Source organism: Taibaiella lutea (assembly GCF_008629695.1).
Taxonomy (GTDB): Bacteria; Bacteroidota; Bacteroidia; order Chitinophagales; family Chitinophagaceae; genus Taibaiella; species Taibaiella lutea.
In genome coordinates, this window is sequence record NZ_VWSH01000002.1 from 838,810 (window position 1) to 939,496 (window position 100,687).

Annotated in this window: 74 protein-coding genes and 7 tRNA genes (1 of these 81 cut by a window edge); 51 read left to right on the forward strand and 30 right to left on the reverse strand. The window is 38.2% G+C overall.

Annotation, left to right across the window (positions count from 1 at the left end; all coding sequences use genetic code 11):
* The 3 genes from F0919_RS10770 to F0919_RS10780 all read right to left on the reverse strand — a co-directional run.
* A protein-coding gene (locus F0919_RS10770) for a DUF4350 domain-containing protein (protein ID WP_150032749.1) crosses the window boundary here: on the reverse strand, nucleotides 1-940 show its 5' portion. It extends 182 nt beyond the left edge of the window; 940 of the gene's 1,122 nt are visible here — the first part of the coding sequence; the start codon lies at nucleotides 938-940; its stop codon lies off the left edge, out of view.
* Nucleotides 941-1,041: 101 nt separating this feature from the next.
* The gene (locus F0919_RS10775) at nucleotides 1,042-1,890 is read right to left on the reverse strand and encodes a hypothetical protein (RefSeq protein ID WP_150032750.1); all 849 of its coding nucleotides are present in this window, start codon (nucleotides 1,888-1,890) and stop codon (nucleotides 1,042-1,044) included.
* A gap of 71 nt (nucleotides 1,891-1,961) precedes the next feature.
* The gene (locus F0919_RS10780) at nucleotides 1,962-2,747 is read right to left on the reverse strand and encodes a queuosine precursor transporter (protein WP_150032751.1); all 786 of its coding nucleotides are present in this window, start codon (nucleotides 2,745-2,747) and stop codon (nucleotides 1,962-1,964) included.
* Between the two features lie 238 nt (nucleotides 2,748-2,985).
* On the opposite strand from F0919_RS10780, the gene F0919_RS10785 reads away from it, so the two are divergent.
* From F0919_RS10785 to F0919_RS10820, 8 genes are all read left to right on the forward strand, one after another.
* A tRNA-Thr gene (locus F0919_RS10785) sits at nucleotides 2,986-3,058 on the forward strand.
* 231 nt (nucleotides 3,059-3,289) lie between these two features.
* Nucleotides 3,290-3,362, forward strand: a tRNA-Thr gene (locus tag F0919_RS10790).
* 67 nt (nucleotides 3,363-3,429) lie between these two features.
* Nucleotides 3,430-3,512: transfer RNA gene (locus F0919_RS10795), tRNA-Tyr, on the forward strand.
* 90 nt (nucleotides 3,513-3,602) lie between these two features.
* Nucleotides 3,603-3,675 (forward strand) — tRNA-Gly (locus F0919_RS10800).
* 90 nt (nucleotides 3,676-3,765) lie between these two features.
* Nucleotides 3,766-3,837 (forward strand) — tRNA-Thr (locus F0919_RS10805).
* A gap of 64 nt (nucleotides 3,838-3,901) precedes the next feature.
* Nucleotides 3,902-5,089 (forward strand): elongation factor Tu, encoded by a 1,188-nt coding sequence (gene tuf, locus F0919_RS10810; protein ID WP_150032752.1) that lies wholly within the window; start codon nucleotides 3,902-3,904, stop codon nucleotides 5,087-5,089.
* A 96-nt stretch (nucleotides 5,090-5,185) separates the two neighbouring features.
* On the forward strand, nucleotides 5,186-6,295 hold the full coding sequence (locus F0919_RS10815; protein WP_150032753.1) for an acyltransferase family protein: 1,110 nt from the start codon (nucleotides 5,186-5,188) through the stop codon (nucleotides 6,293-6,295).
* A gap of 55 nt (nucleotides 6,296-6,350) precedes the next feature.
* A complete protein-coding gene (locus tag F0919_RS10820) occupies nucleotides 6,351-6,605 on the forward strand; it encodes a hypothetical protein (protein ID WP_150032754.1) in 255 nt (84 codons plus the stop codon).
* Nucleotides 6,606-6,705: 100 nt separating this feature from the next.
* On the opposite strand, the gene F0919_RS10825 is transcribed toward F0919_RS10820, so the two are convergent.
* Nucleotides 6,706-7,131, reverse strand: a complete 426-nt coding sequence (locus tag F0919_RS10825) for an SRPBCC family protein (protein WP_150032755.1) — start codon at nucleotides 7,129-7,131, stop codon at nucleotides 6,706-6,708.
* 155 nt (nucleotides 7,132-7,286) lie between these two features.
* On the opposite strand from F0919_RS10825, the gene F0919_RS10830 reads away from it, so the two are divergent.
* Nucleotides 7,287-8,414, forward strand: coding sequence for an acyltransferase family protein (locus tag F0919_RS10830; protein WP_190277351.1), 1,128 nt, complete (start codon nucleotides 7,287-7,289; stop codon nucleotides 8,412-8,414).
* Here the strand turns inward: F0919_RS10830 and F0919_RS10835 are convergent.
* Both F0919_RS10835 and F0919_RS10840 read right to left on the reverse strand, forming a co-directional pair.
* Entirely contained in the window at nucleotides 8,401-8,883 is a 483-nt protein-coding gene (locus F0919_RS10835) for an SRPBCC family protein (protein WP_150032757.1), read from the reverse strand. The two genes, F0919_RS10830 and F0919_RS10835, sit on opposite strands and share 14 nt — an antisense overlap.
* Nucleotides 8,861-9,211: an ArsR/SmtB family transcription factor gene (locus tag F0919_RS10840; RefSeq protein ID WP_150032758.1), complete on the reverse strand. Its 351-nt coding sequence runs from the start codon at nucleotides 9,209-9,211 to the stop codon at nucleotides 8,861-8,863. The genes F0919_RS10835 and F0919_RS10840 overlap by 23 nt, the downstream gene beginning before the upstream one ends.
* 266 nt (nucleotides 9,212-9,477) lie before the next feature.
* On the opposite strand from F0919_RS10840, the gene aspS reads away from it, so the two are divergent.
* Nucleotides 9,478-11,280: an aspartate--tRNA ligase gene (gene aspS, locus F0919_RS10845; RefSeq protein WP_150032759.1), complete on the forward strand. Its 1,803-nt coding sequence runs from the start codon at nucleotides 9,478-9,480 to the stop codon at nucleotides 11,278-11,280.
* A gap of 134 nt (nucleotides 11,281-11,414) precedes the next feature.
* Here aspS and F0919_RS10850 read toward each other — a convergent pair whose 3' ends face one another.
* Nucleotides 11,415-13,904, reverse strand: a complete 2,490-nt coding sequence (locus F0919_RS10850; protein ID WP_150032760.1) for a reprolysin-like metallopeptidase — start codon at nucleotides 13,902-13,904, stop codon at nucleotides 11,415-11,417.
* A 190-nt stretch (nucleotides 13,905-14,094) separates the two neighbouring features.
* Nucleotides 14,095-16,980 (reverse strand): aminomethyl-transferring glycine dehydrogenase, encoded by a 2,886-nt coding sequence (gcvP, locus tag F0919_RS10855; protein ID WP_150032761.1) that lies wholly within the window; start codon nucleotides 16,978-16,980, stop codon nucleotides 14,095-14,097.
* A 398-nt stretch (nucleotides 16,981-17,378) separates the two neighbouring features.
* Here gcvP and F0919_RS10860 point away from each other — a divergent pair, with 398 nt between their 5' ends.
* The 5 genes from F0919_RS10860 to F0919_RS10880 all read left to right on the forward strand — a co-directional run bounded on the left by F0919_RS10860 (nucleotide 17,379) and on the right by F0919_RS10880 (nucleotide 23,553).
* Nucleotides 17,379-18,269: a metallophosphoesterase family protein gene (locus tag F0919_RS10860; protein WP_190277352.1), complete on the forward strand. Its 891-nt coding sequence runs from the start codon at nucleotides 17,379-17,381 to the stop codon at nucleotides 18,267-18,269.
* 85 nt (nucleotides 18,270-18,354) lie between these two features.
* The gene (locus tag F0919_RS10865) at nucleotides 18,355-19,071 is read left to right on the forward strand and encodes a hypothetical protein (protein WP_150032763.1); all 717 of its coding nucleotides are present in this window, start codon (nucleotides 18,355-18,357) and stop codon (nucleotides 19,069-19,071) included.
* 10 nt (nucleotides 19,072-19,081) lie between these two features.
* Entirely contained in the window at nucleotides 19,082-20,344 is a 1,263-nt protein-coding gene (locus F0919_RS10870) for a glycerophosphodiester phosphodiesterase (RefSeq protein WP_150032764.1), read from the forward strand.
* Nucleotides 20,345-20,353: 9 nt separating this feature from the next.
* Nucleotides 20,354-20,914, forward strand: coding sequence for an outer membrane beta-barrel protein (locus F0919_RS10875; protein ID WP_150032765.1), 561 nt, complete (start codon nucleotides 20,354-20,356; stop codon nucleotides 20,912-20,914).
* 218 nt (nucleotides 20,915-21,132) lie between these two features.
* Nucleotides 21,133-23,553 carry an outer membrane beta-barrel family protein gene (locus tag F0919_RS10880; protein WP_150032766.1) on the forward strand — a complete coding sequence of 807 codons (2,421 nt, stop codon included), beginning with the start codon at nucleotides 21,133-21,135 and terminating at the stop codon, nucleotides 23,551-23,553.
* Between the two features lie 86 nt (nucleotides 23,554-23,639).
* Here the strand turns inward: F0919_RS10880 and F0919_RS10885 are convergent, their stop codons facing one another.
* Both F0919_RS10885 and F0919_RS10890 read right to left on the reverse strand, forming a co-directional pair.
* The gene (locus F0919_RS10885; protein WP_150032767.1) at nucleotides 23,640-24,551 is read right to left on the reverse strand and encodes a ribonuclease Z; all 912 of its coding nucleotides are present in this window, start codon (nucleotides 24,549-24,551) and stop codon (nucleotides 23,640-23,642) included.
* Nucleotides 24,552-24,671: 120 nt separating this feature from the next.
* The gene (locus tag F0919_RS10890; protein WP_150032768.1) at nucleotides 24,672-25,046 is read right to left on the reverse strand and encodes an STAS domain-containing protein; all 375 of its coding nucleotides are present in this window, start codon (nucleotides 25,044-25,046) and stop codon (nucleotides 24,672-24,674) included.
* 417 nt (nucleotides 25,047-25,463) lie between these two features.
* On the opposite strand from F0919_RS10890, the gene F0919_RS10895 reads away from it, so the two are divergent.
* On the forward strand, nucleotides 25,464-28,019 hold the full coding sequence (locus F0919_RS10895; RefSeq protein ID WP_150032769.1) for an ATP-dependent Clp protease ATP-binding subunit: 2,556 nt from the start codon (nucleotides 25,464-25,466) through the stop codon (nucleotides 28,017-28,019).
* 103 nt (nucleotides 28,020-28,122) lie between these two features.
* On the opposite strand, the gene F0919_RS10900 is transcribed toward F0919_RS10895, so the two are convergent.
* The gene (locus F0919_RS10900) at nucleotides 28,123-34,074 is read right to left on the reverse strand and encodes a TonB-dependent receptor plug domain-containing protein (RefSeq protein ID WP_150032770.1); all 5,952 of its coding nucleotides are present in this window, start codon (nucleotides 34,072-34,074) and stop codon (nucleotides 28,123-28,125) included.
* A 691-nt stretch (nucleotides 34,075-34,765) separates the two neighbouring features.
* Between F0919_RS10900 and F0919_RS10905 the strand changes: the two genes are divergently transcribed.
* From F0919_RS10905 to F0919_RS10915, 3 genes are all read left to right on the forward strand, one after another.
* Nucleotides 34,766-36,481 (forward strand): Ig-like domain-containing protein, encoded by a 1,716-nt coding sequence (locus F0919_RS10905; RefSeq protein ID WP_150032771.1) that lies wholly within the window; start codon nucleotides 34,766-34,768, stop codon nucleotides 36,479-36,481.
* Between the two features lie 59 nt (nucleotides 36,482-36,540).
* Complete coding sequence (locus F0919_RS10910; RefSeq protein WP_150032772.1) at nucleotides 36,541-37,293, forward strand: hypothetical protein; 753 nt, start codon at nucleotides 36,541-36,543, stop codon at nucleotides 37,291-37,293.
* Nucleotides 37,294-37,404: 111 nt separating this feature from the next.
* A complete protein-coding gene (locus F0919_RS10915; RefSeq protein WP_150032773.1) occupies nucleotides 37,405-38,205 on the forward strand; it encodes a T9SS type A sorting domain-containing protein in 801 nt (266 codons plus the stop codon).
* 135 nt (nucleotides 38,206-38,340) lie between these two features.
* Here the strand turns inward: F0919_RS10915 and F0919_RS10920 are convergent, their stop codons facing one another.
* From F0919_RS10920 to F0919_RS10930, 3 genes are all read right to left on the reverse strand, one after another.
* Nucleotides 38,341-39,057, reverse strand: coding sequence for a LytR/AlgR family response regulator transcription factor (locus tag F0919_RS10920; RefSeq protein ID WP_150032774.1), 717 nt, complete (start codon nucleotides 39,055-39,057; stop codon nucleotides 38,341-38,343).
* A 226-nt stretch (nucleotides 39,058-39,283) separates the two neighbouring features.
* Nucleotides 39,284-41,446 (reverse strand): Ig-like domain-containing protein, encoded by a 2,163-nt coding sequence (locus F0919_RS10925; RefSeq protein WP_190277353.1) that lies wholly within the window; start codon nucleotides 41,444-41,446, stop codon nucleotides 39,284-39,286.
* A gap of 936 nt (nucleotides 41,447-42,382) precedes the next feature.
* Nucleotides 42,383-51,073: a GH36-type glycosyl hydrolase domain-containing protein gene (locus F0919_RS10930; protein ID WP_150032776.1), complete on the reverse strand. Its 8,691-nt coding sequence runs from the start codon at nucleotides 51,071-51,073 to the stop codon at nucleotides 42,383-42,385.
* Nucleotides 51,074-51,636: 563 nt separating this feature from the next.
* On the opposite strand from F0919_RS10930, the gene F0919_RS10935 reads away from it, so the two are divergent.
* The gene (locus F0919_RS10935; RefSeq protein WP_150032777.1) at nucleotides 51,637-52,308 is read left to right on the forward strand and encodes a carbonic anhydrase family protein; all 672 of its coding nucleotides are present in this window, start codon (nucleotides 51,637-51,639) and stop codon (nucleotides 52,306-52,308) included.
* Nucleotides 52,309-52,496: 188 nt separating this feature from the next.
* Here the strand turns inward: F0919_RS10935 and F0919_RS10940 are convergent, their stop codons facing one another.
* Complete coding sequence (locus F0919_RS10940; protein WP_150032778.1) at nucleotides 52,497-53,066, reverse strand: dihydrofolate reductase family protein; 570 nt, start codon at nucleotides 53,064-53,066, stop codon at nucleotides 52,497-52,499.
* A gap of 100 nt (nucleotides 53,067-53,166) precedes the next feature.
* A complete protein-coding gene (locus F0919_RS10945; protein WP_150032779.1) occupies nucleotides 53,167-53,565 on the reverse strand; it encodes a DoxX family protein in 399 nt (132 codons plus the stop codon).
* Nucleotides 53,566-53,957: 392 nt separating this feature from the next.
* Between F0919_RS10945 and F0919_RS10950 the strand changes: the two genes are divergently transcribed.
* The gene (locus tag F0919_RS10950) at nucleotides 53,958-55,022 is read left to right on the forward strand and encodes a WG repeat-containing protein (RefSeq protein WP_150032780.1); all 1,065 of its coding nucleotides are present in this window, start codon (nucleotides 53,958-53,960) and stop codon (nucleotides 55,020-55,022) included.
* Between the two features lie 33 nt (nucleotides 55,023-55,055).
* On the opposite strand, the gene F0919_RS10955 is transcribed toward F0919_RS10950, so the two are convergent.
* The 5 genes from F0919_RS10955 to F0919_RS10975 all read right to left on the reverse strand — a co-directional run bounded on the left by F0919_RS10955 (nucleotide 55,056) and on the right by F0919_RS10975 (nucleotide 59,894).
* Complete coding sequence (locus F0919_RS10955) at nucleotides 55,056-56,039, reverse strand: hypothetical protein (RefSeq protein WP_150032781.1); 984 nt, start codon at nucleotides 56,037-56,039, stop codon at nucleotides 55,056-55,058.
* Nucleotides 56,040-56,045: 6 nt separating this feature from the next.
* Nucleotides 56,046-56,996, reverse strand: coding sequence for a DUF6175 family protein (locus tag F0919_RS10960; protein WP_150032782.1), 951 nt, complete (start codon nucleotides 56,994-56,996; stop codon nucleotides 56,046-56,048).
* 27 nt (nucleotides 56,997-57,023) lie between these two features.
* Entirely contained in the window at nucleotides 57,024-57,530 is a 507-nt protein-coding gene (locus F0919_RS10965) for a hypothetical protein (RefSeq protein ID WP_150032783.1), read from the reverse strand.
* An 11-nt stretch (nucleotides 57,531-57,541) separates the two neighbouring features.
* The gene (locus F0919_RS10970) at nucleotides 57,542-58,801 is read right to left on the reverse strand and encodes a hypothetical protein (RefSeq protein WP_150032784.1); all 1,260 of its coding nucleotides are present in this window, start codon (nucleotides 58,799-58,801) and stop codon (nucleotides 57,542-57,544) included.
* Between the two features lie 118 nt (nucleotides 58,802-58,919).
* Nucleotides 58,920-59,894 carry a caspase family protein gene (locus F0919_RS10975; RefSeq protein WP_150032785.1) on the reverse strand — a complete coding sequence of 325 codons (975 nt, stop codon included), beginning with the start codon at nucleotides 59,892-59,894 and terminating at the stop codon, nucleotides 58,920-58,922.
* A gap of 207 nt (nucleotides 59,895-60,101) precedes the next feature.
* Here F0919_RS10975 and F0919_RS10980 point away from each other — a divergent pair, with 207 nt between their 5' ends.
* The 4 genes from F0919_RS10980 (at nucleotide 60,102) to F0919_RS10995 (ending at nucleotide 63,568) form a co-directional block, all read left to right on the forward strand.
* Entirely contained in the window at nucleotides 60,102-60,611 is a 510-nt protein-coding gene (locus tag F0919_RS10980; protein ID WP_150032786.1) for a hypothetical protein, read from the forward strand.
* A 689-nt stretch (nucleotides 60,612-61,300) separates the two neighbouring features.
* Complete coding sequence (locus F0919_RS10985) at nucleotides 61,301-62,080, forward strand: sensor histidine kinase (protein WP_150032787.1); 780 nt, start codon at nucleotides 61,301-61,303, stop codon at nucleotides 62,078-62,080.
* Between the two features lie 7 nt (nucleotides 62,081-62,087).
* Nucleotides 62,088-62,702 (forward strand): response regulator, encoded by a 615-nt coding sequence (locus F0919_RS10990; RefSeq protein ID WP_150032788.1) that lies wholly within the window; start codon nucleotides 62,088-62,090, stop codon nucleotides 62,700-62,702.
* A 44-nt stretch (nucleotides 62,703-62,746) separates the two neighbouring features.
* Nucleotides 62,747-63,568, forward strand: a complete 822-nt coding sequence (locus F0919_RS10995; RefSeq protein WP_150032789.1) for a hypothetical protein — start codon at nucleotides 62,747-62,749, stop codon at nucleotides 63,566-63,568.
* Between the two features lie 214 nt (nucleotides 63,569-63,782).
* Here F0919_RS10995 and F0919_RS11000 read toward each other — a convergent pair whose 3' ends face one another.
* Both F0919_RS11000 and F0919_RS11005 read right to left on the reverse strand, forming a co-directional pair.
* Nucleotides 63,783-64,439 (reverse strand): hypothetical protein, encoded by a 657-nt coding sequence (locus F0919_RS11000; protein WP_150032790.1) that lies wholly within the window; start codon nucleotides 64,437-64,439, stop codon nucleotides 63,783-63,785.
* Nucleotides 64,440-64,650: 211 nt separating this feature from the next.
* Nucleotides 64,651-64,724, reverse strand: a tRNA-Arg gene (locus tag F0919_RS11005).
* Between the two features lie 139 nt (nucleotides 64,725-64,863).
* Here F0919_RS11005 and F0919_RS11010 point away from each other — a divergent pair.
* Nucleotides 64,864-66,018, forward strand: a complete 1,155-nt coding sequence (locus tag F0919_RS11010) for a cystathionine gamma-synthase (RefSeq protein WP_150032791.1) — start codon at nucleotides 64,864-64,866, stop codon at nucleotides 66,016-66,018.
* A 136-nt stretch (nucleotides 66,019-66,154) separates the two neighbouring features.
* Nucleotides 66,155-68,191, forward strand: coding sequence for an OstA-like protein (locus F0919_RS11015; protein ID WP_190277354.1), 2,037 nt, complete (start codon nucleotides 66,155-66,157; stop codon nucleotides 68,189-68,191).
* Here the strand turns inward: F0919_RS11015 and uvrC are convergent, their stop codons facing one another.
* Nucleotides 68,192-70,006 (reverse strand): excinuclease ABC subunit UvrC, encoded by a 1,815-nt coding sequence (gene uvrC / locus F0919_RS11020; RefSeq protein ID WP_150032793.1) that lies wholly within the window; start codon nucleotides 70,004-70,006, stop codon nucleotides 68,192-68,194.
* A gap of 170 nt (nucleotides 70,007-70,176) precedes the next feature.
* Here uvrC and F0919_RS11025 point away from each other — a divergent pair, with 170 nt between their 5' ends.
* Nucleotides 70,177-71,895 carry a hypothetical protein gene (locus F0919_RS11025; protein ID WP_150032794.1) on the forward strand — a complete coding sequence of 573 codons (1,719 nt, stop codon included), beginning with the start codon at nucleotides 70,177-70,179 and terminating at the stop codon, nucleotides 71,893-71,895.
* Nucleotides 71,896-71,957: 62 nt separating this feature from the next.
* Here F0919_RS11025 and F0919_RS11030 read toward each other — a convergent pair whose 3' ends face one another.
* Nucleotides 71,958-73,172 (reverse strand): NAD(P)-dependent oxidoreductase, encoded by a 1,215-nt coding sequence (locus tag F0919_RS11030; protein WP_150032795.1) that lies wholly within the window; start codon nucleotides 73,170-73,172, stop codon nucleotides 71,958-71,960.
* A 190-nt stretch (nucleotides 73,173-73,362) separates the two neighbouring features.
* Between F0919_RS11030 and F0919_RS11035 the strand changes: the two genes are divergently transcribed.
* The 7 genes from F0919_RS11035 to F0919_RS11065 all read left to right on the forward strand — a co-directional run bounded on the left by F0919_RS11035 (nucleotide 73,363) and on the right by F0919_RS11065 (nucleotide 81,449).
* Nucleotides 73,363-73,446, forward strand: a tRNA-Leu gene (locus F0919_RS11035).
* 117 nt (nucleotides 73,447-73,563) lie between these two features.
* Nucleotides 73,564-74,151 carry a hypothetical protein gene (locus F0919_RS11040; protein WP_150032796.1) on the forward strand — a complete coding sequence of 196 codons (588 nt, stop codon included), beginning with the start codon at nucleotides 73,564-73,566 and terminating at the stop codon, nucleotides 74,149-74,151.
* Between the two features lie 606 nt (nucleotides 74,152-74,757).
* A complete protein-coding gene (locus tag F0919_RS11045; protein WP_150032797.1) occupies nucleotides 74,758-75,633 on the forward strand; it encodes a hypothetical protein in 876 nt (291 codons plus the stop codon).
* A 109-nt stretch (nucleotides 75,634-75,742) separates the two neighbouring features.
* Nucleotides 75,743-76,462 carry a toll/interleukin-1 receptor domain-containing protein gene (locus tag F0919_RS11050; protein WP_150032798.1) on the forward strand — a complete coding sequence of 240 codons (720 nt, stop codon included), beginning with the start codon at nucleotides 75,743-75,745 and terminating at the stop codon, nucleotides 76,460-76,462.
* A gap of 391 nt (nucleotides 76,463-76,853) precedes the next feature.
* The gene (locus F0919_RS11055) at nucleotides 76,854-78,512 is read left to right on the forward strand and encodes a DNA translocase FtsK (protein ID WP_150032799.1); all 1,659 of its coding nucleotides are present in this window, start codon (nucleotides 76,854-76,856) and stop codon (nucleotides 78,510-78,512) included.
* Nucleotides 78,513-78,998: 486 nt separating this feature from the next.
* Nucleotides 78,999-80,564, forward strand: coding sequence for an HAD-IB family phosphatase (locus F0919_RS11060; protein WP_150032800.1), 1,566 nt, complete (start codon nucleotides 78,999-79,001; stop codon nucleotides 80,562-80,564).
* Between the two features lie 390 nt (nucleotides 80,565-80,954).
* Nucleotides 80,955-81,449, forward strand: coding sequence for a hypothetical protein (locus F0919_RS11065; protein WP_150032801.1), 495 nt, complete (start codon nucleotides 80,955-80,957; stop codon nucleotides 81,447-81,449).
* A gap of 499 nt (nucleotides 81,450-81,948) precedes the next feature.
* Here the strand turns inward: F0919_RS11065 and F0919_RS11070 are convergent, their stop codons facing one another.
* Nucleotides 81,949-82,317, reverse strand: coding sequence for a winged helix-turn-helix transcriptional regulator (locus F0919_RS11070; protein WP_150032802.1), 369 nt, complete (start codon nucleotides 82,315-82,317; stop codon nucleotides 81,949-81,951).
* A gap of 125 nt (nucleotides 82,318-82,442) precedes the next feature.
* Here F0919_RS11070 and F0919_RS11075 point away from each other — a divergent pair, with 125 nt between their 5' ends.
* From F0919_RS11075 to F0919_RS11115, 9 genes are all read left to right on the forward strand, one after another.
* Nucleotides 82,443-83,237 carry an SDR family oxidoreductase gene (locus F0919_RS11075; protein WP_150032803.1) on the forward strand — a complete coding sequence of 265 codons (795 nt, stop codon included), beginning with the start codon at nucleotides 82,443-82,445 and terminating at the stop codon, nucleotides 83,235-83,237.
* 22 nt (nucleotides 83,238-83,259) lie between these two features.
* Nucleotides 83,260-83,574 (forward strand): nuclear transport factor 2 family protein, encoded by a 315-nt coding sequence (locus F0919_RS11080; protein ID WP_150032804.1) that lies wholly within the window; start codon nucleotides 83,260-83,262, stop codon nucleotides 83,572-83,574.
* 125 nt (nucleotides 83,575-83,699) lie between these two features.
* Entirely contained in the window at nucleotides 83,700-84,554 is an 855-nt protein-coding gene (locus F0919_RS11085) for a helix-turn-helix domain-containing protein (protein WP_150032805.1), read from the forward strand.
* 85 nt (nucleotides 84,555-84,639) lie between these two features.
* Nucleotides 84,640-85,056, forward strand: a complete 417-nt coding sequence (locus tag F0919_RS11090; protein ID WP_150032806.1) for an OsmC family peroxiredoxin — start codon at nucleotides 84,640-84,642, stop codon at nucleotides 85,054-85,056.
* 45 nt (nucleotides 85,057-85,101) lie between these two features.
* Nucleotides 85,102-85,596 carry a hypothetical protein gene (locus tag F0919_RS11095; protein WP_150032807.1) on the forward strand — a complete coding sequence of 165 codons (495 nt, stop codon included), beginning with the start codon at nucleotides 85,102-85,104 and terminating at the stop codon, nucleotides 85,594-85,596.
* A gap of 303 nt (nucleotides 85,597-85,899) precedes the next feature.
* Entirely contained in the window at nucleotides 85,900-86,631 is a 732-nt protein-coding gene (locus F0919_RS11100) for a helix-turn-helix transcriptional regulator (protein WP_150032808.1), read from the forward strand.
* 47 nt (nucleotides 86,632-86,678) lie between these two features.
* Nucleotides 86,679-87,083, forward strand: a complete 405-nt coding sequence (locus tag F0919_RS11105) for a VOC family protein (protein ID WP_150032809.1) — start codon at nucleotides 86,679-86,681, stop codon at nucleotides 87,081-87,083.
* Nucleotides 87,084-87,151: 68 nt separating this feature from the next.
* A complete protein-coding gene (locus F0919_RS11110; RefSeq protein WP_150032810.1) occupies nucleotides 87,152-88,015 on the forward strand; it encodes a helix-turn-helix domain-containing protein in 864 nt (287 codons plus the stop codon).
* Nucleotides 88,016-88,099: 84 nt separating this feature from the next.
* Nucleotides 88,100-88,960, forward strand: coding sequence for an NAD-dependent epimerase/dehydratase family protein (locus F0919_RS11115; RefSeq protein WP_150032811.1), 861 nt, complete (start codon nucleotides 88,100-88,102; stop codon nucleotides 88,958-88,960).
* A 198-nt stretch (nucleotides 88,961-89,158) separates the two neighbouring features.
* Here the strand turns inward: F0919_RS11115 and F0919_RS11120 are convergent, their stop codons facing one another.
* Nucleotides 89,159-90,679 carry a DEAD/DEAH box helicase gene (locus F0919_RS11120; protein ID WP_150032812.1) on the reverse strand — a complete coding sequence of 507 codons (1,521 nt, stop codon included), beginning with the start codon at nucleotides 90,677-90,679 and terminating at the stop codon, nucleotides 89,159-89,161.
* 368 nt (nucleotides 90,680-91,047) lie between these two features.
* Nucleotides 91,048-91,491, reverse strand: a complete 444-nt coding sequence (locus F0919_RS11125; protein ID WP_150032813.1) for a hypothetical protein — start codon at nucleotides 91,489-91,491, stop codon at nucleotides 91,048-91,050.
* Between the two features lie 216 nt (nucleotides 91,492-91,707).
* Between F0919_RS11125 and F0919_RS11130 the strand changes: the two genes are divergently transcribed.
* The 3 genes from F0919_RS11130 to mobA are packed head-to-tail and all read left to right on the forward strand — an operon-like array spanning nucleotide 91,708 to nucleotide 93,804.
* Nucleotides 91,708-92,736 (forward strand): hypothetical protein, encoded by a 1,029-nt coding sequence (locus F0919_RS11130; RefSeq protein WP_150032814.1) that lies wholly within the window; start codon nucleotides 91,708-91,710, stop codon nucleotides 92,734-92,736.
* Nucleotides 92,729-93,220, forward strand: a complete 492-nt coding sequence (locus tag F0919_RS11135) for a nucleoside-triphosphatase (RefSeq protein WP_150032815.1) — start codon at nucleotides 92,729-92,731, stop codon at nucleotides 93,218-93,220. The genes F0919_RS11130 and F0919_RS11135 overlap by 8 nt, the downstream gene beginning before the upstream one ends.
* Complete coding sequence (mobA, locus tag F0919_RS11140; RefSeq protein WP_150032816.1) at nucleotides 93,217-93,804, forward strand: molybdenum cofactor guanylyltransferase; 588 nt, start codon at nucleotides 93,217-93,219, stop codon at nucleotides 93,802-93,804. Before F0919_RS11135 ends, mobA begins: the two co-directional genes overlap by 4 nt.
* A 42-nt stretch (nucleotides 93,805-93,846) precedes the next feature.
* Here the strand turns inward: mobA and F0919_RS11145 are convergent, their stop codons facing one another.
* Complete coding sequence (locus F0919_RS11145) at nucleotides 93,847-94,128, reverse strand: hypothetical protein (RefSeq protein WP_150032817.1); 282 nt, start codon at nucleotides 94,126-94,128, stop codon at nucleotides 93,847-93,849.
* Nucleotides 94,129-94,263: 135 nt separating this feature from the next.
* Here F0919_RS11145 and fdhD point away from each other — a divergent pair, with 135 nt between their 5' ends.
* The 4 genes from fdhD (at nucleotide 94,264) to dinB (ending at nucleotide 99,100) form a co-directional block, all read left to right on the forward strand.
* Nucleotides 94,264-95,094 (forward strand): formate dehydrogenase accessory sulfurtransferase FdhD, encoded by an 831-nt coding sequence (gene fdhD, locus F0919_RS11150; RefSeq protein WP_150032818.1) that lies wholly within the window; start codon nucleotides 94,264-94,266, stop codon nucleotides 95,092-95,094.
* 198 nt (nucleotides 95,095-95,292) lie between these two features.
* Nucleotides 95,293-95,661 carry a DUF7009 family protein gene (locus F0919_RS11155; protein ID WP_150032819.1) on the forward strand — a complete coding sequence of 123 codons (369 nt, stop codon included), beginning with the start codon at nucleotides 95,293-95,295 and terminating at the stop codon, nucleotides 95,659-95,661.
* A gap of 2 nt (nucleotides 95,662-95,663) precedes the next feature.
* A complete protein-coding gene (locus tag F0919_RS11160; RefSeq protein WP_150032820.1) occupies nucleotides 95,664-97,982 on the forward strand; it encodes an FdhF/YdeP family oxidoreductase in 2,319 nt (772 codons plus the stop codon).
* A 17-nt stretch (nucleotides 97,983-97,999) separates the two neighbouring features.
* Nucleotides 98,000-99,100 (forward strand): DNA polymerase IV, encoded by a 1,101-nt coding sequence (dinB, locus tag F0919_RS11165; protein WP_150032821.1) that lies wholly within the window; start codon nucleotides 98,000-98,002, stop codon nucleotides 99,098-99,100.
* Between the two features lie 295 nt (nucleotides 99,101-99,395).
* On the opposite strand, the gene F0919_RS11170 is transcribed toward dinB, so the two are convergent.
* Complete coding sequence (locus tag F0919_RS11170) at nucleotides 99,396-100,211, reverse strand: sensor histidine kinase (RefSeq protein ID WP_150032822.1); 816 nt, start codon at nucleotides 100,209-100,211, stop codon at nucleotides 99,396-99,398.
* Nucleotides 100,212-100,687 lie beyond the last annotated feature (476 nt).

Genomic DNA, 100,687 nt, shown 5'->3' on the forward strand with positions numbered 1-100,687 from the left:
GGTAGTAGTGGCTTCTTACAAATTCCAGAAAATGCTGAATCATTTTTTCAGCAAGGTTTTCGTGGTTTTTATTATTGTAATATAATCTTCCTATTGTTTCTGTAAACGCTACAGAAGTGTTTTCATTCTGTTTTATTACCGGAATCATTTTCTGTTTGCGTTTCATTTCGAAAATCAGATAAATTCCCATAGTAAACAGGATAAGCCAGAAGGCCGTTGCTGTGGCTTTATTGCGCAGCAGCACACTAAAATCGCTTGTACTTATTTCTCTTGAGCGAAAAGATATTAGATAGATGTTGCTGATGGGTTCGTCTACAAAACCGAAAACGCCTTTCAGGTAATCGATATTATTTCCCTGCAATAAAAAATAATTGGAAAATGCTATGGGCGCAGCATGCAGCATCAGCCTTCCTTTGCCGTTACCAAAGACTATAAAATTTGATTTTTTAAATTGGTTGGTGCCTAATGTATAAAAATAAGACCTGGCAGTATCCGTGTTTTCAAATTGCTGTAATATGCTATAGTATTTACTTTTATAATTGTAAACCTCCGGTTCATGTTTCTCTTTGCTGAGATAAATCTGCTGTATGGTATCGGTAACAGATTCATTGAAATATATACGTAACGCTAACTTATCCAGCAATACTTCATCAAAATGATTGGATGATAACAATACCTGATTTCCCTGTTCGACAAATGAAACAAGAGAGTCAATTTCATCATCATTAAAATTAAGATGGTCGCCTACTAAAAATATCAGCGAATGCTGACTGTTCTTTCTTAAAGAATAGCCCAGATTATTAAGCCTTAATGAAGGGCTCAGCGTTTCTATCTTTGCATGAGGAAACATCAAAGGAATGGCGCGGTAAGTCAAATCAAGGCTGAATGGATTTTTTGTAATGTTTTGATAATCCATTGTCCAATCGGTTTTCTTCTTCATGCCCTTCCTGATGCATCCCGAAAACAGGAGCATCAATATCAGAAACGGCAAACAGAAAGATTTAAAACGCATCGGGTACAATTCAATAAATAAATAAATAATTAATAATTCAGTTCTCTTTTGATACCGGCAACCATTTGCTGATAGTTTTCAAAGAAAGGCTTTTCAATATCGAAACCGCCATACCAGGCATATTCATATTCTCTCGTAAGCTGCATTACAGGCTTGTAAAAGTTTGTGCCTTTCAGTTCATAAACATATTGATAGTTGGTTTTAGCCACCTGAAAGTTTATCTTTTCTTTTTCCTGCAGCATCATCAGTAAATAGCGATAGCTGTATCTCAGCGCAAGGCGATAATTGCCTGTCTGCGCAGCCATATTTATTTCTTTTTCCCAATCATCGGGAATATGATTTTCATCGTCTGTGTCTTGCTGTAAAAGGTTTTTATCTTTTTTTGAAAAAAAGATATTCCCGTTTAGCTGGAATATCCTGAAGATGAGGACCAGCACTATAAGGACTACAATTACTATTATAATCACTTTTCCGGCAGCAGAACCTATAAAGTCGAAAATAGCCTGGAACATGCGTTCCCACCAACCCGGTTTATATTCTTGTGGCGGTTTTATTTCTTCTTTTTCATCTTCGTAATTAAATGCAGGGTCTTGGGTCAGCTTATTCCAGTCTGCGTTTGAAATATTTCTTTTTACAGGTGCAGGAGCTGTATTTGCTTCGTAAAAATGGGCTTCGTTATAGCTGTAATCTTCTTCAGCCGGGGCATCTTCCTGTGCTAATTCATTATCAGGTGTGGTTGCATCATAAGAATCATCCTGATCAGATAAAGAATCCTGTGTGGAAGAATAAGGAGATTGCCAGGCAAAGGCCGTTTGCCGGCATAAACAGAAATTTAAAAAAAGGAAAACTATAAATATAGTTTTTAAAAAACGGCTCATAGCATGTTAAAGATAGGGAACGGTCATTAGCCGACAAAAAATAGGAAGCAATTTTTATTCCGGAAATAAATTTACGCTTGCGATTTTCCCATCGCCGCCAATTTCATTTCCGTTGCTTTTTCTTTTCCTACGTATTTTTCAATGCCTGCTTCTAAAACATAAATAACAGGAGTAAGGATAACAGCCATTACAACTTTGTAGGAATAATTGACAAGGCCAACAGCCAGGACAAGTTGCCAGCTCCAGTTACCGCCAATTTTAAAGGCAATAAACAATACAATGAAACTGTCTATTAATTGAGAAACTACAGTAGAGCCCGTAGAACGGAGCCAATTATATTTTTCGCCTGTTCTCTTTTTTATTTTGTGAAAAATATAAACATCTACAAACTGGCTGAAAAGAAAGGCTACGATGCTTCCGAAAATAATCCACATACCTTGTCCGAAAACAGCAGAAAACCCCGCTTGCATATCCGGGACTCCTTCTGCTGCTTTACTCCCTGTCCAGAAGCCTTTATCTGCCGGTACGTGAATAGCAAGATAGAACATCACAAATGCATACATAATCAGTATAACTGCCGTGTATGAAATTCTTTTAACAGCTTTTGGGCCATAATATTCATTTACAACATCCGTCAGTACAAATTCCAATGGCCAGAGTAATACACCGCAGGTCATGGTAAATGACAATCCCGATTGGCCGAATAATGTAAAGTGAGAAACAGGCAATCCCAGAAATTGTTCCAGAGAGAATAACTTACCGCCTATGCATTCCGCAATTAAAGCATTGGCAACAAAAAAGGCCGTAAGCGAAAGGAATAATTTAAAAGGTTTGTCCGATAAAATTTTATGAATCATATTGTTCCGGTTTATAGTTGTCAAAAGTACATTCTAATCCACAAAGATTATGGCGAAAAAGTTAAGAAGAAAACGATGCTTTTAAACAAAATCGGAACGCTACAGAAAATTTTCAAAAAAAATCCATCAAGAATTTTGTAGAATAAAAATAGAACGCTAATGTTGCACTCCCGAAGCAAAACGATAACAAATAATTGTTTAGCAACGGTAATCAGTTCTTTGCAAAAAGAAATATAAGGCCACTTTAGCTCAGCTGGTAGAGCAACTGATTTGTAATCAGTAGGTCGCTGGTTCGATCCCGGCAAGTGGCTCTTTTTTGATGATTTTAAATGTTGGATTTTGAGTTTCTGATGAATCATTTGCTACTCAAAATCAATCGTTTAAAACCAAAAGTCAAGGTTCTTAATAAATTTCAAAAAAACTTTTAAAAGAAGTTTGCAGAATCAAAATAAGCCCCTACCTTTGCACTCCCAACGCAAACAGAGCAACGCTCTGTAAGCAGATTAAGGGAAAGAGTTCTTTGTAAAAATGAATAATAAAAGGCCACTTTAGCTCAGCTGGTAGAGCAACTGATTTGTAATCAGTAGGTCGCTGGTTCGATCCCGGCAAGTGGCTCTTTTTTTGTGAATTGATAATGGTGGACTGTGAATAAATTTTACGATTCACAATTGACAATTCACAAGGGTAGTTGGCCGAGTGGTTAAAGGCGGCAGACTGTAAATCTGCTCACGTACGTGTACGGAGGTTCGAATCCTTCACTGCCCACATTTTTAAATTTTGAATGCCTGATTTTAAATTTTGAATGGATAGAAAAAAATATTCAAAGCCAATAATCAAAAATTCAGAATTAGTTAAGCGGAAGTAGCTCAATTGGTAGAGCGATAGCCTTCCAAGCTATAGGTCGCGAGTTCGAGCCTCGTCTTCCGCTCAGAGATTTGATTATTTGAATTGATAAATGGTTGTAATTGTTAATCTGATTAAAACGATTTAGCAAAACCACCATTTAGCAATTCAAAAAGCTGTTGTAGCTCAGCGGTAGAGCACTTCCTTGGTAAGGAAGAGGTCGGCAGTTCAATCCTGCTCAACAGCTCATAGAATTTAGTAATAATTACACTCTATATTTTAATAAAAACTTCTTTTAAAAAAGAATAACAATGGCAAAAGAGACCTTTAAAAGGGAGAAACCCCACGTAAACATTGGTACCATTGGTCACGTCGATCATGGTAAAACCACATTGACTGCAGCTATTAGTACGGTATTAGCGTCTAAAGGTTTGGCTGAGAAAAAAGATTACGATGCAATTGATAACGCTCCTGAAGAAAGAGAGCGTGGTATTACAATCAACACTGCACACGTTGAATATCAAACATTAAATCGTCACTATGCACACGTTGACTGTCCAGGTCACGCGGATTATGTGAAGAACATGATTACAGGTGCTGCTCAAATGGACGGTGCTATCTTGGTTGTTGCAGCTACAGATGGTCCGATGCCACAAACTAAAGAGCACATCCTTCTTGCACGTCAGGTAGGTGTTCCTCGTATCGTTGTTTTCATGAACAAAGTTGACTTGGTTGACGATCCTGAAATCCTTGAATTAGTTGAGCTTGAAATTCGCGAATTATTGAGCAAAAACGATTTCGACGGTGATAACACTCCAATCATCCAAGGTTCTGCTCTTGCAGGTTTGAACGGTGAGCCGGCTGGTATTAAAGCTATCGAAGATTTGATGGATGCAGTTGATGAATACATTCCATTACCTCCACGTCCGGTTGATCAACCATTCTTGATGTCAGTAGAAGACGTATTCACTATCACTGGTCGTGGTACTGTTGCTACTGGTCGTATCGAGCGCGGTGTTATCACTGTAGGTGACAACGTTGAAATCGTTGGTTTCAATGAGTCTCCATTGACTTCTACTTGTACAGGTGTTGAGATGTTCAAAAAATTATTGGATCGTGGTGAAGCAGGTGATAACGCAGGTCTGTTGTTACGTGGTATCGATAAGAAAGATATCCGTCGCGGTATGGTAATCTGTGCTCCTAAATCAATCACTCCTCACACTGAATTTAAAGGTGAAGTTTACGTTTTAGGTAAAGATGAAGGTGGTCGTCATACTCCATTCTTCAACAAATACCGTCCTCAGTTCTATTTCCGTACTACAGACGTAACTGGTGAGTGCTTGTTACCTGAAGGTGTTGAAATGGTAATGCCTGGTGATAACGTTTCTTTGACTGTTAAATTAATCGCTCCAATCGCGATGGATAAAGGTCTTAAATTCGCTATCCGTGAAGGTGGCCGTACAGTAGGTGCTGGTCAGGTTACTGAAATCATCAAATAAGATTTACTACGGTAAAGATTAATATTGAAAAGTCCCGAAGCAATTCGGGACTTTTTTTATACATTCCGTCTTATCTTTTTTAATTTTGGCTCCTTGATGGAAAATCGAATAACAACAAGCCCCCGCCTGGCTTATCTGGACTCTGTAAGAGGGATAGCAGCCTTGATGGTAGTTTTTGGACATTTTATAAATTGGAAATATGGTGACTATCGCTCCATTAAATTTGCTTCCATTTTATTCAATGGCAATGATGCTGTTGCTTTCTTTTTCGTTTTAAGCGGGATGGTATTATCCTATCCATATGTTCAGCTCGGGAAAAAGCTTGATATTGGAAAATTCTATGTGAATCGTATTTTCAGAATTTTTCCTGCATTTTGGATTGCACTTTTAATAAATGCTTTGTATGCATCTTTTTGGATGATTGCACCCTCCTCTTTAAATTGGGTTGATGTATTTGTCCTGAATAAATCCGAATTCTGGAATGAGGCTTTGCTGATAAGAGGATATAACAAATTTTATTTGCCAGGTTGGACCCTGACAATAGAAATCTGCTTCTCATTTTTGATGCCTTTTCTGATATTAATTCCAAGATACGACAGGAGATTATTGCCATGGCTTTTGTTTGCATCTTTTTTGACTATTAATATTACCGGCTTCTTTTTATTTCATTTTGTACTCGGAATTTTTCTTTCTTTCTACTTTGTTGAAATCCAACAAAAAGAATTTAAGCAAACCTGGTATTATAAATACAGGGTTCCTCTGCTTATAATTGCTGCATTATTCTTTTCATTAAGGCAAATAGTCCGGATTTCACCTTTGGGTTCTACATTGGAATATGCGATGAATGTTCTGAAAGTGGATTTCTTTATTTTTTCAGGTCTTGCAGCTTTTATATTCCTTGCTTTTCTCATTCACTTCAAAAATGTCCAGCGATTTTTTGAACACCCCATTTTGTTGTTTTATGGTAGGATCTCCTACGGCATCTATCTGATGCACTGGGTATTTGTATGGGCAATTGGCGACTATTGGGAAACTGTGATATTACCGATGTTCAGCAATTGGCAGTACGCTTTTTTTTCCATGCTGTTCCTGTGTTTTGTTGTCACCACCATTACAGCTACACTACTGCATTATTTTGTAGAATTGCCACTTATAAAAATAGGTAAACGCGTGGCAGGCAGGATGAAAGAAACGATAACCATATAACCTGCAAATCTTATTTTTTTTAGAGTAAAAACGATAGTTGTTTTAAATTTGCAACATGGAACAAATGACCACACAATTAATAACCGCCCTTTCTTTAACAGAAGATAAAGGCTTGCAGAAAGACAGAGTATATTTGTTTTCGCTGCAGGTTTCCAACGAAGGCGTTATAAGGATTATTACAACAGATGATATTGAGGTTTATTACGGAAGCATACACGATTTCCTTATTTCGTGGGCTAAGATCAGTAGCCTTGGCTGGGCAAATGACAAAGAAACTTTCCAGAAAATGCTGGAAGAATTGAAAGGTTGATTTTTCAAGATTTTACTTTATTGTTTATTATTGCTATCAAGATTTGTCAACTTTTAGAAAGTTGACAAATCTATAAATTGACAAACCTTGGTGAAAACCCTTATTCCTCCACAAATTCCTTCAACCCCTTACCAATAATATAAGTCCAGCCCTCCACAAAATTCGATTTTGCAAATGCCTCTATCGGAGGGAAGGTTTCGAGGCCTGTATGCGTAAGTTTGATGTGTGTTTTATCTCCCTCAGCACTTAATTCGAATGTCACAAAAGAATTACCCTCATAACCATCATAACGCCAGCTATGTGTTAGTTTCTTTTGGGGAACAAGTTCTGTAATCTTGCATTTATGCAGATATTCTTCTCCTTTCTTTCCTTTGCCTATAAATTCAAATTCAAAACCAACTTCCGGTTTGAAATCGGGAATATCAAAATACCATTCCTTCATTTGTGCTTTATCTGTTAAAGCTTTCCAGACCTTTTCGACTGGTGCGTTATAAGTCCGTTCGATAATAATAGGCTGTTGTTCCATTGTTTAATTTTTAAAATGTTGAAGATTGGTTTAAATAAATAAATGATTTTATGACCAGGATTGTCGTTCTTTAACATGAATGTTTATTTTTGAATTCTTGTTCGAACCTAAAATTTTAAATCATCAAAAAAGAGCGCATCTTTGGCCTTGACCTATTGAGAGCTATTGCTATACTATCCGTTGTTTTCTCTCATACATTTGAGTTTTTGCTGCCATTGAAATCCATCCCTTTTGTTGGTTTTTTGGTAGAAAATTTTTTCAAATTTACTCAGCCACTGGGCGCTTTAGGCGTTGAATTATTTTTTGTTTTAAGTGGTTTCCTTATCGGTACCATTCTTATTAAAACATTTGTAGAAAGCCCGCAATTCAGCGTCAGCGATATCCGTGTTTTTCTAATCAGGAGATGGTTCAGGACCTTGCCCAATTACTGGCTGATTTTAACGGTAGATATTCTCCTCTATGCCTTGCTTTCTATAGGCAGTGTGGAATCTTATAAATTTCTGTTCTATATTTTTGCCCAGAATCTCTGGTATCCGCACCCTCCCTTTTTCTTTGGCGAAGCCTGGAGCCTTGCGGTGGAAGAATGGTTTTATTTATTGCTTCCATTCAGCATTTATATACCTTACCTTGTTTTTAAACCTGTAAATAAACAACGCTTTCTTTTTAAGATACTTGTTGCCTTTATAACTGTTTTTGTATTGCTTCGTTTCTTCAATGCATTTCATCCCATCAATGGCCCGGATCAGGATGCCGGAATCCGAAAAGTTGTTTTTCTTCGTCTGGATGCATTGGCTTATGGCGTAATGATTGCATATTTTGTTTATTTCAAAAGGCCAGTTATAAACCGTATAAGAAAGCAGCTTTTCGCCATTGGCATCATCGGAACCATTTGTATTTACTATCTCATCTCGAATGAAGGGCTGGCTGTTTGCAATACTGACAACCCAACATTGAAATTCTTTAGCGATGCATTTTTATATTTGATTTTACCGATCAATTTTTCTTTATTGCTGCCTTATGCAAATTCCATAGCTTCAATATCCAATGCTTCATTTAAAAATGTAATTCAATTTGTAAGCAGGATCTCTTATTCCATTTATCTGGTGCACTATTCACTCGTGTATATCCCTTTCTTTTACCAAATGAAAATAGAAAATCCGCTTCTGCTGTTTTTCGTTTACATTTCTTATTGGACAATAGTACTTTTATTATCCTTTCTGCTTTACAGGTATTTTGAAAATCCATTGATGAAGAAGCGTGACAAATATGCTATTCAGAAATAATGGTTTGAATGTTTTCTGATAAATAACGTCCAAGCTTTTCCATATTTTGTTCCAGTCCTTTATCTACGCCATGTGTTCGTGCCAATTTCTCAAGAAGCTCTTTAGACTCAAATAACATGTGCCAATGTACATGTGTTTTATCACCCTGTGCCGTAAAAGTGATAGTATAAAGATGGTTGGGCCAGCCTACATGTTCCATCACAATTTTTTTGTATTGCTCTATTTCTTTATAAACGTTCAGGTTTTCAAAGTCTTCGCCATCCGGACCGTGCATTACAAATTTCCATTGACCTTCAGGTTTTACATCCATTTTTTCTATAGTGTTTGTAAAGCCATTCGGCCCCCACCATTCTTTTATATGTTCCGGTTTGGTAAATACTTCCCATACCAATTCAACAGGTGCATTAAACGTGCGTTCAACGAATATTTCGCGGCCTTTTTGCGAATCATTTTTTGTTGTGTTTTCCATTTTTATTGTTTTTAGCAGATGATTGTATTTTGTTTAAATAATTTTCAAGGCTGTCTAATTTGCTTTCCCAGAACTGCCTGTATTGCTCTATCCAATGTGAGACTTCATTTAACCCCTCCAATTTAGCCTCGCAAAATCTTTCGCGGCCTTCCTGTTTAATAATGATAAGCCCGCACTCTGTTAATATTTTAATGTGTTTTGATACTGCCGGTCTGCTTATGTCAAACTTTTCTGCAACTGAATTAAGATTTAATGTCTGGGTCGATAAAAGATTCAGAATATCTCTTCTTGTCGGATCTGCAATAGCCTGGAATACATCTCTTCTCATGATTTCTCTTGTTTTAGAATGGTATTTATTTAAATAGTGTAACCATTCGGTTACAAATATAAGTGTAACTATTCGGTTACGCAAAATTATTTTTTTAAATTTTTTGGAAGATTAAGAAATCAACCTTATTACAACCAATAATCCTCCTCAATTCATTATCTTCGCAGCCGAAATTTCATGACTGATTTTTGGTTGTTGGCTTTAAGCTCAGGACGTTATTTACAGAGTCTGACATCTGACATCTGAAATCTAAAATCTTCAATTAAATGTACCGTACACACAACTGTGGAGAGCTCCGCATCGAAAATGTCAATACTAATGTAACCCTTGCAGGCTGGGTTCAGATTCAACGTAAATTTGGAAGTATAGCTTTTGTAGATGTACGAGATCGTTATGGTATTACGCAATTATATTTCAATGAAACCCTGACACAGCAATTGGATGCAAATCCTTTGGGCCGTGAATTTGTGATACAGGCGACAGGTAAAGTTATTGAACGCAGTAACAAGAACCCGAAGCTTGCAACGGGTGATATTGAAATAGAAATTACGGAATATAAAGTCCTTAATAAATCTGCTGTTCCGCCTTTTACTATTGAGGAAGAAACCGATGGGGGAGAAGAGCTGCGTATGAAATACCGTTATCTCGATTTACGCCGTCCAACGTTGCAACGCAATCTGGAACTGCGTTACAGGGTAAACCGTTCGGTGCGTACTTACATGGATTCAAAAGGTTTTTATGATATTGAAACACCATTCCTTATCAAGTCCACCCCAGAAGGCGCACGCGATTTCATTGTACCGTCACGTATGAACGAAGGTGAGTTTTATGCTTTGCCGCAAAGCCCGCAAACATTTAAGCAACTGCTGATGGTGAGCGGTTACGATCGTTACTATCAAATCGTAAAATGCTTCAGGGATGAAGATTTGCGCGCCGATCGTCAGCCCGAATTTACACAACTCGACTGCGAAATGGCTTTTGTGGAACAGGAAGATATATTGAATATGTTCGAAGGCCTTACCAGACATGTGTTTCAGGAAGTAAAAGGCATGACTTTTAACGAAGCGTTTCCACGCATGACATGGGCGCAGGCAATGAAACGTTATGGTAATGATAAGCCGGATATTCGTTTCGGCATGGAATTGGTGGAATTGAAAGCCCCAAAAGGTGTGCTGATTGAAAGCGACGAAGAAGTAAATCTTGTTGGCGGTGCAGATTTCAAAGTAATGGATGATGCTGAATTTGTGGTAGCTATTGCAGCGCCAGGTTGCAGCGAATATACACGTAAGCAATTGGATGAATTGACAGAATGGGTAAAGCGCCCGCAAATTGGTATGACCGGCATGATGTATGTCAAATGCAATGCTGACGGCACTTTGAAAAGCTCTGTCGATAAATTTTATAATGAAGAAAGATTGAAGCAATGGGCTGAAAAAGCAAATGCGCAGCCCGGTGACTTGATATTGATATTAACAGGCCCAGCAGAACGTACCCGTAAAGCGATGAGCGAATTGCGTCTGGAAATGGGTAACCGTTTAGGTTTCAGAAACAGGAATGAGTACAAACCTTTGTGGGTTATCGATTTCCCATTACTTGAGTTTGCAGAAAACAATGATGATGGCGGCGGTGCAGGGCGTTGGGTAGCAAGGCACCATCCTTTCACATCGCCGAAGCCCGACCAGATTGAATGGATGAAAGATAAAGCCAAGTATCCTTATATTATGGCGAATGCCTATGACTTGGTATTGAATGGTACAGAAATCGGTGGTGGCTCCATTCGTATTCATCAACGCGATTTACAATTGCAGATGTTTGAAGCCCTTGGAATTAATGAACACGAAGCTCAGGAGAAATTCGGTTTCTTGTTAGGCGCATTTGAATATGGCGCGCCGCCGCATGGTGGTCTTGCTTTAGGTTTCGACCGTTTGTGTGCATTACTGGGCGGCGATGAAACCATCAGGGATTATATCGCGTTCCCTAAAAACAATTCAGGCCGGGATGTGATGATTGATGCGCCTTCAGCCGTAAATCCGACGCAGTTGGATGAGTTGAAACTGGCTTTGAAATAAACAGCACTTTACCACCGTTGGTTGTTATTCATTTGCCAGAGATATATTACAGTCCGTTTTTATTGAAAATGCCATTCAGCTGAGTATTTCATTTTAGCTGAATGGCATTTTCGTTTTACTAAATTTAATAGCCTTTATTCTTTAATAAACTTCAAAACCTGCATGCTGCCGTTTATATCCATAATATGAATAAAATAAAGACCTGCTGAAAGATGGCTGATATTTACAACGCTTTGAGGCATTGTCAATGTTTCAATCTTCTGGCCGGAAGTCGTATAAATGCTTATCTCTTTTAAAGTTTCGGTAGTCTGAATTTTCAGGTAATCCTTTGCAGGGTTTGGCGAAAGAATAACTGCATTATTTCTGTTGCAAACCATATTCAATGATAGCACACTGCTATATAGAATACTGTTATCATGCTGTTTGATAACTAATCTGTATTGATAAGTACCTGTTTTTAATCCCTTGTCATGATAATTGTATTCGTTTCCGCTTTGTTTCGGAATATCTGCAATCCGTTCAAATTGCTCACCATCCGAACTTCTTTCCAGGATAATGCCAGAGTTATCCTTGCTATCCATGCTCCAGTTTAAAATAATGTCACAGTCATTTTTGGATGCCTTAAAGGATGCAAGTGTAATAGGTAACGGTGTATTGGTAATAGTAATATTTGCCCTGTTAACCTGAAAGAAAATATTGTTGTTTCCCTTTACTTTTATACGCGCCTTTGTACTTGGCGGCACACCGGAAGGAATATGTACTGTCGCACTTCCATTGTTAGGAACCGCTGATGCTATCAGATAAGGGAATGTTTTGGCGCTGTCAATGGAAAGGTAAATATTTACCGTACTTGCACTAATGGGGCTTGATGCTGTCGTTCCGACATTCCAGGTCACCGTTTGATTTGAATTGGGATCCCAGTTTACAGCTGCAGCCTGAGATGTTACTTTAAATGTATCTGTACTTCCTGCAATGGCAGAGGTATTTATAGTAATCGTATCAGTATCGAACGACGAATTGATGTCGCCATAACCCTGATAGATATCGCGTACAGTCAGAATAAATTTCAATGTTCTTGCAGCATAAGGCAATCGCTCACCCTTATAACTGTAAATTCTTGCAAGCACATTATTCATTGTAGGAAAAACCCTCGTGCCGGAAAAAGCAGGGCTGAACGAACGGAAGAAAGGCATCGTATTGTTATTAGCATCCCAGGGTAAAGTTACACCGCCCAGGTCCCATTCTTCCCAGCAATACAACAAAGTGTCTTGCGTAGCATCTGTTACAGCCGGAGCAACCAGTTCAAAAGGTGTCCAGTTTGGGATGGCATAAGTATTTGTAAAATCAGGAAAACTATTGGGAACATTTGGTGTTGCAGTAATTACAGCGCAAGTGCCGCCACTGCCGGTAATGTGTGTGATAATATTCCTTAAGCTTACCGCATGAAAATAAGCATCGCTATGGCTTTGTAAATCCTGCGAACCGCAAATACCGGCATAGGCCATAATTGTAGAGCCGCTGCCCGGCTCGAAAGCCATTGTTGAAGCTTCATTACCACCACAATCATTGAAAGTATGATCGGAGCCAAACTGGTGGCCCATTTCATGCGCTACATAATCAATAGCAAAAGCATCGCCCACAGGATTCGGCAAACCTGTTACGCCGCCACCCTTATAAGTGTTATTGCACAATACACCCAGATAAGCCACACCGCCACCACCGGTACTGAATACATGGCCTATATCAAAATTGCCTGCTCCGACTCTGGCATTTACAGTATTAATATTCTCTGTAAGCATTGCACTGCCGTCGTCATTGGTGTAAGGATCTGCTGCTGTTAAAAATATTAAAGTATCTGTATTTGCTACAAGTGTCATTGTGCTTGCAAGCTCTCTTTCATACACACCGTTCACTCTATTCATAATTAGAACCATTTGTGCAAGAACACTGGCTTTGGTAGGTGTAGCACCACCAACGGCAACCGAATATTCATAAGTACAGGCAAGCGCTAATCTGTAAGTTCTTCTTTGTGTGCCATGTGTTTTGTTGCCGGTAGCAATACCGCTTTCATTATTTAAATCACTGGTAATATTATCAAGAACATTGCAACTGAAGCTTCCAATTCTTTGAACATCTGTTTTATAATAACAGATATAATAGTTGTTGTCTTCATCGCTATACGGATCAATAAAATAAGTTTCGCTGCCATTAAATACCATAGCATGAAAGCCTGAAGAAGAAATGTCAATTTTCGCAGTGATATTATGGTTGCCGACAGCCTCAGCCGTAAAGGTCTTTATTGTTTCATATTTTGCTGCCAGTGCAGGTTCCATCATAGGAGTCTGCCATATTCTGAATGTCATTACATTGCCATCCGGCATAGGCAGATCCATCACTTTTGCCTGATCATAATCGGTAGATACTTCTTTCAACTCTGATTGCAAAGAGTTTGTATGCTGATAATACGTTTTGTATTTTAATGGTATGATATTTCTTTTACCGGATTGTGTTACCAGGCCGTCCGGCACATTTTCCCATGCTGAAATATGGATATTGCTTTGTGCACTGCCCAGCCACGGCAGGCATATTGAAAGCAATAAAAGGATTGTAATTTTTTTGTTCATAGGACGCTATTTTAATTATCTGTAAAGTAGAAAAAAGCGTTGATTAAGTATATAGTATTTTGATGCTTTATGATAACTTTTTGTTTTTAATAATGGATAGGAAAGGCTATAAATAAAAAAGAGCCGATTTGAATAAATCGACTCTTTAAGTATGTTTTTGATTTGCCGGAAATCAAAGAAATATTAATAATTATGCTTCCTGCATGTAAGCTTCTGTTGGCTCACAAGTACAAATCAGATTACGGTCGCCAACTGTATTATTAACTCTTCCGATGGAAGGCCAGAACTTGTTTGACATAACGTAATGTAACGGGAATGCTGCAGTTTCTCTGCTATAAGGACGGTTCCAGTCAGATGAAATAACTACTGCTTGTGTATGCGGCGCATGCTTCAACGGATTTTCTTTTTTATCAGCCTCGCCATTTTCAATAGCCTTTATTTCTTCTCTGATTGCCAATAAAGCTTCGCAGAAACGATCCAATTCTGACTTGTCCTCACTTTCTGTAGGTTCAATCATAATGGTTCCTGCCACTGGGAAACTCATGGTTGGTGCGTGGAAACCATAATCCTGCAAGCGTTTAGCGATATCTTCCGCTTCGATTTCAGCAGTTTTTTTAAATGGACGCAAATCAACGATGAATTCGTGTGCACAAGTACCGTTTGAACCGGAATACAAAATCGGATAATCGTTTTGTAAACGCGCTTTCATATAGTTGGCATTCAAAATAGCATATTCAGTTGCTTTTTTACAACCATCAGGTCCAAGTAAACGGATGTAAGCATAACTAATCAGCAAAATAGAAGCAGAACCGTAAGGAGATGCGGAAACACCATGTTGCCAGTTGTTATTATTGGATGTATCATGTCCGAAAACGTGACCAGGTAAGTAAGGTTGTAAATGCGATTTCACACAAATTGGTCCCATTCCGGGGCCACCGCCACCGTGTGGAATTGCGAAAGTTTTGTGTAAGTTCAGGTGACAGACATCGGCGCCGATATAACCCGGAGCAGTCAGTCCAACCTGCGCATTCATATTCGCGCCATCCATATAAACCTGTCCGCCGTTAGTGTGGATGATATCGATAATGTCTTTTACGCTTTCTTCGTAGATACCATAAGTGGAAGGATAGGTAATCATTACACCTGCAAGGTTTGCAGCGTATTGTTCCGCTTTCGCTTTCATATCCGCAACGTCGATATTACCGTTTTCCAAAGCTTTTACTACCACTACCTTGTAACCCACCATCACTGCAGACGCAGGATTGGTGCCATGTGCAGAAATCGGGATAAGGATAACATTGCGGTCATGGTCGCCACGACTTTCGTGGTAACCTTTAATAGCAAGCAAACCTGCGTATTCACCGGAAGCTCCACTGTTTGGCTGTAGGCTGCAGGCATCAAAACCAGTGATCTCGCTCAGGTATATTTCCAGTTCTTTTACAATCTGCATATAACCTTTAGCCTGATCAACAGGTGTGAACGGATGGATTTTGCTCCAATGCGCCCAGCTTAACGGCATCATTTCCGTAGCTGCATTCAATTTCATCGTACAGCTTCCCAAAGAAATCATGGAAGTGTTCAGGCTCAAATCTTTGTTTTCCAAAAATTTGATATAACGCATCATTTGCGTTTCGCTGTGATGGGAATTGAAAACGGAATGTGTCAGATAAGTTGAAGTACGAACCAAATCAGCAGGAATATCATTCAATAAATGTTCTTCGTCTACATTGTAACCAACAGCGCCTTCAACTAAATTCACTGTATTGATAATATCTGCAAGATCCTCAAAGTTGGTGGTTTCATCAATAGAAATACCGATCAATCCTTCAGGAAAATAACGGAAGTTGATATTGTTTGCCAAAGCCTTCTCACGGATAGCCTCTACATTATTTGCTTTGATAACAACTGTATCGAAGAAAGAAGTAGAAACTAATGTTTGTCCTCCATCTGTCAATGCATTTGCTAAAGTTTGAGCTAAAGCGTGCACTCTTAATGCAATATTTTTCAATCCTTCAGGACCGTGGAATACAGCATACATCGCAGCCATATTGGCTAACAAGGCCTGAGCCGTACAGATATTGGAAGTAGCTTTTTCGCGTTTGATATGTTGCTCGCGGGTTTGCAAAGCCATACGTAAGGCACGGTTGCCATTGGAATCAACGCTGATACCAATGATACGACCCGGGATATTACGTTTGAATTCATCTTTACAAGAGAAGAAAGCAGCATGTGGGCCACCAAATCCTAACGGAACGCCAAAACGCTGTGCTACGCCAAATGCAGCATCAGCACCTAATTCGCCAGGAGGCGTTAATAAAGTCAATGCCAGTAAATCAGTAGCCATACCAACGTAAGCACCTGCAGTATGTACTTTTTCGATGAAACTTCTGTAATCTTCTACAGAACCTTTATCGTTTGGATATTGAATCAACGCACCGAAATAAGTTCCGTCGATTTCAGCCGCTTTATAATCACCGAAAACGATTTCTATTCCTAATGGAGTAGCACGTGTTACGACAACGTCTTTGGTCTGAGGGAACATTTCGTTATCTATAAACAATTTCGGACGTTCTAACTTATCGCCTTTGTTCAGCATGTGGAAGAACATAGCCATAGCTTCCGCTGCAGCAGTAGCTTCATCCAGAAGAGAAGCATTTGCAATCGGCAAAGCTGTTAAATCGCTCACTACAGTCTGGAAGTTCAATAAACTTTCCAGACGGCCTTGTGCTATCTCAGCCTGGTAAGGCGTGTATTGTGTGTACCAACCCGGATTTTCAAAAATGTTACGAAGGATAACACTTGGTGTATGTGTATCATAATAACCTTGTCCGATGTAAGTTTTGGATACTTTATTTCCTAAAGAAACATTTTTGATCTGACGAAGGTATTCCGCTTCGCTTACAGCAGCAGGCAGATTCAAAGGCTTTGGCAGGCGAATGGCCGTCGGCACTGTTTTGTTAATCAATTCATCAATACTGTCAATGCCAATGGTGTCAAGCATTTCGCGGGTTTCCTGCGCATCAGGACCAATATGGCGTTGCGTAAATTCGTGCTGCAATTGAGCAAAAAGATTCATAGAAAATAAATAGAAAAATGAAAAGAATGCGCAAAATTAGGAATAATTCAGGTAATAATGTTCATTGCAGGTTTAAGTGCGAATAGGATTTATATATAGCGCATTTTACTCCTCTTATAATATTAAGCTTTTGTCTATTTTTAAAGTCTAACCTGACTATTTTATATGAACCACAAATTGATTATTGATAATAGTATTTTCGGTTGGTGGGCATTTAATGCTTACGCCTAACTATATAATTGAAAACAATTAGGGTGGAATAGATGTTACAGAAGATATAGATAAAGAAAAGATAGAGTAAAGAGATGAAATTATTGAAAACATATCATATTGGCCGACAAAAACAGTTTCTGACAGGAAATATTGTTTTCGTATCATTTGCATTGATATTGATTTGTATGCATTCAATAAAAGTTTTTGCGAAAACAGATAGTTCAGTATCTCAAAACGACACACTGATTTTCGTCAGTGATACGCAAGCGCCTTTGTTTGCTGAAACCATCATTCATCGCACACCGTTTAATGCAGTTGCCACCAAAATGATTTTTGATGATATCCTTCAAAAGCGGCCGCAGAATGTTTTTTTGTTAGGTGATGTCGTAGCTGCAGGTTCAAAACCAAAAAGATGGAAAAAGATTGATTTATTTCTGGATAGCATCAGAAGCTATAAAGGCAATGTCTGGGCTTGTCTTGGTAACCATGAATACATTTATAACGGACGAATTGGTATTGCAGCTTTCCAAAAGCGGTTTCCGGAGCATAGCAAGACAGGTTATTATGTTATAAGAGATTCTGTGGCAGTGCTTTTGATGAATTCTAATTTTTCAAAACTCACCGTTGATGAACAGGCCAAGCAAAAGGATTATTATAAAAAGACATTAGCCGCATTAAATGAAAATGATTCGGTCAAGGCAATTATTGTCGCCTGCCATCATTCGCCTTATTCAAACAGTAAAGTAGTTGGAAGCAACAAAAAAGTACAGGATGCTTTTGTGACATCCTTTTTGAAAACGCCTAAATGCAAGCTCTTTCTGAGCGGCCATTCTCATAATTTCGAACATTTTAAAATAGAAGGGAAAACCTTTCTTGTAATCGGCGGAGGCGGAGGCATTGGTCAGCCTTTAAACACCAAAGCAAACCGTATTGTATGTGAAGATGATGACTGCCATCCTTTATTCCATTATCTGATGGTAAAAAGAAATACAGACCACTTAATTATTATCTGCAGGGAGGTCAATGACGACCTTAAAGGGTTCAGCAATGTTTTAAATCTAAAATTAAGTTTATGATATTGAACGATTTTCTTTGAAAAGTGTTGACTCATAACGGCTTCTAAAATGCTGTGTTACTCAGGACTAAAAAGCAAGCCCCTGTATGTTGCAGAAATTACTTTTTCCAATATTATTGTTTTTTAGTCTGGCATCCGATGCTCAGGGAACTTATGACTTTGATATCCAGAAAGAATCCATGTTCCTGCCCGCTCCCAAAAAAGCTGGAAAGTTTGACCATTCCATTACCCTCGCACAGATTTATCTTCCCAAAGATTGGCTGGAACAATCCATCAGCGGACCAATGATTGAATATCGGGCCGGTTATTTCTTATCTGAAGCTTTTTCCCTGATCGGTGCTTTTAAAACTTTGGTGGTGGCTAATGAACTTCGATTGGGGCTTTCCTGGAATCATTCTTTTTCTGATGAAGTACAATTTGGATTAGGATATCAGGCTGCATTGGATTTTGGCTTTTTAAGGACTTACGGATATGATAATACAATACGGTTGCTACAACATTATCCCAGCTTCAGAATAGGGTATAACAGGAAGGAAATAGCATTGACACTTCAGGGAAAGTTGGATTATATAAGCAGTGCAAGGGTTTCGCTTGGTTCTTACGAAACGGATAATCTTATAAAATATCTGTTCAACGGTTATTCATTCGGGCTTTTTGTGGAACAAAGACTGACACGGAAACATTCCGTAAGTTTCGGTTTCATTGCCAATTTTGATAAGTTCAATATTTTAGGCTGGCCTGCTTTTAATACAATTCACCGCAAATATTTCATACCAGAACTGAATATCGGGTTTAAGTTATAATACTTTTTACATGGACTCATTGAAATACTATATTTTAATTGCCGGGAAACTGTTTTTATTGTCCTGCATTTTATCTTTTTCGTCCTGCATTAAAGACGATTTTAGTCCTTTGCCTCCATTCTCCAAAGCCAACCTTGAAAATACTGTTTCCTTTTCCGACAGCCTGAAAACTTATTTTGAAGGAGTGTATGAAATGCAAAACGGCAATACACCGCTCGGCGGCAAATTTGTGGCAAAATGGAAGCACGGAACATTGTGCTTGTTTAGTGAAAAAGATGGACAGTATGTTAACCTGGAAGTAGGGTTTAATCCCAACGACAGTAGCTTCAGGATGGCCGGAATCTGGCGGTCGCCTATCAATAATGAACAAGGTCAGATTGAATTTACTATAGCAAAGGAAGAAGGTGCAATCTCTATTTTTAATCATAGCGGTCAAGGCATAATTATGAATGGTATGATTGACGGAAGCTCAATATCATTGGCTTTTACAAGGCCATTTTCCAACTCCGTACTGTCGCGCGATTTTGCGTTGCTGGCACACAGAGGCGGAGGACGCAATTCTGATAACCTGCCTTATGCAGAGAATTCCATTAACCTTGTGAAATTTGCTGAAAAGCTTGGTGCTACAGGTATTGACATTGATATCAGGCTGACAAAAGACCATATTCCTGTAATATATCATGATGCCGATATTAATACAAGACTTACGCAGAAAAGTCCGATAGTCGGCAATATTGACCAGTATTCTTATGACTTTTTGAAATCCTATATAAAACTTGTGGATGGACAATCCATCCCAACTATGGAGGATATGCTGATGACTGCAATTGACTCCACAGAACTCAATTATGTATGGCTTGATTGCAAAGACGGGGGTAAAGATAATTTTTTCAATATAGTAGTCCCTGTTGCCCAAAAGGCCATTGCTCATGCCAATTCAAAAGGCAGGAACATTTTTATTTTCTTTGGGTTACCTACCGACGATGCTTATGAAAAATTTCTTGCTTTCCCCAATCATCAGGGACTGCCATCTTTATGCGAATTAAGTCTTGAAAAAGCTAAAAATGCAGGTTCTAAGATATTCGGGCCAAGATGGACATTGGGTATTTTAACCGATGATACTGAAGATGCCCATGCCAATAATATAAAAATCTTTACCTGGACATTGGATGATGAAACAGGCATAAGTGATGTTATTACCAAAAGTCAATACGATGGTATTCTTTCTAACTATCCGTCCATTTTAGCTTATCAATTTTACAGTCAGGAATAAACATAACGAATGAAATCAAAGCTATACATCCTAATCTTGTTGCTGCTGACTGCTTTCTTTAATTTGAATGCACAGCAAACTCATAGATTCACAGCTTCTGTGTCCGGCGGACCCAATTATTATTTCAATAATATCCGCACTTTCAGAGATGGTGTGAAACCTTTGAACTATAGTTTTTTCGCCCGTATTATGTGGGATTCAAAATATCTGGTGGCTTTAGGCGTTGAAATAGGTTATAATAAATATTACAGAGCAGAAGATGACAAAGCGGAAAATATCAAAGCAACTTTGGCTGCAATACCTTTTCATTTGGTAATAGGAATGAGGCTGACAAAAGGGTTTTACACTAATTTCAGCTTTGGTCCTTCCATTCTTTTCAATAGGGCTCAGGCCGGAGATAACATGGTGAATAACAGAATACTTTCTTTTGCCGATGGAAGCCTTGCTGTGGGTTATAAGAGAATACTGAATAAAAAATTCAGCTTTGGAGCAGAGCTAAAGTTTAATTTTTCAACTAAAGCCGAAGATATGAACATTGCTGTGCCTATAATATTGAGTTACAGACTTTAGTTTATGTCCATCTATTTTTAAAGAAACCAAATCTTTTGATTTTAAAAGCAATCATTCCGGAAATTTAAATATTGCATTGATTCTCAACATATTTTCAAAGAGTCCTGATTATCAGGGCTCTTTTTATTTTCATAATATTTTGTTAAATATAGTACTATATATTGCAAGGTACCTATCTTTGCTTTGTAATATGTTTAAAATAATACTTAGCACTATATATGAAAACAAAATTATTATTATTCGCTTTTAGCCTTTTAATGACATCTATTCGCTTAAGTGCGCAAAACCAACATAAAATCCATGGTGTCGTAAAAGATGATAAAGATGAATTACTGCCAGGCGTGACAGTTTCATTACTAAATGCAAAGGACAGCAGTTTATATAAAGCCGCAATTACGGACGTAAATGGTACTTATGAAATAGAAACCGGAATAAATGATACTTGTGTGCTGAGTTATTCAAGTATTGGCTTTCAAACAAAATATACCGCAATATTTATATTAAATAATATTGATTTGAGTGAAGCTGCAATCCAACTTGAACCGGAAACTAAAAAACTTAACGATGTTGTTATAACCACCCGTAAACCAACAATTGATGTGCGGGCCGATAAGGTGGTTTTCAATGTGGAGGGTAGTATTAATGCTACAGGTAGCAATGCATTGGAGTTATTGCAAAAAAGTCCGGGCGTGATGGTAAACAATGACGAAAGTATAAGTCTTAAAGGCAGGAACGGTGTAAAGATTTACATTGATGGAAAAATGACGCAGCTGGATGACAAAAGTCTTGCAGCTTATCTAAAGAGCATCGGAAGCAATGATATTGAAGCAATTGAGATTATAACCAATCCCGGCTCTAAGTACGATGCGAGCGGAAATGCAGGAATTATAAATATCAGGCTTAAGAAGAATAAAAAGTTTGGAACCAATGGCAATATAGCATTGGGATATGCGCAGGGCCTGACGCCTAAGGCAAATACAGGTTTTAGCCTGAACTATCGCAATCAGCGGATAAATGTATTCAGTAATGTCAGCAGCTACCTTGATAAACACGAAAGTAAGTTGGGGCTTTACCGTGTTCAAAACGATACGGTTTATGATCAGCATACAACTCTGGAAAACCATTGGAAAAGTGTAGATGTGAAAGCCGGTGTTGACTATTTTGCAAATGCTAAAAATACATTTGGTGTCATCGTCACTTCTAATTACTCAAATGGTGCATTCAACAGTAACGGTTATACAGATATCTACGGTCAATCATCCGAGCAATACTCAAAAAGACTGGAATCTTCCAACAATGTACCTGGCAACAGAACGAACGCAGATTTTAATATTAATTACCGGTATGCTGATACAAATGAAACTACGATTGGGTTTGATGCGGATTACGGACTTTTTCGCGGCAGAAGCGAAAGTTATCAGCCCAACCATTATTATAATCCCGCTCATGATTTAATGTATGAGATAATAAACGGAAATAATACGCCGACCAATATAAGTATCTATACTGCCAAACTCGATTTTGAGCATAAATTGTGGAAAGGTAAATTAGGATATGGTGCTAAATATGCGAATGTGAAAACCGATAATTCCTTTATGTTTTATGATTATCCTCATAAAGACCCTGTTGTAGATTTGAGTTTGAGTAATCAATTTGTTTATACAGAAAACGTAAATGCCGCCTATGTAAATTATAACAGCACTTTTTCTAAATGGAGTTTTCAGACAGGCTTACGAATGGAACAAACAAATAGTGAAGGCATTCTTACCAGAGCAGACGGCCAGGTTCAGGACGATAATTATGTAAAACGAAATTATCTGAATCTCTTTCCCAGCCTCGCTGTATCCTATAATCTGGATAAAAATAATACTGTCGGATTTAATTATAGCAGGAGAATTGACAGGCCGGATTATCAGGATTTAAATCCTTTTGAAAATAAGCTGGACCAATTAACCTATGAAAAAGGTAACGCTTTTTTGAAACCGCAGTACACCAACAATCTGGAATTGAGCTATACTTTCAAATCTATGATCAATGCAAATATCGGTTATGCTCATGTCAGGGATTACGCTGTTACTATTACTGATACAATCAACGGCAATGCCACCTTTTTGCAAAAGCAGAACATAGCTTCTCAAAATATTTACAGTTTCAATATCAGCAGCCCTTTGCCTATACGGAAATGGTGGAATGGCTATGTGAATTTCTGGTATAATTATCAGGTTATTGAAGGTGCATATAATGGTATTAGCCTCAGTATTAAATCGCCTTCTTTTGGAGGTTATATTCAGCAAACATTTAGTTTAGGCAAAAATTATACAGCAGAAATAAGTGGTTGGTATAGTGGTAAAGGTCTGGAAGCAACATGGACAAGAAAGGCCGTAGGTGCTATTGACATGGGTATTCAGAAACGTTTCTGGGATGAGAAAGCAAGTATTAAACTTTCTGTTTCAGATATATTACATACTGCACGTTTTCAGGCCATCAGCAATTACGGCGGAACTTATCTGAATATAAACCAAAGCAGGGAGTCAAGAATAGTCCGGTTGAATTTTTCTTACAGATTCGGAAGCAATCAGATAAAAGCCGCACGTCAGCACAAGACGGCCTTGGATAGTGAAGGAAGCAGGATTAAATAGCCTTTAATTGTGAAATGGTTTCATTGCGTAATTGTTATAACGGTTGATTATTAATCAATAAGATAATTTAGCAATAAAACCATTTATTATATTTCATAGCTCATGCCTTCAACCGAAACTTCTGTATTGGGAAAAACTTTGGTCGCTTCCTCATAAAAGTCATCGAGGATGGTGTATTTAGAGGAAAAATGTCCTAAGAACAAACGACCTGCATTTGCTTTCAAAGCCAGTTCAGCCGCCTGATGTGCCGTGGTATGAAAACGCTCTTCCGCGCGTTCCTTCAATTCATGCAGGTAAGTGCTTTCATGGTAAATGGCGTCTGCTTCTTTTATATATTCCAGAAACGAAAAAGTGAATTTTGTGTCGGCACAATAAGCATATTTCTTTTCCTTTGGGCCGGGTTCTGTTACCCATTCATTTTTTACCTCAAATCCGTCTTTTCTTATGTAGTCCTCGCCTTCTTTTAAATAACGGTAAAAGGCTGAAGGAATCTCATACTCACGGCATTTTTCAGGATTTATTTTACGTCCGTTATTCTTTGCCGTAAAAAGAAACCCGTGACAAGGAATGCGGTGTTCGGTCGGGAAAGATTGTACTTTGAAATATGGTGTATCGACCAGAATTTCCGCTTCGTTTTCCTTTAATCCTTTGAATATAATTTCAAATGGCAAAACTGTATTTGCAACAGAAAGGTGCAAATCAATAATATCTTTCAATGCAGGCGGGCCAAATAAATACAAAGGGTTCATTCGTCCCATCAAACCCATACTGGTCAGTAATCCTATCAAACCAAAGTAATGGTCGCCATGCAGATGGCTGATGAAAATATAATTGATGCGCTTGCGCCTTATGCCGTAGCGTTGCATTTGTATTTGCGTGCCTTCGCCGCAGTCTGCTAAAAATTGCTGGTCATGAATATCAATTATCTGTGCAGAAGGATGCCTGTCATTTCCGGGAATGGCTGAATTATTTCCAAGAATGGTTAGCTTGATATTCATAAAATTACTTAAACAGAGATTGAATTGGTTATTGGCTCGTTCTTATTTTAAAAAAGACCTTATAGGGTTTAAAACCTATAAGGTCTGTCTAAAGTTAAAACTTTTATTGCTGTGAATTTACTAAGCTTCTCCCAATAAATCTCTTTCCAGTACTTCCATGCTTATGATATCAATTGCTTCAATCATGGTAGGTGCGAGATTCAGACTTAAATGATATTGTCCTTTCTTCATCGTATTCATAATACTTTCTTTCATTGAAGTAAAAACCAAAGAACGTCCGTTGTTGTAAACTTCATTATGCAAGTCCAATAAATGATCGCCTGACGCCATGTCCATATTTTCGATATTTGTCAAATCAATCACGAAATTATGACTGTCCGTTTCTGTCGCTTCTTTCACCTTTTGTCTTATTTCCTCTGCCAAATTTACACTTAAATCACCCGTTTCCGGCGTAATTACAGTATAAGTAGGTTTGGTATCAATTTTGAATTCCATTTTATAGTAATTATTATTGGTATTATGACTGCCACTCTTTAAAAAGGTTCAAATGTAGCTTAAAATATGGAAATATAAACTCCAACAGCTACCAAATATGCCGCCCAAAAGTTGAATGCTGATAATGATTATCGAATTTATCTAAATAGCGATTTAAAATTTCATCACCGTTTGCCTGAAAATAGAAATATCTTTGATTTATAGAATAAAATCCTTTGAATCAACGTTCATAGATAGTTTAAGTTTACTGCTTTTCAATTTAATAGCATCAGACTTGAGCAATTGACGGAATAAAAATTATCAAAAGCTTTTATTTTAAAGACGAAAAAAAACATGAAAAGATTGGCAACAAAATCAAACCTTTTCTGTTGAATTTCAATTATCTTTGAAAGCAAACATTAATCTGAAAATATCCACATGGATTCTAATTTCTCACCGAAAGTAAAAGAGGTCATTTCTTTCAGCCGTGAAGAAGCTTTACGTTTAGGAAATGACTTTATTGGAACGGAACATTTATTACTTGGACTCATTCGCGAAGGGGAAAGCCTTGCCATTCAGATTCTGCAAAACTTAAAAATTGATTTGTTTGATCTCAGGAAGGAAGTAGAAGTAGTTATAAAAGATAAAGGCACTAAATCGGTTGCCAATCTTAATAGCTTACCCTTAACGCGTCAGGCTGAAAAAGTTATTCGAATCACAGTATTAGAAGCTAAATCTCTAAAGAGTCCTACTGTTGAATCTGAACATTTAATGCTCTCTATTTTGAAAAATAAAGAAAATCCGGCAGCTCAGATATTAAATCAATTTCATGTTGATTATGAGCGCTTCAAAAGTGAATTAAGTATTCTGCAAGGCAATACGCCAAGTTCTGAATACACCGGAAATGAACCGGGTGGCGAAGATTTTGATGACGAAGAACGTCGTCAATATCAGCAACGCCAGAGACAAGGCGGCGCAGCCGGAAACACAAAATCCAAAACACCTGTTCTTGACAATTTCGGACGTGACATTACGCGCATGGCTGAATTGGGTAATCTTGATCCAATTGTTGGCCGTGAACAGGAAATTGAACGTGTTTCTCAAATCTTATCGCGCCGTAAAAAGAACAATCCTATTCTTATAGGCGAACCCGGTGTTGGTAAAACAGCCATCGTAGAAGGTTTGGCTTTGAGAATTGTTCAACGTAAGGTTTCGCGTATTTTGTTCGACAAACGCGTTATAAGTCTGGATCTTGCAGCTTTGGTTGCAGGTACCAAATATCGCGGACAATTTGAAGAACGGATGAAAGCCATTATGAATGAGCTTGAAAAGAACCGCGACGTAATCTTGTTTATCGATGAAATTCATACCATTGTCGGTGCGGGCGGGGCTTCCGGTTCGCTGGATGCTTCCAATATTTTCAAACCTGCGCTTTCACGTGGCGAATTGCAATGTATCGGTGCTTCTACCTTAGATGAATATCGTCAGTACATTGAGAAAGACGGCGCTTTGGATCGTCGTTTCCAAAAAGTATTGGTAGAGCCGCCAAGTGTTGAAGAAGCTATTACCATCTTAAACAACATCCGCCCCAAATACGAAGAATTCCACAATGTAACTTATGATAAAGATGCTGTGGAAGCTTGTGTTAAACTAAGCGACCGTTATATGACAGATCGTTTATTGCCCGATAAAGCAATTGACGTAATGGATGAAGTGGGCGCCCGTGTGCATCTTAAGAATATCAATGTTCCGAAGAACATTCTGGAACTGGAAAAGAAAATTGAAGACATCAAGCTTGAGAAAAACAAGGTGGTAAAAAGCCAGCGTTTTGAAGAAGCTGCATCTTTGAGAGACAAAGAAAAACGTCTGGGTGAAGAACTGGAAAAAGCAAAAGGCGAGTGGGAAGAAGAAGTGAAGCACAAACGTTATCCGATTCATGAAGAAGATATTGCGGAAGTAGTAAGTATGATGACAGGCATACCGGTAATGCGTATGGTAGAAGCCGAAAGCGATAAACTGCGCCGTATGGGTGAGGACCTGAAAGCGATGGTTGTTGGTCAGGATGATGCTATCATGAAAACCGTTAAAGCAATTCAGCGTAACAGGGTAGGGTTGAAAGATCCTAAAAAGCCTATCGGGTCATTCATATTCCTTGGACCAACAGGTGTTGGTAAAACGGAGTTGGCAAAATCATTGGCACGTTATCTGTTTGATACTGAAGATGCCTTGATTCGTGTGGACATGAGTGAATACATGGAGAAATTTTCTTTAAGTCGTCTGATTGGTGCGCCTCCGGGTTATGTAGGTTATGAAGAAGGTGGCCAGCTTACTGAAAAAGTGCGTCGTAAACCATATTCTGTTATCCTTTTGGATGAAATTGAAAAAGCGCATCCGGATATCTTCAATATTTTATTACAAGTATTGGATGACGGGCAATTGACAGATGGATTGGGTCGTAAAATTGATTTCAAAAATGCAATCATCATCATGACTTCCAACATTGGTGCACGCCAATTGAAAGACTTTGGTGATGGTGTTGGTTTCGCAACGGCAGCCAAGACTTCCAATGCAGAAGAAAACAGCAGAGGCGTTATTGAAAAAGCTTTGAAACGTACTTTCAGCCCTGAGTTCCTGAACCGTATTGATGATGTGATTGTATTCAACCAATTGACGGCAGGGCATATCAACAGTATCATTGACATCATTATGAAAGATGTTTTGAAACGTATGAATACCTTAGGTTTTAGTCTGGAATTGACAGAAGAAGCCCGCAAGTTTATTGCTGAAAAAGGCTATGACCAACAGTTTGGTGCACGTCCGCTTCACAGAGCTATTCAGAAATACCTTGAAGATCCTTTGGCCGAAGAAATATTAAGTCATAATATCAAAGAAGGCGACAAGGCCATTGCTGATTATGATGCAACACAAGAAAAGATTGTGTTCACTGTTTCAAAAGGCAAGGATAAAAAAGAAAAAACAGAAACTAAAGATTAAGAAACTTAGTTGTATTAAAATAAAAAATCCCGATGGTGTATTCCATCGGGATTTTCATTTTTATTGAATGTGCAAATGATTTCTGTGCGAATTATCTTTCAGTTCATTCCCTTATTGCAACCCGCTTAATTTTTTCTCTTCCGTAAAACACAGGGAAATACATCAGTTCCGCTTTAGCGGGATTTAAAGTATAGCTGCCTTGAAATCTCGGTAATAATTCAACAGTATATTCATAATCTCCCTTTGGTAGTTTCTCACAGAAGATGGATACTTTATCTTCAAAATATTCACGGTGTATTTCATAGTTGGAATAAAATTGTTCTTTGCTTTGATAAGAACAACCGGCAGGAATCGGAATTTCAATCATTACAAATTCTGCTGATTTTTCAACTTTAACCTTGACTTTCATTGTAACAGGAACGCCTGCAGGTAATGTAGAAATGTTTTTACCATTGCTTTCAAAATCTGATTGCAACCTGAAATTATTACCGCTATTAGTATTAGAGGTATCCCATTTGTTATAATACCAGGAGAAATAAACAGGCGCATAGCCTGATTTCTGAATCTGCAAAGCGCTTCCAAGCAGTATTCCTTTTTTGTAAGGAAACTTTTCTATTTTCTCATCAATACATCCGTTAAACATCAATACCGGCTTTAATGCATCTTTATTTCCTAATGGAATACTTGTTGCTAATACTTCAATGATATTAGAGCTTTCGTAAGTATTGCGCCAACCGGAAACGGTTCTTTGTTGTATCAGCCAATTAATAATTTTAGAAGAGGGGATGCCTGTACTTGTATCGTTCTGAATAATTTTAAAAGCATTCAAAGTTGTAAGCACTTCATTGCTATAAACATACCGGCTTGTATCTTTCCAGTAAACATTTCCAAAAATATCCGTTTCCTTCATGGCAATTAGCTTATCCAATTTATAATGCAAATGCAATTTCTGGCGTAACAAGATTAATTCAAATAAAGTATTCAGGCTTAAATCTTTGTTGCGTTCCAGACGACTGATGTATTTTTCATAATTCACTGAAACGCCACATTCAGCAAGCATTTGAAGCGTAGAAATGTCGACGTATGTAGTATCTCTTTCAAGATTGAATATATAATTGTCTGTAATCACTTTTGTGTCAATATTTACATTATAGCCCATTGCTTTAGCTTGTAGCAATGTTTTCAAAACATGGTTTGAAATCCAGGGAATAGTTGGACCTTCATCCCACCAACCCCATTGATGCGCATTATTCTGACTTTTGATTATTTTGTCAATAAGACCTTGTACATATCTTCTGTCCTTGTCTCCAAAGGTTTTTTGCAATGATGCATATATTTTCTGCTTGGCAAGGAATGCCAGTATTTTAGAGGCCTTTTGTTCATTGCACATATATCCATAATTGCGCACCACATCTATTTCATCGAGCAAAACATCTATTAATGAAGCTGTGGCTGATAGATGCAATGTATCTCCCTTGGCTGTGGGATAAATAGTGAAACTTGTATCTTTCTTATCTAATGAAACAAAGCCGCCTTCCGCAATTTTTATGCCAACGCGTTGCAAAGGGATTGTTTTTTCTTCACCGTCAAAATAACCGTCTTCCTTGGTCAGTAAATATTTCAGCTTTATAGAATCTGCACCCTTATTTGTCACCAATAAAGTGTCGTTATAGAAAGGGCCTAAATGAATCTTGTTTTCTTTTTGGAGAACATCATTCTGAAAAAATGTAGTTGTTGCAGGAATAGTATCAGGAATATAATTTACCGATTTGCCGATCAGTAAAGCAGAATCTCCATCCAATAAGAAATGAGGCAGGTATAAAGAAGCTGCTACAGGTTTATAAGATTTGATATTTCCTATAACATAACCCGTATGTTTTTTGTCATCTGTAGCTATAACAAATGTTTTCCAATTAGTAATATCATCAGGAAATTTAACTTTGAAAGTAGCTTTACCATTTTCGTCTGTAACCAAATCGGGCTGCCAGTAAGCATCATCTTTGAAATTATTCCGCAGGCTGCTTACCATCATATCTTCAGCCATTGGCGGAGGTATTTCCTGTAAGCCTAATCTTATGCTTTCAGGAAGAACAGCTCCGTTTTTTGTGGTAAGGACAATAACACCATTTACCCCTCTTGAGCCATACAGACTTGTAGAAGTCGCATCTTTTAAAATGTTTATTGAACCTATAATTGACGGATCTATGCTTTTTATGTCCCCATTGAAAATAGCACCATCAATAACAATCAATGGACTTGAATTAGAAGATAGTGGGCCAAAACCCCGAATCCGAAGATTGGAGCCGGAGCCTGGCTGGCCTCCGCCATCCGTAACCTGAACGCCGGGAGCCGCGCCTTCAAGGGCTTTGGTAATATCCGTATATGAAAGTGAACCCGTAATAACATCGGCAGCACCAACATATTTTCCTTTAGAGATTGGCGGCCCGTAAGGTGTTGCAATGACAACTTCTGCAAGAACATTTGCACCTCTTTCTAATGTGATTTTCATATTCTTTGTTGCCATAACAGTTGTCGTTTCAGAGCCCATAGATGAAATCTCTAAAGATGGGTTTGTTCCTGCCGGAATTCTGATTTCAAATTTCCCATCAACATCTGTCATAGTGCCAATATTAGTTCCTGCAATTTTTATACTTGCCCCCGGAATACCTTCTTTATCATTATCTAAAACTACTCCTGAATAAATATCCGAAGCACCCTGATAAGTAGCGTTTACATATTCGCTCATCAATAAATTCAAATTGATAGGTCTTTTATCTTCCGGCGAAAGAAAAAATTGATTTAATAGTTGATTAATACGGATTATACTTCGGTCTTTTATAGTATCTGTCTGTTTAATTCTGTAAAATGTTGTTCCATTTTCTTTCACTTCTATAATGTCTGTCTTTCTGTAATAATTATATTTGTCAATGAGCAATAACTGGTATTTTCCGGCAGGTATGTTATTAAATTCCATTGCATTACCAGGATATATTCTGATAAAATTAAAGTCATCAGGTTTGCCCAGAATAATATTGGCAGGATAAGCCTCTCCATATTTTTTGTTCTGATCAATAACTAAATTTCCTGAACCCGTATATTGTTTATTTAGAGAATCAAAGCGTTCGCTGCTGCGACCTTCAAAAATTTGCTGATCATAAAAATCAAGGGTTCTCTTTTTGGTTGGGAATACATCATTAATATCAGGAGCATAGTTCGTAAAAAGCATTCTTGGTAGATGTTCAAGTTTGTTACTTTTCATCTTTATCAGATTATTACCGAAACTATAAGTGTAGTAAGGTTCATATTCAAATGGAATGTATGTTCCTTCATAAGTTCTGAAATTCCAATAACGCCAATATACAGGGCCAATTATGAAATACTGTGGCTGGTTACGATAGTTATTATTATTGCTTACATTCAAGCATTCTCCTTCATCTTCAGCACGTTCCAGGTAAGCATACTTTAAATCGGCACTATTCATATTCAAACTCATAATGCAACGATAAAGCATGTCTTTTTCAACCCTGGTAAAGCTATCGGGCATTTGTTGGGTTCTAAATAAACTATTGTTAAGCTGCCCTTGGTCAATGCTGAAAATTGTCTTTACATAAGGTTGAAATTTGATGTCTTTTATGGTAATTAATTCCTGATTTGTCCTGATCTTTATTTCATGAACATTGCTGTCTACCTCAAAACTGTACGGTAATTTTTTATCTGTAAAGCCAAAATAAACCGGAATATTGTCTATGTAAACATATTGAACGGCTTGCATAGCACCATTTTTCATGACAAATGGTGCTATTTGTGTAATGCTGTCTTTCATAGCGATTGTCGTGTATTCGATGGAATCTTTGGAAGGATAACGAAAGCGATATGACCAATTGGTATCAAGTAACATTTTAGTATTCCAGAAATTGAAATTCAAGGATGTGTTTTTTGTTTCATAGCTATCATCCAATTCAAAAGAATTATTTGCTGTTCTTGATTTAAAACGATAACCTAAATTGGGCAAACGAGGAGTTCTGTCTTCTTGAAGCTTGTTGGTAAAGCTATAGGCCAATAAATTCAAGTCCTTTATTGGGGCGCCTTCGATGTCCGTTCCTGTGATATTTATTACCGTTTCTTTTCCAGGCGTTATATTGGAAGGTTGTTCTACATTTAATCTTATTTGATTTTTAGGATAATAAATAGAGTTGGTTTCAGATTTGGTTTTGCCGGCCCATATATATTCGGCCAGTGTATAATACAGGCTTTTTTCGTCTGAATTAATCACGAATGGAAAGTCCTTTTCTGTACCTTGTTTTATAGCTGAATTACCTTTGTATATATGATAGACAATGGGAAGATTTTTCGGGTTGACTAAATTTAAAACGATAGAATCTTTATATACATTATAGTCAATAAAAACACCGGATTCCGTTTCATTCATTTCTAATTCAGCATCGTCCTCATTTGTTTCAGCGTAATAGGTTGTTATTTGGTTATTTACGGGTAATGAAAATGGTGCAGTTACCAATGTATCGAAAACAATAATATCAAAATAATCCTCTCCATATACCCTGATTTTTTCTTCGCCTTTTGCCTGTTGGGTAATCAACAAATTATTTTTCAACAATTCAATTTTTAGATTTTCAGGTTTTAAACGATACTCAATATCTCTGTTTAATTCCTCATACTCATTTTCGCTATTCTGTAAAATGGCTTTCAGTTTATATTCTACATTAGCAATCGGGAAAATGGAATCAGGGATAATAATTGTTTCATTGCCTTTCGTAATATTGGCTGTATAAGTCCATAAAGTATCGGGCACAAATAACTGATCGGGTTTAACATTCGTTATTTCTTTAGTAAGAATAAAGATAGAAGCGCGTGTATCAGGCATAGGTAAGCCATTCTCATCTTTTGCTATGAAATCAACGCCAAAAGGTTTATTTCTATATTGTTCATGACCATCTTTAAGGTTGACTTCAAAAACGGCTTTTTTAAGTTCATAATCTTCATATTTGAAATAATCACTCGCAATTGTATTAGAGTCGCTATCTTTCAATCTCAGATAATAGGATTTATCCAAATCAATGTCCATACTGTCGGCTATTGTAAATTGATAGCTGTAACCCGCTCCTTTGCCATTGGAGGTAACATTTCCAAGATAAATTTCTTTATGGTAAGTTTTCTCTAAAAACACCATTAATGGTTTTTCATACCAAGTTTCTTCCTTGTTGTTTAAAATATAGGCTTTAAACTTAATAGTGTCATGTGGACGATAAATAGGTTTGCTGAAATAAAAATAATGCGAGTGATAGTAGTTACTTTCGTTATATTTTTGTGAGGGAGAAAAACGGTGCCAAATCTTATTAGTATAATTTACAGCATCTGCGATTGTTCCGAATTGATGTCCATTGGCAACAGAGTAAATCCCATCTAAGAATCCATTTGAATAAAAGCGTAATGGTCTTCCGATATATTTTAATGGACTTTTGTAAAGTATCCGGTTAATATCAAGTGAAACTTTGGGATAATTATAATCATTATAGGAGTTTTCCTTTGAAACAGAAAAATAAAAAGTTTCTTCCTGATAAACAGATAGAATGCCGGTTCTTTTATTATGTTTCAAAATATATGCCTTAATATTTTCATCCCAATTCATTGCTTTCTTTCCTATAGCTACTTTACCCAACTTTACGGGCAATTTCGTTTTCAAATCCAAAAATTGTACAATCAAGTCTTCCTTATTATCCAAAATATATACACGCCAGGGTGTAACAGGGTAATATTCATACGCAACCTTATTCCCGCGAAAATTTATTTTAAGATAATTGCCCGTTGTCAATGGTAAGCTGTCAGAATATTTTTCCTGAACATATACCAGATGATTGAAAACAGTAGTATCTGTTGGTTTTAAATGATTCATTAATACATCCAACGCCTGCTTATTATTAATCTTGTAAAAATAACTATCATCAAATCCGTCATTCAATGATGGTTTAAACTGTGCATAAGATGATTGGCTGAAGAAAAAGAACAATAACAGAATAGAAGAGACAGCTGTTTTCATAAGGGCTTATTTCATAAAAGATGACAAAATAAGAGATAAGGTTGTAAACAAGGCTTAATCAAAATGCATTTATAAATTGCTGATATTCGCCTTTGTTTATATTGACGATATTATTGTCAGAAGTATCAATAAAAAGGTTGAATTTTTTAAAATTGTTGCTATTATCTACCTTCCACAATTATCTTATTGGGTACAACCATCAATATAAGATAACTCACAAACTTTATTTAACATGAGTTCCTCTTTTCAGGATAGTATTCGAGCCCGATTTAAAATCTGCTTGAGTTATAGATATTATCACATGTTAAAAATTGTAAATAATAATAGCTGTTGAATCTTTATTTCTTTTTGATGCCGCATTTTCCCCTCCTTACGGCCATTTTGAAGCAATGTCAAGTACAAACTGCATGAAAACCCATGCAGGTAATTACCGATTTATTCAATGATGTAACTTAAAGACATCTTTCTGTCGTTCGTGGACATAATCGTTATAGGTTTCGTAATTAGTATATTCTTTAACCTATTTTTACAAAATAATCTAAGTTTATAAATTTATTCAATAAAATACAAAATAGATAAATTTATATTTTAAAATATTTATCTATTTAAAAAATCCTTTTCAATATATTCTGCTTCGAGCTATCTCGTAAACCACTATTAAATGCATAGTGGTATGCTAATCTATTATTCAATGAGTCCAAAAAATGTCATACAACGTTTACTTCCGCAATTATTATTGTGGAGTGTATGCATTTGTGGATTTGGTTGTTCGGATGTTTATGGCCAATATTCAATTATATATGCCCAATATGTCGGGCCTTACCCTGCTAATACCGGTGGCAGCGCCGGTGCCGGCGGTTCGGCCGGCATAGGTGGGTCGGCAGGTGCCGTCGGTATTTATACCATAAGCAATACCGATAACCTGAACGATAATATTTATACTAACTATGCAACACTTTCAGCCACCAGCGGCAAGCCCGGAAGCGGTGTAGCGCCTGGAAATGGCGGAAGTTCCACTGCTTATGTAAACCTGAATTTTAACGGAGCAACTACGCCATCATCTGCTAATCCTGTAATATTGAAATTACAGGCTACTTCAAATTCTAATTTGACGCCTTTATCACAGGTTTCTGTTCAGGCTTATAACGGAGCGTCATTAGTAGGTGCGGCGGTTGCTGTTTCAACTTTGACAGTCAGGTCAACAGATGAATATGTTTTTACCCCCACAGGCGCTTGTACATCTGTAAGAATTACAGTTACTTCTGATGCTGCAGGTGGTTTGTTTGGCGGAAATGCTGCCAATACAACTGTCAGCCTTTTCTATGCCAGTGTGTATGATCCAACGTGTAGTCCTCCGATATATACAACTACCAGTGTTACCGGATTACTGAGTTTAAATGGTATTGTCAATAATCCATACAATGCCATTGATAATAATATGTCAACTTTCGCCGCATTTAGCGTAGGTGTAGGTGTTGGTGCTACGTTGCACGAAAATGTTTATTACGGAAGTTTGTCAAATACCGGAGACGCTGTAACTGTTACATTGTCTCTTCCTTCGAGTTCGCTGGCTGCCGGCTTGTTAGGGTCCATCAGCATCATTGCCTATAATGGAAACAGTTCTGTTGGCTCTGTTACATTCAGCGCTTTATTGCAAGGAACTGATTTGTTGAATTTATTGCAGGCGGGTTCTCCGGCAACTATCTCTTTTGATCCGGGAGCAAGCTTTAACCGGGTGGAAATAACAATGGGCTCTTTAGTGGGGCTTGCTACAAGCCTGAATGTATACGAAGTAGAGCGAACGGGTAAAAAGCCTTCCTTTACTTTACCATTAGATGATACCACTTATGCCTGCAATGGAACGAGTGCCTCCATCGCGGCGGATGCCCCTCCTGCAGGATACGAATTAAGGTGGTTCGCTACAGGTGCTGTATCAGATCAATCTGCGCTTTATACAGGCAACACATTTTCGCCTTCAGGTACCATTACACACGATACCTTGTTCTGGGTTGCGAAATTTAAGACAGGTTGTTTATTGGGCTCTGAAAAAGTTCCCGTTCGTGTATTTGTAAGGCCACTTCCAACTATTACATTGGGTGTTAATCCGGTAGTATGTATTCTGGGTACCAATGCTGTTTTGCCTTATACAGCTACAACAAACAGCCCTATCAAATACAGCATTACATGGTCGGCTTCCGGTTTAACCAATGTAGTGGACAATACGCTTCCTTCAACCTCTGCTAATTCCATATTGATAAATATACCTGTCGGCATAAGTATAGGAGTTAAGAATGGCACACTTAAAGTCAAAAATGCCAATAACTGCAGCAGCAGCGGAATTGCCATGTCTGTTACAGTTAAAAGTCCTCCAGTAATTACATCACCGATTGTAACTAACTATCAATAATGCTTTAACCAATTTAACTAAACCAATTAATAAACAACAACAAAAACAAAAACGATTTTATGAAAAAGAATCAATCTATTAAAATGATGCTGGCTGTAATTGCTCTGGGAATAGCAACAGCCACTACTGCAAACGCGCAGAATTCAGATACATCCAAAGTTTGTTCGGGTCAAACGACTTTACCAAAAGGGCCGGATGCCCCTAACGGAACCACGTATTCCTATGCATGGTTTGATGCACAAAACAGTAATGCCGCGCTTGCAAGCACACAACAGATAACCATTGCGGGCGCCACGCTTTCCAATACTACCAACGCACCAAAGCAGTTTATCTATAAGCTTGTGGTTTCTGAAAGTGGTGCCGGTATCTCTGCCTGTCCTTCCGATACGTTTTATAAAGTAGTACTGGTATATCCTGCGTTATCAAATACGCTTACAACCAACTATACAACTATTTGTACCAGCGGACAACAGAACCTTATTCTTACTTCGCCAACCACTGCAACTGCTGCCGGTACTGCTCCGGTCCTGTTGGGTAACTATGGTACATTGAAATATACCTGGACAGGTAATGGTATTGCTGCAAATACAACTACTACCGGTATTGCAAATAATACCTATACTGTAAATGCGGCGAATTTACCTGCTGCAAGCCCTACTCCTTATACTTATTCTGCGGCAGTTTCTTATGCAGAAACAATTGTAGGTGTGAGCCCGGCAATAGATGGTTGTACGCATAGTGCAAACGCAAACGTAACTATCTCAACCGCTCCTACAGTAAGCAATACCAACGTTACTACTACTTTCCAATAATGAATGGTAAGAGTTAGTTTTTAAGTAAATGTCTATATGTGATTTTCTGTTGATTCACATAAAATCGATTCCGGAAAGTGATTTTTCTTTCCGGAATCTAATTGATAACCTATGATGCTCAGATTTGTCTCTTTATTGTTATTTGCTATAAGCTTTACCGGGTTTTGTGATGCTCAGTCTATAAAGGAGATTTCTATGTGCCAGGGTGATACAGCTATTATGTCGGCGGAAGTTTCTGATGCAGACAGCATGCAATGGTATTATAACGGGCATCCTGTTCCGGGAGCCAATAATGATACATTGAAATTTACACAAGGCGGGATGTTTTATTTAATGGCATTTAGCGAACAGGGGAAATGTTTCACTCAATCGGATTTTATAAGAGTTGAAATTTCTTATCCCAGTGCCATAGACGATCATTATAATTTGACTCTTGGCAGGACAGAAGCGTTAAATGTACTCAATAACGATAATATGGCCTGTTTTGCTTTTAATTTAAGTACCATAACAATTACAAGGCCACCTGTAGTAGGATCTATTATGTCCATTGCTAATGGCATGATTATATATAAGGCTTCCAATAGCAGGCTGTTGCCTGATTATTTTACTTATCGGATTACAGATATGGAAGGAAGAACTACTAATGAGGCCAGAGTTGACATTGAGGTAGATTTACATTGTGCCTTATTGTATCCTAATCCGGTAAAAGATGTGCTGAATATTCTTGTAGATCCTCAAAAAATACATGGCATCAACGTTTATGATGCCTCAGGGAAAAGATTGGCGGCTCTGGGTATAGACCAGAGTAATATGAAATTTAACATGAGCGAATATGCTCAGGGAATTTACTTCTTCGAAATATTAGAACGTAATGGGAAAGGGTGTACTCTCAAAGTGCAGAAAGACAAATAGTCTTTCAATTTGCAACAGTTGCACGGTTGCAGCTTTTAAGACAAAGGATGACTGGGCACATTGTCCTTAAAAGCAAATCCGCAGGAGTGGTTAACCTGCGGATTTTTTGTGTTTTTAAAAATAACTATTGAAGAGTTACACTTTTTGATTGATGCTTAACAGTAACGTATTCTTTTTCAGAAAATACAGTACATTTTCTTTAAAAAACCTGCCTATGGGAATTCTGGCTTCTCCTACCTCTATTTCATCGGATTTATAAGAAGAAATAGCAGTTGTATTGACTGCATAGCTTTTATGTGTTCTAAGTAAATCGATGTTGATTTTCTCCTTTATAAAATTTGTTAAAGATATACGCATCAGTCTTTTGCCAAATGCAAAATGCAGTTCTGTGTACTTTCCGTTCGCTTTTGCATACAGAAGCTGTTGCAGATTTAAGCGTTCGTACTTAGTACCTGTTTTTAAAAATAAATCGTCTTGGAATTCAGGATTAGGTATTTTCATAGCCGATTCTATAATTGAAAAAAGTGTCTTTAATGTGTAGGGTTTAATCAGATAAGCAATCGGGTTATACAATTCCAGTTTTTTGGTAGCACTTTCGGGAAGCTTATCGAGAATTAAAATGGATAACAATGCCGGTTTCTTATTTTGTATATAATCCAGTATTTCTATAATATCTGTAAAATCATTGGAACCGACTCCGATGATTACCAGATCCGGTGCTTTTCGTACTATGCTTTGTATACCTTTAGTCGGGTCTGTTACAACGTCTACCGTTTCATAATCGCTGTTAAGAAGTTGTTGGTGAAGAATAAGCGCATTTTTGATAATCGGATCTATTATTAATATTCTCATTGGTAAAGAGCTTTAAGCCTCTGTAATGTCAGATACAGTTTAATATTGATTTCTATAAAGAAATGCACGACATGAAAATGTAATAATCATGAATTTTAGTTACTACCAAGCCATAACTTAATGTTAAAATGCTTGATAAGTCAATAATGATGAGAAATGTCATCGATACAAGCATAAAGAGACCAAATTATTTCTATTAGTCTCTTTATGTTGAAGTAATATCTGATTATTTGATTGCAAATTTGTAAACAGTTATTACGTTATCAGACTTGACTACGTGTAGATAATAAATACCCTTTGATAATGATTGAGTCGATAATTGTTGAACGGAATTACTGTATTCAACCGGAACATTTATGTTCTGACCTACAGAATTGCTTACCGATATGTGTTTGATGTGGCTGCCTTTAACATAAAGTACGTTGCCTTCCATCGGGTTAGGGTACATTTGAATATCGCTGAAAATAGTTGCCTTTACGGAGATTGTATTGCTGTATGTATAGCTTCCTTCGTTGTCTAAAATTTTAAGGCGATATTGGTTTAAGTCTTCTAACGGACTTTCATCAATAAATTCATAAGTTCCCTTTTCATTGCCATTTACATATCCGATCTTGTTATAAACCTTGCCATCGGCACTTCTCTCGATTTCAAAGCCTTTATTTCCCGTGTTATTAACAGCTATCCAGCTCAATATTATATTGTCATTGTCTGCCTTTCCGTCGAAAGAAACAAGATTGACATCCAGAGGAGTATTATTGATAACCACTGTATAATTAAATGTGCCTACCGGAACATTATTTGCCACATCGTTTACCGTAACCGTTAACGGAAAGCTGCCGGAAAAAGTGGGCATACCTGAAAGCATACCTGTAGTTGCATTCAGTGTTACACCAGGGGGCAAAGTAGATGATGTAGTATAATTGTACACCGGAGTCAATGGAAGTACGTTAGGCGATTGCGGAGTAATTGCTACAGAACCGTTATATATCACACCGACATTTCCATTACCTGGTGTGCCATTGGTGAAAGCTACAATATGTGCAGTGATTTGTTTGCGGCCGGAACTTTCCGAGCATCCATTTCTTGTAGTGCCGGCAAAATAGTTCAGCACCGTACCTCCTTGCGCTACTGTGGTATTGATGGTTGTACTCGCAATCAGATTGCCGCCTGTTAAGGCATCATAATAACTTATTACATCTCCTGTTCCGATTGCAGACGCACTCAAAGTGAAGCTGTTACCGGCATAAGTGTAAATATCTTTCTGTGAATTTGTTAGAGCAACACCGGCATTAAGACGCGTCACTTCATAGACCCTTATGCTTTGGAAGGCACCCGCTACACCACCTAACTGCAGCTCTACTCTGTCGAATACCGCTGTTGGTACTGCAACCAAACTCATCATATTGTTTGAAGCGTTCAGTAAATTTAAAGTGAGTAAAGAAGGATTATTTGTAATAGTTTGTACAGGCGCGCCATTACTTCCGTTATAGAAATTAAGCGTTAACCCGGCAAGGGCACTTAAATTTAATAGAGCAGAACTTGCATCCTGTACAACTAATTTAACCGTGTCGCCAATTTTAGAAGGAGTATTAAACATTGTTGTATGATACACCTGGCTTAATACCTGAGCGCCTGTATTCAGAGTCGTATAAGTAGCCATAGAATTGTCAATGGCGTTTCTTGGGTTAACTACACCACCGGTAGCATTGGCAATTCCACCAACAACGGTACCTGCCCTGACACCGTTAAGAAGATCAATAGGACTACTGCAAACTATCGAACCGGGAGCCGTTGTTTTAATGTAAGCATCATAAATATCAATACCTGCGGCAACGGAAGCCAGGCCAGTTATAGAAACCCTTATTCCCTGATAAGCGCTTGATGGTGTAATGGTAAATTCCTGAGAGCCTGCGCCTGAGAGCAAACCTACAAGAGAACTTCCGGAATAGGTTGGGCCGACACTGGTATATACCCAGGCACCTAAACCATTCTTATGAAGATCTGTAACTGCCTGAATCTCAAGATTACCTAATGCTGATACCAGACCTGCCGGTAAACTGAATTTTACCGTTATCGGAGTATTAGCCGCAATTGCTGTGGCATAACTCGTGGTAGCCGCAGGATTCGGGTTGAAATCAAGTATCTGAGTCCTGGTAGCAGCCACGCCAATCCCGATGGTGAGATTGGAAGAGGTAAATGGATCGTTGTCAATCGCATTATCAAGTGTTGATGTTGAACCAAGTATATCTATACCGGTTAAAGTGTTTCCTTGTCTGGTTGCGTAAGACCTGACGGTTGGTGTTTGGCTAAAAGCAATGTTTGCTGACAAAAGCGCTGCCAAAAGTGAAGCAGAACTTACAGCTTTCTTTAAATAAAATTTTGGTTTCATAATTTTTGTTGTTTGGTTATATATTAGATAAATTTTTAATATTTTAAATAAAATTAATTCCGATATCATGTTTTCAGCATGAATCCGTTTAATTTAAATAGTTGAGATTTTTATTCTATCAGCACCGAAACACGAATGATTCTGTAATCGAAAAGCTCATACTCCATATTTTTTGATATCCGATTAAAGGTTAGAGATGAGTTATAGGAAAAATTAATGCAACGCAGTTTGTTAAATTTTATATAGCTGACTTTTCGATTTGTTTAAATGACTTTATTTGATAAATAATAATTAGAATGATGTTAAATTGTAAATTAATTTAATTTATTTTATAAAATTAGATGATTCATTTCAATTTGATTTATAACGAACATGTTTTTGTCTTTAAGCAACAATTATATGTCCATGAACGACATATCAACATATATCTCGACACTAATTTTAATTTAAAAGTATTTAACAATATTTTATTTTATTATTATTTTATTATATAAAATAAATACTTTTAAATTTACGCTTCTCTAAACCTTTAGCAATATTTATCAATGTTTTTAACGATAGTATATTTACTAATAATGTTTAATAAATTGATATTTAGGAATAATAAAATAATGGTTTATCACTTATTAAGTGAAAATATTACCCAAATGGTCTACGCTGTTTGAAATAGAATTGCCGGAGGATGGCTCAGTTATTATATAATGTAATAAGCAGGTAGCCAATATTTGCTCTTCGGAAGGGTAGAGCTGATTTATACCGCATGATAGTTTAGCTTAGTGGATATAAGTCAATTGAGCACAAAAACGACTAAAACAGACAAACAAAAAGAGCTTTTCATTTGAAAAGCTCTTTTTGTTTCTTCAAAATAAATTGAATCAATCCTGAACGTGTGAGATTTAATAGCGATGTGTTTTTCAACCCATCGCTAATTTATTTTTATTTTTTTCTTCTGATTTGCATCGTTACGCGATGTTCCTTTCCATCATCTTTCAGTCTTATACTTTCTCCTGTTCCTTTTTCATTATCCATTTCCCATTGGGAAACTGCTTGATTTTTATTATTTATAATAGTTATAAAATAATGGGCATTGCCATATCTGTATTGAATTTCTACTGATGGCCATTCATCCGGGAAACACGGATTGAACTTCAATTCATCTGCTTCTCGCTCAAGCCCCAGTAAGGAATTTAGTATAAACTGATACATCCAGCCTGCAGAGCCTGTATACCATGTCCAGCCGCCTCTTCCTTTGTGCGATTCATTGGCATACACATCCGCAGCCATTACATAAGGTTCTACTTTGTATATATCTTTTGCCGCAGCATCGAGACTATGGTTTATCGGTTGGATCATATTAAAGAGATCGTAAGTTTTATTACAATCTCCTGATTTTGCAAATGCCATTAACGCCCAGATTGCAGCATGGCTGTATTGCCCGCCATTTTCACGTACCCCGGGAACATACCCTTTTATATAGCCCGGATTAAGAGCGGATTTATCAAATGCAGGTTCCAGTAATTTTATCAGTTTCAGGTCTCTGTCAACAAGATATTTATCCAATGATGCCATTGCTTTCTCTTTTCTTGTTTCTTCTCCTGCCTCAGAGATCACAGACCAGCTTTGGGCAATTGCATCTATACGGCACTCATCATTTTTACTCGTACCTAATGCCGTTCCATTATCAAACCATGCCCTTAAATACCATTCTCCGTCCCATGCATTTGCTTCTATATTGGATTGTAAGGTTTTCGCCTGCTGCTTGCAGGTAGCGGCAAATTCAACATCCCCAAAGCCCGTAGCAATTTCTTCAAAATGTGTCAGGACATCGTAAAAGAAAAATGCAAGCCATACACTTTCGCCTTTGCCATGATGGCCTACCTGATCCATTCCGTCATTCCAGTCGCCTGAACCGATAAGCGGTAACCCATGTTCACCAAACTGAAGACTATGTTTAATGCTTCTCACGCAATGGTTATAGATAGTATCCTGCTGGCTGCTTATTTTCGGCAAATCATATAAAGAATCCTCGCCTGGATGCAATTTTCGGCTTTCAAGGAAACCGGCCATCGAATTCAGGATTTCCTTATCTCCCGTAGCTTTAATATATCTGGCTGTAACAAATGGCAACCACAATAAATCATCAGAACATCTGGTGCGTACACCCCTGCCTTCAGGCGGATGCCACCAATGTTGTACGTCGCCTTCTTCAAACTGACGCGAAGCGCTGAGTAATATCTGTTCTTTGGCTATCGACGGTGCTGTATGTAAAATAGCCAGTACATCCTGTAGCTGATCTCTGAAACCGAAAGCGCCGCCCGATTGATAAAAACCGCTTCTTGCGTAAATTCTACATGCAATAGTCTGGTATAAAAGCCAACCGTTGGCAAGTGTATTCAAACCTTTATCCGGTGTTGATACTTTAACACTCCCGATGATTTCATCCCAATGAGCTTTCACATCGTTTAACGATTGTGAAACAGATTCCGTCGTTTTGAATTTCTGGATATAATCTTTGGCAATTGTAATATCGGCTGCACTGCCCAAAACGAAAATAATTTCCCGCTCTTCGCCATTAATTAAATCAAAGCGGGATTGCAAAGCTGCGCAGGTATCTTTGCCTGCGCCAAACCTGCCCGAAAGCTTCTTCTGATAAAGCGCTTTGGGATTTTTTAATGTTCCGTTCCTGCCTATAAATTCTGCTCTGTCAGTTGTGAAGCTGACATCAACGCCATTTGCGCTAAAGAAGCTGACCTGCTCTGCAAATGCACTGTTATACCTGTTACGGAATATCAAGCCTCCTGTTGCAGTATCATATTCGGAAAGGATGTGCATATTTGTTTTGGAACGGACATCTCCCAATATCATTTCCATAAAGCCTGTGAGTGTTATTTTCCTTTCTCTGCCTGAATAATTCCTGATTTTAAGTGTAATAAATTTTAGAGGTAAATCCTTATCTACAAATACAGACATTTCCGAAGCAAGCCCCTGCTCGCTGTGTTCAAACGTGCTATATCCGAAACCATGCGTAGTAATATAAGTACTTGCACCTTTTATAGGGAATGGTGCAGGCGACCAAAAAACGCCTGTAACCTCGTCTCTGATATAAAATGCTTCACCACCTACATCGCTTACCGAGTCATTGTTCCAGGGTGTAAGCCTGTACTCATGCGCATTTACAGCCCAGGTATAAGCTGATGCCGTTTCTGAAATCACCGTTCCGAAAACGGGATTTGCTATTACATTTACCCATGGTGCAGGCGTGGTACTGTTATTCTGTGTAATGATTTTATAGGATTTGCCATCGGGTGCAAAACCACCACTACCATTAAAAAACAAAAGATCTGTTGGTATCGGTAATGTATGCTCCTGATGCCCGAAAGTAAAAGCCTGTTTTTCTAATAAAGGAGGTAAAGCCTTTTCGGTTTTGACACGGTTTACCTGTTCTGCCAATGTTCCTTTATTGTCTGAAATAATTACCCTTGCAACACTTTCAAAAAGAATGCGGTCTTCGTGTGAAATCTGATCGGTGGATTTAACGAAAATAGCGCCCGGCTTACTGTACGAAGTATGGATACCCATTTCAGTATTAATCATACCGGTAATTTCGTCCTGTAATAATTGCCTGTACGAACCATGATCCTCATTCCATATTACCAGGTCAACAGCAAGCCCTTTCAATCTCCAGTAAGCATGTGCCTGTATCATTTGCCTTACCAGCTCTATGTTTTCAGGATCGTGGATATGCAACAATATAATAGGTAAATCTCCCGAAACGGAATGGCTCCATAAACCTGATTGCCCCCTGAAATTACTTTTGATGATGTTAGGATCCGTACGTAATGCAGGATTGGCAAATACGACAGAAGTTGCCAGACGGTTGAATAATTGAACATCAGTTTCAGATGCGTTCAACTGACGTAACAATACCTGATTGTGTGTCCACGAAAGCTCTAAGGCTCTTCTCCTCATATGCTGATCTTTGTACTTATGCATGATGGCTCTGCAGGATTCCTTATTGTCGCTGACTCCATAGACCATATCTATAACTGCGGATTGATTAGGCTTAATTGTAAATCGATGTCTTATTGCAAGAATAGGATCCAATACTGCGCCTTCTTTTCCGGAAAGCTCACTTATATGCATTGCTTTTGGATCGGCCAGGGTATTACATCTTCCTATAAATTCCAGGCGGTCTGTTTCGTAAGAAACAGTTTCGACGGTAACTCCTTGTACGTCCATCAAATGAAACATCCAGGGCGGCGTTTCTCCTTCCGAGCGCGGGCGGCGGGTACATACGATAGATTTATGCTGAGGGTTGATTTCTGTCTGCACAAATAAATTGCTGAATGCCTGATGAGATTCATCTGCTGCTTGCGGCGCTATTACAACTTCCGCATAACTTGTCACTTCCAATGTTCTTGCGGCATTACCTTTATTGGTAATCCTTACTCTTCTCATCTCAATATCATCCTCAGGCGATATAACAATCTCCGTTTTCGTTACAAAGCCATAATCATTTCTCATGAATTCAACATGGCCCTGCGAAAAAACAGCTTCATAGTTTTTAGGCATTGACAAAGTCGGCTGATAGGTATTTGACCAGAACACATCTCTTTCCACATCTTTGATATAACAGAATACGCCATAACCATCCACCGTTCCGTCTTCGCGCCAACGCGTAAGCGACAGATCTTTCCAACGGCTATAGCCCCCGCCCGAATTACTTACCATCACCTGATAACGGCCGTTGCTCAGTAATTGTATTTCAGGTACAGGTGTGTTGGGTGTTGCAATTCTCCGGATGGGTACTGCAGGTGTGCTTGTATTCTTTTGAATAAGCTCTGCTGTATGCGCATAGAAAACAGTTGCTCTCGGAACCTTTTCCTGTAACAATAATAAAGTGGCCTGAAATCTTGGCTCCATAGTGAAACGTTGCTGCATCGGTTTGTTAAGCAACAAATAAGCCAATGACAAAAATCCCATGCCCTGATGATGCACCATGAAGGATTTAATAATTTCAAATCTTTTGTCGCGTGGCAAACGATAAGGCGTGAAGTCTATTGCTTCATAAAAGCCATAGGCGCCTTCATAACCTTCGCGTGACATTAACTGAAGATTGGAGCATGCACGTTCGGGCGATATCATCAACGCCATCATAGATGCATAAGGTGCAATGACCAAATCTTCTTCCAGTCCTCTTTTCAGCCCAAGTCCCGGAACACCAAACGCTCTGTACTGGTAATTTAAGGCCGTATCAAATGCATTGTAGGCTGATTCTGAAATACCCCACGGTACACTTCTGATAGCAGCATAATCCATCTGTCTTTTTACGGTTGCTTTATTTGTTTTGTTTAATAAAGTGTTTTCGTAAGAAGGCATTACCAATTGCGGCATAAGATACTCAAACATGGAGCCACTCCATGAAAGCAGGATAGAATCATTGCCAACATTTGTCAATAAACGTCCTAATGCAAACCAGCTTTCCTGCGGTAGTTTTCCTTGCGCTATGCCGGCAAATATGCCAAGCCTTACTTCCGATGCCAGCAAGTCATAAAAGCTGTCATCACCACGTTGTTCATCTACATTGAAGCCAATCCTTAATAAGTTTGTGGATTTGTCAAATATGAAATCATAATCCACAGTAGAGAACTTTTCACATTGCTCCGTCAGTTTGGAAATTTGAATGCAGGTTTCCTTCGCATGAATTTTAGCTTGTATCAATAATTCACTTAGAATCTGTAGATTATTTTTATCGTCCTGACTGGTTTCATAAGCCTGATAAACTTCTATCTGCTTCATGCTTAACGCAACCAATGAGTCGATATCTCCATAGTTTGGAATAATATCAAGAGATGATAAGTCAGGAAATTTCTCTTGAAGAGGCAACATTTCCAACCAGGGAAGTACTTGCTTTAAATCAGTATAAGCATTTTTGATTTGCATCTTCAAACGGCCTGCCCATGCTTGTGCTACTTCATTCTGGTCTCCCTTCTCGCTTTCCAACTCATCTGCGAGGTTAATTAATAAGGTGAATTGTTTTTTAATAGCGCTCAAAGAAACAAGAGGTTCTTTAAGTTTTGATGCTGCAATTATCTTATCAACGATTTCTTTATGATTTTTTTTGAAATAATCTTTTACAATTCTTGCACAGACATTAATCCCGTCGAATATAGTATTAGAGAATGCCGGTTTTTCAGGCATAACATTAATACCCTGTTTTAACGTAAGCAAATGCCCGATGAGGTTTCCACTATCTACCGTAGAAATATATCTTGGAGATAAGGGCATCCTGGTTAAGGTATCATACCAATTATAAAAGTGTCCTTTATGCCTTTCCAGCTTTGACATGGAGTCCATCGTATTCTTACATCTTGTAATGAATGCTTCTCCCGAAATGTAACCAAAGTCATAAGCACTGAGATTGGCAAGCAAAGCAAGTCCTATATTAGTTGGAGAAGTGCGATGCGCAATTACTTCTACAGGTTCTTCCTGATAATTATCGGGCGGTAGCCAATTGTCTGTTTCGGTTACAAATGTTTCAAAATATGCCCATGTCTTGCGTGCGGTTTTATGCAGAAATAAATATTGTGCATCATTCAATCCCGGATCTTTCTCTGTTTCAGGCAGGCTGATGGTCCATATAATGGCAGGTGCAAAAAGCCAGAGCAATAATATGGGTGCGGCTACAATGAGAGCAGCAGGATTCAGCCAAAGAATTAAATAAGTGCCGGCAACCGAAGAGAAAGGAATGAACCACATTTCGATATAAGCGTTGAATATATTGACATGCCTGCTTGAGGAGAAAGCAGATGGGGTCCATTGCAATAACTTACGTTTGCTTATTGCCATTCGCCAGTTAGTGCGGATAATTGCATCCATATATATCCAGGCTTCATAAGGAAGCACCGTAATACCGAATATAAACCGCAGCAAAATATCCCTTACTGAAAGTGTTACTTCAGACAGATGCGCTTTCAGCTTTATGTCTTTTGGCTTATGCAGTAATTGCCAGCCCGCACCTACCATAACAGGTAAAGTCAGTATAAGCGTAATAGTCAAAGTCCAGAACCATGCATGTGGCAACACAGTCCAGCCCAATAACAATAATATAAATAAAGAAGCAGGCAATAAACTGCGGCGCAGATTATCCATTATCTTCCATCGTGACAAAAGAGAAAGCTTATTTGTTGTAAGTTTCCCGTTTTCTTTTGTTACAAACGGCAACATCCAGGCGCCAATCTGCCAATCGCCTCTTATCCATCTGTGGTGCCTTTTAATATCGACGGAATATTCTGTAGGATTTTCTTCATACAAAAGAACATCGCTTAATAGTCCTGAACGTACATAACAGCCTTCCAGTAAGTCATGACTTAAAATTCTGTTCTCCTGAAAAGCTCCGTGGACGGCTTTTTCAAAAATATCAACATCATAAATACCTTTACCAATGAAAGAGCCTTCATTGAATAAATCCTGATAAACATCAGAAGAAGCTCTTGTATAAGGATCAATGCCGATATCATTGCCCTGCATCTGAAGGTATAATGAACTTGGTCCTTGTGGTATAGCAGAAGCAACACGTGGCTGCATAATTCCATACCCTTCTGTTACCCGGTGAAGTTTAGGGCTATATACCGCATGGTTTAACGGGTGTGCCATTGTTGCAATAAGCTTCCATGCTGCTTCCCGTGGAAATTGTGTATCTGAGTCAAGTGTTATAACGTATTTGATACGCTCCAACATTTCCTGTTGGCCGATGATTGATATAAATTCATTTTGCCCCCTGCCTCTCAATAAAGCATTCAATGCTGCAAGCTTGCCCCTTTTACGTTCATATCCCATCCATTTGCCTTCTTTTGCATTCCATTTACGGGGCCTGTGAAAAAGGAAAAAAGTATCTTGTTCTTCAGGGTTGTATTTCTGATTTAACGCTTCAATCTGGTTTTGTGCAAAAAGTAGTAGCTCTTCATCTTCCGGCATATTTTCCTGTAATGCATCATTATAATCTGTGAGAAGACCGTAATGTAAATGTTGCTCGGGATTTGCCAGGTAACGTATTTCCAGGTCCTCCACCAATTGCGTTATGTAATCCATGCTGTTCAGCATAGTTGGAATAATAATCAGTGTCCTGTATTCAGCCGGGATATTTTTTGAATAATCCATCCTTGGCAAAAGCTGTGGCATCACAACGATGGTGCTTAGCCAGTTAACCAGCGAAACAGCTAATTGCGCTGCTCCCGAAAGAAAAAGAAGAATTAATATAATGGTAAGCCTGATATCCGGAATGCCGTTCTGAAATCCTAAAAACCACATACAGCCTGTGATGAACAAAGAGAAAAACAGGATTGACATCAGGTAAATCCTGATTGGTTTCTTTGCAAAGAAACGTTTGAATTTTCTCCATGCGGAAAGCTTCATAGAACAGGCGAGTTCCGTTTGCCTGCGTCCTTTATCCACAAGAAAATAGCCTACATGCGCACATCTTGAAGTTTCATCTGCCTGCATGGATGAAAGATATAATGCTTTTTCTGCTACCTGTGTTTCCGTTAAAGTGCTATGCTTGGCAATATGTTCAACTACGTGCCTGTATCTGTCTCTTGTCGCAAAATCCATTAAAGGATAAATACCGGTCTGATCTTTTCTTAAAGTTTGTTCTACACTGCTGAGCGTTTCTACAAATTCAGACCAGTTATTAGAACCGATGAATCTTAATGTGCCGATACAATTTCTTACTGAAACCTGGTCGGCAGCTTGCTTCTGGCTCTCCTGAATAACGAGGTCATTGCTGCTCAGGCCCAAAGCGGTCAGTTGATCTTCCATCCAGCTGAGAGGCAATGCCAATGCGGGACCATGACCTTGTAATTTTCTGGTAAAGCCGGCAACAAAAGGACTGGCCAATTCGGGTTTGGAGCGTGCCATGTCTGCGATTACAACAATCAGATCAGCCGGAGCATTCTTAACGGTATCCATCATTTTGTCTGCCCAGTACTCCGCCAAATCATTGTCGATCATGTCAAGGGCTATCTTTGAACATACCCTTCTCAGGTTTTCAATAACAGCCAGACGTAGCATGATAGGTATAGCCCATAATTCTCCGAGTGTCAGGATAGTTTCAGATTGATAGGCGGCTATAAAACTGCTGAGGTTACGGAGATCGACGCGTCCGTCACTGTGCGCAATGATTTCCAAAACGATATCATAAACGCGTGGCATTCCTGCAGAATGGCCATTTGAAAGATGTGGAAGGCCTTCGCTATATCCTTTAGGTAAATGTTTGCGTGCAAGTATGACCTGTTCTTCAATAAGATAAAAATTATCCAATAACCATTCCGCCGCCGGAGTGATGGTCTTGCCTGTACGAATGCTTTCAACAAGTATGTTTCTTACTTCTATCAGCTTACGTTCATTCTCTTCCAGTCTTTTTATCAGTGAATCGGAAACTTTATGCTGCATGAGCTTATGCGATGCTGCAATCAGTTTCCCGTGACGTTCTAATTGACCGGAGCTGTACAACTCTGCCCTGAAAGGTTCCTGCGTTCCGTCTTCGTTTGTCTTATAGAAATATTGAAAACCCTTGCGTAAGCCCGAAAGAATTTCCGTTACCGTTCCTGCATTTGGCTTATAACTCATATCGTATATAGAACCGCTTTATGTGTTGATTGTGAATGCTAATTCATTCAATAACACATAATTGTCCTATTTGTTTTAGAACCGGTTAAACATCAATCATTGTAATATAATCTTCGGCAATTAACATAATATTACAGTTCGTATAACGATACATTTACATTTATGTCTTACATTTGATTCTATTTATTAATAGAATTTAAAATTAATTCTGATCGATTTGTTTTGTAAGTAATTATTAAACCGAATCATTCATGAAATGTTTCAAATCAAATTTTAAATGCTTTTTTAAACAAAAGAATCATTTAAACCTGTTAAGAGTTATCCCGTGATTAGCCCCGAATTTGCTCACTTACCTGATCTTACAGCATAGGAATCCAATCTTGAATCTGATAAAGAATTACTAATGTCGGTTCGCATTCTCTCTTAGACTAATAATTTTTTTAAGTGTATCAGAAATAAGCAGGATAATTTATCAAACATCATAACACGAGTCGGCTTGAACGATCCTAAAATAAATTCATCTTTTGTATCTATTTTTTAACCTAAACCAAAACACAACTATTATGACAAATGAAACTATGCAATCAAACCCTATTGCTTTACCCCGGAGAGAAAGGGTTTTAACAGCAGATGAGCAAGCCGCATTGACTCCTGATGACGTTATCAAAGCTTTGAAAGAAGGTAACGAACGCTTTGTAGATAATAATGTTACAGCAAGAGATCATTCGGCAATGGTACGGGAAGCCGCCGCAGGACAATTCCCAAAAGCAGTGGTTCTTTCTTGTATTGACAGCCGGATTCCGGTGGAAGATGTATTTGACAGAGGTATTGGCGATCTTTTTGTAGGACGTGTAGCAGGCAATTTTGCGAACACGGATTTATTGGGAAGTATGGAGTTCGGCTGTAAAGTTATGGGCGCTAAACTAATTCTTGTTTTAGGACATGAATCCTGTGGTGCTATTACCTCTGCTATTGATGATGTGAAACTGGGTAATATAACTTCCATGCTGGCAAATATAAAGCCGGCAATTACTGCATCAGAAGATTTTCAGGGCGATAAATCCTCAAAAAATAAAGACTACGTAATGTATGTTTTAAAAAACAATGTCATTAATACTATAAAAACAATCAAGGAAAAAAGCCCTATTTTAAAAGAAATGGAAGACATGGGCAGTATAAAGATTGTGGGTGCGTATTATAATATTAATACAGGAGTAGTGACATTCTTGGACTAAGCCAGCACGTCGCACCTGCTTGATACGTTAGTTACTTCAATGATTTAATGAAATCGGCTGACTAAGAAATGAAACGAATTATTAAAAATGACAAAACCCGCTTATAGAGCGGGTTTTGAAATGTTGTTGATGCTATTTAAACGAAATTTGAACTAATTCCGAACTACCGTTGCTGTTTGTCAGAAGGATTATTTTTTCAATGGTCCGATGTGCTTGTATTTGTTGATGAACAAACCCGTCGGCGTAGTCTTTGTGTCAATAAGAGCTAATTCCCGGGCATCGATGCTGTCTGACAATAAGCGTTTACCCTTGCCAAGTAAAACCGGGTAGGTGATGAGGATAATCTCATCAACCAATCCATTACTTAGCAACAATGAAGTTATTGTAGAACTTCCGACCACAATAAGATCAGGACCTTCCGTTGACTTGAGGTCACCTGTTGCCTTTACAATATCTTCCCCTAAATTCTTTACAGGACCCCATTCCAAACTGTCAGGGTTGTGAGTTACAACGTATTTAGTTGCTGCGTTTATCGCATTTGCCATTGGAAAATCTCCCGCATTAGGCCAAAAACCACTAAATATATCATAAGTATGGCGGCCAAGCAGCAAGTCGAACTTAGGTCCATATGCCTCAAAGAGCATGACAGCTCCTTCCGGGCTTCGGTAGGGCGTTGTCCATGCGCCATAAATATAATCTCCGTCGTGTTCTATCACGCCGTCCAGCGAGATATGTTCAAATATTCTGATCTTTCTCATTTTGTTTCAATTAGTTTATAATTGTCAAAATTAGAATAATCCGATTCGTATTTTGGAGGGCAATTACGACAATAAAAGGGTATGTAAGCTAATGTCTTTCTTATGCTTGTTTTGATTTATCTGTGCTTTTTAACGACCACAAAACAAGCAGCGGTTGGAAGAAAAGCCGTACAAAACGCTTTTTATCTGTATCCAGGCCAAAAGCGTTGCGGTGATGCGTATATTGTGCAATATTCCCCGGAAAAACCGCCGCAAAGAAGAGAGCAGCTATCCTTCCTGTCAGGTACCTGTATTTTGATGGGGCTATAGCTAATGCCGTACCCAATGCAATTTCTGCGACACCTGAATAAATAACCGTATCGTCTTTTTTTAATGGAACCCAATTGGGCACTTGTGCTCTGAACTCCTTTCTTGCGTTGGTAAGATGACTTATCCCTGCAAAAACCAATCCCGCCCCTAAAAGAATCCGTGCTCCGCTTTTAATAGTTGAACGCTCCATAAATAAGTTATTTTCTTTTAAAACAGGGCATAGTGATTATTGTTCGGATATCTGTAAGTGAAAAATGAAACAACGGATAAAAAATCAGGTTGTCCTAGATGGTGAAGGTGGTTAGTCAGAGTTTCTATTCTCAATTTCATTTCCTAATGCCGAAAATTTCCATTGTATTTTATTTGGAAATATCACAAGACAAAAGTGCATTAAACTACAAATTTTACCTATACCTATCTATCGGTATTTTAATTGCTTATCAATAAACTCATAATGATAATAGAGGCGGAAGGAAAGTGCACAAGAATACCTGTAGGTAGGTATTCCTTTATAAGGGTTAAGATAACATATTTGCGGCCATATAAGTCTATGAATTCTATAAATATTATAACCCCTTTGCAATGAATACAGATAAAATCAAGGTTTTCATATCCTATACCTGGGATAATGAGAAGCATATGGAATGGGTTTTGCGTCTTGCTAAAAAACTGGAGGAGGATATGCTGATAAATGTCGTATTGGATAGAGAACGAATGTATGCAGGCGGAAATCTCAATCACTTTGCAGATAAGCACATTAACGAGGCTGATAAAATTATTGTCATATTCACTAAAGAATACAAAGTTAAGGCAGTGAACAGAAGGGATGCGGCAGGTTATGAATATTCTATCATTAATACCATCATTTCAAGAAATATTGCAGCACAGCAAAAGGTTATTCCTGTTTTAAAGAAAGGTAGTGTTGATGCGAGCATCCCTGAATTTATGCAGGCATTTCTGCATATAGATTTCAGGAATCCCGGACAATTTGTTTCTAAATACAAAGAGCTACAGTATGCAATCGGGAAAGAAAATGGAAACACAATCGTTCCGCTCCCTGCGATACCATGGTATGTAAACAAGAGGAAATATTTAGCAATCGCGGCAATGCTTGGATTTGCATTGGTAATCATCGCAACATCCTATTACAGAACTGTGTTTCCGTTATTAACTAAAAAGGATGATGTGAAAAATGCGACTTTTATAACACCAAAGGGTGATAGCAGACAGGTATCACCAAAGGACTCAATAAAGCATAGAGAATCAGTCAGGATAAATCCGGGTTACCCTGCCTCTACAGCTGTTAATAAACATAATTATAGCGATGTAAATGCGAGTTGTTGTACCTTGGTAAAAGGAGAGGGTAAATTTGGATTTGTGGATAGCAAAGGAAGGGATATTAATGGTGCTTCAACTGTACAATTCAAATATTCTTCTGCAGAAGAATTCAATGAAGGCCTTGCGAAAGTAGGTAATAATAGCCGATATGGTTTTATTGACAAACATGGTAATGCCGTCATACCTATGCAATATGAAGCTGCGGAATCTTTTTCGGATGGGAAAGCCAATGTAAGAAAAAATGGCCACTGGTATTATATTGATAAAAACAACAACTGCGTTAAAGATTGTCCACCACCTGATATGTGAGCAAAGAGCAATCAGTAAAATTGCTCTTTTTCATTATCGGCGAATCCAATGTTCAATATTGTAAGTCTGAGGTGGTGGATTGTTTTTTGCATAATCTGATGCCATGTCTCTATAGGATTTTATCATCTCATTAGCCACATCGAGTTTAGCTTCCTGCGATTTCTCCTTATAATCCCACTCTCTGTTATTGCGTTGTTTTATTGTGCTGCTGATTTCTGTAATAAATGTCTTTATTTGTTTATCACATTCAGGATTAATGTCTTCATCTATCAAAGCCAATGTGGCAGCAGCTGAGTCGGCACCACGTTCATCGAGCGATGCCACCCATTGTGCTTTTGCTTTAAGCAATAATTTTTCGCAGTTAAAATGTGCTTTTTGAGGGACAATTTCCCTTACCCTTTGCAGGCATCTTTCAAAGCATTTAGTGCATTCTTCCGGTACAAGCATCAGATTATATACTGCCTCTTTATATTTATTTGCTGCAATCAGTAGATCTGCTTCATTAAGGACCTGATCGCATTTTGTTTTATAATAATCGAATACATGTTCTCTTCCTTCTATTACAAAAGCCTGCAATGCAGAATCTTCCGGCCGGATATGCTTTATAGCGTCCATAAAGGCTTTTGTTTCGTTGGTGCCAACCCCCTTTACATATTTTGATGTTGTCGCAAATATTTTGCCCTGCTGCCCGTCTCCTATAAAAAAAGTTATTTCCAGGTCTAATGCAATCATAGTCGGAGCTGTTGATAAAATGTTTTTAGACAAAGTATTAATAGCTGCCGTAATAATAAACCTGGGATTTACAGAAACGCTCCCTATGTTTTTATAATTAGCTATCTGGATCAGTTTCAGTTCCATTGAATTACGGCATTCTAATGGAATACTCGGTAATAAAAAAGGAGAGAGGTTGATAGTGGTAAGCGGGTCTTTCCCTTCCAATTGCTGTGCCTGGCATTGGTTATTATTAAAAAAACAAAAGCACAGCAGGAGGGTTGATGTAAATAAGAATTGTTTCATTTCGGGTTATTTTTCTCCTAAAATAATAGTTGCTTGTCCCAGGCCCCTCATGACCAATTTGCTCGTTATTTTATAAGGCTTATCGCTCAGGAACTGTTGCAGATTTTTTACAAAACCTCTTGCATCAAGCGCAACGCCGGCATCATCTACTACAGGTATTCTTACCTGTTCAAACAACATCATATTTTCGGTTACGTCGGAGAGATTGAAACGATGATTTTGTGTATGCAGACGCATCCATTCTTCTATTGCAGATGCAAGATCTTTGCGCTCAAATTCTGTTTCGAGATCATATGGCCAGGCATCGAATTTTTTTATACGTACGACGATCTCCCGGCCGTTGGCAAACATATCATCGTAATGTGCCTGCAGCGTACTATTGAAAGCGTCCATATAGCTGATGACTGCTTCTCCCAAAAGCGTTGGTACATCTGCAGAAAAGGAAGATGCTCCGGTTCCTCCGGCTTCTGCTATCTGTTTATCGGTATAAGTGTCGAGGCCCTGCAAAATAAAGCTGATAGAATTTTTAGGTCCGTTTTGGTTCAATGTCCAGGTCAGTTGTATAATGATATCTGCTTTAGCTGTTTTTTTCAACTTATCTATCGGGCTTTCTGCTATTTGGCTACTGCTTGCCTTAGAAATAAGTATAGCATCTTCGCTTTCTTCCAGCTCAAGCGACTTTATTGCTGACTCCATGTTCTTGGCCGGAAAGCCTCTTTCTGCCATCATTCCATTAATCTTACTGATAACCAAAAGAAGCTGCGGGTCACTCTGAAATGCCTTTTTGTAATCAGGAACGCTGACCTTTGTACCTTGATTGTCATACTCCGTCATATATCCATGTTCTTTGCACCAGGCATCGCTGGGCACCACCATTAGTATTGGTTTTTTTGCCTGGGAAAAGCAAATGGAAAAGCTAATCAAGAAAAGGCAAGCAGTGCATAGAAGTTTTCTCATTGTATGGTCTTTAAGGCTCTTGGGTTATTAAAATCCGGCATCGAGTGGTTTAATGATGCCTTGACGTTCGAGGTCTTTTCTTAGCTGGCTGTACATTACTGTAATAATTATCCCTATTTTGTATTCTTTGCCAACCCGTATCCGTTCAATAGGAGTTTCTTCAATAGTGCTATTTACATATTTTTGGTATGGGCCGTTATCGGCAAAAAAAGCTGCAAAAAAAGCCGCCTGCTTTGATTCCAGATCAGGACTGTCTGCAAGTGGGCGTTGAGTAGGACAACCGGTAGTAGCATTGCCGGAGAACCCCTTGAAAATCATGCCATGTATAGCGTTTTTCTGGGCTTGCCTGAGCGGAAATTTTTCCTTTTTTGAATAGCTCCATACCTTAATCAACTTTGTACCGTCAAGGCCTATATTTTCACACTGAATATCATAATGCCATTGTTGAGGGACAGTATTTTGAGAAAAAGCATTTGAGAATCCTACGCAAAGTGAGCATAGAAAAAGTATTGTTTTGATAATTCTTAGTAACATAAATATCCTTATTATTTAAGCAAATTTTGTAATCCTGATTTTCCTTTCTGCCTGATGAGCATTCCAGGGTAAAATTGTTTTCCTTTTCCTTTTTCAAATGTAGTAGCAGAACGTAATGAATCACCTGTTGCCATATAGCGATTGTCCCAAATTTGATCCTTCAAGGGCTTTATAACACCTATCGTCTCATAGCTCGTTTTACCATCTTCGTTAATTACCTGTTGCAAAACCTCATAATGGTCACTGCTTTCGAGCCCTTCTTTAAGGCCTATTCCTGCTGTGGGCGGGTCAGTGCTTATCAGTGGCGTGCTTGTACGGAATGCTTCATGTTCTTTTTGCAATTTGACAATGACTGCATCGAGAGACCGTATTGTGGCAATTTGAACAAGCTGTTCCTCTGATTTGGTACTGTATATTGTTGATTGTAAATCTGCCCAGGCAACTTCCGAACCTACATATTGCAACTGAAACAGAGAAGTATGTTCGAAAGCGTATTTTCTGTTTTTATCAAAGGCATTATCTTTCATCCACAAGTCCTTGTAAAAAACCGTGGCCACAGAATCATTCCATACTAATCTGTAGAGATAAGAAGTAGTAACAACAACATATCCTTTTGATAATACATCCAGTGGCTGGGCTGTTAAGTCGTTCAGTTCGTGAAGAAGAGAGGCTCCGGCAGGTGTTTTTTTTACGAAGGGAATGCGGTTGGCCACCTTTTCAATCTGAGTGGCATTCTTTTCTGTTTGTTCTACACGTTCCTTAATTACTTTTCTCAACTCTTCTTTGTTAATAAATCTGAAGTCACTAATAAGAATAAAAGTATTGCCAATCAGTTCTTCTCCGGCGTCTTCAAGTAATGTAAGGCCTCTTTTAGTTTTTTTCGCGATGGCTGCATCCATTTCAGATGCGTTATAGGATCCGCGTTCCGCAATAAGGTTCATATTGAAGTATCCTTTTTCGTTTCTATTGAACCAATGTGCAACAAGTTTACGAGCTACATCGTTACTATCGAGGTAAGCATTTATAACATTGAGCTTTAGCGAGTCAGGTAGGTTGGATGTTTTAATTACGCGGAAACCGAGATTATGATTATTGAATTTTTCAGGAATAGGATAGCCTAAAAATGTTTTGCTGATTACATCTTCATATTTTCTTTTTTCATTTGTCAGCATTAATGTAAAAAGAGAGCTTCTCCGGTATTTAAGTGATTGTACTTGTGCCACGGTACTGGTAGTATACAGTAACAGGCAGAGGTATAGGATGATTTTCATAAAAATTTTGATGCTTGGTTCAGTGGCAAAGTTGCAAATAGCATTAATGCAGGTCAATACCTGTTAATAGGTACTTATCGGAAAATCAGGTTATTAATTGATAGGCTTAGATATTTATTTAAAGTCTTAATTTCTTGTTTTTTACTAAACGCCAGTAATGGCGACCTAAAGGTGTGAGTTTGCAAGATTTTGAGTCCATAGCAGCAAAAAACAAAAAAGGAGTATCTACAGGCTGCAACAAGCCTACACGCTCCATCTGTTGCAAATGTTTAAATATGGCTATCTTTTTTGGGGTCGCATATGGCTCTCTTAAAAAAGGTTTAATATCTGCTATATTTGTTTCTTCATAAGAAGGGTCTAAGTTGTGCTCAGTTTCATCTGTGATGAAATATTCTGTAATGTTATTGAGCGCTTCAGGTGAAACCAACGGTGAGACTTTTCTCAATGGAGAAAACCGTGTTGTATTTGTTTTAAAGACCGGTCGTTGATCAAATGGGCCGAGAGCCTGGTCAATATAAGCATAAATAGCTCCTGGTGTTATCTGGCCAGTAATATCAGCTGCCCCGCCTTTCAATGCTTCAATTAAAAGACTTGTAAATACAGAAGAGTAACCTTTGGCCAGTGCAGGCTCATGGGACCTGCTCGCTGTCATAATAGTAATGCCTTCACCAATGTAAGATTTTTCTGCTCCGAAACTATCAGAAAAGCCTAGTGCGCCGGAATGGCAACTATCTAAGATAATAATCTTATTACGGGCTTTGCAATTATTGGCCAGCCTTAATATTTCATCAAGAAGTATGCCCTCGTCATAGTCTTTTCTATCGGGAGTTACAATATGCCCGCCTGAAACATTAAGAAGGCCATGTCCGGAAAAATAAAAGAGGACGGTTTCTTCATCACCTGAAAACAACTCTACAATCAGCTTTCTTAATACTGCTTTAGTAAAAACTTCTGTTTCAAGTTTTACATCAAAATTCTTTGTTCCATTAGCATGCCATTCGAGCAGGTAAGCCATATTCGTTGCATCCTTTACGGAACTATATAAAGGAGAGTAAGGGTAATTATCTATACCGACAAGAAGCGCTCTTTTCATACCGTTATATTTTGGATTATAGAATATTATATCTCTGCAAAATTCTCTTTTATAGATATAGTATGCAATACCTGACAGTAGGTATATACACATATTTCTTATATTGTAGCAATGTTATAAAGAGTATTTAATATACCTGCTCATAGGTATTGAAGCAATCTGATAGTCCGTATATTTTTGCAGTATTCTTAACCAAAAAAAATAAAAATGGAAACAACCGGAATCAACACGGACCACACCTCTGTTTCGACAGCAGATATGAAAAAAAGAGCTGCATTTGAATATCTTAAATCCAGAGCGCCTAATGAATTTAAATTAAAGTTGTCTTCTACTATTTGTCAAAATGTTGCTCAGGATTTCACAGACCTTTTCAGGGCTACAGGCGATCCGTTTACAATACCTGTAAGCTGGAGCCTCACTAAAGATGCCTTGTTGAATCTATTAGGAATTACAAGCTTTGAAGGCTATGAATCGATTACGGGAATACGTCTTTATGCCGGCTTGAATGAAAATGCTCAATTAACGCTGATTGCCGTATCAACTGAGGCGGATACTCATAATACGGCTATCAATAATGACCTTACTATTGACGATGATTATCCTTATTATGACTATGCAGATCCATGTCCGAGTCATTGCAGCACTGTCGGCAATCTCAGGTTGATGAGTACGGATCCTGTTCGTATGGTCTTCAGTAGAGTTAAAGAAGAGAGTTGAGTCTTTTAGAACAGGCTTCCTTTTACAAAGCCCAATTTTATCACACTAAAATAACTACCATATTTGAATTTTGATATTATTTATATAAAAGCATCCCAAGCCAGCGTGTTACTTCCGGTAATCGCTGGCTGGGTATATTATAAGAAGCTGGATCGACCTTTTCGTGTACTGTTCTTTTTTCTTGTTGTGTCCATAGCTTTTGAAATTCAATCATATATTTCTAAAGTCAAATTCGGAAACAATCTTCCGGGACTGCACCTTTATACGTTTGTTGAAATGCTCACTATGTCATACATCTACAATAGTTATTTTTCAAAAAGCAAAATAATGACTTTCATTATTTCACTTAATGTTGTAATATTTACAATAGTAGCTATTGCTGACGCTTTTTTTATTAACGATTTATTTCATCACAATACTGTAAGCCGGCCCTATGCTTCAATGTCTGTCGTTGCCTATGCCCTCGTTTATTTTTATTCACTTATAAAAAAAGATTTTGAATATTACAGTTGGCAGTACCCTATGTTTTGGTTAAGCATAAGTGTGATGATTTATTTTGCTTTAAATACACTTAATTTCATCCTTGATAACTATTTTATAAGATATACTTATCTTACCATGAACGTAAGCTTATATACCCACGCATTCTTTAATATAATCGCTAACTGCTTATTTGTCCAATCATTTAGATGCTTCAAGATATTCAAAACGAAATAGTCATCTATTATCTGGCAGGTACCTTAGTCATCATACTTTTGGTGTCAGCTATTATTTTCTATGTATTCCAGCATCAAAAAAAGGTTAATGCCTTTCGTCTGCAGCTACAACAAGAAGAGATAAAAAGGCAACAGGCTATTTATGCCGCGCTTCAGGAAGGTGAAGAAAAGGAACGAAACCGCATTGCGGAGGAATTACACGATGGTATAAGTGCGAAGCTGTCAGGGCTTAATATGAACCTGGAATATCTGATTGCAGGGAATGCTGAGAAGGAAACACGCGAATTGTTGAGAAAAACGTTTGATGGTATTAGTGAAACAATTGATGAATTGAGGGAGGTTTCCCATAACCTGCAACCGCTGTTTTTCGATGAAAAAGATATGCAACAACTCTTGCAGCGCTATATAGAGCAATTGAATTCAAAGAATGAATGTAATTACAAGCTGTATTATGAAGCAAATTTACGGGAAATTGACAGAGCTGTAAAATTGCATAGCTATCGCATTGTGACGGAATTACTGCATAATGTTCATAAACATGCCAAAGCTACTCAGGCTTCTGTGCAGGTGATCAGAGATGATGACAAATTGGAGATTATAGTAGAGGACAATGGAATAGGGTTCAAAAACACAGATACTTTCAATGGCATCGGATTAGCTAATATCCGTAACCGCGTGATGTTAAACATGGGACTGATAAACATGGATACTTCTGACAAGGGAACAACAATTATAGTGGAATTGCCTTTATAATTATAAAATGACTAAACTATATACAGATTTATACCTGGCAGACGACCATCAGATTATAATCGATGGCTTAAAGTTGCTGATAAGTAATAATCCGAAAATTCGCATTGTAGGCTCGGCCACTAACGGAGACACAGCTTACACGGAGATACTACAAAAAAAACCAGATATTGCTATCATTGATCTCCGGATGCCTGGTCAGGGAGGATTGGAATTAATCAACAGCTTGAAAAAGCATGTAGAAACACGTTTTATTATTTTATCGATGCACAATGATAAGCGTTATATAACAGATGCAATCAATTATGGGGCGGCAGGCTATATCGTAAAAAATACCGGCAAGTCGGAACTTATGACGTGCCTGGATAAGGTAATGAGCGGCGGACAGTTTTTTACCGATATTTCAGGGAATAAGCCGCAAGATAAAAAGATGATGTTCACTCCTCGTGAACTCGATATAATAAGATTGATTATTGCTGAACTTACTACCAATGATATCGCAAAACAATTGTATTTAAGCCCCTACACTGTAGAAACACATCGTAAAAACATCTGCCGGAAGGCAGGAGCCAAAACAGTTATAGGATTACTTAAATATATGCAGGACAATGGATTAGAACTATGATTTCATAACCTGCATTTAATTCTTCATTTTTTAAACTATTCTTCATGGGTATTCATAATCATATTGATCATATAAACAATGTAATCAATCAGGACATAGCAGATTGTGCATTTGTAAATACTGTACAGGAATTGGAAAGCAAAGTGAACGTCAATGATCAAACTGCTTATATTCAGGCTGATGCCTTCACTGATAATCCATACCAGTTGTTAGGACAGATTGTTGAGATTAGAAAAGTAAATGATAAATGTCCTTCCAGAGTTAACGTGCAAAACATACAATTTGAATTCTGTGTCGACACCATCAGTGGATTTAAGATAGATGTAGAATCGAAAATGAGTAAACCAGTTCTTCGAAGTTCAATTATTGCTGACAAGGAACTTTGTGTAAAAGCTGGCTTTTTGAATTTTTTGGGTGCGCAACTTGACGATAAAAGTTCCTTTAGCCTGATAGTTATCGATCAGGCCAAGGGATTGGTAGATTTCCAGCATTCTTCATGGCAGTCTGCTGTTACTGCCTGGAAAGCACAAAATCAGGAAAAAATTAATGACCCCGATATATGCTATATCTATGCTATAACAGGGTTTGTACAAAAGAATATTATAAGGAAGCGTTATTCCCGATTTGAAGCTTCAGGGAGAGGGGGAGCGTATGGCATCAATTTGCAAGGTAAATTATTCACAAGCACTGAAGATTATTCTCTTGACATTGTATTCGGATTAACGCCGGCTATTATTAAAAGGCCTGCCAGAGAAATAGAAGCGAAAGCAATGAGAGAAGATTACATTCCTGATGCAGAGGAACTGGCTTTTTTCGCCCTTGGATCCGGCTCTCAGATCCAAAAAAGAATTGAAAGAACCGTTTAATTTGTTTCGAGCCGTTTTATAATTGAAAATGAGCAGCATATAAAAATGCCTGAAATAACCAGTATAAATAACCCGCTCTCGGAGCGGGTTATTTATACTGGTGAACCGGATTGGATTTGTAGAGTTAGGCTTTATTATTTTAACTATTCCCGATTTTGAAAATTTTCAATCTCTAATTAACGATGCGAGAACGCATTTTCTTTAATGCAATTAGTTATTTTGAACAATGTATTCCAACTCCAAGTTTTACACCGAAACAAAGATAGTGTCCGTCCAAACCAGAAGACTCAGAGAAGTTACCATTTATCTGATATGAAATCTGAGGTCCTAATGTCATTTGTACTTTATTGCCGCAACGTATGTTTCCACCAAAATAAACGAAAGGTAATATTGAATAATTTTTGAAATCCTGTTTGGCAACTGAGCCGGTTGCTTTTTGTACCTCGTTGCCATTTAATTTAAGCGTTTCTTCATCAACTAAATTAAAACTGTTTATAAAGCCGGCTTGCGCGAAAAACCCGCCGCCGCCGTTGCCGGTAACAAATCGAACGAACACAGGAATATCCAGGGTAACCTGAGTGCCAATATATTCAGCCTTTCCGCCAACCCCTGAAATACTCCATTGATAAGCATAAGCCCCGTAAGCCAAGCCTGTTCCTGCTCCGATGTGATTATTGAACATCCAACATCCGTCTGCGCCTAAGTTTACAATCGCAGATGCATCGGCATTATACTCGGAGGGATAAATATCTGTCATAGTTCCGCCTGCAATTTGTAGGTTGGGAGATATCCAAAGCCCATGTCGGTTTTGGGCTTTTGAATGAATGGCGAATGACAATAAAGCCAGAGAAAGGAGTTTTATTTTTTTCATAAATAAAAGGTTAGTTGGTTTATAGATTATCGAAATATTTTATTATCGCAAAGTTATGTTTGTCTTCTATAGTAAGTTCAATTCTACTATGCTGCCGGTATAGTAGAATTTGCCCATAATGAACTACAAATTTTTGACCTTTACTTTAACCGTTTTACTAAAATTAAAAAGACGCAAATTATTGAATATCAATATTTACGTCTTTTACTTGTGATCCGGATTGGATTCGAACCAATGACCCTCAGCTTAGAAGGCTGATGCTCTATCCAACTGAGCTACCGGACCGCTGAATGGAGCGCAAAAGTAGGGTAAAAAAAAATTCAATCCAATTTTTACCTGAAAAAATATCTCAAATGATTCAAAGAAATCCTTTGGAAAGGGCTGCTATCTGTTTACCTTTGCGCATCTTCTAAAAAACTAAAACATGGCACATCAGGAATATAAAAGAGGTACCAAATTAATACATGCAGGCGTTGAACCCGATCCGACTACCGGAGCGATTATGACGCCGATTTATCAGACTTCCACTTACGTACAGGCTGCTCCCGGCGATCATAAAGGTTATGAATATGCCCGTACGCAAAATCCTACAAGAACGGCTTTGCAAAATGCATTGGCTGCTATTGAAAATGGTAAACATGCTTTGTGCTTTGGTAGCGGTATGGCGGCAACAGATGCAATCATCCGTTTGCTGGTTCCTGGTGATGAAGTGATTGTTTCCAACGATTTATACGGTGGCACTTACCGCATCTTCACAAAAGTATTTGCGGTTTATGGTATTAAATTCCATTTTATTCCGATGGATAACGCTGCTAATATTGAACAATATATTAATGATAATACAAAATTGATTTGGGTTGAAACACCAACCAATCCTTTGTTGAATGTTATTGACATTGAAGCCGTAAGCAACATTGCTAAAAAACATGGCGTAAAAACTGTTGTGGATAATACTTTCGCTTCTCCTTATCTTCAAAATCCGTTGGATTGGGGCGCTGATATCGTTATGCATTCGGCTACAAAATATTTAGGCGGTCACAGTGACGTGGTGCATGGTTGCGTGATTGTAAAAGATGATGAAACAGAAGAACGTTTAAGATTTATACAGAACAGTTGCGGTGCGGTTCCCGGACCACATGATTGCTGGTTGATTTTGAGAGGTATCAAAACTTTACATGTGCGTATGGATCGCCATTGTGAGAATGGAGAAAAAGTTGCACGCTTCTTAAAAACACATCCAAAAGTTGAAAAGGTTTACTGGGTTGGTTTTGAAGACCATCCTAACCATGATATTGCTAAAAAGCAAATGCGCGGTTTTGGTGGTATGATATCTTTTGTTTTGAAAGATGACAATATGGAAGCGGCAGTTAACGTTCTTAAGTCAACCAAATTATTTGCTCTGGCAGAATCGCTGGGTGGGGTAGAGTCTTTGATTGGTCATCCTGCAAGCATGACACATGGTTCCATTCCGAGAGAAGAAAGAATTAAAAACGGTCTGGCAGATTCCTTAATCCGATTGAGTGTCGGAATTGAAGATGCAGACGATTTGATTGAAGATTTAAGGCAGGCAATTGGATAGTGAATTTGTGCATGGTAAAAATATTTTGACCATTCGCAATTTAGCATTGACCATTTACAATTGACAATTGACATTGATTAAAGCGCATTTCAAATTAAAAAACATAATCAAGAGCATACTTTTTCTAAGTATGCTCTTGTCGTGCTTTATAGTTAATGCCCAGAAAAAATCAGATACTGTTACGGTCAGGAAGTCTAATCAGATATTAATATTGGATAATGACTATGGTGAGTATATAAAAAACGATACAAGCTCTGTTAATAAGCTTATAGGTAATGTGAAATTATTGCATGGTTCCGATACGCTTTATTGTGACAGCGCTTATTTCTATACACAGCGTAATGGCGTAGAAGCCTTTGGCGATGTGCTCATCCGTCAATTAGACGGGACGGAAGCTTCTGCCGACTATATGCGTTATAATGGTAAAACCAAGATAGTGTATATGCGTTCCGATGGTTTGAATGATGTTCAATTATTCGATGGCAAGCTGAATACTTTATGGTCAAAAGAAATTGACTATAACATGCAGACCAAAGTCGGCAAATATCACAAAAGAGGATTTCTGCAAACAGAGACAACTGTAGTGGAAAGCAACACCGGTGAGTATAACATGAAATCGAAAGATGCAAGATTTAAAGGAAATGTAATTGTTACAGATCCTGAATACCGTGCTGTTTCCGAAGATTTGGGTTATAATACCGATACTAAAGTTGCACGATTTTTTGCTCCCTCTGTGGTAACGAATGACAAGTCAATATTGCAGACAAGCAACGGTGTTTATGATACCAAAAACAGGATATCTCATTTTGTGGACCGGTCTTCCATTCTTAACGAAGGACAATATATAGAGGGCGATACACTGGATTATAACCGTAACTCCGGTTATGGCTATGCAAGAGGAAATGTAATTGCCATTGACACAGGCATGAAATCCATTTTATATTGTGGCGCAGCTGATTATAATGAAATCCGTAAAACTTTATTGGCTTTTGATAAACCTTTAATGCGAAAAACCGACGGAAAGGATAGCATGTTTATCAAAGCGGACACTTTTTTCTCTGCGCCCGACCCGTCAAAAGGGAAAGTATTGTCAGCACAGGATAGCTTGCAACAAACAGCCAATGACATCATATCTTCTATCGGTGCAGATAGTGCCTTAAATGCTGCCGATTCCTCTTTGCATCTTTTGGATACTGTTTTAAGTAAGCCGGACATCAAAGACACCATGAGCCTTATACCTGACGATGCTTTTGGTTTGGGTGATGCTTCCTTAATGGATTCTATTCCTTCTGTCGATTCCGTTTTGCCAAAAACAGACTCCTCTTCAACTGTTTCAAAGCTGAAAGAGCAGATGGATCAGATGGTTTATAACAAAGCTAACAGCGAAAATAAAAAGTTGTCGTCGGAAGCGTCAGACACTATGCAATTGTCCTCTTCCGCCATACGTTTAAGAAATTTTGATTCTGCAAGCCAGACGTATCGTAATACGCCGCAGGAGCCGGATACTTCAGGGCCAAGGTATTTTGTGGGTTACCATCATGTGTTGATTTATAACGATTCCCTGCAGGGAAAATGTGACAGCATCCGTTATTCTCAGGTGGACTCTTTCCTTAGGATGTATCAGAATCCTGTATTATGGCCTAAGAATGGAGAATTGTTGGGTGATGTGATCTACATGAAAACAGATAGCAACAAACTGAAGCAGGTTATCGTACCTAAAAATGCTATAATGATCAACAGGTCGGGGCCGGAAAAAGCAAATATGTTCGATCAGATTCAGGGAAATTCCATCAATGGTTATCTGAGCAATAACAGCCTGGATTCTATGATTGCAGAGCCGGATGCGTCCAGTATTTATTTCGTAAAAGATGAAGACAGCGCTTATGTAGGCAGTAGCGAAGCCAAGTCGGAGACTATCAAAGTTTTTTTCAAAAAGGAGGAAATAGACAAGATATATTATATCAAAAATGTGGAACAAAAAACCACACCGATGAAAGATGTTGCACCGGCTTCTTTAAGATTGAGCAGATATAAATGGCGCGAAGAAGAACGCCCCAAAACCTTAGAAGCATTCCTGAACGGAACAACTTTGCCGCATTCACCTTCTTTACTCGAAATGTATGAAGAGCTTCCATTACAGAATAATGAGGAAGCAGATAGTACGAAACAGTAATTATTTCTCTTCCGGATGGAAATATTCGTACACCACTCTTGCCTTTGAAGCACCGATAGTCATGGTCAATTCCCTTAAAGTCATTTCCTTTATACGCTTTACGGAACGGTAGGTTTGTAATAAAGTCTGGGCCGTCTTTCCACCTATGCCAGGAATATCTTCCAGTTCATTTTTAATAGTTCCTTTGCTGCGCACATCCCTGTGGAAAGTAATACCAAAGCGGTGTACCTCATCTCTTATTCTGCGAATCAATAACAGGCTTTGTCCGTTATAAGGTAATTGCAACGGGTCTTTATCTCCGGGATAAAAAATACTTTCTTCTCTTTTGGCAAGGCCGACAATTGTCATGCTACCTGTTAAACCCAGTTCTTCAATACTCTTTAAAGCCGCGCCCAGTTGTCCTTTGCCACCATCAATAATAACCAGTTGCGGTAAAGGTTGCTGTTCTTCCATCAATCTTTTATAACGGCGTTTTACTATTTCAGCCATAGACGCAAAGTCATTGATGCCTTCAACGGTCTTGATATGAAAATGCCGGTAATCCTTTTTGGACGGTACGCCGTCTTTAAAACAAACCATAGCCGCCACTGGAAAGCTTCCCTGAAAGTTAGAGTTATCAAAGCATTCTATATGAGCCGGAAACTTTGGCAGCTGCAGGTCTTCTTCCAGTTGTTCCAGCATTTCCTGTCTGTCTATTTCCGTTCTGTCCTTTAAAAGCAACCTTGATTTCTGCTTATGTTCCTGTTTGAAATATTCTGCATTCTTAAAACTTAAATCCAGTAATTTCTTTTTATCTCCCGCAATAGGAATGGTAAGCTTTATATCGGTTTCTTCTGTTTCCACTTCGAAAGGAACTACAAATTCCTTTGATATGGATTGAAATTTCGGCCTTAAAAAAGCAAGCGCATAGGCCAGCATTTCGGCAGGCGTTTCATCCAGTTTACGTTCTATGTATATGCTTTTGGTATGGATGATTTTTCCTTCCGTTACCACCATATAGTTGACATAAGCATCGTCTTCCATTACAATAATGCTTGCCACATCCGTATTAATCAAATGACTGCTCAGCACCGACGTTTTACTTTGGTAACGTTGCAATAAATCTATTTTCTGCTTCAGCATCTGTGCTTTTTCAAATTCAAGCGCAGCTACATGGGCATTCATGTTTTCTTTCAACGCATTCAGGACGGGACTTAAATTGCCTTTTACCAATTGGCGTATATAATCGATATTACCTTTATACTGTTCTTCCGTCTGGTGTCCTTCGCAAGGCCCACTGCAATTACCAAGATGGTATTCCAGGCAAACCTTGAACTTGCCTCTTGCAATATTATTAGGCGTAAGATTCAATCCGCAGGTCCTTAGCGGAATCGTTTCTTTAATAATATCCATCAATTCACGCACGCTTGCCACACTCGTAAAAGGCCCGATGTATTCCGAGCCGTCGCGCACTACCTGTCTTGTAAGATAAACACGCGGGAAATTTTCTTTTCTGATAACGACGTAAGGATAGCTCTTGTCATCTTTAAGGCTGATATTGTATGGCGGCTTGAAATGCTTTATCAGCGAGTTTTCCAGCAGAAAGGCATCGTGTTCGTTATTGGTGATAGTCCATTCAATATTGTCAATCAGAGAAACCAATACTGCCGTTTTTCTGTTATCATGCTGCTTTACAAAATAGGAAGTAATGCGTTTTCTTAAATCTTTTGCTTTGCCTACATACAGCAGCTTTTTGTCGGAGCTATAATACTTATAAATTCCGGGTGCATGGGGTAGGGTACTGACAATGTTTTGCTGAAAAAAATCTTTGATCATCTTGGCTTATCTCCTATGCAAAGTAAAGAAAAAGGACGGATTGAATCTAAAGGCATTTATTGGCAGAGTGAAAATTATAAGCATTGTTTTATGATTTTGTGTCTATATTGTATGCGCAATTTTTTTGCAGGAAAATATCATTTACTTAAAACACAGTTTTTATTTTAATCATGAAAAAAAATCTTTTGACCTTATTATCCGTATTATTAATCTCAACAGCCTCTTTTGCTCAATTTAAAGTATTGGCCACCGGCAATGGTTTTGAAGAACCCGAAGATGGTTATGCCAAAATTATTCAGGAAAAAAGCGGTTATACTTTTTTCCTGCACGTTACCATTAAAGAAGGCATCAATGTGCGTATCTATGACAAAAACCATCAGCAGGTTGCCGAAAAGCATATTACACCCGATTATGGAAAATTACGTGTCGGAAAGGGAAAAGGTGCAATGGGCGGTGTACAGGGCATTTATGAAATAAACAAAAACATCGTACTGTTTTTAAGTGAATATGATGATGGAGGTATCCCGACGCTTTATCGTATGATCATTGATGGAGTAACAGGTAATTTATTGGAGGAAAAAACTATCGGGACGCTCAATAAATTGAGGTTCGTGGATGGGTATGCTTCCGTTTTCGGAAAGGTCCCTACACCTGCTTTTTATGTTAGAAAAGACCCCGAAAGTGATAACTATGCAGTGGCGCTTTTCAATTCCTTTGCTTCCGACCGTAACGAAAGAATAGAGTTGGTGCATTATAACAAAGACCATCAGGAAATCAGCAGGGCATTTTATCAGTCGCCCGATAACGACTATAAGTACCTGAACTTTATGGATCTATGCGTGCGTGGTGACAAAGAGATAGTCGCCGTTGTGGTCGGGATGAATACACGCAGCTCCGGTGGCGACCTTAACGGAACTTTGTTGATGGGCTCTTTAAAAGCAGGTGCAAAATCCTTCGACCTTCAAAGAATAGTTTATCCTGATGCGGGTAAAATTGCAGAATCTATGATCCGGTATAATAAAACCAAAGACGAATATATTTTAATTTCAGTAAAACCGGGAAAAGACAAAACTGATAAAAATGCAAGAGGCTACAGAACAGTTATAAAATCGGTAGGTGCTGAAGCAACGACTACAATGATCAATTCAGGTCCTATAAATAGAATTGCCAATAAGCACTATGACAAAAAGGATCAGTTTCTTGCTATTCCGCAAATATTATATCTTAATGACGACGGCAGTTATACGATTGTATTTGAAGAGAACAGAGCAGTTGCAGGTACGAGCGGGGGTATGGTATATTCTTCTAATGCTATAACTACGGTAAGTAACACTACAGGCAGGATGAGTTCTTCTCCCGGATTTACTTATTCGGGCGCAGGTGGCAGTGCACCTTCTTTTTATTTAGAAGATATCGGTATTATTGAATACAATGCTGACGGGACTGAAAAGGGGACCTATTATATTCCCAAAAGCCAGAAAGTGCGTGAAATTCCGAGAGCTATTTACTATTCTTTCAGGGATGAAACAGGTATTAAGCTGATAGATGGAAATCAATTTAAATCTTTCTATTTTTTTAATGGAAAGGACAAACGGTATGTGTTGATGAATGATATTGCTAAAAATCAGGATAAGGTGGATGACGGCAAAAAGGTGACAACGATTCAGGGTCTTGATGAATGTGAGGCATATTCATTTGAAATAGGTAATGGTGAAAATATGCCGAAGCGTAAGTTGGTTTTTGAAGATAAAGAACATAAAAAAGAGAAGGATATGGCGCTGTTTGCCATATCCGATTTTGACAGAGAAAACAATGTTTTGGTAACGATGAAACTGGAACATGTAAAAAGAGATAAAGAAGTTAAATTGGTCTGGCTGCAACCGGAATAACATAAAAAGGAAACGTTCATCAACTAATGATGAACGTTTCCTTTTTACTGTAGTATTATAAATTATTTTACCGGATAAGCATAATCGCTTAAATACTCAAATGGCGTTGTCAGCTTGCCATCTTTACAAATAGTGGCTCTGTCCAGTATATCGCTTTTCTCTTTCAGTAATTCAGGTAAAATGTACTTGATAATATGTTCTCCGAAATGCTCCGAAGCGTCTCTTGGCAGTTCATTCGGTAAATTATCAACTGCCATTACATCAATAATATCCTTGTCATTCTGAAAAGGCGCGACTTTCTCTATCGTATTTCTGTCAATGCCGTATACAGGATCTGCAATGGTGGAAGAACCGAGATTGATAGGCACCGAACCATCTTCATCGCAGGTAATATCTGCCATAATTTTTATCCTGAATTCAGGATTGGCTACATCTGATTTTTCAAATAAGCGTGGAATGCTTTTATCCCAATAGATACCGTTCATCAGTATATCGGCCGCTTTTGTAAATGGCAGGAACTTACATTGGTATTGTTCCGGGTTATGATGGAAATCATCCCTTGAATAAGCGCCTGTATTTTTATTTTCATAAAGGGCAGCACCTTTCAGTAAAGTATAAACAGGATAATCATATTCCTTTACCAAGAAATCTTCAGGCTCAACACTTTCAATATCCCAATGGTGCATGATTTCCAGAATACCTGCGGTAACCCTTCCGGAGCCTGTCACGGCAATCTTAACCGGAGGCAATTTTACATAACGGTATTGCTTCAGCATTTCATCCATATCCTTACAGGCATGTGCCGGAATAAGCGAGAACATCCGCGTCTTTTTGCCATAAGTCATCAGCCCGTTATGCGCGCCGACCACACCTGCAAAAACGCCGAAACCCAGAATCCTGGCGCCATCTTCATAAGTAAGGGCCTCATAGTCAATCATGCGCACTTTCTTTTCTATAAGCGCGTGCATCAATGGCTGGTTATACGGTTGTTTCTTTTTGGTATGCGAGAAAAAGAAGAAAATTTTATTTGGAATCAGATGTTCGATCTTAACCTCCTTTATGCCGAATATCACATCGCAATCCTCTAAATTATCCTGCATGTTTACGCCTGCTTTAATATATTCGGCATCTGGGAAACAACGGGTGACAGAAGGTTCTGCAACTATTTCAATCTGCCCGGAATAGAATTGTAAGACATCGGCACATTGAGTTGGTGTGAGGGCAACTCTGGTATCGGGTGGTGTTTTGCCTTCTCTTATCAGGCCAATTTTAATCATACGGATTTTTTAAAGTTTCCAAAGGTAATGCTTCGGCATTTGACAGGCGCCTGCATCAAAATGTGACGGCGCAAAATAAAGCTTTTCAATTTTTATCTCAGGGAAAAAAATGTTGAAATTTTTCTTTTAGAATTTGGTAGAACAAAAATGTTACTCTACTTTTGCGTCCCGTTACGACGGAAATATTGAGGCCCAGATGGCGGAATTGGTAGACGCGCTAGACTCAAAATCTTGTATTCGCAAGGATGTGCAGGTTCGATTCCTGTTCTGGGCACACTGATTATCAAGGAGTTACATTTTGTAGCTCCTTTTTTTGTATGTGTCATTTTGGGTCTTGCACTATCTTTCAATCTTTTTCGGGCATGTTATCATAAATCTTAATTTTCAATTTATGTCCATTCAGTTTTACATTGATGAAGTTCCAGATATAGTAATCTATTTAGAAACGCGGCTCAATTTCTGCAATGTGAATTACAAATGTCTAACCTATACCCCAATAATTGTAGGTAAAGAATGTGTGCCCTACACTAATTACAATGAACAGGGTATTGTAACAATCTATTTAAGTAAAGATATTTGCATAGGGGATAGAGTTGGTGATGCTGTTTTGCAGATTTCTCATGAAATTATTCATTGTATACGTCCTCCCAAAGCATATGCTGGAACAAACGTTTTAGAAGAAGGGTTAGCGACTTGGTTTGCATACGAATATACTCGTCATCGATTTGCTGGTACAAATTATGGAAATAATCTCAAGCCCAGTGATAAAAGTAATTACCTGTGTGCATTCGATTTGTATGAAAAATTAATAGAAGTTTTCCCTGATTGCGTAAAACATATTCTACATGACAATCCTAATTTGGTTATTAAAGACATAAAAAGTAAACATTTCGAAGAGGTCTTCAATAAACACAGAGGCGGATTTAAAGATGAATACAAGGCTATGATAAATGCCTTGATACTTGATTTTATCTACTGATTAGATTTCTAATTATTTCCTTCGGAATAAATTGCGTCGTACAATTCCGCCATCTCTGGGCAGATATTGATTAGCGTTCAAATTATTTGAATGTTAATGTGTTAGAAATAAGAATAACTACAATGATTATTTGACAGTAAACAACGCAGTTAACACATGCTTATTTGTCATAAGTATAATTTTCATAAGTAAATAATCAATTAAGCAGATGAGATTCAGTCAATTTGACTGAAAATTAACATTGGCATTTAATTTGTTCTGGTTTATTCTTAAAAGAATTTGAGGAAGGAATGCCATGTAGGCATAAAAGAAGAACAGATGGATTGGACTACCACCTTCGGAGGCTACTCACCTCTTAAATAACAACTTTATAATCGGGCTGCAAAGGTAATACCCATTGCTGAATAAAACAAGTGTTTATTAAAAAAGTTTAAGTCTCGGAAATATTTTCTCTATTACACGAAAGGACAAGCACAAGAGAAAGCGACGAATTATAGATTAATATGAAGAAAAATTACAACAAAATCCCTTCTTTTATAAAATTAAAACTTGACCTATTAGATTCAAATGAGGTTATAATAAGTGTAGTAAAAAAAATTACTACAGATGATATTCAAAACAACAAATACATTGGGTTCAACTTCATCATTAAATGATATTTTATCATTTAATGATGAAGTTATACCGGAACGTAGGCGTGGAAGATATTCTAAAAAGAATCTTGATGGATATAAAATCACTCACAAAGATAGACCTAAAGTGCTTAAAAGCATTTACATGGGAGAGAAACCTATTTTTGGTGATTGGTCGAAAGGTTCTTTTTCTCAATATAGCCAAAGAATGGTTTATCCAACCACAGAATTTCCACCACAGGAACTTTCAATTAAAGCACAATATCTCGGCCCTGTAAATGATGCAGATACAGAAGGATATAACGTGCGATTCTTTGTAGATGACTTATTAGATGTTAACGATGCACTATTTGAATACAGGTTACTTTTCTTATTAAATTTACTTCAAGAAAATGTATTTGGAGCCGATGTATTCTCATCAGATGCAAGCGCCTCAGATTTTCTAAGTTCATTAGTGGTCGATTGGGAAATTTTTCCGCCAGGCACTCGCGATTCAGATTTAAATCGCATAATCGGTGGATTAAGGAGTGTTACGCCAGAAGTTATTGCAACAATAACGGCACGGTATGATTTCATCACAAGTCTGAATCCAACTGATTTAATTCTCGGCTCCAGTGGTATGCGTAGATATTTCGGAGCAAAATTCGATGAGAACTTAGTTGCATTCGAAAATATGACTTACGGAAATGCCCTGTATATTTTATTTGAAGATTGGACTACACTAAGCCAATTTAGTAGAACAGAGGTTCTCAATAGGCCATCTGACCAATACGTACGTATTAAACATCAAGGGGCATGGCATGATAAGGTTAGGCATATCATACAAAACAAATTGTCGCGTAATCTCTAATACAAATATTTCTATCATTACAAGAGGGAGAATTTCTCTAATATGGTTATACTTTAATTTAGAATACCAATTAATAATTTAACTCTTAAAAATAAATACAATAAAACATATGTCAAGATGTACAGCACCAGTTTATGGTCATCGTTCAGCAAGTGCCGCAGCAAATTGCCCTGCGTGTAGTAGTCGTTCTTATAATCGTGGTTATAGTTCTTATTCGTCATATTCTTCTTACCCGTCATCCTCATCTTCTGGAGGCAGTTCAAGTAGTAGTAATAGCAGTAGTGGTAAATCAAGAAATGTAAAAGCTCGTTGGTCTTCAACTGGTTCAACTGTATTATACACTCCTGCAGAAATACGAACTCTTACACCATTACGTGAAAATGTTGAAAAACGTTTTAATTTACCAGACTTACGTGATGTTTTTCTTTGTCATGCTTGGGATGACCGTAAAGATGCAGCAAAAGAATTACACGATTTATTAGAGTCAAAAGGTGTATCTGTTTGGTTTAGCGAAAAAGATGTATTGTTAGGTTCATCATTACTACGTGAAATCGATAAAGGATTGGCTAAGTCTCGCGTAGGTATCGTATTAGTTACACCTTCATTTCTTAAACGTATTAAAGGAGAAGGAATTGCCGATAAGGAACTTTCTGCTCTTCTTGCTCGTGATTTACTTGTCCCTATCGTTCACAATACAACCTATGACGATTTACGTGAAGTCAGCCCTTTACTTGGGTCAAGAAGTGGTTTAAGCACAGGAGAAGAATCTATGACAGAGATTGCAGAAAAATTAGCGGAATTGGTAACCCCAGAGAGTATATTAAATTAAAGATGTGAAAATAATGGTTAAGCGGAGTATAATAATTACTTCTCCAGTTACAATACTGGAATAATTTGAATAGAATCAAACAGGGGCGCTTGAATGGCGCCCCTGTTTGATTCTATTCATTTTTTTTGCAAAACTTCATCAGACTTTTCAATCTTATCTTCTGCGATTGATACCGTTTTATCTCTTAGTTTATCACTAATCTTTATAAGTGATTTCAAGAACACCAGGTTCGGATTTATCACGAATAGATTCTCAAAAATACTGCTCTGTTCAATAGGTTCTAATTAAAGTAGGTCATTTGACCTAATAAGTAACCGATTCCATTGCTTATTTCGTTTCTATTTTTAAGCGTTATAAAGTAACTTTAGGCCCTTATAAAGGCCCCTATCATATGAGTCTATCTAACTGGATCAAGAAACAAATTGCAAACCTGAACGAAAAAGTTAACCCACCTCAGCCTAATGTTTATGTTGAAACAATCAGGGAGGCGTCTCAAGAAGAGTTTTCTCTCGAAGTTGAACAGATTCAAGAAGAGTTAGAAACAGATATAGAAGCATTCAACGATGATTTCTTGTTGGAAAATTACCAATCCCCGACTCTTGATTTATTGGAAGAATTAAATCCTTTGGTAATAAACAGGGACAAGTTGGAAGAACAGAAGAACACTATCATAATAGGCCTTCGTGGTTTTGGCATTGAAATATCAAGCATTATCGCCACAGTAGGTCCCACAGTTACCACATTTGAAATAACAATAAGTGGCATTGGGAAACGGGTTGAACAAGTTGTCAAGTTAAGTGATGATATTGCAAGCCTCCTTTATAAATCCCGCATATCAATCTATTCACGTCCAGAAAATGGAACGATTGCCCTTGAAGTTTCAAATAATGTTAATCACATAGTCGGAATAAGGGAATCTATTTCGCATCCTTCATTTGTTGAAAGTACCATGCAGTTGCCATTGGCTCTTGGCAGGACATTATATAATGAGCCGTTGGTTATAGATCTGGCATCTATAAATCACCTATTGATCGCAGGATCAACAGGTCAAGGGAAATCGTCATTATTAGATTCGATCATACTATCGTTATTATACAAAAAACATCCATCTCAGGTCAAACTTATTCTCATAAGCACCAACAGAATCAGTTTTTCTGTTTATAAAAGACTCGAAAAACATTTTCTGGCAAGTAATCCGAGCAATAAAGGGGCAATCATAGTAAACAAAGATGGTGCCTTGGAATCATTATATGGTTTATGTGAAGAAATGGAAAACAGGTATGAATTGCTTAGCTTGGCTCAGGTAAGAAATCATAGTGATTATAATAAAAAGTTTTTGTCAAAAGAATTAATCCCCACCAAAGAATTTCCATTTAAGTTCCTACCGACATTAGTGCTTATAATTGATGAACTTGCAGAAATAACCCAATTTGGGAAGGATGGAGAAAACCTTTTGATAAAACTGGCGCAAAAATCAAGATCGGTGGGAATTCATTTAATCATTTCTACACAGCGCGCCTCAGACAGGATAATAACAAATGCGATCAAGGAGAACTTTACAACCCGCATCGGGTTTAGAGTACCTGCAAAATCAGACTCAAATATTTTGCTCGATAATGATTTGGCATCAAAAATCGGACGGATTGGAGAAGCTATATATCAAAGCCACAATCAAAATATCAAGATACAATGTTCCTATACTACTGTAAATGAAATTGAAAGAGTTGTTGAGTTTATAGGAAAACAAGATGGCTATAGTTCAGCCTTTGAATTGCCTGGATATGAAGATTATGGGATTGAAAAGGAGGCAGTCGATTTGTCAAAACGTGATAAAATGTTTGAGGATTGTGCAAAGATGGTGGTAAATTCTCAAAGTGGTTCCACATCTATGCTTCAACGTAAATTTAATTTGGGTTACAATAGGGCTGACAGGATAATGCTTCAACTTGAAGCTGCAGGAATAGTTGGATCCGCATCGGGAAGCAAGCCAAGGGATGTTCTGATTACGACAGAGTATGAATTAGCAAGACACCTTGAGGAACTGTTTTAGCTTTAGGTTAAGCTAAGAATTACATTTTTTTCATACTGTGCCGATTGATGATCTCCATTAACTCAAACAATGCCTCAATATCATTCAGTATATTGTAGCTATTGGTAGGCATTCAATCTTTCTGGAATCGAACAAAATATATAAAAATAAAAAACAAGACTTTTTGGTACATTCTTTTTATTGAATGATCCTCTGTAAATTCTTTTAAGTCATCGCTTAAAGTCTTATCCATAAAGTTTTTCAAAAAAAGATAGCAGCTGTCGTTTCCACAATACATTAAAGTATTCTGGAAACGACAGCGTTTATTTAGCGAATTTGAAAAGCATTGCACTGATTGTGAGCTGCGTAACGCATCTGGGGAGGGCTGCTCAAAATGTGTACCTGATAACATCGATTTTGATAATATTATTTTCTATTCATAATTATTACACTTGAAAATTTGCGTATATTTGATATGTTAGTAGTACCACTAAATATCCCTTCAACATGGCAAAACCAAGAGTATTTATAAGTTCAACTTATTCAGATTTAAAAGACATCAGATTACAAATATCAAAGTTTGTAACAGAATATGGTTTTATGCCAGTAACATTTGAAAAAAATGACATTCCATATGATTTAACAAAAAAATTAGAGGAATCATGTTACGACGAAATAAAAGATGTTTCATTCATGATTCTAATTATCAAAGAAAAATATGGGACATTCTCTACTTCAACTATTTCAGATGGTCTGATTAATTCTGTAACTCAGTTGGAGTACAATGTTGCGAAAAAAGTTGGTATCCCCATTTTTGTATTTATTCATCAAAGTTCTTACGATGAATATAATAACTATACAAAATCAGATATGGGAGAAAACTATAAATTTTCGTATATAGAAAATATACATTTGGCTAAGTTCATTGACACAATTTTTGAAGATAAGGCATTTAGATATATGTTTCGATATAATGATTTTGACGACATTCAGGACACATTGAAAAAACAATGGGCCGGGCTTTTTTTTAAATATTTTGAAAATGTCAAGAAATTTGAACAACGAAAAAGTGAATTTATTCCTGTAAATTCTTTTAAATTTTTCTATTTCAGACGAAATAAAGGACTTTCTCAAGCACAACTTGCAGCAAAGTCCGAAGTTTCCGAAACGAAAATCCAAAAAGTTGAGGATGCAGGAGTTAAAAAAAATCATATAGAAATTCATGATTTCGAAAGTATGACCCTTGATGAATTGCAAAGAGTTGCCAACGTACTTCAATGTAGCGTTGGAAATTTGAAAGCTGGTTTACCGGATGATTTTTTATCTCAATACCTCTTATACTATTTTAAGAATAAAGGCACTCAGCAAAGAAGAAAATCATTTGAAAATTCAGGTAACTTATTCAAGACTAAAGCAGTTATTTTCGATTTTGATGGAACTTTAACACAACCTATTGACAATCATACTACATGGGAGAAAATATGGATTGAACTTGGTTATGACATTAATGATTGTGCAGAACTTCACAGAAAATATAGTATTTCGGAAATTACCCACAAAGAATGGTGCGAATTGACAGAAAGTAAGTTCAAAAGTAAAGGATTATCAAAACAGCACTTAAATAAAATTGCAGATGATTTACACTTGGTAAACGGTATAGAATCTGTTATTAAAGAACTTTCTGAAAATAATATTAGCCTATACATATGTTCTGGTTCAATTGATTATATAGTAAAAAGAGCGCTAAGGGAGAGCGGGAGAAATTTTGAAGAAATTAAATCTAATAAATTTTTATTTGATAGAAATGACAAACTTCATTCGATTATAGGAACGCGATACGATTTTGAAGGTAAGGCAGATTATATAAGTCAGATTTCACGTGATTTAGATATCCATCCTTATGAAATTTTATTTGTAGGTAATTCACTAAATGATGAATGGGCTCATCAATCTGGAGCGATAACGCTTTGCATTAATCCAACCATGACTAATCCCGACCATCCTTTTCAATGGACATATAGTATTCGAAATCTTAAAAACTTAAACGAAATTCTAAGATTTGTGACAATGTAATAATAACAGCTGTTAAATGCTGCAGAAGTTAAGACTATTATTTGGGTATAGAATATACTCTATGAGATATAATTAGATTCCTTTGAAGAATTCTGAAAGACTTACAGGAAAATATTCACAGAGTTTGGTATTTACGGGGAGATCATTCTTTGCAGTTTCAATAAGAGCAATATCAAAATTATATTAAGATTGTTACAAACCTAATGTAATTAGGTTATTTTCCGCGAATTATTCATTAATAGTTTTTTATCTCTTTATAACATACATTTTTGAAATTCAATAATTTACAATAAAATAAAAAATAAATACCTACATAAGCAATAGTTTGGCATGGTTTTTGCAATAGTTATTAAAATAATTATATTAATAACTAAAAACAAAAAAAACAAAATGTCGTACATTATTAAAAAGTTCGAACCCGAGTTAATGGAAAAAATCACAACCTATGTCAATGATTTCAATAAAGCTTTGGAGCCTGACGCGGTTATTGTAGAAGACGAAGCCAAGGAAGGAATAAGGACCATGGCAGAAGGACGGGAAGGTCTGGTAAGGCTTGTATCAAAAATAGCCGTTCAGCACGATGATAGTCTCGGCAAAAAAGATAACGCTTCCCAACTGGTGGAATTACTGGAATATGACAGCAGCCTGGAAACAATGAGACAGGCAATCAAGGCGCTGATGGAATACATTACAGATACACAATGGGGCAACAGTGCAGATATTATGGTAGTAGCAGACAGGTTCAAAAGAACGCTTCAGGAACAACGTAACAACTCGGCCGCACTGGACAGTGCCATGAAGGAAGTGGATGAATGGAACAAGCGCTATGGCAGAAACGAAAAGAATGACACCGATACTACAGATACGCCGACACCTTCTGTATAATATCTTAAAAATAAACACATTATATGATGGCTGCAATTTATAATTGCAGCCTTTTTTATGTAATTGCAGGCATTTATGCCGGAGCTTGCCTTTAGTATGCCCGGGCTATCATGGAGGTATAGTCGGGCTATCATACATGACTGCTCCTGCTATCATTGAGTTATGTCGAGCTATCATTAAGGTATAGTCGGGCTATCATACATGACTGCTCCTGCTATCATTGAGTTATGTCGAGCTATCATAGAGGTATAGTCGGGCTGTCATAGATGATAGCTCCTGCTATCATTGAGGTATGGTCGAGCTATCATGGAGGTATAGTCGGGCTATCATAAAGACTGCTCCTGTTATCATTCAGGTATAGTCAAGGGAAGAATTAGCTAAATAATCGTTAAAATGCAAATAAACTTGGTTAGCGGCAGTTTCATATCATCCATTTCTATGTTCCTATGTGGTGATAATTTTAAAGTTTAAACAACTTCTATCTGCTTCCAAAATCAAATTACTCGCTTTCGGATTTCAGACGTTTTAAAATAACAGTCCGTAAACGTTCCTCATTTTTATCACCCCAATTACCCAACGTGGCAATTACGGGAATTAAGGTCTTGCCAAATTCAGTAAGATCATATTCTACTTTTGGCGGCACAACCGGATAAATTTTCCGTGTAATCAATTCGTGGTCTTCCATTTCTTTCAGCTGAATATTCAACACCCGCCTTGTTGCATCAGGAATTTTACGTTGCAATTCGCTCTGACGTTTATGTCCTTCGTTGATAAACCATAACAAACGGATTTTCCATTTGCCATACAGCACTTCGCCAATCAAATCCAAACCACAATTCAGGTTGGGCAAAATCTTTCTTTCATACATAAAGCGAAATTACACCTATGTTCCAGATTGTACAATAGGGGATAAATTTATCCCTATCTGAATCGTTATTCCGTACTTGTGGGAAGCGTACATAAGCTGCAATTTTGCCTGAAATAATTTAATAAATGAAACAGGAATTTAATTTCAACAATGAATTATCAGGCAAGATTGCCTTGGTAACAGGCGGTACGAAAGGCGCAGGAAAAGCAATAGCCGAGCGACTTTCAAAAGCAGGTGCAACCGTTATCATTACGGCAAGAAATGCACCGGATACAGCCAATGAAGAGCTGCATTTCATTCCGGCAGATTTAAGTACAGCAGCCGGAACACAAAAAGTAGTGGAAGAAGTATTGGCAAAGTTTGGCAGGCTCGATATACTGATAAACAACCTGGGAGCGTCGGAAACCCCGGGCGGAGGTTTTGCGGTGCTAACAGATGAAGACTGGGAGAAAACACTGCAAACAAATCTGTTGGCGCCGGTGAGATTAGACAGGGGATTTTTACCACAAATGCTGGAGCAGAAAAGCGGGGTAATCATTCACATTGCTTCCATTCAGGGACGGCTTCCCCTATATGACGCAACGCTTCCATATGCGGCAGCTAAGGCCGGCCTGATCAATTACAGCAAAGGGTTATCGAAAGAAGTGACATCTAAAGGGGTTCGGGTACTGACCGTTTCCCCGGGTTGGATTAAGACCGAAAATGTCAAATATTTTTTGGAGCGCATCGCCCTGAGTTCAAATAGTTCTATGGAGGAAGCCCAACAAAGCGTTATAGATGCCTTGGGTGGAATACCCTTCGGAAGACCGGCAGAGCCCGAAGAAGTTGCAGAATTAGTGGGTTTCCTGGTTTCACCGAGAGCAGGCTATTTAACAGGAACAGAATTTGTAATCGACGGCGGAACAATCCCGACCATTTAATAACCTTAAAAATTTAAAGACAATGAACTTACCAAAAGTAGTTACCGAATTAGTAAACGCTCAAAACAATTTTGACAGCACAGCATATGCAGATTGTTTTACAGAAACAGCCGTAGTATTTGACGAAGGAAAAACGCACACTGGGAGAACAGCTATAAAAACCTGGATAGACAAGGCCAATAAAGAATATCAGGCGGTAATGAAACCTATAGCATATTCAGAAACCGAACATACATTGAAAACGGAGGTTTCAGGAACGTTTCCCGGTAGCCCGATTACAATGACCTATCATTATGAATTCGAAGGCGGCTTGATTCAATCGCTGAAAATCGTATAACCAATATAGCGCCATTAAGAAAATGTTGATAAAAGCAGGGCCGAAGTGTAAACTTCGGCTTTTGTGTTTATTGAAGTTTTGTACTTTTAACCCCACCAATGCTGCAACCGCTCAATTAAAAAGAAATGATACAAGACTATAAAAAGATTGACTTGTTTGGAAAATCATTGTTGCAAAGGATCGTCTTAAAGCCGCCTTTCAGATATGATTTTCCCGTTGCGGAACAAGCTTGTTGCCTGTTTGTACGGCAGGGTGGGTTTGAATTCCATGTAAACGATGCACAGGTAGACATTGCTACAAACTATGCGCTGTTGCTCAATTGTATCCATTCGGGGCAACAGATATACGATACAAAATCAAAAGATACCTGTGAAGTTGTAATTGTTACTTTTCATCCGGACATCCTGAAAAAAATATATGACCGGGAGCTCCCGCTTCTGTTGCAGTCGCCTGCAAATAACGTTTCAAATAGATCAGGTGAAAAGATAAACAACGACTTCCTGATCCAAAAATACATTGAAGGTTTATTGTTCTATTTTGAAAACCCCACACTGGTAAATGAGGATATACTCATCCTGAAATTAAAGGAAGTCATACTGTTGCTTTCGCAAACACAAAACGCAGCCACAATACAGGTGATATTATCGCAACTCTTTTCGCCAACGGTTTATACTTTCAGGCAGATCATTGAAGCCCATTTATTTTCACAGCTAAGCATCGAAGAACTGGCACAGCATACCAACCTGAGCTTATCCTCCTTTAAACGGGAGTTTGCAAAATTGTATAACGATACCCCTGCCAACTATATTAAAACAAAAAAGCTCGAAAAAGCAGCCGGGTTGCTGCTCGCTTCCGATGAACGTATAACCGACATAGCCTTTGATTGCGGCTTTAATGACCTCGCCAATTTCACCAAAAGTTTTGGTGAAAAATATCATACTACGCCCACAAATTACCGGTTGAACCAAATTGCCAAATAATTGAACTAATCCGCAAATCCATCTTTCATTACCTGCTGCACCTTTGCATTGTCAATAACGACAATCAAATTTAAAAACAGCAAAAATGAAACGTACAGCAAATGCACATTGGTCAGGTACCATTAAAGAAGGCAAAGGAACCTTAACAACACAAAGCAAAATTTTAGATCAGACAAACTACAGTTTTAAAACAAGGTTTACCGGGGAAGAAACAGGTACCAATCCTGAAGAATTATTAGCAGCAGCGCATGCCGGTTGCTTTACCATGGCTGTTAGCCTGGCACTGACGGAAAAGGGATTAAACCCATCATCATTGGATACAGTAGCAACCGTAACTATGGAAAATTTTGGCATCGCATCTGTGCATCTTTCCATTACCGGAACTGTTGCCGGCATCAGTGCAGATGAGTTTGAGGCAATTACTAAAGGTGCGGAGCAAAATTGTTTGATCTCTAAAGTGTTGAACATCCCCGTTAGTTCAGAAGCCCAATTATTGTCTTAACGGAACGCATGTAAGGCAAGCCAATCACTTATTAAAACATTCAAAATGGGACTATCTAATTTAGGAATATTTCATACCCTCATTGGCGTCATCGCCATTATAGCAGCAGTCATTTCTTACCTGCGTTTTGGTAAAATAAATCTGGCACACAGTACAGGTAAAATATATTTTTATCTGACAGCCGCCACCTCATTGACATCGCTCGGTATATCCAAACATGGTGGTTTCAATGCAGGGCATGTTTTCGCTATATTCATTGTGATTTTGGTAGCTGTCGCCTACTTTCTCTATGCTAAACGTCAAGGGTATAACAGGGCCCGCTTTATCGAGAACTTCTGTTTGTCTTTTAGTTTCTTCTTATCCTGGGTGCCTACCATTAATGAAACCCTTACACGCGTCCCTCTTGGTCACCCGTTGGCAAAAGGACCCGGCGACCCACTAATTGCTAAAACACTTTTAGTCTTCCTGATACTGTTTATCGCCGGTTCTGTTTATCAATACAGAAGGCAAAAAAGAGTTAACGCAGCTGTTGCAAAGTAGCCCGGACATATTGCTGTTGAAGATAGCGTGATAAGCGTTGATCTTAAAAGCATAAATTTTATGTAAACCGGAAAGGGTCAGAGAGCGCTTTCCGGTTTTACTTTTTTGTTGGACCGCGGCAGCTCGTTATGCCTGAAGAAAATGCAACCGGTAACAAGCGGGTTAAATTCAAATTCAAATTTGTTATAAATTTGGCACTAACGCGACGATAAAACCTTTGTACAAATATCCCGCCATATCACCGGAACGTAATCGTAATGCAAAGACAACGGGATTATCAGATTTATATGAAATGAAATAAAAATGGACGGTAACGACATTAAAAGACTTTCCCGGCTTACAGCTATACTGACAATGCTGCAAACAACGAAAATTGTTACATCACTGACGCTTGCCAAGAGGTTTGATGTTAGTGTCCGGACAATTTACAGAGATATCAAAGCATTGGAACAAGCGGGTGTGCCGATAATTGCTGAAGAAAGAAAAGGATACAGGCTAATGGAAGGATACCGGATTCCGCCTGTAATGTTTACCGAAAGCGAAGCAAATGCTTTAATAACAATAGAACAATTGGTGCGAAAAAACAGCGATAGTTCTCTTATAAAAGAATATGCGGAAGCGGTTAATAAAGTAAAGGCCGTTTTATCCTATTCAACAAAAAGCAAGGCCGAATTACTTTCCGAAAGAATTGCCGTTAGCCCCGTAATCCGGGTTAAAAACATAACCAATTCATTGACCACCATACAAAGTGCCCTGACGGACTTTAAGGTTTTGAGAATTACCTATCAGTCTGCCCAAAATAATGATACAACTATACGTAATATAGAGCCATTTGCCTTCTACTATAATCTACAGGAGAACTGGTTGATTATTGCTTTTTGCCGGTTAAGAAATGATTACCGTATGTTTCGGCTGGACAGCATTTTAGAAATGGAGCCACTTGAAATTTCGTTTGAACCACACAAACTGACACTAAAAGATTTTTTGGAGGCCAAAGAAAAAAACTTTGTTATACCTGACATACCCTTGTCATAACGCCATTCTACTTTTGCGCTATTATTAACCTTAAAAGCAAAACAAGAATGAGTAAAGCAAATTTAGTATCCCTAAGAATTATCACCGCCGACATAAAAAGATTGGTTCAGTTTTTTGAAAATGCAACAGGAACAACAGCCAAATGGGCAACAGATGACTTTGCAGAGATTATAACCGGGTCTTTTACTTTAGCAATCGGAAGCACACGAACATTGGCATTCTTCGGAGATAGGGTTGCAGCACCTGCGAGTAACAAAAGTGTTATTATAGAGTTTTTGGTTCAGAATGTAGATGACAATTACGAAATGATTAAAGGGTTAACAAGTGACATTGTTCAGCAACCGACAACAATGCCCTGGGGAAATCGTTCGTTACTATTTCGGGACCCGGATGGGAATTTGATTAACTTTTTCACGCCCGTAACTGAGGAGGCAAAGAAGAAATTCGCTTAAAGAATAAACTATATCCGTTAAATCTCAAAGGCTGTCAGGCTGATGTTTGATTTTGTTAACTTTGGCGCATGGCTTTTCAAGAAACTTCTGATATTCCCGGCTTAAATCTGGAAGACCTTCGGTTAACAGGCTTCAAGGTTCATAAGCTATCTGCAACAGCAGCTGTTCCCGTCAGGGCAGGAAGGCGTGATTTTTATAAAATGGGATTGGTTAATGGTGATATGACCATCGATTATGGGGGGCAGCTACTCGAAATAAAAGGAACAGTGCTCTTTTTTGTCAACCCGAAAGTACCGCATTCTATTGTCCGCCGCGTTAACAGGACAAGCGGATACGCCTGCATTTTTACAGAGAGTTTTATCAATAACAGAGAATTGCAGGACTCCCCGCTTTTCAGTATCGGAGATAATCCTGTAGTTGTGTTAAATGAGGAGCAAGCTGCATTTATGACGGGTATCTACCAAAGAATGGTTTCAATATATTCGGGTGATTATCCTTACAAGGCAGGCCTGATAAGAAATTGCATTGAACTTATTATTCATGAAGCACTAAGGATACAGCCATCACAAAATGCTTTGCCTGTAAGAAATGGAGCCACCAGGATTTACCATTTATTTGTTGACCAGCTTGAAAGGCAATTTCCCATTGAACGTAGTACAGAGCCACTTAAGCTACGGACGGCACAGGATTTTGCCACTGACCTTTCTGTTCACGTGAACTATCTGAACCGTGCAGTAAAGCAGGTAACAGGTAAGCCTACTTCTGTACACATAGCAGCACGGATTATTGCCGAAGCGAAAGCACTTTTACAACATACCGACTGGAGCATAGCCGACATTGCGTACGCTCTGGGTTTTGAATATCCGGCTTATTTCAATAACTATTTTAAACGGATTGCAGGCACTACACCAAACTCGTTCCGGAAGGTTTGAAAATCATAACTATTGGTTTGATTGTGAATCTCCGGCGCATCATTTTAGTTGCAACTTTGCTATATCAAAATAATTTAAAAACTTATGAAGATTTTAGTAACAGGTGCAACAGGGAAAGTGGGCAGCAGGTTTGTTCCACGTTTATTAGCTAAGGGATACGATGTCTCGATTCTGGTAAGAGATGCAGCCAAAGCATCGGAACTGGCCGGACTCGGTGCAAAAATAATTACAGGCGATTTATATGATCCGGGCACCTTGCCGCCGGCTGTAGCAGGCATGGATACGGTAATACACCTTGCGGCTCTTTTCAGGACTTTTACCGATAACGATGGCATCGTCAAAACCAATAGGGAGGGTACCATCGCACTGGCAGAAGCGGCGCTGGCAGCAGACGTGAAACGATTCGTTTTTGTCAGTACCAGCAATGTTTACGGTTCAGGATATCGTCATCCTGCAAAGGAAGATGATAAAGTAGCTATCAATGATCCGAGGCCTTATTCATCAAGTAAGATTGCCGCCGAGCAGGAATTACTGTCGTTGTACCAAAACAAAGGTTTTGATGTACGCATACTGCGCCTGGCGTTTGTATATGGAGATAAAGACCCTCACATTGCAGAAATCATTCCCCTGTTGAAACAGTTAAAACGTCATTCAGGATCAAGGATGCATATGGTACACCACCTGGATGTTGCACAGGCATTGTTGCTATTGCTAAACACCCATGGCCTAAACGGGGAAATATTCAATGTTGCGGATGACGCTCCGATTACACTGTATGAAATGGCAGATTCTGTAGGTAAGGCAGCTGAAACTTTTGATAAAGAAGAAGCAGCGTTGGCTGATCCCTTTGAAGGTGTTCAGGACATCTCCAAACTCAGAAAGCTGACCGGATTCCGCCCGTTGGTACCCAGCTACTATGTGGCACGCGATCTGGATATACTATAATGCGGCTTTATTGAGAAGTAATAATCTTTCCCTTGAAAACAGGATTGAAAAGGACCGGAGCCTTTTCAATCCTGTTTATTAAAAAACTGATTTTTAGCCGGAATTTCGAAATTGATAAAATCAAAATACCCTAAGAATTTCAGACCTCGAAATCTCCGACTCACATTTCCTGACAGTATAAGCATCTTGATTCTTCAGTTAAACCGCATCCTGAAACTGTATGTTTCGCTGCATGATCTTCGCAATAAGGATCTTTAATTTTGATTTATAGTCATCCTGAAGCCATTCCCTGTAGTTCTTTGTTACATTGCCCTGGCATATAGTATATTGCTTAACCCTCCAGTTTATTTCCTTGTCCAGCTGTTCAGCCAGTTGGATAGCAGCAATCACAGAATCGGAATTCTCTGCACACATCCTGGCATGTTGCCTGATGGAGTCCCTCATGACAATTTTTGGTTTCTGGTTTTGCACGACAGCATCCTGATATGCCTTTTGCACATCGAAGGCCAGCTCAAGACTTTTGGGAAACAATGACCTGAAATCTGAAGGTATATGGTGGCTTTCACCGTTGGCAGTTGCGCCTATGCTATCATAATATGCTTGGGGATTTTCAAAAATATAGCTCCAGTCGAGTGGGGCATCCCAGTTGCCGAATCTTTCTGTGTTATTGCCCAGATCGATGACAGAAAACGCTTTCTTATTAAAAAGGACTCTTGCTCCGCGACCTATCATCTGATGGTACAACGTCAGTGAAGTGGTAGCCCTGTTCAGAATGACGCATTGCACGGATGGTTCGTCGAAGCCCGTAGTAAGAATAGATATGGAAGTAAGGATGGCGCCTTTTGTTTTTCTGAACCATTTCAGGATTTCGGCCCTTTCGATACCTGAAGTCTTATTGTCAAGGTGCTTCACGGGATAACCTGCGTCTTCAAATAGCTGCAGCACTTTTCGCGAAGTGAATATTCCGTTGTTGAATATCAAAGTCTTTTTTCTCTTTGCATGTGATTCATAGGCATGGAGCAATAGTTTCAGCATGGCGTCGGAAGCGTAAAGGTCATCTGAGGTGCGGACTGTAAAATCTCCGTTTATGCCGGTCTGAAGTGTGTTTAATTCCACATCATATTGCCATAGTTTCGGTTTCGCCAGAAAGCCGTTTGATATAAGGGAGGCAATGCTTTCACCAATAACCAATTGATCGTAGGAAGCTTTAAGCGGAAGGTTTATATCAGAGCTCAAAGGTGTAGCAGTAACACCTACAAGAGAAACATCGGGAAATTTGCTTATCAGCTTACGGAACGAATTGTGGTGTGCTTCATCTACAATGAGCAGTCCAATGTCATCTGTATTGAATAGCTTGTCTTTTATCCTGTTCTTTAATGTTTCGACCATTGCAACATAACAGGGATAATTTTCTTTCATGAGGTTTTGCTTCATGCTGCTGTCTATCACCTTGCTTTTGATGCCCGATTTTTTCAAAGTGGAAGCAGTTTGCCTGCACAATTCTTTCCGGTGTGTAAGTATCAATACCTTCTTGCTGCTGTTTTCCATAAAGCGGCGGCTTATCTCGGAAAATATGACTGTTTTACCGCCGCCTGTTGGCAGCTGATAGAGTATTCTTACCGGTGGGCTGGCCTGACGTAATTGTTGGAAAAGACGTTCAATGTCTTTTTTTTGATAGTCGTAAAGCGATGTGTCTTTATTGGCATTACTATTGGTCATACATTTCCTTTCAAAGGATGATAACTCGAAAACCAATAGAAGGTTTATTGTGAAATGATAATTTCTGTATAATTACTTTTGGAGCCGTACACGTTATTCAAAGCGGAAGTATCATTTGCCGGATATTCGGAAGCCGGTCATCCTGGAATTCATTACCAGTTTACATTTTTAAAAGCCCACACATGATTATGAGTCTACGTCTCAGGATTTTACACTAAATCTGCACTTAAGAATCTACTTCTCAAAGTCTGGAGCATAGCCCGCAATGCTTTTAATACTACGGCCACCGTCAAAATACAATACCCTCAAAAAGTAAGACACTTTTTGAGGGTATTGCGTTATAAGTTGTTACTTATTAAATATTTGAATTAATATTTAGGTTTTCCGTTTCCAACTGTTTCTTTCTTTTCTTCTCCTGCAACTTTGGTACCGGCACCCATTTTAGGTTTTCCGTTTCCAACTGTCTGAGGAGGAGCAACTGTAGTTTCTTCAACTTTAGTTGTAGTCGTTGTTGTTGTTTTACCACCACCTGTTGAACGTCTGATAACAGTTGTTTTAGAAGAGGCTGCTTTTGTAGCGGCGATAACCGAATCAATTACTCTGATGGAATCTGCACTTCTTGCAGCGGCATTTGACTGCGCCTGAATAGCTGAATCATTCGAAAACTTCATTGCAGCATTTGCTGAATCAATCTTGGCCTGCGCCATTGAGTCTGCCTGCTCTTTGGTGTAAGAACCTTCATTGTTACCACCATTACATGCTGCAAATGCCACAGCTGAAGCAGCAGCTAAAATAAAAAGGCTTTTTTTCATAAACTTGTAGTTTTTTGTTTTGTATCTTGTATAGCAAAAATAATACCAATTATTTTTAGAACACCGAAATAAAGGAAAAGTTTATTCTTAAATTATTCAAAATAGGGGTAATCTGAATTTTTTAAACCTTCATTTTTAGCGGAATATCTTTAAAATTGGTGCATATTATAGCAATTAAACCACTATTTTTACCTGTTTTAAGTAATTTATCGCATTTTGAAGGCAAACCACACTTCCGCTGAATATTACAAAAATAATAACAAAACTATAACTAAACTGATAACGCTTTGGGCATTGAGTGAATCAGGTTTGGGTGGATTGATGTTTGCTTTACACATTCCCTTGACGGGTATTTTTGTCGGCGGCTTTGCCGTAGTCATAATAACGTTGATAGCCTTTTATTCGGAAAACAAATTCAGTCAGTTGGTAAAAGCAACCATAATCGTACTGATTGTGAAAGCAACTGTTAGTCCTCATGCTCCGCCGCCCGCTTATCTTGCAGTTGCATTTCAGGGCTTTTTAGGCGCTGCGCTCTTCGGGCTTTTTTCTTACAGGAAATGGGTAATTTATATATTAGCTGTTTTGGCTATGCTCGAATCCGCATGTCAGAAATTGATCATGCTTACTTTGGTTTACGGCAATTCAATATGGATAGCACTCGACAAAATGCTGTCCGGACTGTTTGAGGAGTTTTCATTACCTGAAACCATTCATTACAGTTATTGGATTATTGCAATTTATCTGTTTATCTATATTATCTGGGCCTTTGTTATTGCCCGTTTTGCTGCCGGTCTGCCAAAGTATTTTCAGCAAAATGCATCACAGATTTTAAATGATTTCCAATTAAATTACAATACTCAAACACAAGAAAAGGAAGCATTCAAATCAAAGAAAAGAAAGAGAATTATACTTTGGTTTGTAATAACGCTGGCTTTTGTATTGTTTGTCTTTTGGTGGAACGACTGGTATAATTCCTCAAAATTATTATCAATAGCTATAAGGAGCATCGCAGCCGTCCTTTTATTATATTATGTTTTAAGGCCGGTTTTGGAATGGGCTATAAAAAAATGGCTGCAATCGCGCAATCCATCCCTGAAAAAGGAAGCGGTTGATATTATCGAAGCAATGCCAACCCTAAGGAATTATGTAAGACCTTGCTGGCAAATGGCGCAATCGCAAGGCGGCAAATGGAAGCAAATGCGTTATTTTGTAAGAGCGCTGCTAATTGTTACCATTTATGAATAAAAATCAATCCATTTATATTTTTTCCCAAAACATAAGAAGCGGCAAGACCTCCCGGTTGATGCAATGGCTTAAATATAAAAAGAACATCGGTGGCTTCCTGACACCTGATGTTGAGGGAATGCGTATGTTATTTGATATAAGTAAACAAAAAATGCACCCCTTCCAGGTAGCGGAAACTTATGCCGGACCGGTGGTGAGCATCGGCAGGTTCCGGTTTGCCATCGCAACATTTAATATCGGGAAGGACATCATTGCAAATGCGTTGCCGGATTTGGAATGGTTTATTATTGACGAAGCCGGTAAATTGGAAATAGAGCAAGGTGAAGGCTTTGAGCCGGAAGTGCTGAGAATCATAAAATGTTTTCAGTCAGGAGCAATGAACGGCAATTTGCTATTAGTTGTGAGAGATACTTTGTTGGCAAAAGCAATTGAAAAATATGATTTGCAAGGATGTGTGATTTTAAATAATGATTTACTCCTATGAACCAGACAGCAATGACGGGAATTGTGGTTTGCGGCGGAAAAAGTTCCCGCATGGGAACAGACAAAAGCATGCTCCGGTATTATGATGAACCGCAACGATATCACATAGCTAAATTGCTGCAACCCTTTTGTACAGATGTTTATATTTCGCTGAATAATAATCAGGAAGAGGTGCATGAATATAAGATTATAAGAGATAATGCTACGTTTGACAACCTTGGTCCCATGACGGGTTTACTGTCTGCATATGACGCCTTACCGGACAAAAACTTCCTTTTTATTGGCTGCGATTATCCTTTGCTTACCGCCGAGGAGCTTTCTCTTTTTGTGCAATCCATCAACCAAACCACAAAAGCCAGCGCCTTTTTTAATAAAGCCGAAAATCTGTATGAACCTTTATTGGCCTATTATCCTTCCGGTTTCGGGCAGGAATTGAAAGATTATTTTTTGCAGGGAAATAACTCGCTGCAAAAACTATTGTTCCGGTCAGCTGCAGAAAGGTATATTCCGATGAATAAAGATGCATTCAGAAGTGTTGACAATCAGGTGGATTTTGAAGAAGTCATGGCAATTATCAGAAAATAATGCTGCTTTATTTATATAAGCCCTGAAACAGCTGGAAACGATTTAGCCATTGTTTGAATACCCGGACACCATACGGAAAGTATTAAGATGCATGCGGGAAGTTCTGATGTACATGCGGAAAGTTTTGTGGTGCATGCGTAAAGTTTTGAGGTGTGTGCGGAAAGTTCCGAAATGCATGCGGAAAGTTTTAAGATGCATGCGGAAAGTTCCGAAATGCATGCGGAAAGTTTTGAGGTACATGCGGAAAGTTTTAAGATGCATGCGGAAAGTTCTGAGGTGCATGCGGAAAGTTCTGAGGTGCATACGGAAAGTTTTGAGGTACATGCGGAAAGTTTTGAGGTACATGCGGAAAGATGTAAACAGTATTTGGAGCCTGAATTGAACAGAAATTTTGCAGCAATTCTTCGTAAATCACTTAAAATTTAATGCTCTATTCCTGAACAATAACTAAATTTGAGGATGGAAATAACGAAGGGCATCACCACAACGGCAATCTTCAAAATACAGGACAAGCTTGTAACGCCAAAAGAAGATTTTTTGGCCGTAGAAGAACCTTTGGAAATACAACTCGTTTATAATGAAAATGATACTATAATAAATAAGTCATTATCCATCACCATGCGCACGCCAGGTAATGATGATATATTAGGTATAGGGTTTTTATTTACCGAAGGTATTTTAAGAAATTACGATGCAATTGAAGAGGTTACGGTTGATACATTTCAAAACAATGTAAAAATCTGTTTTAAACCGAATCATAAACCGCTGCTCCCAAATTCGGAACGCAATTTTTATATCACCTCCAGTTGCGGCGTTTGCGGGAAGTCCAGTATCGATGCCATCAGGACCGTTTCTATATTTGAAAAAACAACAGATAAAATACGGATTCCTGTTGAATTGATATATGAATTGCCGGATTTGCTGCGGCAGCAACAGGAAATTTTTGAAAGCACCGGAGGCTTGCATGCTTCTGCTTTGTTTGACCTGAATGGACATTTTATAATGCTTCAGGAAGATGTGGGAAGGCACAATGCTTTGGACAAACTGATTGGTAAGGCATTACAGCAATCGTTATTGCCATTGGACAAATATATACTTTTATTAAGCGGCCGCGCAAGCTTTGAATTAATACAAAAGGCGGTTATGGCAGGTATTAAATGTGTTGTTGCAGTAGGAGCGCCATCAAGCCTGGCAGTAGAACTGGCAAAAGAAAACGATATTACATTAATAGGATTCTTAAGAGACAGGCGTTGTAATATTTATTCAGCCGCGGAAAGGATTATGGTATGATTCATTTCCGAGAGATGTGATATCTTTAGCCATGTGAATTTTAAAGAAGATAGTTATATGGGTATGGGACTAAAATTTAAAGTCTTGCAAGGACGACATAAAATAGGATAGGGTGCAAACCCTATCTTATTAACGATTGAAAATCAATCAATTTTTCTTGTCCTAAATGCTATTTATCTCCTTAATGAAATTATTAAAATGAAAATAAGAATTAAAGGAAACTCCGTTCGTTTCAGGTTGGTCAAAAAAGATGTGGAAGCCATTACTGCAACAGGCTATTGTGAAGAAGCCACGAATTTTGGAAGTACGGTTTTTAAATATGCTTTAAAGAAAAACGATGCATCTGATGAACTGAGCGCAACTTATACCGATAATACTATTACCGTTTATATTCCCGCCATTTTTCTGGAAGGATGGGCTACCAACGATGTTATAACCTTTAAGGGAAATATGCCTATTGGTAATGGCGAAATGCTGTTCATCCTGGTGGAAAAGGATTTTGTATGTCTGGACCATACCAATGAAGATCAAAGTGATAACTATGCAAACCCCAATAAAACCTGTTAGCAATGGATGAGCGAAATGGTTATTCTCCCAATCCTGAAAACCCCGAAGACTTTACGGGATTGCGCCTGAGCAAAGTTAAAACCACAGCAGCCGGTGTTCCTGCGGTATTGTCAAGCTTTAAAATGATAATAAAGGAAGCGGGTTTTTTCAGAGGTAATAAAGCTTTGCTGAACCTGAACCAGAAAGGCGGTTTCGATTGTCCGAGTTGTGCATGGCCTGATCCGGATGATGAACGCTCCGGTATTGCTGAATACTGCGAAAACGGCGCCCGTGCTGTTGCCGACGAAGCAACGACAAAACGCCTGACCGCTGCTTTCTTTGCAGAGAACAGTGTTTTTGACCTGTCTTTATTATCCGATTATGAAATAGGGAAAAAGGGTAGGGTAGCGCAGCCTATGTATCTGCCTAAAGGCGCAACGCATTATCAACCTATAAGCTGGAAAGAATCATTTGAAAAAATTTCGGAACATCTCAACAGGCTTGATACACCTGACGAAGCCGTCTTTTATACATCGGGAAGAACAAGCAATGAAGCTGCTTTTCTATATCAGTTGTTTGTAAGGGAATACGGTACCAACAATCTGCCCGATTGCAGCAATATGTGCCATGAAAGCAGTGGCGTGGCTTTGGGCGAATCATTAGGCATAGGCAAAGGCTCTGTAAAACTCGAAGATTTCTATGAAGCGGAAGTTATCATGATTTTAGGACAGAATCCCGGAACCAATCATCCGCGTATGCTTTCCGCATTGCAGAAAGCAAAACGCAATGGCGCTATCATCATATCCATCAATCCTTTACCCGAAACAGGTTTAATGGGATTCAACAATCCGCAGCAACTGAAAGGCGTATTAGGTATAGATGCTGCGCTGACAGATATATTTCTTCAGGTAAAACTGAATGGAGATCTTGCTTTATTGCAGGCAATTGAATACCTGCTGCTGAAGGAAGAAATGAAGTATCCCAGAACGGTATTCGACAAAGACTTTATTGAAAAACACACCATAGACTACGATGCCTTCTCAAGGCACATCATGCAGGTAGATATGGATGCATGTGTGGAGCAGAGCGGTATTTCGTTGCAGCAGATTAAAGAAACCGCAGACATCTTAAAAGACAGAGACAGGATTATAGCCTGCTGGGCTATGGGCCTGACACAGCATAAAAACGCTGTTGATACCATTAAAGAAGTAGTAAACCTTTTATTGCTGAAAGGAAGCATCGGCAAACCCGGATCAGGCACTTGTCCCGTAAGAGGGCATAGCAATGTACAGGGCGACCGGACAATGGGCATTTATGAAAAACCATCCGCTAAATTCCTGAATGCTATTGAAACACAATTTGGCTTTAAGCCACCGGAGAAACATGGTTATGATGTAGTAGAATCGATTGTAGCCATGCACGAAGGTAAAGGCAAAGTATTTATTGCAATGGGCGGTAATTTTCTTTCGGCTACCCCCGATACGAATTATACCGCGCAAGCTTTGAGAAAATGTAATCTTACGGTACAGATTTCTACCAAGCTGAACAGAAGCCATTTGATACACGGCGAAGAAGCATTGATACTGCCTTGTCTTGGTCGGAGCGATAAGGATATGATTAACGGCATCAACCAATATGTTACCTGCGAAAATTCGATGGGCGTAGTTCAAAGCTCAAAAGGCGTATTAAAACCCGTGTCCAACAAATTGCTGAGCGAGCCTGTCATTGTCAGCCGTATGGCAAGGGCGGTATTGGGCAACAAAAGCAAGATCAATTGGGAAGCTTATGCGCAGCATTATGACACTATCAGGAATGATATTGAAAAGACAATTCTCGGTTTCGAAAATTACAATGAAAGAGCAAATCAACCGGGCGGTTTCTATTTGCCCAATTGCAACCGCGAAGGTTGGTTTGATACCCTATCGGGTAAAGCACACTTTAATATAGCAACCTTTGAAAAACCTGATCTGGCCGCTGATGAATTAATGATGATGACAATCCGCAGCCACGACCAGTTTAATACAACCATCTACGGATTGAACGATCGTTACAGAGGCATTTATAATGAGCGTAGGGTAATCTTCATGAATCAGAAAGACATGAACAACCGTGGCCTTAAATCAGGAGATGTGGTGGATATTTATAATAATCATAACGGTGTTGAAAGAGTAGCCTCACATTTTATTATTGTGCCGTTCTCTATTCCGCAAGGTTGCGCCGCTACCTATTTTCCTGAAACAAATATTTTGGTACCCATCGACAGCGTTGCAGATAAAAGCAACACGCCAACTTCCAAAATGATTGTAATTAAGGTTAAAAACCACGTAAGCCTGCCCGCTTAATCTTCATATAAAACCTTATGAATCCCGGACCTGTTCCCCCATACCGTAAAATCATTCATATCGACATGGATGCATTTTACGCTTCTGTCGAGCAGCGCGATTTTCCGGAATACAGGAACAAACCTATAATAGTCGGCGGCTTACCCGACCGCAGAGGTGTTGTTGCAACAGCAAGTTACGAGGCGCGTAAATTTGGTGTCCGCTCGGCAATGTCCAGTGTTAAGGCACAGCAGCTTTGTCCCGAAGGTATTTTTGTCTTTCCCCGTTTTGATGCTTACAAACAAGTCTCGCAAAATATAAGGGCTATTTTCCGGCGATATACCGATGTGATTGAACCGCTTTCTCTGGACGAAGCTTATCTGGATGTAACACAAGATAAATTGGGAATCGGGTCGGCTATAACTATTGCAGAAGAAATAAGGCAGTCTATAAAAAGTGAATTACAGTTAACCGCATCGGCGGGTGTATCGGTCAATAAATTCATTGCAAAAATTGCTTCAGATATGAATAAACCGGATGGACTTACCTTTATTGGTCCATCGCAGATATTGACATTTATGGAGCAATTACCGGTGGAAAAATTCTTCGGTGTAGGAAAAGTTACCGCTCAGAAGATGAAATCCATGCAATTATTTACCGGTGCTGATTTAAAACAATTGTCTGAAACGGAAATGATTCGCCATTTCGGTAAAACAGGTAAATTTTATTATAATATGGTTCGAGGCATTGACGAAAGACCAGTGCAATCTCAACGAACTATAAAATCTATTGCAGCAGAAGATACATTCGAAAAAGACCTCGAGTTAGAAGAAGATATGATTTCAGAATTGGAGAAACTCGCTCAGAAAGTGACAAGCCGGTTAGAGAAACATGCTTTGAAAGCAAAAACGATTACACTGAAAGTTAAATTCAGCGATTTTAAGCAAATCACGAGAAATTTTACTTTCCCTCAACTTAAAAGCGATTACGAATCTCTTTTCCAGTCAACATGCTTTTTATTGTCAAAACTTGATTTTTCCGGAAAGAAAGTTAGGCTATTGGGTATATCAGTTTCCAATTTTGAAAATGAAACACCCAAAAACGATAAGGGAAATAATTTTCAGCTTTCTCTGTTTTAAACTTCTTATAAATATTTCTTGATTTAATTTAATGTATGTACATTAAATATTCTTGTTGATTTTAAGCTGTTTATGTATAAAATACTTCTTTATCAATCTTAAATTGACATTTTGAGCTCTTATTTTAATAAAATAATCCAAAATTTTTTAAGAAATTATGAATTTTGGCACGGTTTTTGTACATATTATCTTGGTTAAATGTTTTGCCAAAACTTTCCACGGCAAAACTTGGTTTATTGGTTTACAGGTTTCGCCCTCCCTCCCCGGGAGGGCCACCTTTTTTAATGAAATGTAATCAGTATTTATCCTTTTTTGATGTTTTTATCCTGTTTATTTCGAAAGGTGCAATAATTGCAATTGAAAAATCCCCATTATCCTTTTTATTGAATTGAATGGTTGCTCCGATAGTTTTCAGCCGGTTTACAATATTCTTCAGTCCGATAGAACCTTTTTTATAAATCTGTTCCTGGTACATTTCTTCCGTCAGCCCTTCTCCGTTATGTATCAGGCTGGTTATGAGATATTCCGGTTGAAGAAGCGTTTCTATTTTTATTACCGTTGCATTGGCGTGCCGGATAATGTTATTAGTCAGTTCCTGTGTAATTCGGTAAACGGAAAGCTCTGTATTTTCATGCAATCTGGGTAATACGCCGGATGTTGCATAAGTAACATGTATCTTGCCTGTATTGGTTATCATTGTAGCAAAAGATTCCAATGATGACTGAAGTCCGAGTTGCTGAAGTAAGGCAGGTTGTAATTTGTGTGAGATATTCCTGATTTTTTGGATGCTTTCGTCCAGTAATTCCTTGCTTGTGTTAAGAATGGAAATGTCTGCATCTTTTTTTCCTGCCGCATAAAGGTACAGACGTATGGAAGAGAGCGTCGCGCCGACGTCATCATGTAATTCCGATGCAATTCTGTTTCTTTCTTCTTCTTCTCCCTGTATGGAAGCCTGGATAAGTTCTAATTGTTTTTGATCATTAATCCTTTTCAGCTCCTGCTGATGATGAATAATTCTTTTTTGATATAGGATAACGAAAAAGATAATTGCGGAAGCAAGCATAAGCATCGCTATTGTCGCTATTATAATTAAAATCGTTAGGTTTTTCAAATCGGTTGTTTAATAGATTTCCAATAAAAATACAGGAATTCAGACATAAATATAGGATAAGCATTGCTGCTTTTCAGTTTGCTATAATAAATGGCTCTTACATTATTCATCTAAGCCGTTTAAAACAAAGGATTTAGATGAAATGCTTATTCTTTGATTTCCGTATTATTACTTTCAAAATCAGTATTTGTACGCTATTACTTATATAGTTATCTTAATATTATTACACTATTACCATCCTTTACAGATTGTTTTAAATAAATATCTGGTCTGAGAGTTGCTGTGACATTGCATTTCACTGTATTGTCGATGTTTATTGCTGCAAATAATAACAAAAAGATTTTGCCGATTGAAAATGAGGTCCTACTTTTGCACCCCGCTGAGAGATAAAGGCAGCGGACAAAGTTCTTAGAAAAGGGTAGGAATTTCATCCTGAAAGCCGCGTCGCTGCTACTTTTTTAGTTTAAGGGTTCAGT

What these genes read in the sequence shown, in the direction of transcription:
- F0919_RS11050 (WP_150032798.1), top strand. Translation starts at nt 75,743, where the DNA reads ATGTCAAGATGTACAGCACCAGTTTATGGTCATCGTTCAGCAAGTGCC.
- F0919_RS10875 (WP_150032765.1), top strand. Translation starts at nt 20,354, where the DNA reads ATGAAATCAAAGCTATACATCCTAATCTTGTTGCTGCTGACTGCTTTC.
- F0919_RS11030 (WP_150032795.1), bottom strand. Translation starts at nt 73,172, where the DNA reads ATGATTAAAATTGGCCTGATAAGAGAAGGCAAAACACCACCCGATACC.
- F0919_RS11135 (WP_150032815.1), top strand. Translation starts at nt 92,729, where the DNA reads ATGAATAAAAATCAATCCATTTATATTTTTTCCCAAAACATAAGAAGC.
- F0919_RS11115 (WP_150032811.1), top strand. Translation starts at nt 88,100, where the DNA reads ATGAAGATTTTAGTAACAGGTGCAACAGGGAAAGTGGGCAGCAGGTTT.
- F0919_RS11090 (WP_150032806.1), top strand. Translation starts at nt 84,640, where the DNA reads ATGAAACGTACAGCAAATGCACATTGGTCAGGTACCATTAAAGAAGGC.
- F0919_RS11010 (WP_150032791.1), top strand. Translation starts at nt 64,864, where the DNA reads ATGGCACATCAGGAATATAAAAGAGGTACCAAATTAATACATGCAGGC.
- F0919_RS10880 (WP_150032766.1), top strand. Translation starts at nt 21,133, where the DNA reads ATGAAAACAAAATTATTATTATTCGCTTTTAGCCTTTTAATGACATCT.
- F0919_RS10910 (WP_150032772.1), top strand. Translation starts at nt 36,541, where the DNA reads ATGAAAAAGAATCAATCTATTAAAATGATGCTGGCTGTAATTGCTCTG.
- F0919_RS11075 (WP_150032803.1), top strand. Translation starts at nt 82,443, where the DNA reads ATGAAACAGGAATTTAATTTCAACAATGAATTATCAGGCAAGATTGCC.
- F0919_RS11085 (WP_150032805.1), top strand. Translation starts at nt 83,700, where the DNA reads ATGATACAAGACTATAAAAAGATTGACTTGTTTGGAAAATCATTGTTG.
- F0919_RS11060 (WP_150032800.1), top strand. Translation starts at nt 78,999, where the DNA reads ATGGCAAAACCAAGAGTATTTATAAGTTCAACTTATTCAGATTTAAAA.
- F0919_RS10975 (WP_150032785.1), bottom strand. Translation starts at nt 59,894, where the DNA reads ATGAAAAGAGCGCTTCTTGTCGGTATAGATAATTACCCTTACTCTCCT.
- F0919_RS10950 (WP_150032780.1), top strand. Translation starts at nt 53,958, where the DNA reads ATGAATACAGATAAAATCAAGGTTTTCATATCCTATACCTGGGATAAT.
- F0919_RS10895 (WP_150032769.1), top strand. Translation starts at nt 25,464, where the DNA reads ATGGATTCTAATTTCTCACCGAAAGTAAAAGAGGTCATTTCTTTCAGC.
- F0919_RS10920 (WP_150032774.1), bottom strand. Translation starts at nt 39,057, where the DNA reads ATGAGAATATTAATAATAGATCCGATTATCAAAAATGCGCTTATTCTT.
- F0919_RS10865 (WP_150032763.1), top strand. Translation starts at nt 18,355, where the DNA reads ATGTTGCAGAAATTACTTTTTCCAATATTATTGTTTTTTAGTCTGGCA.
- F0919_RS10885 (WP_150032767.1), bottom strand. Translation starts at nt 24,551, where the DNA reads ATGAATATCAAGCTAACCATTCTTGGAAATAATTCAGCCATTCCCGGA.
- F0919_RS10840 (WP_150032758.1), bottom strand. Translation starts at nt 9,211, where the DNA reads ATGAGAAGAGATGTATTCCAGGCTATTGCAGATCCGACAAGAAGAGAT.
- F0919_RS10860 (WP_190277352.1), top strand. Translation starts at nt 17,379, where the DNA reads ATGCATTCAATAAAAGTTTTTGCGAAAACAGATAGTTCAGTATCTCAA.
- F0919_RS10905 (WP_150032771.1), top strand. Translation starts at nt 34,766, where the DNA reads ATGAGTCCAAAAAATGTCATACAACGTTTACTTCCGCAATTATTATTG.
- F0919_RS11100 (WP_150032808.1), top strand. Translation starts at nt 85,900, where the DNA reads ATGGACGGTAACGACATTAAAAGACTTTCCCGGCTTACAGCTATACTG.
- F0919_RS10995 (WP_150032789.1), top strand. Translation starts at nt 62,747, where the DNA reads ATGGGTATTCATAATCATATTGATCATATAAACAATGTAATCAATCAG.
- F0919_RS10820 (WP_150032754.1), top strand. Translation starts at nt 6,351, where the DNA reads ATGGAACAAATGACCACACAATTAATAACCGCCCTTTCTTTAACAGAA.
- F0919_RS10990 (WP_150032788.1), top strand. Translation starts at nt 62,088, where the DNA reads ATGACTAAACTATATACAGATTTATACCTGGCAGACGACCATCAGATT.
- F0919_RS11125 (WP_150032813.1), bottom strand. Translation starts at nt 91,491, where the DNA reads ATGAAAAAAAGCCTTTTTATTTTAGCTGCTGCTTCAGCTGTGGCATTT.
- F0919_RS11160 (WP_150032820.1), top strand. Translation starts at nt 95,664, where the DNA reads ATGGATGAGCGAAATGGTTATTCTCCCAATCCTGAAAACCCCGAAGAC.
- F0919_RS10930 (WP_150032776.1), bottom strand. Translation starts at nt 51,073, where the DNA reads ATGAGTTATAAGCCAAATGCAGGAACGGTAACGGAAATTCTTTCGGGC.
- F0919_RS10935 (WP_150032777.1), top strand. Translation starts at nt 51,637, where the DNA reads ATGACAAATGAAACTATGCAATCAAACCCTATTGCTTTACCCCGGAGA.
- aspS (WP_150032759.1), top strand. Translation starts at nt 9,478, where the DNA reads ATGTACCGTACACACAACTGTGGAGAGCTCCGCATCGAAAATGTCAAT.
- fdhD (WP_150032818.1), top strand. Translation starts at nt 94,264, where the DNA reads ATGGAAATAACGAAGGGCATCACCACAACGGCAATCTTCAAAATACAG.
- F0919_RS10775 (WP_150032750.1), bottom strand. Translation starts at nt 1,890, where the DNA reads ATGAGCCGTTTTTTAAAAACTATATTTATAGTTTTCCTTTTTTTAAAT.
- mobA (WP_150032816.1), top strand. Translation starts at nt 93,217, where the DNA reads ATGAACCAGACAGCAATGACGGGAATTGTGGTTTGCGGCGGAAAAAGT.
- F0919_RS11155 (WP_150032819.1), top strand. Translation starts at nt 95,293, where the DNA reads ATGAAAATAAGAATTAAAGGAAACTCCGTTCGTTTCAGGTTGGTCAAA.
- F0919_RS10960 (WP_150032782.1), bottom strand. Translation starts at nt 56,996, where the DNA reads ATGAGAAAACTTCTATGCACTGCTTGCCTTTTCTTGATTAGCTTTTCC.
- F0919_RS10925 (WP_190277353.1), bottom strand. Translation starts at nt 41,446, where the DNA reads ATGAAACCAAAATTTTATTTAAAGAAAGCTGTAAGTTCTGCTTCACTT.
- F0919_RS11080 (WP_150032804.1), top strand. Translation starts at nt 83,260, where the DNA reads ATGAACTTACCAAAAGTAGTTACCGAATTAGTAAACGCTCAAAACAAT.
- F0919_RS10870 (WP_150032764.1), top strand. Translation starts at nt 19,082, where the DNA reads ATGGACTCATTGAAATACTATATTTTAATTGCCGGGAAACTGTTTTTA.
- F0919_RS11065 (WP_150032801.1), top strand. Translation starts at nt 80,955, where the DNA reads ATGTCGTACATTATTAAAAAGTTCGAACCCGAGTTAATGGAAAAAATC.
- F0919_RS11145 (WP_150032817.1), bottom strand. Translation starts at nt 94,128, where the DNA reads ATGTACCTCAAAACTTTCCGTATGCACCTCAGAACTTTCCGCATGCAC.
- uvrC (WP_150032793.1), bottom strand. Translation starts at nt 70,006, where the DNA reads ATGATCAAAGATTTTTTTCAGCAAAACATTGTCAGTACCCTACCCCAT.
- F0919_RS10955 (WP_150032781.1), bottom strand. Translation starts at nt 56,039, where the DNA reads ATGAAACAATTCTTATTTACATCAACCCTCCTGCTGTGCTTTTGTTTT.
- F0919_RS11120 (WP_150032812.1), bottom strand. Translation starts at nt 90,679, where the DNA reads ATGACCAATAGTAATGCCAATAAAGACACATCGCTTTACGACTATCAA.
- F0919_RS11095 (WP_150032807.1), top strand. Translation starts at nt 85,102, where the DNA reads ATGGGACTATCTAATTTAGGAATATTTCATACCCTCATTGGCGTCATC.
- F0919_RS10815 (WP_150032753.1), top strand. Translation starts at nt 5,186, where the DNA reads ATGGAAAATCGAATAACAACAAGCCCCCGCCTGGCTTATCTGGACTCT.
- F0919_RS10965 (WP_150032783.1), bottom strand. Translation starts at nt 57,530, where the DNA reads ATGTTACTAAGAATTATCAAAACAATACTTTTTCTATGCTCACTTTGC.
- F0919_RS11070 (WP_150032802.1), bottom strand. Translation starts at nt 82,317, where the DNA reads ATGTATGAAAGAAAGATTTTGCCCAACCTGAATTGTGGTTTGGATTTG.
- F0919_RS10825 (WP_150032755.1), bottom strand. Translation starts at nt 7,131, where the DNA reads ATGGAACAACAGCCTATTATTATCGAACGGACTTATAACGCACCAGTC.
- F0919_RS11025 (WP_150032794.1), top strand. Translation starts at nt 70,177, where the DNA reads ATGAAAAAAAATCTTTTGACCTTATTATCCGTATTATTAATCTCAACA.
- F0919_RS10850 (WP_150032760.1), bottom strand. Translation starts at nt 13,904, where the DNA reads ATGAACAAAAAAATTACAATCCTTTTATTGCTTTCAATATGCCTGCCG.
- F0919_RS11055 (WP_150032799.1), top strand. Translation starts at nt 76,854, where the DNA reads ATGAGTCTATCTAACTGGATCAAGAAACAAATTGCAAACCTGAACGAA.
- tuf (WP_150032752.1), top strand. Translation starts at nt 3,902, where the DNA reads ATGGCAAAAGAGACCTTTAAAAGGGAGAAACCCCACGTAAACATTGGT.
- F0919_RS11040 (WP_150032796.1), top strand. Translation starts at nt 73,564, where the DNA reads ATGTCCATTCAGTTTTACATTGATGAAGTTCCAGATATAGTAATCTAT.
- F0919_RS11105 (WP_150032809.1), top strand. Translation starts at nt 86,679, where the DNA reads ATGAGTAAAGCAAATTTAGTATCCCTAAGAATTATCACCGCCGACATA.
- gcvP (WP_150032761.1), bottom strand. Translation starts at nt 16,980, where the DNA reads ATGAATCTTTTTGCTCAATTGCAGCACGAATTTACGCAACGCCATATT.
- F0919_RS10985 (WP_150032787.1), top strand. Translation starts at nt 61,301, where the DNA reads ATGCTTCAAGATATTCAAAACGAAATAGTCATCTATTATCTGGCAGGT.
- F0919_RS10900 (WP_150032770.1), bottom strand. Translation starts at nt 34,074, where the DNA reads ATGAAAACAGCTGTCTCTTCTATTCTGTTATTGTTCTTTTTCTTCAGC.
- F0919_RS10970 (WP_150032784.1), bottom strand. Translation starts at nt 58,801, where the DNA reads ATGAAAATCATCCTATACCTCTGCCTGTTACTGTATACTACCAGTACC.
- F0919_RS10945 (WP_150032779.1), bottom strand. Translation starts at nt 53,565, where the DNA reads ATGGAGCGTTCAACTATTAAAAGCGGAGCACGGATTCTTTTAGGGGCG.
- F0919_RS10980 (WP_150032786.1), top strand. Translation starts at nt 60,102, where the DNA reads ATGGAAACAACCGGAATCAACACGGACCACACCTCTGTTTCGACAGCA.
- F0919_RS11000 (WP_150032790.1), bottom strand. Translation starts at nt 64,439, where the DNA reads ATGAAAAAAATAAAACTCCTTTCTCTGGCTTTATTGTCATTCGCCATT.
- F0919_RS11110 (WP_150032810.1), top strand. Translation starts at nt 87,152, where the DNA reads ATGGCTTTTCAAGAAACTTCTGATATTCCCGGCTTAAATCTGGAAGAC.
- F0919_RS10780 (WP_150032751.1), bottom strand. Translation starts at nt 2,747, where the DNA reads ATGATTCATAAAATTTTATCGGACAAACCTTTTAAATTATTCCTTTCG.
- F0919_RS10835 (WP_150032757.1), bottom strand. Translation starts at nt 8,883, where the DNA reads ATGGAAAACACAACAAAAAATGATTCGCAAAAAGGCCGCGAAATATTC.
- dinB (WP_150032821.1), top strand. Translation starts at nt 98,000, where the DNA reads ATGAATCCCGGACCTGTTCCCCCATACCGTAAAATCATTCATATCGAC.
- F0919_RS10940 (WP_150032778.1), bottom strand. Translation starts at nt 53,066, where the DNA reads ATGAGAAAGATCAGAATATTTGAACATATCTCGCTGGACGGCGTGATA.
- F0919_RS10915 (WP_150032773.1), top strand. Translation starts at nt 37,405, where the DNA reads ATGATGCTCAGATTTGTCTCTTTATTGTTATTTGCTATAAGCTTTACC.
- F0919_RS10890 (WP_150032768.1), bottom strand. Translation starts at nt 25,046, where the DNA reads ATGGAATTCAAAATTGATACCAAACCTACTTATACTGTAATTACGCCG.
- F0919_RS11045 (WP_150032797.1), top strand. Translation starts at nt 74,758, where the DNA reads ATGATATTCAAAACAACAAATACATTGGGTTCAACTTCATCATTAAAT.